The sequence below is a fragment of the Acetivibrio mesophilus genome, assembly GCF_004102745.1.
Classification (GTDB): Bacteria; Bacillota; Clostridia; order Acetivibrionales; family Acetivibrionaceae; genus Hungateiclostridium; species Hungateiclostridium mesophilum.
In genome coordinates, this window is record NZ_RLII01000002.1 from 115,344 (window position 1) to 230,686 (window position 115,343).

The window sequence follows — 115,343 nt, forward strand, 5'->3', positions numbered from 1 at the left end:
TTAAATGTAATACAACTAAAAAACGCCTATCCCGAAGGATAAGCGTCAATAGACAAAACACAGTATTAAAAGCTTCCCTCCGGCAGTATTAACCGCATCAGGTTCAAAGGGTTAAGAGACAAAAATCTCTTTCTCAGCCTAACGGCACCCCTAGCAAAAATATTATTTTTTGTTCATTATATACCAATGACAATAGGTTGTAAAGCTAAAAATATGCATTTTGGAAAATACATGATTCTATAAAATTCTATAAAATTCTATAGAATTTCTTCCCACAATTCATCTCTTCCCTGCTTTGTTTCGGAAGAAAAAGGGATAATTTTTATGTGTTCTTCAAGCTTTAAAGTACTGCGTATATCCGAAATTCTCTCCTTTATTTTGGAGCGTGGCACCTTGTCAAGCTTTGTAGCCACAATCACATAGGACCTTTCCATGCTTTTTAGCCACTCATGCATAAGAATATCATCAGAAGTTGGCGAATGCCTGATATCCACCAGCAAAAATATCTTCCTTAGCTGTTTTCTTTCTGACAGATAGGTTTCAATTACATCTTTCCAACTGGCTTTCATAGACTTTGACACCTTTGCAAAACCATATCCCGGAAGATCGACAAAATAAAGTTGATCATCAATATTGTAAAAATTTATCAACCTGGTTTTCCCCGGTGTTGCAGCAACCCTTGCGAGATTCTTCCTGTTCAACATCGCATTTATGAGTGATGACTTACCTACATTGGACCTACCCACAAAGGTAACCTCCGGTATATCATTTTTCGGATATTGGTCCGGTTTTACAGCCGTAATCTCATATCTTGCATTGTTTAAATTCAAACTCATCTTCATCACTCCTTATAATAACTTGTGTATTGGCAAAATTGTAACACAAACGGTATTATAACATTTATCCGGAAAATATTTAAGTACCTTTGAGATAGTTTATATACTCTTGGATCCCACCATTAAAGATTCTGTTGATTTTATTGCCAAAAAAGCTTTGATACTTCATGGTTGCGGTTTCGCTGTTAAGAAGCACCACATCAATAGAAAGTCTCCTGTCCTTCCTATGCCGAAGCTTCAACTCACAGATTTTAAGAAGGTGCTTGAATTCATAATCTGCCTGAGGAAGTGAATACCCGATAAAAACCCACTTTTCAGAGTTTGTCAGCATATCCTCAGCTTCACCCCATATATTCGGATAGGAGTTTGCCCTGAAGGATTTTCTGTAATTTTGAGTTGCAATATGAGCTGAAACAGCATCCCCGCATATAAAGCATGGTAACTCCTCTAGAAGCTCCTTATCCGACACCCCCTTCATCTCATTGAACAACTCAAAATCAGATCTTTTAATCCCTACTTTTCTTATTGTAGACACCTTAGACATTGTATCGTTTATCAACACCCTGCAATTGTCGCAATAAAGCCAATTGCAAGATCCGTGTATCTTTACAATTTTGGTTCTTCTGCTCTCACCCCTTTCATCTTTAAAACCACGGTCTCCCGTCAGATACTTACCGCCATTGCAGTAATCAATCATTATCCCTTGGTCAATCATAGAAATATATTTTTCCAACACCGTATCCCAATTTAGTACCAAAAAACCCGTATGCTCAAGCCCAGCTCCAATAAAAAACCTTATGAGTTTCTCTACCTCATAGGAATATGTGAAGCTGTCTTCTAAAATCGTGAAAATTCTATAAATTATTAACCTTTTTAAGGCGCGAAGGTGAATCGGAGAATATTTTATCCCTAAATGATGCTCTGAATTTGTAGATATATCCATACAAGTAAGCAAATCATCCAGTTCCGGGTATATATCCTTCTCAAAGCCAAATACATCCCTCATAAACCCTTCCAGCACAAGGGAGATACCGCGTTCAAAATCGTTATTTTCTCTATCCTTTGTCAATAAAGCAGGCATTTCAGATTGTATGGGCACTCCAGAATTCTTTGAAAAGCCTGCACCAAGTATTAATGTTGTGTTCATGTCATCTCCGTAAGTATTATTTTTTTACGTATAACCGATAAGATACATTTTTATTTTTTCATAACAATGATATATTTATTAGATATTGATGTAATTTTTTTATCTATAATCTCCTATTACCAATTCTTCTGCCTTTTTCTTAATTGATTTTGTACACATTTTATGATAAAATTCATTATTATTGGTGGAGGTGATAGTAAAATATGTGGCAGACATGGGTTTATTTATTTGCTGTGATTGCTATTTTGGCTCTTTCATTCTTTTTCCTTATGCGTTCTGTTGATAAAAAACTTGACGGCTTAAAAGCAAAAACAAAAAAGAAAAGATAAAATTACTGAATAAAGCTTAAGATAATAAAACTATAGACATTTAGGTTCAGTTGTCTTAAGCTTTATTTACGTACATATTCTCACGTGGTTTTCAATTGTATACATGTCTATTATGGTCCTATTTCACTATAAAAATCTTGATATAAAAACCCTCAGATGCTATAATTTACTTATAATATATAGAAAACATATATATAGAAAACATAATACCAATATACGTTCTTAATATATAGATATTCATTATGATTATATTTACATAAAGTTTTTATTAATGGGAGGAGTATTTATGGAATCAACTCAACGCAACAAAGAGATGATCACAAAATTCAATGAAATTCAAGAGGAAATTTTGAGAATTGGCTGGAACGGTATAATTCAAAAGTATCACCCAGATATTAATTGTGAAGACGAGAATTCCGCCAAAACCTTCAAAATGTACAAATCCATCTATGAGAACATGAAAAAACGCGTTATTGTTAATCCCTAGTTTGCATTTTGATTAACCGGATATTTTTGGCAGGTATATAATTTAAAGTCTGAAGGCAAAGAGCTACATTCTCCTTTATGCCTTCAGACTTATATATTTTATGGCAGATTAAACGTATTCCCACGTATTATCCGCTTCGGTGATATTTCAATACACAGTTTAAATGAATTCCAAAAAACAACCGTGAGTTCCGCTTTTGTCGGCAACAAAATACAGCAATATAGCTCGTATATAACATCTTTGTGCCTTTTCTTTCTCTATCTCATGTTTTTTCTTCAAATGTATTGTCCAAAATTACTTTCTCAATCTCCATAGAACCTCTTTCCATCAAAAATTTTACAGCTATTTTTGTACTATACCATACTCCCTTTTTCAACTTACCTTCAAACCTGTCAAGATATTCATCGGATGCTTCATGATATATAAATTCCAGCCTACCTGTAACTATTACATCTGTGGGTGTTAATGCAAAAATAGTTGCATCTTGAAGGACTTCAACCTTAGAAGGATCTGAAATAAACTTAACTTCTCGTATTATAGAGTTCTCGACAGCATCATTATGTACCGCTCTCATAATTCCCGCAAAAGGGGCAGTAGGAATGTATGGGTCACATTCTTTAGTATAGTCCACATCTCCTATAAAAGCCTCGACATGTGAACTTGCCATAGATAAATAATATTCTCTCTCTTTGTCAGTAAGCTTAACCGTAATATTTGGATATTTTAAGAGTGGTATAAGATTTTCAAAGTCTGTATTCATATTAGCGATACATTCATAATAGGTATCACTTAAAGCAGGGTTCATAAAGAACACAGGTTGCTTGTCTTTGGTATCTATAGTAACCTTGTATTCGTTTGCATCCCAGTATACCTTATAGCCAAATGCTTCACTAATAACTCGATAAGGTACGAATGTTCTATTGTTTCTAATAACAGGTATAGAGTCTATTGGAACGGATTTGCGTTGCTTTGTTTTTAGATCATTAATGTTTAGGGTGTTTTCATCGTGTCTAATGCTAAAATAAACTTCTATATCATCATAAGTAATTGTGACTATTTTTAGAATATCATCCCAGTCAACCTTTGCTCCAAAACTCTCTGCAATTGCACGAATTGGAACCATTGTTCTTCCAAATTCATTTATATAAGGCTTTGCATCAGTAAATTGCAGTTCTTTATCATTGACATATACATTGTTATTTTACACCAAATAGTAATAAAGATAAATATCAATAAACTCTTGAATAAAATTATCGTCGGCGCAAATATTTTGAATATATGAAAAGAGGAGGCAATTACCTCCCCTTAAGATTCAGTCAACAAAACATGCAGTTTGTCAGTGCAATTCTTATGTACGTGCCTTAAATGCTTTACAATAATTTCATTTACAGGACACTAGTTCTTGTAGCCGCATCCACCACCAAAGCCGCCGAAAATTCCTGGGCACAGACAGAGAATAAACAAAATTATTATTATCCACCAGATGAAGTCATTCCCACAGCCGAAGGCAAAACCTCTATTTTCTTCCATATTGATTCATCCTTTCTTAAATTGTTCTTCTTCACGGTAGTATAATATTCATGTAAGCAGAAAAGTGTTACATTGTTTTTGAAAATTTATTAGTAATGAAATGGTTATAAGAAATCCTGTAAAAGTAATCGGCAGAACAGGTAATAACCCATTCTGCCGATTACTTTTGGTGGAGCTAAGGGGGATCGAACCCCTGACCTCTTGAATGCCATTCAAGCGCGCTCCCAGCTGCGCTATAGCCCCAAATATTCATTAATACCAATAAATATTTTAATATATTTTCTAGTGTAATTCAATAAGTTTTTTTGGAAAAATAAATAAACTTTAATCTTTAAATATTAATCTACAAATATATTTTCAGTACTGTAGTCTACCAATACAACCCTGCCGTCATTCTCGATAAAGTTCACAATATTTGCCATCATGCTATCCGCATGTCCAGCCTCATTTGATACACAGGATATCCCTATTACGGCATTTTTCCATTTATCATTGAAGCCTACTTCTGCTACTGAGGCATTGAACCTTGATTTAATCCTTCCAACAATACTTTTTACAACCTGCCTCTTCTCTTTTAATGAAAATGCTTCATTGATGTTTAAAACCACTCTGCAAACGCCTATAACCATAATATCACCTATTAATTAATATTTGATGTCGCCAGCCTTTAGCACTCTTCTTATTATAGCATAAACTTAATGATTATAGAAAATTCATATAAAACTTGATATAATAATAATTAATATTGAAGAGGAGCTAAGAAAATGGCGAAAATTCTTGTTATAGACGATGAAACTACCATTCTCCAGAACATTAAATTTCTTCTCGAAATTGACGGCAATGAAGTAATAACAGCTTCCAGTAGCAAAGAAGGGCTTAGCTTTTTCATGGACAACTTCAACTCAATCGATGTCGTCATTACCGATATGAAAATGCCCAAACTCTCCGGCATGGAAATCCTCAGAGAAATTAAGAGGATTATGCCTCAAATGGCCGTGATTATCCTTACGGGACATGGTGATTTGGATAATGCCATTCTTGCAATGAAAGAAGGAGCGTTTGAATACCTTAGAAAACCGGTCACAGCCCAGGACCTATCAATAGCTATAAGCAACGCCATAAACAGAAAAAAACTTCTTATGGAAAATGAAAAAATGACCCAAGAATTGCTGGAGCATAGAAACTATTTACAGGGTCTTCACGACTCTGCCGCAAAAATATTGCTCAACATGCTTCCTAAAAATCTACCGAAAATTGACGGCTTTAATTTTGCCGTTGAGTATAAATGCTGTGATGATGTCGGCGGCGATATGTACGACATATGCGATATAGGAGACTATATATGCTTTTATGTTTTTGATGTTTCCAATCATGGTATTCTTGCTGCTGTTATCTCAATAATAATAAAAAGTTTTCTTCAGAACATAGAGTACAACTACCGCCAGGGAATCAACAAAAGGAGATTTCCCGAAATAGTTTTGGATCTAAACCTAGAGCTTTTGTCCAACACAGCACAAAATGTTTTTGCTTCCTTGTTTTTAGGCTTTATTGATAAAAGCAGCAAAAAGCTTTATACCGTATCGGCCGGGCATATTACACAGTACATAGTTAAGGACAGCGGATTTGTGCCTTTAGAATCAACAGGTCCTATTCTTGGAGTCTTTGAGGATTCAACCTATACATGCACTGTAAACCAGTTAGAGCCTGGAGATAAAGTACTGCTTTTCACAGACGGTATTATTGAAGCTTCTTCGAACTCAGATGACGAAATTGCCGACAATAACCAAATTTTCGGCTCGGAGAATTTGCTTAAAATTCTTGAAAGCTGCAAAAATGAATCCCTTTCAACTCTTATTGATAAAACAATGAAAGCTGTAAAAGACTTCTCTAAAAATACCTGTATTGACGACATGACGATATTAGGTATTGAAGTCTCAAAAGAGATCTAAAATTGTGGAGGTCAAAATGAGGTATAACCGTCATATCAATGGGAATCTTCCGGAAGATATATTGGAGAGCATCATTATAAGTTCAACCGAATATGCAATTATCGCAACAGACACCCTCAACAGGATAATTGTTTGGAATAAGGGTGCTGAATTGATTTATGGCTACTCAAAGGAAGAAATGCTGGGAAAACAGTTCCCTTCCGACCTTCATAGAAAGGGTTTACCCAATAGTGAATTCCTCTTTGTACCGGACAATAATACAAAATCAAGCCTGATAGATCGAACAATGTATGCCAAAAGAAAGGACGGCTCCTTTACTCCTATTTCTATTACATCAACTCCTAGAGTCAATAACAACAATGAAACACTGGGCTTATTGATTCTTACCAGAGATATTACAAGGTATAAGCTTCAGGAGCAATTCAATAGCGTACTGATTGAAATCACCCATCTGGTAAACACATCATCCAACATAGATCAGATGTGCTCCGCAGTATGCAATACCATAAGTCGTTTTCTTGGCATACCATCGGTATTCATCTGCTTGTTTGACTATCTTAGCAACAATTTTTATATAAACTCAATGACAGGCTTGTGCAAAGGATGCAATATCCATACCTGCAGCTATTTTACCGATGATGAGGATGTAGCGGAAAACATAAAAGGCTGCTTTAAAACCTACACACAACTTACAATAAACCACAGTTCCCTTTCCGAACATGCCATCTATGACTATTTGGAAGCGCCTGTGGCCAATGGCAGTGAAAATTTCATAATTCATATTCCGCTGACCTCGGATGTTTCGATTATCGGCATACTTCACATTGTTGTCTCCCACCCCCAGAAAGCTTTTCTTCTCAATGAAACTCAAGTCTTAAGCCTTATTGCCAATGAAATAACAGCGGGAATTCAAAGGAAACGACTGATTGAAGAAATAAAGGAATATGCTGATAATCTTGAAAAAATGGTAAAGGTCAGAACGCGTCAACTGCGCGAAAAGGATGCCCAGCTAGTGCAGTCGGAAAAGCTTGCTACCCTTGGTGAAATGGCTACCGGTATAGCCCATGAAATCAATCAGCCTCTTGGAGGGATAAGCCTGATAGCCCAAGGACTTATCTTGGCAAAGAAAAGGGACAAATTAAGCGATGAACTCCTTCTCGAAAAGCTCAATGCCATTGTGGAGCAAGTGCATCGTATTGATAAGATAATAGGACACCTTCGCACCTTTGCAAGACAGTCGGATCAGACCAGGACACCGGTAAACATAAAAATGCCGCTTCTTGACGTATTCAAACTTATCGGTGAACAGCTGAAAAAACACAAAATCAATGTTGATATGGATATTCAAGAGAACCTTCCCTACGTCCTTGCCGACCACAACAAATTGGAACAGGTATTTTTGAACCTTATTGTAAATGCCAGAGATGCCATAAACGAACTTGAAAAGAACAGCAAACTTCTTACGGCTGAAAATGAAGGCACCGAATGGATTGATTCTCCAGATAAAAAAATAGCCATAAAAGCCCATTCTGACAGCGCAAATGTCATTATTGAAATCATAGATAACGGAATCGGTATACCCAAAGCCATTATCAATAAAATCTTTGAGCCCTTTTTCACTACGAAAGAAGTGGGAAAAGGCACCGGCATCGGATTATCGATAACATATGGAATTGTGAAGGAATTTGACGGAACAATAGATGTTGAGTCCGAAGAAATGAAAGGCAGCAGATTCATAATAAAATTTCCTATATATAATGAAAATAATCTGTAAATATCTCCATTCATATTTTTTGTTGTTAAAAACCTTTTCAAGTGGTATGATATTCAATGGAATAATAATTGGATAAAGCTATCTGTTTATGCTTCCGAAACTCTGATTTGCTATATGTTTTGCAATGAACTTTTCACATTAATTTCGATATTGCAACATATATAACAATGGATTTCATATAAAATGTTTGACAAAAGAGGTGTACAATATGCCTTTTGACGGTATAGTAGTAAAAAATGCAGTTAACGAACTATCAGATGCCCTTACAGGTGGTCGTGTCGATAAAATCTATCAGCCCGAGCAGGATGAGATTATAATAAACTTAAGATCAAAAGGACAGAATCTCAAGCTTTTGTTATCGGCTAATGCCAGCTATCCTAGGATTCATCTTACCGATATTACAAAGGAGAATCCCACAAATCCTCCTGTTTTCTGCATGCTTCTAAGAAAGCATCTTTCGGGAGGAAGAATAACAGAAATAGAATTTCACGATTTTGAAAGAGTAATTACAATACATATTGAAACCATTAACGAATTGGGTGACCTGACCTTAAAAAAGCTTGTGGTTGAAATAATGGGTAAACATAGCAACATTATACTTGTAAACAGCGATAATAAAATAATTGATTCAATAAAGCATGTGGACAGTGATGTCAGCCGCGTAAGAGAAGTCATGCCCGCAAGACCCTATTCCCTTCCTCCCAGTCAGGACAAAACCAGTCCTCTTGCGCTTAATGTTGAGTTGCTCTTTTCGAAGGCAAAGGAACAAGGAGATCCCCGTATCTCAAAGTTTCTTCTAAACAATATCAAAGGCTTCAGTCCTCTTTTGTGCGATGAAATATGCTATCGTGCAGGTATTGACTCGAGAATGCCAATTTCAAGCCTCTCGGTGGACATTGTCCAAAACCTGAAGCAGGCCTTGAATGAAATAATTTCTAAGATTGAGCATTCGGAATTTACTCCATGCATAATATGGAATGGTGATGATAGACAAAAGCCCGTTGATTTTCATTCTTTTGAGATAAAGCAGTATAATACGTCTGATTTTTATCCGTCTATCAGCAAAGTGTTGGATTTATTTTATACTACCAGGGATACTTCCGAAAGGCTTACACAAAAAAAGGCGGATCTTGTAAAGCTTTTGAACAACTGTATTGACCGCTGCAATAAAAAAATTTCCATACACATGGATACATTGAGAGAAGTTGCCGAAAGGGAGAATTACAAGCTCTATGGAGAGCTTATCACTGCGAACATATACTGTATACCTAAAAACGCCGGCAAGGTCTCCCTTTTGAATTATTACAGCGAAAACAGCGAGTATGTAGACATACCCCTTGATGAAACCCTTCTTCCTCAGGAGAACGCCCAGCGGTATTTTAAGAAATACGCAAAAGCAAAGACTGCCTATACTCATACGACACAGCAGCTTGAAGAAGCCCGCGGTGAGCTTTTATACCTTGAAAGTGTGCTGCACAGCTTAGAGAACATCAAATCCCTAAAGGATATTGATGATATACGTCAGGAGCTTGCCGACCAAGGTTATTTACCTGCAAAGAAGAAAAAGCCGGAAAAGAAAAACTCAAAAGCCTTTACTCCTCATATTTATAAGTCTACAGACGGTCTTTATATCTATGTGGGAAAAAACAATGTACAAAATGACATGCTCACCCTGAAGTTTTCATCTTCTAATGACATCTGGCTTCATACGAAGAATATTCCGGGCTCTCATGTCATAATAAAGAAGGATAAGGGAGATATACCCGACAGTACTCTGCTTCAGGCAGCGCAGCTGGCGGCTTATCACAGCAAAGCAAAGAATTCCTCCCACGTGGAGGTCGATTACACCCATGTCAGAAATGTAAAAAAACCCAACGGCGCAAAACCAGGAATGGTAATCTACGATAATTATAAAACTATTATTGTTACGCCGGATGAAAATATAATAAATAAATTAATAATGGAAAAATGAGTAAGGAGTGTTAGTAGATGATATCAGAAAGTGTAGTAAATAACCTAAAGAATGCCTCATGGATAAGGGCCATGTTTGAAGAAGGTGAAAAACTTCGTAAAATCCACGGAAAAGATAATGTATATGATTTCACTTTGGGAAATCCCGATCACGAACCACCCGCATCGGTAAAAGAAGCATTAAAAACTATTGTTAATGAAGATAAACCCGGTATCCACCGTTATATGAACAATGCAGGATATGACGATGTAAGAGAAAAAGTTGCTGACTACTTAAACAAGACTTCAGGGCTGTCTTCCATCACATCTAAACATATAATCATGACCTGCGGTGCTGCCGGTGCTCTCAACGTCGTATTAAAGACAATCCTCAACCCTGGTGAAGAAGTGATAATATTAGCTCCTTACTTCGCGGAGTATATATTCTATGTTGGAAACCACGACGGAAAAGTAGTTATAGTGCCGCCGGAAAAGGACAGCTTCAAACCTGACCTTAAAATACTCGAAAGCAGCATCACCAATAAGATCAAAGCAATAATTATTAATTCTCCGAACAACCCATCGGGTTACATATATAGCGAAGAAACATTGAAGGGTATTTCTGATATCCTGGAGAAAAAGGAAAAGGAATATAACTCAACTATATATGCAATTTCGGATGAGCCCTATTACAAGCTGGTTTACGACGATGCCAAGCTTCCGTTCCTTTTCAAACTGTTTAAAAAATCCTTCATCGTAAATTCTTTCAGCAAGTCCCTCGCTCTTCCAGGAGAAAGAATCGGTTATATTGCTGTAAATCCCGAGGTTCCCGAGCTAAACCTCATATTGGAGAGCTTGGTATTTTGCAATCGTACATTAGGTTATGTCAACGCTCCGGCATTGTTCCAGAAGGCAATTGTCGACTCACTGGATGTAGACATTGATATTGAAAGCTATAAACAAAGACGGGATATTATCTATGAAAATTTAACCCGATTGGGTTTCTCATGCATTAAGCCCCAAGGAACCTTTTATATTTTTCCAAAATCTCCTATTGAAGACGATATTCAATTTATCAAACATGCAGTTAAATATAACCTTCTTTTGGTTCCAGGTACAGGCTTTGGCTTACCGGGCCACTTCAGACTTTCCTACTGCGTAAGTATGGATACCATTAAAAATTCACTGCCTGCTTTTGAAGCATTGGCCAAGGATTTTAATCTTATATAATAAAGACATAAGAAAGACTTCCGGTAGCAATTAGCCGGAAGTCTTTTATCAACATTAGCTTTCTTTGCCTTAGAAGCTTCCGAAATGAAGTTTACCGTAAGGCAATTCATCTACATTATATGGCTTCTTTTCTTCGTCGGGATAGCCCACAGCTATTATACATTCCACTTCATATTCGCCGGGTATTTGTAGAATCTCTTTTACAGTGTCCCCTGCCTTCACATTATTAGAACCGAATCTTTCTCTGACTTGTATCCAGCATGAACCCAACTCTAATGACTGAGCAGACAACTGAGCTATAATTGAAGCTATTGAAGCATCTTCTACCCATACATCACAAATCTGTGGATTAGCGACAACCACAATACCCAATGGGGCACCCGCTAAAAACGCTGAACTATGCTCTCTTATATCCGAAAGCTTTTTTAACGTCTCCTTGTCAGTAACCGCAATAAACTCCCAGGGCCTTCTTGAACGGGACGAAGGTGCTAACAAAGCACTTTTCAAGATTATATCTATTTTCTCCTTCTCCACTTCTTTGTTTTGAAATTTTCTAATGCTTCTTCTGGACTTCAATAAGTCATACAACATAAATTTACTCCTCCCTCTTTAATGAAAGTTTTTCATAACCTATTAGAATATACTAAGTAAAACTTTGCTAAATCTACTACTATATTTTGCTTACCATTCTAAAATAACATTCTATTAAATCTATATACAAGCTTTTATGAATATAATTACATTATATTACCTGTATAATATCAAAACAACAGGAATTATCTTAATACCTCTCGAGAGTTATAACCCTTCAGTTCAAAGAAGACTTTTCGTTTACAGAAAAAATTACTTTCCTCTATTTAATTGTACTAAAAAAATGCGATAAAAATATTCTGTATTAGCAAATTATGATATAATAAAGACATAAAGCAGGATTTATTTGTTCACATATATCTTATACATATATTTAGATAAATAAAAAGAATTTCAATATTGCTATTTCGGAGCTTTTCTAATCTACAGATGTGAACAATCAATTTATAAAAGGGGAGATGTATGGTGAAAAAGATTATCATTACAGTTATAGTAGCTGCTGTCCTTTCAACTGTTCTTATACCGCAGTTGCCTGCTTATGCAGCAGACTATAACTACGGAGAAGCGCTCCAGAAGGCAATTATGTTTTACGAGTTCCAAATGGCTGGGAAGCTTCCCGATAACATCCGAAACAACTGGCGCGGTGATTCATGTCTTGACGACGGAAAAGATGTGGGGCTTGACCTTACAGGAGGCTGGTTTGACGCAGGTGACCATGTAAAATTCAACCTACCTATGGCCTATACAGCCAGTATGCTTGCATGGACAGTATACGAATACAAGGATGAATTGCAAAAAAGTGGTCAATTGGGTTATATGATGGATCAGCTTAAATGGACATCGGATTACTTCATTAGATGCCACCCGGAAAAAAATGTATACTACTATCAAGTAGGCAATGGTATAGCAGACCACAATTGGTGGGTGCCGGCCGAATGTATTGATCTTCAGGTCAATAGACCGGCTTATAAGTTAGACAAGTCAAATCCCGGTTCTACCGTAAGCGCCGGCACCGCTGCAGCACTTGCAGCAACTGCCGTAGTATTCAAAGACACTGACCCGGCGTATGCTGCTGAATGTCTTAAGCACGCAAAGGACCTCTTTGACTTTGCGGAATCCACCATGAGTGATGCAGGCTATATTGAAGCATTGAACTTCTACACATCCAACAGCGGTTGGTATGACGAGCTTTCCTGGGCAGGTGCTTGGATTTACCTTGCTGACGGGGATCAAACATACCTTGATAAAGCCGAAAAATATGTAAGCAACTGGGGGCTCGAGAGTCAGACAAGTTTTATAGCCTACAAATGGGGTCAATGCTGGGATGACGTTCACTATGGAGCAACAATTCTTTTAGCAAAGATCACAAGCAAATCTTTATACAAAGAGACAATTGAAAGACATCTGGACTATTGGTCAATCGGATATAACGGTGATAGAATCAGATATACCCCCAAAGGTCTTGCTTTCCTTACTGACTGGGGTGTATTAAGGCATGCTACAACTACTGCCTTCCTTGCATGTGTTTATTCCGACTGGTCAGGATGTTCTAAGGAAAAAGCCAATATTTATATGGATTTTGCCAAAAAACAAGCTGACTATGCTTTAGGCAGTAGCGGAAGAAGTTATGTAGTCGGATTTGGAGTAAATCCTCCGGAACATCCACACCACAGAACTGCCCACGGCTCATGGTGTAACAGTCATGAGGTTCCGGAATACCACAGGCATGTTCTTTATGGGGCTCTTGTCGGTGGACCGGGTCCCGATGATTCTTACAACGATGATATAGGAGATTTTATAAGAAATGAGGTTGCCTGTGATTATAATGCCGGTATAGTAGGATTGCTTGCTAAGATGTACGGCGAATACGGCGGAGAACCCATACCAAACTTCATGGCTATAGAAGAAGTAAAAGAAGAAATTTATGTTGGAGCTTCAGCAAATTCAGATAATGGCACTAGCATAAAAGCATTCCTCTACAACAAGTCAGCATGGCCGGCAAGATCAAGCGACAAGCTTTCTTTCAGATATTTCATGGATCTTTCGGAATATGTATCTGCCGGATATAATCCTAATGATATACGCATTTCCATAGTTTATAGCGCAGCACCAACTGCTAAAATATCAAAACCAATACTCTACGATGCATCCAACAATATATATTACTGCGAAATTGATCTTTCCGGCACTAAGATATTCCCCGGAAGCTCCATAGACCATCAGAAAGAAGCACAGTTTAATATACAACCTCCTGCAGGTGCTCCTTGGGATAATACCAATGACTTCTCTTATCAGGGAATCATGGAAGACAGTGAAATTGTAAAAGAAATGCCCGTTTACGAAAATGGAGTTCTCATATTTGGTGTGGAGCCAAATGGTACTGTTCCAGCCACACCATCACCTACTGCAACACCTACAGTAAAACCTTCTACACAGCCATCTGTGAAGCCATCACCGACGCAGGATATCCTTTACGGCGATATTAACCTGGATGGAAAAATAACCTCCACCGATGCTACACTACTAAAAAGATATCTTGTTAAGTTCATAGATGAATTTCCAACTAAAGATCCTAATTTGAGTCTTATTGCCTCAGATGTAAATGGAGATGGAAAGGTAACTTCTACAGACCTTACATATATCAAACGTTACCTTTTGAAAATCATACCTGAACTGCCTAGAAACAAGAGTTAATTCAATATACATTAACTATAAAAGGCGAAGAGTGTCAAGCTCTTCTCCTTTTAATAGTCCAAAATATCGAAACTTTTAATCTCTAGTTTTTATAACCATCAAAACCCCCGATGTTATTGATATTTGTGCTTCTTGTGACACAAAACAATTACTGACTCCTCTGGTTGAGCCCATTTCAATAGTTTCTCCCTTAAGTGGGTAATAAAGCCCCTTTGTAGTTATACCTTCAACCTTTGAAGTAAGAGGAAGAAGTGTAAGATAATACCCCTCTTCAGCTTTAACCTCAGTACAATCGTCAATTAGAAATATTTCATTATATTCATTTACAATTCTTCCCCTAACACCTCTATCAAGCATTTGCCTGAGCAAAAAAATATTTGATAAAGTGTGATCCAGCCTTGTACCGGTACCTCCGATTATCACAATATCTTTGTAACCTCTTTCAATAGCTGTATCTACCGCAAGCTCTGTATCTGTCATATTCTTTTCCGTTGGATATTTCAATATAGTAACCTTCTGCTCCCTGTAGTATTCAAGGTATCTCTCTTCTATAGAATCAAAATCCCCCAGCAGAACATCCGGTTTTATTCCAAGCTTCTGTAAATGCAAAGCTCCTCCATCGGCGCAAACAATAAAATCAGCCTCATCAAAGAACTTCCTGTGATATGAATAATCTATAATGCTTCCATTACATACAATAAGCGCATACATCAGTTTTTCACCGGCCTATTCACTATATGAGTTTATCTTAAGTTCTTGAATTATTTTGGCAGTATCTTCCGCTGCAAATATGGTGGACCCTGATACAATAACATTTGCTCCTGCCTTTGTGACGCTATGGATATTTGTAGTATCTATTCCGCCGTCCACCTCTATATCAATATCAAGTCCTCTGTTATCTATAATCTTCTTTAATTCCTCTATTTTGCGGGTAACTCCACTTATATACTTCTGCCCTCCGAAGCCCGGATTAACCGACATAAGAAGAACCATATCCACATCATCCAGAACCCATTCGACAGCACATAAAGAAGTAGCAGGATTCAACGCTACAGCAGCTTTCTTCCCCAGTAGCTTGATTTTCTGGATAGTTCGATGGAGATGACAACAAGCCTCTGCATGAACTGAAATAATATCCGCGCCAGCATCGGCAAAGCTTTCTATGTACATATCAGGATTCTCAATCATAAGATGAACATCAAAAGGTAGCTTTGATACCTTTTTTAATGACTTTACCACAGGAGGACCGATTGTTATATTAGGTACAAAATGTCCATCCATAACATCAACATGTACCAAATCAGCTCCAGCCCTCTCAATACGCAATACTTCCTCACCTAGTTTTGAAAAGTCGGCGGAAAGTATGGATGGAGCAATTTTAATCAACATCATGCACTTCCTTTCAAAAATTTATATATATATACATAAGTTTTATCTAAACATAGATTTCAATATTGAACAAGACCATTTTATTCTCTAACATAGGTCAAGTATATTTTTATCCGGATTGCTAGGAATACTTCCTGCGCTGCTTGTCCTTCAATGTCTTATAAAATGTTATATAGCGCTCATATCTGTCCCTATTTATCATTCCGTCCTCCAAGGCACTCTTAACCCTGCATCCCGGCTCACTGATATGGCTACAGCCGACAAATTTACACTTGCCGATGTACTCTCTAAACTCCGGATAATAGTTTTGAAGATGTTCCGGCTCAATGTCTGAGAGTTCAAAAGAACTAAAGCCCGGGGTGTCCACTACAAACCCTCCTGACTTTAGTTCTAAAAGCTCTGCATGCCTCGTTGTATGCTTTCCCCTCTCAATTTTATCACTGACATTGCCCGTTTTCATAACATACGAATCTAAAACTCTGTTTAAAATAGTAGACTTGCCAACTCCTGACTGTCCTGCAAAAACTGTAGTCTTTCCCTTCAGCATTTCTCCTAATTGTTCAAATCCAACATCCAAAACCGAACTAATGGATACAATTCCAAAGCCGGTGTCTTTATAGCAGTCGATTATAGTATTCTTATATTCCTCATCCAAATCAATCTTGTTTATACAGATTACCGCATTTATTTCTTTCTGCATTACAGTAACCAAAAGCTTATCCAAAAGACTAAAATCCGGTAATGGTGATTTAACCGAAACAACCAGAGCTATCTGATTTATATTTGCCACTGCCGGCCTTATCAACTGCATTTTTCTAGGACAGATTTCTTCAATATATCCCTTCTTTTTTTCTTCGTCTACCACCGATAGAACAACCTCGTCACCAGGTAAAGGAATTTTGGAATCTTTTCGGAATGCGCCTCTGGCCTTGCATTCATAAACTCCATCCTCTGATTTTACGTAATAGAATCCTCCAATACCTTTAACTATCACACCTGATGGCAAACTTATACCTCCTTAAACCTCTTCATTAGATTCAGTACTACTGCTTTCATTGGTTTCTTCTGTTATCTCTGTATTGTTGCGTTTATTAAATTCTTCTGTAAATTCCGTATAACTCTTATTATCTAGATAAACCCTAACAAAAGTGCTTCCACCGTTGGGCACCGGTATTGAAATCGTTAGAGGGAAGTCACTTTTTTTCCGTACTTCACTGTATAAGGTTTCAACATTATTAGTGTCTGATCTTGTTATATTTACCAAAAGCTTTATATTCTCGCCGAAATTGTCTGGGTTATCAAGCTCAATGGTGCGAGTTACAAGCTTCTGGTCAGGATTATAATCCTCCAAGAATATGTTCACAGGAGTTCCCTCTTCAACTTCAGTTCCAGCTTTAGGTTCCTGCCTTATTATTTTGTCCCTGGCATAGGTCATATCTTCGGGAGATATCTTTCCCATGGTAAGCTTCGCACCCACCAAGAGATTTAAAGCCTCACTTTTGCTCTTTCCTAGCAAATTCGGAACCAGGCTGTACTTTATCTCCGGTCCCAGACTTATATAAATGTTCACCACTGTACCGGGCTTTACCTGCTCGTTTATGTCCGGTTCTGTCCTGATTACAACACCCTTGGTAACAATTTCATTATATTCTTCGATTATATTGGGTTTAAGCCCCAACTGCGTAAGCTCTGTTTGAGCCTGCCTATATTCATTTCTCCTAAGATCCGGTATTTTTACAAGCAACGGACCGTCACTTACCTCAAACTCAATCTGCGCAAATTCCCCAGGCTTTATTTTTTCGCCCACAGCTTTATCCTGAGATATTATTACATCTTTTGGTATATCATCATGATTCTTTCTCATATCTACTGCCCGAACATCGTACTGGGACAATTTGCCTTTAACTTCGTAGAAATTCTGATTCCTGTAATCCTCAACAACAAAATCCTCCGGTTTGCTAAACATTGAATAGACGACAGGACCCAAGCCCTTTACTGCCAAGCCGCCTAAAACCAAAATAACCAAAATTGATGTCACCACTGCCAAAATAGTAGTTTTTCTGTCTGTTTTCTTCTTCACCACTTCATCTCCTGCTTTTATAGATGTATCCCTCTCAAGAGCAAGTTCCTTTTTCCCGATTGACGGAATTCTCACCGTAGGACTGTCCTCAGTGGTTCGAGCCTTCACAAACTGGGTATCGGGCTCTTTTAGGACTTTGTACAAGTCCTGCAGAAACTCGGACGCCGATTGATATCTTAATGTCTGGTCCTTTTGAATAGCTCGCATAACAATGCTGTTAACACCTAAGGGTATATCCTCTTTGATACTTATAGGCTCCTTAGGTTCATCCTGAATATGTTTTATTGCAACAGCTACAGGTGACTCCCCGTCAAAGGGAAGCTTGCCTGTCAAAAGTTCGTACAACACTATTCCCAAGGAGTACAGATCCGATTTCTCATCGGTAAACCCTCCCCGGGCCTGCTCCGGTGAAAAATAGTGCACCGATCCAATTGTGTTTCCCGCCATGGTTATGGTGGATGAGCTAACCGCTCTTGCTATGCCGAAATCCGTAACCTTTAACATACCATCCTTTGTAAATAAAATGTTATGCGGCTTTATATCCCTGTGAACAATGTGATTTTTGTGTGCATGTTCAATAGCCTGAGATATCTGAATAGCAATGTTTACTGCATCCTTCCAGTAGAGAGCACCGTTTTCATCAATATATTCCTTCAATGTCTGTCCATTTACATACTCCATAACAATATAATGGATGTCATCCTCATGGCCGACATCATATATGGAAACAATGTTTGGATGCGAGAGACTTGCAGCAGCTTGAGCCTCTATCTTAAATCTCTTCAGAAATTCCTCATCGTTTATGAATTCCTGCCTCAAAATCTTAACTGCCACAAACCTGTTCAGAAGTCTGCATTTTGCTTTATATACAAGGGCCATTCCGCCCCCACCGATTTTCTCAATTAATTCATATCTATTCCCTAAAATTTGACCAACCATATCAGCACCTCTGCTTTTCATAGCATTATCAATTTACACCTAACTCCCTATTCTGTTATTCTCCCTTGGCTGTTTTTTACTACAATAACTGTAATATTGTCTTCTCCACCCTTTTCATTTGCCAATCGCACAAGCTCACTGCATGACACTTCAGGGTCATCGTTTTTTATAATTATATCCAATATTTCATCTTCTTTTAACATATTTGTCAATCCGTCAGTACATAAAACAAATATATCATTGTCCTTTATTTCAACGGTAAGTGTATCGATGAGAATCTTTTCCTCACAGCCTAAAGCTCTGGTGATAACATTCTTCTTGGGATGATTCTCCGCTTCTTCTCTTGTTAATGAACCGTTTTTTATCAATTCCTCAATGTATGAATGATCAGTTGTAACTTTTTCAATTTTGCCGTCTCTAATTAAATATACTCTGCTGTCCCCTACATGGCCAACATACAATCTATCTTTCAGTATAACGGCTGTAATAAATGTGGTGCCCATGCCAAAGTTGGATTGTGATTCTGCAGCTCTGGTAAATATCACAGTGTTCGCATTCTCCATAAGTTCTTTTATAGTAGAAAGTATGCTCTCCTCATTGGAGAATAGTTCACGATGGTCCAATATGTATTTTTCAGCAAATTCAACAGCCATGCCACTAGCTACCTCTCCCGAACTGTGTCCGCCCATTCCATCGGCAACGACAAAAACATCCGGAACATTTGCATGCCCTGTAATTAATCTGTAGTTATCCTCATTGAGTTCCCTTACTATTCCCCTATCGCTTTTTGCTGCAAATCTCACTCTATCACTCCCCTGTTTAGCTTAAATGTGTTTATTTACAATAGCTCTAAGTGCCCAAACAACACTAAAACACTAATTGTCCCTCATCCATAAGACTCCTTCGAAGCTGTCCGCATGCCGCATTTATGTCGCTTCCAAGCTCACGCCTCACAGTTGTTTCAACACCATACCTTTCAAGGATTTCTTTAAATATCGCAATTTTATCCTTCGAACTTCTCTTAAATCCGGTATCCGATACAGTATTTATCGGTATCAGATTGACATGGCACAACATGCCACGAATCCGTCCCGCAAGCTCAAGTGCATTCTCCTTTGAATCATTCAATCCGTTAATCATTGCATACTCAAAGGTAATCCTTCTATTTGTAGCCTCAGTATATATCTTACATGCTTCAATTATTTTGTCAATAGAATACCTTTTATTTACAGGCATAATTTTTTCTCTGATTGTGTCATTGGGAGCATGAAGGGAAATGGACAAGGTAACAGGTATTTTCTCTTCTGCCAGCCTTAAAACCTCGGGAACAAGGCCACAAGTTGAAACCGAAATATGTCTTGCTCCCAAATTAACACCGTCCTTGTGATTTATAAGCCTCAAGAATTTCACCACGTTTTCGTAGTTGTCCAAGGGCTCTCCTATACCCATTATTACTACATTTCCAATTCTCTCTTTTGTGTCATTCTGTATGGTCAGAATCTGGTCGAGCATTTCCCCCGATGTCAGATTTCTGACGAATCCAGCACCCGTAGAAGCACAAAATTTACATCCCATTTTGCATCCTACCTGAGAAGAAATACATGCACTATAACCATGGGAATATTTCATCAGCACGCTCTCAATTATATTGCCGTCACCTAACCTAAATAGGTATTTGGCTGTACCGTCAATGTTTGAAACAAACTTTTTTATGATTTCAAACCTGTTTATATATGCTCTTTCCTTTAACTGCTCTCTTAGGTCTTTTGAGAGATTTGACATCCCATCAATATCTTTAATTCCTTTATTGGTCCACTGAAATATCTGCTTTGCCCGAAACTTCTGGTGTCCCATTTGAGTCAGCATATTCTCAAGCTCCTCTATTGTCATGCTGAGGAGATCTATTTTTCCGTCCATCCTACTTGCTCCTTCTTCTCATTCTTGCAATAAAAAATCCATCAATACCGTCTATGTTCGGATACAGTTGAATGTATCCCCTGCCGCAACTTTCTTTCCTTAAAGTATCCGGGAGAAGGTTTGCTATATCCTCCAAATAAAAATCCTTATTCTCCCCAATAAACTTTTCCACCGCTTTTTCATTTTCTTCCGGCTCTATAGTACAGGTGCTGTACACAAGTACCCCACCGTTTTTTACATATTTTGAGGCCGTAGAAAGTATTTTTTCCTGAAGGGCCACAATCTCAGCCTTATCCTCCAAATTCCTGGTCCATTTTATATCAGGCTTCCTTCTTATTATGCCAAAACCAGTACACGGTGCATCCACCAAAACTCTGTCAATTTTTCCTTCTAATTTATTATCCGTAACAGCGGCATCATACACCTCTGTTTTGATTATTTCAAGTCCCAGTCTTTCTTTCGCCTGCTCTATCAGCTTGATTTTATGTTCATGAATATCTCTAGATATCACAGTCCCTCGGTTTTTCATAATCTGTGCTATATGGGTGGACTTTCCCCCAGGTGCACTACATACATCAAGTATTGTCTCTCCCGGTTTTGGGTCAAGCACCTTCCCCACAAGTATAGAACTTTCGTCCTGTACTTGGAAATATCCCTTTGCAAAAGCCTCCATCTTTTGAACTGCCGACGGATTACTTATTATCAGTGCTTCATCCAAATACTTACCATTTTCAACCTCAAAACCATCTTTCTCTAAAATATCCAATAATTCTTGTTTGGATATTTTTAAATCATTAACTCTAACAGTAAAAGGGGCAACATCATTATTAGATTTTAAAAGCCCTTCGGTAAATTCCTCCCCAAAGCGGTCAAGCCAATCCTTTACCATCCATACAGGATGGGAATATCTTATGGAAAGATAGTATGCCGTATCCTTGCTTCTATCGGGATACGGCAGATTATCCTTGCTTCTTGCTATATTTCTAAGAACAGCATTAACATATTTGCTGCTAGCAGTGTGGCCATACTTTACTGCAAGCTTCACACTTTCATTGCATGCAGCAGAAACAGGTATTCTGTCAGTATAATTCAACTGATAAATACCCATCCTCAAAATATTGAGTATCCAAGGAGAAAGCTTCTTAATTTTTATTGAAGAAAACTTCTCAATCAAATAATCAATAGTATATTTCCATTTTAATGTACCATATACAATGTCGGTAATAAAAGCCCTGTCAATACTCTCAAGCTCCGGATTATTCAAATATTTATTCAGCGAAATATTCGAATATGCTCCCTTTTCATTGATATCGTACAATATTTTAAGTGCAGTCTCTCTAGGTTTGTCAACTTTTGCTCTCATATTAATCATTTCTTCTTCTCGTAAGTAATATTAGACGCAGAAGGTTTCCAATTGCGACAGCAGCAGCAGCAACATAGGTCATAGCCGCAGCTGACAAAACCTTCTTTGCCGGGTCAATTTCATCATAATTTAGCACGCCGGTGTCTTCAATTGTTCGTATAGCTCTGCGGCTTGCATTAAACTCAACGGGAAGAGTAATTAGGTAGAATGCTACCGCAAGAGAGAAAAATATTATTCCTAAATTCACAAGTAAAGGCCAGCCTAAAAACAATCCCGCTATCGCCAGAGGAAAGCCCAAGGATGAACCAATATTTGCCACCGGAACCAAAGTGCTTCTTAAAACCAACGGACCATATTGCTCGCTGTGCTGAATGGCATGACCGGTTTCATGCGCCGCCACCCCGATTGCCGCCACAGAACTGCTGCCGTAAACCGACTGCGAAAGTCTTACCACCTTTGTTCTCGGATCATAATGGTCTGTGAGTTCTCCCGCAATTCCTTCAATCCTGACATCACTAAGACCGTTTCTCTCAAGAATCAACCTTGCTATATCTGCCCCCGTCATACCTCTTGTGTTACGGACACGACTATATTTATTAAATGTACTTTTTACCTTGAACTGTGCAAAGATTGAAAGAAGAAGTGCAGGTAAAACAAAAATTATATAATATTGATCAATACCATACATAGCAAAACCTCCTTTTTATTCCTTAATTATATTTTCAAGTTTTTTCTTTAGAACATCCACATCTATATTTGTATTATAGCACGGTCCATGGGGTCTGTCATTTATTAATCCGATAACAGGTATACTGCCAACGTCAGCAATACCACTGGTCAAATCCCTCTCACATGCCACGGAAACAATAATTTTGGGCCTTTGCTTTGATACAATATTCCTTGCCGCAGTCCCGCCAGTAACCACATAGACCGGAATCTTTTTTTCATCGGATATATCAGCGATAGAACCGATGCAGCATCTTCCGCATCTTTTACAGTTATTTATGTCATTTGTTATTTTATACCCGCACTCGGAATACTGCAAACAATGGGGAAGAAGTATCATTATCTCACTAGGACTGTATTTTTTGTCCATGGTGTCTACCAGCAAATTGTTAAAATCAACATAAAATTTCTTTATTGCATCCTTATTGGCCCTAAACAGTCCTGTCAAAACAGTCACCAAGGGAAAAAGCATTTTTAACCCGAACCTTGCAAAATATATAATCAGTTTGCCTGCTCTTTTGCGTCTATAAACATACATAATAGCCATAGAAGATACGAAGTAAAAAAACGTAATTATTATTGTCAGCAGTATTAAAACTAATAATATAAAATTATATGTATTTATTGTAGAGTAACTGTACAATAAGCCAAAAGCAATCAATACCGACACAAACAATATAAGTACAGCACCCATTAAGGACGCAAATTTTCTATAGCTATTATCCAATTATTTCACCTTCGTCCATCCTATGTCCGCAAATATAATCCTCTATCGACATTCTCCTAGAAGATTCAAATTGAACCTCTTTTATTATAATCATTCCAATACCGCAGGCAACAACAAGACCGTCCTTGCTGACTTTACAAATAGTACCCGGTCCAAAATTATGGCTCTCTTCACTTGAAACCGATGTCATCCATACCTTCATCTTTTGACCGTTGTAATATGTAAACGCTCCGGGCCACGGATTGGTACCCCTTACAAGGTTGTGAACATCCCTTGCTGACTTTGACCAGTCAATGCATCCCACGGATTTATCCATAATCGATGCGTATGTAGCCTGATCATGGGGCTGAGGAGTCCTCGTGAGGGTACCGGCCTCAAGCTTTTCAAGGGTTTCCTTCAGTACCTGTGCTCCCAGCTCGGCAAGCTTGTTATATAGCTCTCCTGCCGTCATATCATCGTGTATCTCTATTTCAGCCCTAAGCAGCATATCCCCCGTATCCATGCCTGCATCGGTATACATTGTCGTAATCCCGGAAGTTTTTTCTCCGTTTATTATCGCCCAATTCACCGGAGCTGCTCCCCTATATTTGGGAAGGAGCGAACCATGAACATTTATGCATCCATAAGGGGGGATGTCTAGAACTTCTTGAGGAAGAATTTTGCCATAAGCAGCCGTAACCAGCAAATCGGGCTTTATATCCCGGATTGCACTTGCAAATTCAGGGGTTTTTACCTTATCTGGTTGCAAAACTTCAATGTTGTTTTTTATTGCATACTCTTTTACCGGTGGCATAGATGTCTTCTTTCCTCTGCCTTTAGGCTTGTCAGGCTGAGTGACAACTGCCGCCACTTCATATCCTTCCCTTACAAGCATTTCAAGGCTAGGAACGGCAAAATCCGGAGTTCCCATAAATACTATTCTCAAAGCTGTCACCTCATTTACTAAAATCCATTTTTTATTCATTATCCCTTATGCTATATCTATTTTATCTGTTATTTATTCTTTTCCATTTCATCCCTATCAATAAAGCGTATAACCTTATCCTTGAACAAAATGCCGTCAAGGTGGTCAATTTCATGGCATAATGCAATAGCAAGAAGCTCTTTGCCATCTATGGTTATTTTTTCACCTTCCCGATTCTGGGCTTCTACCACGACCCTTGCCGGTCTTTTTACCTCTCCTGCAACTCCTGGTATACTAAGGCAACCCTCAATATCTATCTGTTCTCCTTCTTGCTTTACTATTTCAGGGTTTATAAGTTCAATCAATCCATCTCCCACGTCAATAACAACCACTCTTTTAAGAATACCCACCTGAGGTGCTGCAAGACCTACGCCGTTAGCAGCATACATTGTTTCCGCCATATCATCCAACAGTACTTTTATTCTCTCGTCGATAACATCAACTCTTTTTGATACCTTTCTTAAAACTTCATCTCCATCTTCTCTGATAAATCTTACAGCCATTTTCCTTCCCCCATGTATTTATTAGTTTACAAAAATATAAATGTATTATAACATATTAACCGGATTTATATCCACACTTAAGGCAACAGAATTTTTGCCACTGTTTGAATAAAAACTGTCTGAGACTTTTGTCAATACATCTATAAGTTTATCTAGTTCTTTGCATTTTATTACTATTCTCCACCTATATTTATTTTTTATTTTAGACAATGGTGCTCTCGAAGGACCTAGAATCTGTGTATCTGAACAATCATTTTCAAAGTATTTGCAGAGCTCATTCTTGACAAAAACTGCCCTACCTAATACCTGTTTGTCATTTACACCGCTTAGTATCAGCGACGCAAGATGCGTAAAAGGAGGATACTGAAGCTGCTTTCGTACGAGGATTTCATTGTCGTAAAAAGAAATATAGTCCTGTTCACAGGCACAAACAATACTGTAGTTATCCGTGTTGTAGGTCTGGATTATTACCCTTCCGGGAATCGTTCCTCTTCCTGCTCTTCCGGCAACCTGTGTAATAAGCTGGAATGTCCTCTCCGCTGCTTTGTAGTCCCCTGCGTTTAGAATGCTGTCTGCCGCAAGTACTCCCACCAGTGTAACATTGTGAAAATCATGCCCCTTGGCAATCATCTGAGTTCCCACCATTACATTTATATTGTTATCCCTGAAGTTCCTTAATATTTCCTCGTGAGAATTTTTGCCTGTAGTAGTATCTAGATCCATCCTAATTACCGTGCAACCCTCAAACTGCTTTTTAACCTCCTCTTCAATCCTCTGAGTTCCCGTACCGAAGTTCCTTATATGATTGCTTTTGCATTTCGGACAGTGCTCCGGGCTCTTTACAGTAAATCCGCAGTAGTGGCAGATAATTCGTTCATCATGGGAATGGTATGTCAGCGAAACATTGCAATAAGGACATTTTAAAACATAGCCGCAGTTTCTGCAAAGTATAAATGACGCATATCCCCTTCTGTTCAAGAAAACAATGGTCTGCTGTTTGTTAGCAATATTTTTTCTAATCTCATCTTTAAGACATCGGCTAAACACAGATCTGTTGCCTGCGCTTAGTTCATCCCTCATATCAATAATCTTTACTTCGGGAAGAAGCATGTTGTTGGCCCTTCTGGTCATCTCCAAAAGCTCAATTTCCCCTGTCTTGGCCCTGTAATAGGTCTCCACCGAAGGAGTGGCCGAACCGTGCAATAATACCGCATTTTCAATGATACATCGCTGCCTTGCAATATCGGCAGCGTGGTATTTGGGCACAATTTCCGATTTGTAGGAGTTCTCATGTTCCTCGTCTATAATCACCAGTCCAAGATTGTCAAAGGGCGCAAATACAGCCGATCTTGCACCGACCACAACCTTGGTCTTGCCATCCCTTACAAGCCTCCACTGGTCGTATCTCTCCCCCAAGGACAGACGGCTGTGTATTACCGCCACATCCTGTCCAAATCTCCCTTTAAACCTGTCCACCATCTGAGGAGTTAATGATATTTCCGGAACCAGGATAATAGCCTGCTTCCCCATCTTAATGCAGTGTCCTATCAATTGAAGGTAAACTTCAGTTTTTCCGCTTCCTGTGATGCCATGCAGCAAGACTTCCTTAAATCCTCCCGAACCCAGCATGCTTTTCACTCTGTCTATTACAATCTGCTGCTGCTGTGTGGGCTTCATAGGAAGAGTTCTTTCATAGGTCATATTCGCCGCAGGATCCCTTGTAACTTCAATATCTCCAAACTCCAAATACCCATTTTTCTTGAGCGTCTCCAAAACTCTTGCCGACACACCGACAAAGCGTACAATGTCCCCCACCGGGATGCACTCATTTTCAATAAGCAATTCAAGTATTCTTATATGCTTGATATTTTTGATTTTGTTGCTATCAATATCATCAATTACTTCTTCCCAAGGCTTTACAAGGTATACCACTCGAATGCGCTTTTCCCTCACTTTAGAGCTAAACTCTTCATGTACCTCGATACATCCTTGTTCCACAAGACTGTTAATATACTTTGCAAAGGTTCTCTCATTTACCTGCTTTTTTAATTCTTCATATTCCATTTCACCGCCATGCTCACCCATGACATCAATTATCTTTTTAATGCTTCCCTTAAAAACGCCCTCACACTTCTTCAGTTTAATAATTTTTGTGCTACTTACTCCTATTCCCGGTGGAAGCATGCATTTTATTGTATCAGAATAGGTGCATATATACCGTTTTTTCATCCAATACGCCAGTTTTATCATATTTGCCTTCAAAACCGGCTTTTCGTCTATAACACTGCTTATTTCCTTTAACAAAGAAACCTCCGGGCTTTTTAACACATCCAGGACATATCCCTCCACAAGCCTGTTTGACTTTCCGAAGGGCACAATCACCCTCATACCCGGTACTATAGTGTCCATATATTTATCAGGAATAATATAGTGATAATCCTTATCGAATTTCCTTGTAGAGTTGCTAATAGCAACTGATGCAATATTGTTCATTCCAGCACCCTTTAAAAAGTTTTTTGTTGTACACCAACAGTATTATAACACATAATAAAAAAGCCGGGGATATTTTTAAATCTCCCTGGCTCAATATTATTTATACATCCTCGGTTTATATTATCTGCGCAAAAACAAAATCCCTTTTCCAGCCTCTAATAACACTCTTTTATAAACTCAGGCATGGAATCGGGATTGCCTTCAATGGAAACATAGAAATCAACGTTAAACTTTGATGAGAGCTCATTCATACCATCGAACAGGTCTTTCATTTCATCGGGCAATTTCCTGATAATTCGTATCAGGTCATCAATATATACCCACTTTATGTCGAAATTACCCGAAATAATACCGCAGATAAAACCAAGGAAAGTACAGGAACTGCTGATGTCGACCGGAAACTCAGACACGTTGATAAATCTGATTTTGTGATTCAAGTCATACATTAACTGACTGCTTCCATCAATAAAAACCGCGTCGCCCAAAGCTGTAGAAACCAGACTGTTGGCAGAATCGACAAGAGCCCTTGTCTTTCCGACACCTTTTTTGCCGCAAATCACTTTAATCATCAGCATCTATCCTTCCTATATTATTTTACTCTATAATTATACGATAATATAAATCTCCAATCTTTTCAAGCCCATTTTCAATTATTATCACAAAATACCAACTATTCTCTCAAAAGCTTTTCTGTGTTTATTATCTGGAAGGTTCTGAAGTTCTCTTGTGGCTCTTTCAATGTATTTATTAAGAAGTGTCCTTGACTGCTCAATCCCACCGGATTCTTTAATCAACTCTATTACATGGGCTGCTTCTTCCTCGGTAGCATTGCCTCTTTTATTCAAAAAGCTCTGAAGGTCTTCCTTTAAATCGGGCTTTGACCTAAGTCCTAATATTACAGGCAGGGTTATTATTCCTTCCAATATATCGTTGCCAACAGGCTTCTCCTCTTCATACTGCGTTTTGGTGTAATTGTTGATATCGTCCTTTATTTGAAAAGCCATTCCATAGTAAAAGCCAAACTTGATAAGACTTTTGGCAACTTTTTGAGAACAGTTGGCGATATCAGCTCCCAACGCACATGCCGCGCCAAAAAGCACTGCTGTCTTTCTGCTTATTCTCTTTAAATAGGTAAATACTGATGTGTCAATGGAGTATTTGTGCTGATACTGGTCAACCTCTCCTTCACATATTGCTTTTACTCCCTTTGCAATAATACCAAGCTTCTTTTCCGGAACATTACCAGCTAGCAGCAAAACAGCCTTTGTATATAAATAGTCTCCCACATATACAGCCATATCCATGCCAAACTTCTCAGATACTGTAACTTGTCCTCTTCTCAACTTTGTTCGATCAATAACGTCATCATGCACCAGCGTAGCCGTATGAAGGATTTCAATTGCTGCTGCAGCAGGAATGACCTTTTTCCTGTTATATTTTCCGAATTGGGATGCAAGGATAACAAAGGCAGGTCTTAGCCTCTTTCCTCCCGATTGAACAATATCATTCACAGCCTCATTAATAAGCTGGTTTCTGGATCTTATATTTTTTTGTATAAATTCCTCCAGCAGGATAAGTTCCTCTTCAATTTCAGGATAATGTGACCATGGCATTTTCCATATCCCCTTCTTAAAAGATAATACTAATCAAATATCCTTGTTCTTCTCAATGCACCTTCTAAAAAACCGCTGACAAGTCCTACAAAAAACCCCATTATAGAGCCCGATACCAGAAGCACCGGCAAAACTACCGCAACCGCCAAATCCTTCATAAAAAAAGCTGCGACCAGTATCTGACCGATATTATGAGCAATTGCTCCTGCTATACTAATTCCTGTTATACTGAATTTATTGCGCCCTGATTTATAGAGAACCGACATGACAACAGTGCTAAGCACTCCTCCCGATATACTGAACAGAAAAAGCATCCATCCTCCTCCTCCAAATATGGAAGAAAGGACACACCTTACAAATACCACCGAGATAGCTTCCCTAAATCCAAAAAACATAATAGTTATAATAGTTATTATATTGGCAAGTCCAAGCTTTACTCCCGGTACAGGAGCAGGAATGGGTATCCAAGATTCAATTATTGATAAAATCAAAGCCTGAGAAACAAACACTCCAAGCAAAATAGTCTTTTTTACTTTATTCACTTTATCCCTCATAATCTTATGTCATAATAAAGCTTGCATTGCTTTAGCGGCACTTAATACGTAACTATATCCACATCATCCGATTGACCTTCAATCTTTATCATAGTTTTGTTGGGAAGACATACCGCCATATCGCCCTTTTCTGTGAGCCAACCGGTATTTACGCATACCTTGTCCGGACAATCGGCTTCCTTAAACCTTATTCGTCCTTTTTCGACGAGTACTATATCATTGTATTCACCTAAAACCGTAATTTCCATAGGCTCACTTACAGCGTCAATATCAATCCTTTTTATCTCCTGGTTATCCTTAATAATTACTGCTATTTTCCGGGCATTTTCCCCCGAACTTTTGTAAATAGAAACCCCAATAAAAGACGCAGCTATTAATATTATGGCAAACCCGAGAATAATCAAATCACCTTTTTTCAACATATTCAAATTCCTTGCTTTCATCTCGAAATATGAAAGTTTCCTTTAATCCATCCGTTACATATATTTTCTTATCCTCAGTAACAAATACTGCTTCTATACCTTCAAGGCTTTCGATGAGCTTCATACCTTCCTCAAGACCCAGCACAAAAGTTGCTGTCGATAGGGCATCGGCATCTATTGAAATATCTGAAACTATAGTAGTGCCAATAAGTCCCGTATCAGCTGGATAGCCGGTCTTTGGATCTAAAATATGGTGATATCTTACACCGTCCTTCTCAAAAAACCTCTCATAATCGCCGGAGCTGACCACTGCCTTGTCTTTCACGCTAATAATACCAATATACGAACCATCCTTGCCTCTAGGGTTTCTTATGCCAATAGTCCAAGGACTTCCGTCAGGTTTGCCTCCCAGCGTTAATATATTTCCACCAAGGCTTATCATTGCAGACTCTACCCCGTGTTTTTTGTATATCTCAATCACTTCATCTGCGGCAAAGCCCTTTGCAATTCCGCCAAGATCCACAATCTGTCCTTTTTTCGCCAGCATAGCCGTTGAGTTTTCAAGGTCAATATTTATATCCTTATAGTTCACCAGTTTTAAAAGCTCATCAATTTCACTTTCGGAAGGTACCTTCGGATTATTTGAAAACACGCCCCAAGACTCCACCAAAGGACCTATGGTAAGATCAAAGGCACCATTGCTGATTTCACTATACTGTCTGGCCTTCTCAAGTACATACAAGGTGTCCTTACCAAGATTTACATATTCTTCACCCGCCGCATCATTTAGAAGGTTCACTTCTCCACCGGGCTTGTTTATTGTCATAACCGATTCAATCTCAGCTATTCTACCATTTACCTCTTTTGCAATCATTTCAGCATTTTTATGATAAATCCTCTGTAAAACAACAGTTCCCATTAAGAATTCCTGAGTTTCATAAGAATTCGAAGAATAGTAGCTACAGGATGTAAACAAAACACCTATGCATAAAACTATACTTAAAATAATTACTGCAAACTTTTTTGTCATATAATCACCAATTAAGTAAACAATGCCCATATAATGCCAAGACATTATTATTATTCAACCAATATAATTATTTATTCTAAAGGATATATAAAACTTTTATTCAAGATAAAATTATATTATACCGAAAATTGATATGTCAATTATAATTCACTGTAAAAGTGCAACGCTAAATATTAATTTCTAATACAAGGATAATTTGTGTTATATATAAAAATCCGTGGTATATAATATATGTATTGCATAGTATATAAGCCATTATGTTTATTTCTATCTTATTAAACCGATAGTAATTTTGTCAAAATATTAATAACAGAACATAATAATGTTCAAGATGCAAAGACAGTACTTAGACTATTTTTTATACAAGGAGGATTCGGATGTCTCAAAAAATTTTGATATTGGGAGCCGGATATGCAGGAATTGAAGCTGCTTTGACGCTCCAAAAAAAGAAACGAAAAGAAGATGATATCGAAATAAGTATCATCGACAAAAACTCTTACCATACTCTTCTGACGGAACTTCACGAGGTTGCCGGAAACAGAATAGATGAGGATGCTGTCATAGTACCATTGAAAGATATATTCATGTATACTGATGTGAATATTATTAAGGATGAAATCAAAAACATTGATTTAGAGAATAACAAACTTATATCCGACAACAACGAGTACCAATATGATTACCTTATTTTTGCCGTAGGAAGTGAACCAAACTTCTACGGTATTCCGGGTATGGAGGAAAACTGCTTTCCTTTGTGGTCCTTTAAGGATGCTGTTGCAATAAGAGATCATATAAAAGATTGCTTTGAAAAAGCTTCCCGTACCACCGACCCAAAGACAAGGAAGTCCCTTCTTACCTTTGTTGTAGGCGGCGGCGGATTTACTGGTGTTGAGACTATAGGTGAAATCGCTCAATGGGTCAAATCCTTATGCAGAGAATACAAGATAGAACGAGATGAAGTTGACTTAAAGCTGATTGAAGCCCTGCCAAAGATACTAAATAATCTAAAGGATAAAAATATTAATAGGGTCATGAAATATCTCACAAACACCTTGAAGGTTGACGTACTTTTAAACAGTGCCATAAGCAAGCTGAACGAAGATAGCGTCGAACTGAAGGACGGGAGAATAATACCTACAAGAACCCTTATCTGGTCCGCCGGTATAAAAGCGTGCTGCCTTTCTGATAGAGTTGATGTGGAGAAAGGAAAAGCGTGCAAGGTAAAAGTTGATAAATATGCCGGAACTCAATACAAAAATGTATATGCAGTTGGAGATGCTTCTTGCTTTGAGTCCGACGGACATATGCTTCCTGCACTGGTTGAGGTGGCACTACAGACTGGAAATGGCGCTGCCTTAAATATCCTCAATGATATTAGAGGCAAGGAAAGGGAAGAAATTAAGCCCAAGCTTCATGGCGTCATGGTTTCTGTCGGAAGCTTCTTCGCTGTTGCAGATATTATGGGGTTACAGCTTCAAAGGCCTTTTGCAATATTAATGAAATATCTTGTAAACATGCACTATCTCTTTGGAATTGGGGGCTTTGAACTTGTACTCAAATACATCAAGCACGAATTCTTTAAAAAGAAACAGGATAAGTTTTTACTTGAAAAGCATTACTCGGTTACCGGCCCCATCTTCTGGCTTGTTCCCCTGCGCCTCTTTTTAGGATACTCATGGCTTATGGAGGGACTAAACAAGCTAAAAGAAGGATGGTTGAGCACCCCGATGCTTGCAGGCATGGCTGTTGATGGCCAATCCAGTGCTTCAATAACCGAAACCGGTGAGCAGATGTTTAGAATTATTTCCTCCCACACCCCGTCATGGTATGCCTTTATAGCAGAAAACCTTGTAATTCCTAATGCCTTATTATTCCAATGGCTTATAGTGCTTACCGAAATAGGTTTAGGCCTTGCATTTATTTCAGGAACATTTACGTTTATAGCAGGTCTAGGTTCATTAGCACTAAATATAAACTTCTTGCTGTCAACAGGATTATATGAAACCTCTTGGTGGTATATCCCCGCTGCAATCTGTATGCTTGCCGGTGCCGGAAGGGCCTTTGGAGTAGACTATTATCTGATTCCGTATCTCATGAGACAATGGAGATTTTTCGTAAGAAACCGGAGAATAAAACCCTTTCTTTTTCGATAGGTCCTCAAGTAAAAAACTGATATCAGAAAAGGTGACCTGTAAAACTTCAGATCACCTTTTTTACGTGGCTACATTACTTATAAATTGCATTGAACAAATACCACAAAAAAATAAACTAATCAATTTTCCTTCTCTTCCTGTTCCATTTCCTCTTCCATTTCCTCTTCCATTTCCTCTTCCTTACCTTCTTCCAAACATACCTCCATTTTAGAAACAGAGACCTCAAACGCCACCTTTGTTATGACCTCTCCTGTATCTAGCTTTTTCTGATATTCACGGCTCTGAATCCTTCCCCATATCTTTATGTTTTGACCAACCTCAAGCCCAGATGAATATCTGGCATTCCTGCCCCAGCAAATACATGGTATGTAGTCCGATTTGTTGTATGGTCTGTTGACAGCCAGCAATATATCTGTAATTTCCCTCCCAAAAGGAGTTGTTCTGTATATTGGCTTTTTACATATAAAACCATTCAGGAAAATCTGATTCGGATTCTTGATCTTCTTATCGTCCTCCAAGAAACTGATTTCTCTGGCAAATACCGTCAGCACAAGCTTACTTCCCTCAGTATTGTTATAATTGTTGTAGGAACGGAACTGTCCCTCCACCTCGATGAATTTACCTATTTCTAAGCTTTGCTTAGAAATCAGCCTTTCCGACACTGTGACAGAAATCCTGTCGTAGCTGTCACTCAGCCTTGGAACTTCCAATGTAAAGGAATAAAAACCCTCACCATAAACCTCATGACTGAATTCTGCTTCTGATACTATCTTACCGGAAATGGTCACCATGTTGTTCTCAATGATGTTTCCGACCATCCGACCCCCACACTCCTCTCTTAGGCTTCTTACGTATATCCAATAATTTATCTAATGTAATGTTATTCACTAACGATGCTTTTTAGAATTACTTTATTCATACATTAGTTAAATTTGTATGTGTTTCCTGAAAGAAGCTAATAATTTTATATAAAAATACTGAAATAAATCTCAATAATAAATGTTCCTAAAGAAAGGAATCCGGCGTGGATGCATCCACTCTTTACGTTCCTCATTGAAACATAAAAAACAAATATACTTACCTTTTATATCCAATAAACTATTCGTAATCTTTATTATATTATATATCGACCAACTTGAAAATCCCTGAAAGTATTTTTCTATGACTTGTCTTAATTTTTCATCTGATTAATATCAAAACCATTTACCAAAACAAAGGTTGCCGCAGCCAAAACATTATTAGGGTCAACGCTCTCAAGGTCCGTCCTAACCTTAAACTCCTGAGGCTCAATTACCGTTCCGTTCTTTGTATATATTCTTCTTTGTAGGCAGCACATCATATTGTCCTTAGCCACCAAATCGCCTATGCTTGATGTGGTCATACTGGCCTTGAGATTAAAACCGTAAGTTACAATATAGTGCTTAATATCCTTAAAAAACTTACTAAGATCATTATCATCGGCATTTACTATTGCTATACCTTTTTCGTTTAATAAGGAAAAAGCTCTTTTCATTAATTCCAAATAATTTTGTTCCATTTCTCCATTAATTTCATCGGCTTTATCGGTAAAAACAATAATATCAAATCTTAAATAGTCATAAATTTCCTTAGAAATCTCACATAAATCAAGCTTTAGAATAAGAATATCGGTATTGTTTCGCTCGAGCTCGGACAAATAACCTTTTATCCGTTTGCCATCCAAGCCGGACAGATTCTTTGAGTCAACTATACTAATTCTCTTTCTGGAATTGTGTAATATGGAATTAATGATGTTTGCAGTTTTCTCCTTGTTGTTTTGTCCAACTATTCCTGTTATCAGCACCCGGTTCAAACCCCATTTCTTTTGATAGCTGTAATTTTATAATGTACTTTTTTCTTAATTTTATGTAAAAGGATAAAAATCACACTGCAGATTTTAGCAAAAACTTATGCTACTGTTTTTTTATTTGCCTGCCTCTATAATCAATTTCGAAGTTTTCCCTCATAATCATTTTGGAAACAGGAATAAAACCATATCCCTTTTCTTTCAGCGAGGTTATTATTTCCGGAAGTATTTTGGCAGTATGTTTGGTATCATTATGAAACAATATAATTGAGCCGTTGCCTACATTTTTAAGTACACGATTTTTTATCTCGTCAGCAGTAATTCCCGGCTTCCAGTCCAAAGAATCGACGTCCCATTGAATTGTATAATGATTCAGTTCCCTGGCAATTCTGACAACATCATTGTTGTAATCACCATAGGGCGGTCTGAACAGATCCACATCTTTTCCTGTGATCTTTTTCAATGCGCTGTCACACTTTAATATTTCACTTTTTATTGCTGAATTATTAAGACTTGCCATTTTATAGTGGGAATAAGAATGATTTGCTATATCGTGTCCCTCATCCGAAATCATTTTTACCGCATCAGGGTTCTTCTCTGCCCATACCCCTATAATAAAAAAAGTTGCCTTAACATCTTGCTCCCTCAAGGTATTAAGAATATCCGGTATATCCTCACTTCCCCAAGCGCAGTCAAAAGTCAGGGCAATCTTTTTTTCAGGATAATCCACTGAGTATATGGGAATTTCTCTTTTTTGCTGAAATACAGCCGCAACCTCTTCGCGGGAAAAATAAGCAAATGCTGCAACGACCAATATAATGCTTGCCAACAAGCTATACTTTAGTATACTATTTACCTTCACAACATAAAACTTCATTTTTCATACATCCAATATTTATAATCCTGCATTATACATATTTTGACTATCAAAAATATATGACATATAACTTTGGGTTCTAAATAAAGTAATGAATTATAAAAAATAATTAATAAATTCAAAAGGCCGTAAAAGTAACAATATAGGTTTCCAGCGCATATATTACTGGTATAGGACTTATCAAAATATAAGTCCGGCAAAGGTGCCAAATGTTATTAGGGCACCTTTATGTTTTTATCTAATATTGGGAGTTGATATTAATATGTGCGGTATAGCAGGTTGGATAAATCTTAAAACAGACTTAACCGAGCAAAAGGACATTTTGAATTTAATCATTAACAGATTGAGCCCCCGTGGTCCGGATGCATCCGGAAGCTGGATTTCCCCCAATGCGCTTATTGCTCACAAGCGTTTGATAGTGGTAGATCCTGAAGGCGGAGCTCAACCTATGGTTCGCCAACAAGGAGAAAACAGGTATGTTATTACATACAACGGAGAACTTTATAATACTTCCGATTTACGAAGCGAACTTGAATCAAGAGGCCATAAATTCTTCAGCAGCTCGGATACTGAGGTTTTACTTGTTTCTTATATTGAATGGGGCATAAAATGCGTTGAACATCTAAATGGAATATATGCCTTCGGGATTTGGGATGAAGGAAAACGAAGTCTATTTTTAGGCAGGGACAGATTTGGTGTAAAGCCGCTGTTTTACGCCCAAAGAGGTGACTCTTTGATATTTGGATCTGAGTTAAAGGCTCTTCTGGCAAATCCCCTTGTCAAACCGGAATTGGATGCTGAGGGTCTAGCTGAAATCTTCGCATTAGGTCCCGCCCGAACACCGGGACACGGTGTATTTAAGGACGTCTATGAACTTAAACCGTCTCACTCCATGCTCTTTGATATCGATGGAATACACATCAGAAAATACTGGTCTTTGGAGAGTTACCCTCATACCGACGGAGAAAATGTCACCATTGCCAAAGTTAGAGATCTGGTATTGGATGCCGTTACCAGACAACTAGTGGCAGATGTTCCTGTATGCACCTTTCTGTCAGGAGGACTTGATTCAAGTACTATTACGGCTATTGCAGCAAGGGCTTTTGCCAGTCAGGGCAAGGGACAGCTTAACACTTTCTCTATTGATTATGTAGACAATGATATCTATTTTAAACCCAACATGTTTCAGCCAAACTCAGATGAGCCTTGGATAAAGCAAATGAGTGAAAGCTTCAATACATGTCACCATTATATAAAATTCGATACCCCCCAACTGGTTGATGCCCTTATTGATGCCACCAAAGCCCGAGATTTGCCGGGAATGTCGGATATAGACTCATCCCTGTTTCTTTTCTGCCGCGAAGTAAAGAAAAGCTCGGTAGTGGCACTATCCGGGGAATGTGCGGATGAGATATTCGGTGGATACCCTTGGTTTCATAATGAAAAAATGCTCTTTGCCGACACGTTTCCATGGGCTATTTCAGTACATGAAAGGACAAAAGTACTGTCTCATGAGCTTTTAAATCTGATAAAGCCGGAAGAATATATCGAAAGACGCTATAGAGAAACTCTAAACGAGGTTCCGCAGCTTAAGGGAGAAGATAGGATTGAAGCCAGAAGAAGAGAAATATTCTACCTTAACATTAATTGGTTTATGTCTACCCTGCTTGATAGAAAAGACCGTATGAGTATGGCAACAGGCCTTGAAGTAAGGGTTCCGTTTTGTGATCATAGATTGGTACAGTATGTATGGAATATTCCATGGGACTTAAAAATGTACAACGGAAGAGAAAAGGGGCTATTAAGACAGGCTCTAAAAGGCATAGTTCCGGATTATATAATCCATAGAAAGAAAAGCCCATATCCAAAAACTCATAATCCTTCATATAAAAAAGCGGTCAGTAAATGGTTGTTGGAGATATTAAACGATAGCAGTTCACCTCTTCATCAGCTAATTAATGTGCAAACGGTAAAATCTATGGCCGAAGGAGTCTCAGACAACTCAAATCCCTGGTTTGGTCAGTTGATGGCTGAGCCTCAAATGCTTGCCTACCTTATCCAGGTTGATTTCTGGATGCGCGAAAACCATATATCTATTATATAATGATTTCATTCCAAAATGCCAACTAAAAAATCCTGGCAGCCAAAACCGCCAGGATTCTTTATTTTAAGATTACAGCAAATCTTCATGCCTTACTATATTAGAAGCTTTTTCCCATTCTCCCATCTTTTCGTTCATGAAAGTTGTCTTCTTTTCACTTTGTAAAATTTCTTTTATCTCAGACTTCTTCTCTTCCAGTGTATACGCCTTCTCGGCATTCTTCTCGTACACTTTTATTATATGATATCCGTAAGGACCCGCAACAAGATCTGATATTTCACCTTGTCCAAGGGCCAAAGAAGCCTCTTCAAACGGAGCTATAAACCCGCTATTTTTTGTAACGGTATATCCGTCCTTGTATTCTTCGCTCTCCATTCCAGGATCTTCGCCATATTCTTTTACAAGGGCATCGAAATCTTCACCGCTTTTAGCTTTATTTAATACTTCCTCTGCCTTTGGCTTTATTACCTCAAGCTTTTCATTAAGGTATGCGTCCGCCTCTTCTTGCTTTCCTTCACTTGCTAATTTTTGATATTCCTGTTGTTCTTCTTCAGGTAAAGATATCAACACATGTTTTACCTTTGAATTTGAAGGCTCAATCAATTGAATATTTGCATAGGAAGCTTCTTCCGGATTATCCTTTTGGAACTTTAACTGTTCATCATAATAGGCTTTGATATCGTCGTCGTTTACAACAATATCCTTTGTGAGATCTTCCATATATTCTGTTACAAGTGAATATTCCGCATATTCCTTTAGGTATTCATCCTTAGTTAAGCCCATAGCCTCAAGCTGCTCGTTAATATAGTCCTGAGCTTCTTTCATATAATCCTTGCCGCCTCCTTCGGTTCCTTCCATTAGCTTCATCTGCTCTGCAATGCCTTCAATCATTTCATCAAATTTCTTTGCAGCTTCATCTTTTTTTTCATCAGTTACCACATATCCTGCTTCTTTTGCCTTTTGTGTAGCAATTTTCTGTTGGATCAGCTGAGTTAATATATCGCTCTTTATAGTCTTTAATATTTCTTTCGTCTCGGCATCCTGTGAGTTCTCATCAGTAATACCGTAATATGCTGCTTGTTGGCTGTATATACTATAGAATTCTTTATATAAAATCTTTTCACCATTTACTTCAGCAATAACTTTATTTGCTTGTTCTTCAGTTAACTGCGTACTGCCTCCGGAACCACCGATTTTTCCTTGTTCTCCAAACCTTGATTTTAGTAAAAAATAAGTTGCCGCTGACAAACCTGCAATCAGCAATACTACTATACTGACAACCAGTATGATACTCTTTGACTTTTTCATATTAATTCATCCTTTTTTAATTTTTTTAACAATATAAATCTTTTTCCTCCATAAAAGCCATTATAACATTTATGTTTGTCCCAATTGTGTCAAAATTGTAAACATTTTTTTGGAATATGCTTCCCAATGCCTCTTATTCAGTTTGTTCATTACATCACCCCTTGTTAAAGTCTAAAAACACCTTGTCTTTCTCTATTCCTTTTGATTATAACATATATTTTGTAAATACTATATAAAAATTTTTGCTACTTTTTTAAGGGGAGACTTTATTTAAAGTAGTTTACACCTGCTTCAAATATCTTTTGATCCTTATCTCCAGGTACATTTTTTGCAACATTGCTTCCTATTCTCTCGGAGTGTCCCATTTTACCCAAAACCCTTCCGTCAGGACTTGTTATACCTTCAATAGCCTCAAAAGAACCATTAGGATTAAACCTTATGTCATAAGTCGCATTATTGTCAGGATCAACATATTGGGTTGCTATCTGACCATTCTTTTCCATCATTTCAAGCACTTCTTTATTTGCCACAAATCTTCCTTCTCCATGGGATACAGCTATGGTATGAACATCGCCGACATTTACATTGTTAAACCACGGTGACAGGGTTGATGTTATTTTTGTATTTACCATACATGAAACGTGGCGGCCTATTGTGTTAAAGGTCAGAGTAGGACTGTCTTCATTAAGGTCTCTAATTTCACCATACGGCACAAGTCCAAGCTTTATAAGGGCCTGAAAACCATTGCATATACCCAGCATAAGTCCATCCCTCTGCTTAAGAAGATTCATAACTGCTTCTTTTACCCTCGGGTTTCTAAATGCTGTAGCAATAAATTTTCCTGAACCGTCGGGTTCATCACCGCCGCTAAATCCTCCAGGAATCATCACTATCTGGGAATTGTCAATTTTCTTTGCCATCTCCCTAATAGACTCATCTATTTCCTTGGAAGTGAGGTTCTTTATAACAAGCATATCCACCAATCCGCCAGCCCTTTCAAAAGCTTTAGCAGTATCATATTCACAGTTGGTTCCCGGGAATACCGGCATGAATATTCTTGGCTTTGCCACTGAAACAGACGGCTTAATACTGTTTCTCTTTTCAAATTTATACTGTTTTGGGGCTCCGTTTATTGGCTCTGCAGCTGTTGGGAAGACCTTTTCCAAAGGCCCCTGCCATTTTCTGCAAAGTTCTTCTATGTCAAGGCTAAGATCATTGAAATCAATTGACTTTTTCTCCTGAGTAGTACCCAAAACTTCATATTCTACGCCTTTAAGCAATTCATCCACATTACCGTTCTCATTCAATTCAAGTATAATGGATCCGTAAAGAGGCTCAAAAAGCTTTCTTGTAGCTATAGAAGTCTCAAACTCAAATCCTATCATGTTTCCAAAGCTCATTTTGCTTATCGCTTCTGCAATTCCGCCACTTCTAACAGTATGAGCTGCAAGCACCTTATTCTTCTTAATTATTTCATGTATTGCCGTATAATTTTTATCCAATTGAGCAAAGTCCGGAACTCCCTTTTCATCTATTTTCAGAGGAACCAGAACTACTTTGCTTCCAGCTCTTTTAAACTCAGAAGACACTGTAAAATTCACGTCCATTGTTGTAACAGCAAAAGAAACTAAGGTTGGAGGTACGTTCATATCCTTAAAGGTTCCGGACATACTGTCCTTTCCTCCGATAGCAGGAATACCTATCTTCATCTGAGTATAATATGCGCCCAGTAATGCACTAAAGGGCTTACCCCACTTTTTAGGATCGTTACCCAGTTTCTCAAAATACTCTTGCAGGGTTAATCTTATTTTTTTGTGATCGCCGCCCATAGCAACTATTCGGGCAACGGATTCTATCACAGCAAACATCGCCCCATGGAACGGACTCCACTTTGCGATAGAAGGATTGTATCCAAAGGTCATAATCGTACCGGTGTTTGTTTCACCGTCCTGCACCGGGATCTTTGCCGCCATTCCTTCCGAAGGAGTCAATTGATACTTTCCTCCAAAAGGCATCAACACTGTTCCGGCACCAATAGTGCTGTCGAATCTTTCCACCAGACCCTTTTGACTGCATACATTCAACCTCTGCAAGTTATTAATCCATGCATCACAAAGATTCTTTGAGTAATCCTCAGCCTCCTTAGGAAGTCTGTCAAAATAGTATTCCTTTTCTTCTGGAGCGGTAATTTGAACATTGGAATTTTGCTTAACTCCGTTTGTATCAAGGAAATCTCTTTTGATATTTACAATGGCCTTGTCTCTCCAGTACATTATAAGTCTTCGATCTTCCGTTACTTCTGCGACAGGTGTAGCCTCAAGGTTTTCTTCTCCCGAAGCTTTAATAAAGGCATCCACATTGTCCTTTGACACCACCACTGCCATTCTCTCCTGAGACTCTGAAATAGCAAGCTCAGTACCATCAAGACCCTCATACTTTTTAGGCACCGCGTCAAGGTTTATTATAAGTCCTTCTGCCAACTCTCCTATAGCAACAGATACTCCTCCGGCTCCAAAGTCATTGCACTTCTTAATCATAGTGCTGACCTCCGGCTTTCTAAACAACCTTTGAATTTTTCTTTCGGTTATAGGATTACCCTTTTGAACTTCGGCTCCGCAAGTGAGCAAAGACTCTTCCGTATGCTCCTTTGAAGAACCGGTAGCTCCTCCACAGCCGTCACGGCCTGTCCTTCCTCCTAAAAGTATGATTACATCTCCTGCTTGGGGCTTTTCTCTTTTTACATTCTTTTTAGGTGCCGCACCTATTACTGCACCGATTTCCATTCTCTTTGTCACAAAGTCTTCATCATAGACTTCAGCAACTTGTCCTGTGGTAAGACCTATCTGGTTTCCATAGGAACTGTAGCCCTGAGCTGCCTCTGTTGTTATCTTCCTTTGGGGAAGCTTTCCCGGTATGGTGTCCTCTATACTGGTACGGGGGTCACCGCTGCCTGTTACACGCATGGCCTGATATACATAGGATCTTCCGGACAACGGGTCTCTTATGGCACCTCCAAGACAAGTGGCAGCTCCACCAAAAGGCTCTATTTCTGTCGGATGGTTGTGGGTTTCGTTCTTGAACATCACAAGCCACTCTTCATTTTTTCCGTTTATATCGACATCAACTACTATACTGCATGCATTTATCTCATCAGACTCATCAAGGTCTTTTAGCATTCCTTTTTTCTTTAACTCCTTCATGGCAATCACTGCGATGTCCATAAGGCAAATATCCTTTTCTTTGTCACCATATACATACTTTCTCGATTCAAGATAGCTTTCGTATGCATCCTTCACAGGAGCAGTAAATCTACCTTCTTCAATATCCACACTCTGTATATTGGTGAGAAATGTGGTGTGACGGCAGTGATCGGACCAATAGGTGTCAATAACTCTTATTTCGGTAATGGTAGGATCCCTCTTTTCTTCATCCCTAAAGTATTTCTGGCAGAATTCCAGATCCTCCAAAGACATTGCAAAGCCCATATCATCTGCGAAAGCTTTGAGTTCCTCCCAGGTCATATCAATAAATCCCTTTAAAATCTTTACATCTTCAGGGACACTCACTTCAACATCTAGAGTTGACGGCTTTATTAGGGATGCTTCCTGCGATTCTACAGGGTTTATAAGATAATTCTTTACCTTTTCATATTCTTCCGACGACACATCTCCTTGAAGCACTACAAGCTTTGCCACCTTAACCTGAGGTCTTTCTCCGTGGGTCAATATCTGAATACATTGAGAGGCAGAATCGGCCCTCTGGTCATACTGCCCGGGCAAATACTCAATAGCAACCATTTTGTCCTTGTCATCTATGCTTATGGTTTCGTCAAAAACCTCCTCAACCGGCGGCTCGGAAAATATAGTCTTTTTTGCGCATTCATATTCCTCATCGGATATTCCCTCAACATCATACCTATTTATTATCCTAACCCCCAAAAGTCCGCTGATTCTAAGGTTTTCCTTCAAATCCCTATGCAATCTTTGGGCTTCCAAATCAAAACCCTTTTTCTTTTCAACAAAAACTCTCCTTACAATCTTAACCATACCAGTACCTCTTTCAAATAGATTTTTTGAACATTTTGATAGATACAAATACATTATAATATGATAAAATGAATAAGTAAAATTAATAATATTAATAAGTTGTATTAGAGGTAATTATGGATATAAACTTTGAATTGTATAAGATTTTTTATCATACTGCAAAAGCACAAAGCTTCTCTGCTGCGGCTGACATACTTCATGTTTCCCAGTCGGCAGTAAGCCAATCCATAAAAAGTCTTGAAGAAAAACTAGGCTCTCAACTCTTTCTTCGAAAAACCCGGGAAATAAAGCTTACTGTGGAAGGCGAAATACTGTTTAAGCATATTGAGCAGGCCTATAATTTTATAAAAACAGCCGAGCATAAAATATATCAGACCCAGAACTTAGAAAGAGGCGAAATAAGAATCGGAGTAAGCGACACTATCTGCAAATATTATCTCATTTCCTATATAGAAAAGTTTATCAAGAATTATCCCAGCGTTAAAATACAGGTCATAAACAGAACCTCGTCACAAATTCAGGACATACTGAAAAAGGGGCTGATTGATTTCGGTATAGTGACTCTTCCCGTACAAGATAATAAAATCCACCAAGAAGAATTTTTGACGGTAGAAGATATATTCGTAGCCTCCGATAGGTTCAGTGAGCTAAAGAACCAAGTAACAGACATAAAATCCCTTGCCTCCTATCCCCTGCTTATGCTTGACCGCGGCACCTCAACAAGGCGAAATATCGACTCTTATCTTTCTTCAAAAGGGATTAGCATTTTACCGGAGATAGAACTAGAAAGCATTGACCTTCTTGTAGAGTTTGCAAAAATTGGGCTGGGCATCGCTTTGGTTCTAAAGGAAAGTGTTATTGATGAACTTAATAAAGGAACTCTTTTTGAAGTAAAGTTAAAAGAGAATATTACCCTTAGAAAACTAGGTGTCATCACCATGAAAAATGTGCCCCTTTCGAGAGCTTCTTCCGAGTTTATCAAATTGCTGCGCATATAGCTAAATAGTCTTGTGGGAAGCATAAACTTTTTTTAAAAAACTTTGCTGTACTTGTCCGCTTTCCCTTTACATACTTACTTCTTCTATGTTACGATAATAGAAGTATTATTATCCATTTAGAATGGTTTAATTAAATATAGAAAGGATGGTTCCATGTCTGAACAAATTAAGCAAATTAGTAAAAGAATTAAAGAGCTAAGAGAAATATCCGGTATCTCCGTTGAGACATTGTCAAGGGAATTAGGCATTGACAGCGAAACCTACTCGGAATATGAAAGCGGAAACGTAGATATACCGGTTAGTCTATTATTCGAGATTGCCAGCAAATTCGGTGTTGAGCTTTCCGAAATTCTTACCGGCGAAGCTCCAAAGCTCCATACATACTCTGTTGTCAGAAAAGACAAGGGCGTGAGTGTCGAAAGAAGAAAAGACTACAAGTATCAAAGTCTTGCATACAATTTTGTAGATAAAAAAATAGAACCATTCCTTGTCACCGTTGAACCCGACTCTAATCACGATATAAACTACAATTCTCATCCAGGTCAAGAATTCAACTATGTTATAGAAGGAGTCTTAAAAGTAATTATCAACGGTCATGAAATTATACTTAACGAAGGTGATTCCCTGTTCTTTGACTCGGGGGCAAAACACGGAATGAAGGCTATGGACGGCAAACCTGCTAAATTCCTAGCCATAATTTTATAATGGAGGTTTTATGTAATGTTAGAGAAATACCTGTCCAAAGTGAATTTTGACTCGTATGAGGATTTTGTTGAAAATTTTAAATTAAATGTTCCTGAAAACTTCAACTTTGCGTATGATGTTGTTGATGAAATTGCATCTAAAACTCCGGATAGAGTGGCAATAGTCTGGTGTGATGAAAACGGAAACGAGGCAACATTTACTTTTGGCCAACTAAAAGAGTACAGCGACAGGACTGCAAATTTCTTTAAGAGAGCAGGAATAAAAAAGGGAGACCCTGTAATGCTGATTTTAAAAAGGCGCTATGAGTTCTGGTTTGCAATTCTTGCACTCCATAAGATTGGTGCCGTATGTATACCTGCCACTCATCTTCTCACTTCAAAGGACATAATTTACAGAAACAATGCAGCTGATATTAAAATGATTGTGTGTGTGGCTGAAGATGAAGTAATAAAACATGTTGAAGCGTCATTGGAAAAATCACCTTCTCTTATCGCAAAAGCTCTCATTTGCAAAGACAAAGAAGGCTGGTATAACTTCAACAAAGAAATAGAAAGCGAATCTCCTAATTTTGAAAGACCAACAGGTGAAGATGCGTCAACCAATGACAGCACCATGCTTCTCTACTTCACTTCTGGAACTACTGGCATGCCAAAAATGGTAAGCCATGATTTCACCTATCCTTTAGGTCATATTGTTACTGCTAAATACTGGCAAAATGTAATTGACGGCGGATTGCATCTTACCGTTGCAGATACCGGTTGGGCAAAAGCCGTGTGGGGTAAGATTTATGGTCAATGGCTTGCCGGAAGTGCTGTTTTTGTGTACGACTATGATAAATTTGTTCCAAAGGAGCTTCTTGAGGTAATATGCAAGCATGGTGTTACTACCTTCTGTGCGCCTCCTACTATTTACAGATTCTTTATAAAAGAAGACCTGAGCAAATATGATTTCAGCAAGTTGAAATATTGTACTGTTGCTGGAGAGCCACTGAATCCCGAAGTATACAATCAATTTTATAAGGCAACCGGCGTCAAACTCATGGAAGGATATGGTCAGACGGAGCTTACCGTCACCTTGGGTACATTCCCTTGGATGGAACCAAAGCCGGGTTCTATGGGCAAACCTTCTGCAGGTTATGCCATAGATCTCCTTGATGAAAACGGGAACTCCTGCGATGTGGGTGAAGAGGGTCAGATAGTTATAAGGACGGACAAACTAAAACCTATAGGAATGTTTGACGGATACCACAGAGACCCGGAACTCACTAAAAAAGTTTGGCATGACGATATTTACTACACCGGCGACATGGCTTGGCGTGATGAAGACGGTTATTACTGGTTTGTAGGCAGGGCGGATGACGTTATAAAGAGCTCAGGATATAGAATTGGGCCTTTCGAAGTAGAAAGTGCTCTTTTAGAGCACCCCGCAGTTTTAGAATGTGCAATTACAGCTGTACCGGATCCTATCAGGGGTCAGGTGGTTAAAGCTACCGTTGTCCTTTCTAAAAACTATTCTCCCTGTGATGATCTTGTTAAGGAGCTTCAGGATCATGTTAAGAAGGTAACTGCCCCTTACAAGTACCCTAGGATAATTGAATTTGTTAATGAGCTTCCCAAAACCATAAGCGGTAAAATCAGAAGAGTGGAAATTAGGGATAAGGATCGTTCGGAATAATATTTATATTAGCAATGCAAAAATGTCCTTCGGAATACTTAAAACTCCGAAGGACATTTTTTATGATATTTTTTATTCTCCTGAAGCAAGTCTGGTAAGCAATGAATTGCTTCTTTCAATAAATCTTGTCATAGCATCCGGTTCGAGCTGCTCATGGCTCATTTTTGCAAGGTCATAAATATGTTCACATATGAGCTTTACATCCTCTTTCTTGTCTTCTCTGTCCTTAAGGCTCAGAAGAGATTTGATTAAGCCGTTGTTGCTGTTTAAAACAAGGCTTTCTTCTTCCCCATACATTCCTCCAAAATTAAATCCTCCATACATTCTGCTCATTTCCTGTATCCTTCTAGATTGCTCACTTAGTAGAATCATTCCAGGCAATGATGTGGCTTTTAAAGCCTCAACCTTTATTGTGAGCTTATCATTATTGAGACTTTCCTTAAATAGCTTTTCAAGGGTTTCGGAAATCTCCTTTTGTGAGCTTTCATCAGCACTACTTTCCTTATCTTTCATACTTTCACTCAAATCTGAGTCTATACGCTGGAACTTAACACCGCTTTCATTCATCTCCAGGAACTGCATAAAGTGATTATCTATAACCGCTGTCATCATAACAGCTTCCATATCATTATCCTTAAACATCTTAATATACTGTGCCTGCTGTTTTTCATCAGTTACATAAAATACTTTGTTCTCATGTTTTTCCTTATTGCGTTCGAGATAATCCTTGAGTGTTACATACTCTCCGCCCGTTGTCTTAAAGATAACTATATCCTTTACCCTATCATAGAACTTTCTTTCCTTTATGCATCCGAATTTGACAAAGGGGTTTATATCATCCCAGTATTTGTTGTAGTTCTCTCTCTCGTTCTCAAATATTGAAATAAGCTTGTCTGCAACCTTCTTTGTAATATGAGCAGAAATCTTATTCACATAACCGTCATTTTGCAAAAAGCTTCTTGACACATTAAGAGGAAGGTCCGGACAGTCTATCGTACCTTTCAGAAGCATCAAAAATTCAGGAATAACCTCCTTGATATTGTCTGCAACAAAAACCTGATTGTAGAAAAGCTTAATCTGCCCTTCAAAATTGTCCATCTCGTTTCTGAGCTTCGGGAAATAAAGAATTCCTTTTAAGTTAAAGGGATAATCCATATTAAGGTGAATCCAGAACAAAGGATCATTAAAATCAAAGAACACCTTCCTGTAAAAATCCTTGTATTCCTCCTCGGTGCAATCCTTTGGATTCTTCAACCAGAGTGGATTTGTATCATTTATAGGCGTTGGCTCTTGAGCCTTTTTCTCTGTATTTTCTCCATCTTCCTTATTATCATCTTCGTCTTTCGTTTCATCATCCTTTACAGCATTTGCATCCTCGAAGAATAACTCAAAGGGAAGGAATGAGAAATATTTTACAAGTGTCTCTCTTACCCTGTATGGCTCAAGGAATTCTTCGCTGTCTTCAGCAATATGAAGAGTTATCGTAGTACCCCTTTCGGTTCTGTCAGAGGCCTCCATCTCATACTCAATACCGCTTGTACTTGTCCACCTTACAGCCTGTGCATCCTTCTGATAGGACAAAGTGTCAATCTGAACCTTGTTTGAAACCATAAAAGCGGAATAGAATCCCAGACCGAAATGTCCGATAATTTGACCGTCATCGGTCTTATCCTTATACTTTTCCACAAAATCCTTAACCCCGGAAAAAGCAATCTGATTGATGTATTTTTTTACTTCTTCGTCAGTCATACCGATACCGTTGTCAATTATCTTAAGAGTCTTTTGCTCTTTGTCAACAATAACCTTTATATAATATTTTTCATCGCCATCGATCTGCGCTTCTCCTATTGATGCCAGCTTTTTCAACTTGCTTATGGCATCACTGCCGTTTGAGACCAATTCACGGATAAAAATATCCTTTTCAGAATATAGCCATTTCTTTATGATAGGAAAAATATTCTCTGTATTGATAGATATTGATCCACTTTCACGATTCATTACAGTCCCTCCCTGATAATAATAATTTGTCTGATTATTTTCATCCCAATAAATATATTACAGTTATAGCTAAAAGCTTGTCAAGACAAATTTAGCACTCATTTAGAATGAGTGCTAACAAAAAATCAATTACTCCATTAAATACTTAATTTACCTTGGTTTAATGTCTTTTTAAGAATCAATCCTTTAATCAGGTTTTTATAAACAAGGGTTAATACAAGGCAAATTACACTTATCAGTACTATTGTACCTCCCGGAACCATGTCCAGATAAAACGAAAGAGTAAGTCCTGTTACTATGGAAAAAACCCCGTACAATAATGAATAAACTATTGTCTGCTTAAAGCTTTTTGCTATCTGCATGGCTGAAGCAGGCGGAAGAACCAATAGTGAGGATATAACCAAAGTGCCCACTATTCTTGAAGACACGGCAATAGTTACAGCCGTAAGAACAGCAAAAATAAAGTTAATTATTTTAACCGGTACTCCGGCAAGCTTCGCCGCCTCCTCATCAAAGGTTATAAAAAACAACTCCTTAAACAGAACTGCAAAAGTTATTATTACCACAGCACTCAAAACAGCTATCATGCAAAGCTCAAAATCAGATATTGCAATAATGCTTCCAAACAAATATGAAGATAAGGAAAAGCCGCTTTTTACATAACCGGACAATATACCTGCAAGTCCGATTCCTGTAGACATAATAACTGCAATTGAAACTTCAGCATATCTGGGAAAAGCTCTTCTGATCTTCTCTATTCCTAGCGCCGCAGTTATTGAAAACAAAGTTGCCCCAACTATAGGATTGATGCCGGCAATCAGACCAAAGGCAACACCGGCAAGAGATGTATGGGCAAGGGAATCTCCTATCATGGACTGTCTTCTTAAGACTACTATCACTCCAATAGCAGGTGCCATTATGGCTATAAGCATCCCAATAAAATATGCCCTTTGCATGAATCCCAGATTCAAAATAAAGTCTTCTCCAAAAATGCCAGCCATTTATATAGCTCCTTTCTTCCAACAGTTTGTGCAACAATGCTTATGAGCATGAAGATTTACATCATATCCATATATCTCTCTAAGACTGTTTTTCGCAAACTCTGTGGTGTTTTCATTCATTACCAAGCCTTTATTGCCCATGCACGCAATTTTATTTGCATGAACAGTGACAGCCCCAATATCATGACTGACCATGATTATTGTTAATCCCCTCTGCTGGTTCAGCCTGCCTAAAAGACAGTATAAGGCCCCTTCCGACTCTGAATCTATTCCTACAGTAGGCTCATCCAAAAAAATAAACTCCGGCTCGGACACAAGAACCCTTGCTATAAACACTCTTTGCTGCTGACCTCCTGACAAATTGCCAATCAGCTGATCTTTATAGTCCTCCATTCCAACAGTCTCAAGCGCTTTATACACAAGCTCCTTGTGCTGTTTTTTTATCCTTTTGAAAAGTCCAATCTTTGAAAACAAATTTGCACTTACCACCTCTTCTACCGTTGCCGGAAAGCTAGTATTAAAGGAGCTCGCCTTTTGGGCAACGTACCCTATCTTGTTCCACTGATTAAACCTTTCTATATTCTGACCCAACAGATTTATTTCACCTTTTATCGGCCTAATCTGTTTTAATAGTAGCTTAACAAGGGTGCTTTTTCCCGAGCCATTCGGACCAATAACTCCAACAAAATCACCTTTTTCTACCGAAAAACTCATATTCTCCAATATGAGCCTTTCCCCATATCCAAAGCTTAAGTTTTTTACTTCGATAACCTTTTCCATTAATAAACCAACCCCTAATTAGGCATTTATTCAAGAGCTTTCTTTAAAGCCTCAAGGTTTTCCCTCATTATAGAGAAATACTCTTTCCCTGCATCAATATCCTCTTTGGCAAGTCCCCCAAGGGGATTCAAGAATTCGACCTTAGCTCCGGTCTCGCTGGCAATAGCCTTTGGTACCTTTTGACTTAACAGCTTCTCTGAGAATATCACCTTGACATCCTTTTCCTTTATAAACTTAACTATTTCAGCCATTCTGGCCGGTGTAGGCTCAGAGTCTGCGTTCAGCCCCTCGATGGCATTCTGCTTAAGTCCATATTCCTCACATAAATACCCAAAAGCCTGATGTCCCACCACGATATCCTTTTTTGTACACTTTGACAATTCTTCTCTATACTCTCTATCAAGAATGTCCAGTTTCTCTGCATTATCATTGAAATTCATTTCATAGTATTCGCTGTTTGCCGGATCCGCCTTTATAAAGGCATCCTTTATTGCTTCCATTTGCTTTTTTGCATTTTTAGGACTTAGCCATACATGAGGATCGTATTCAAGATCATCATGGCTATGGTGTTCATCCTCAGGATTTTCTTCTTCATGGTCCTCATCATGAGAATGGCTGCCTTGAAGAAGCTCTATATTTCTTGATGTTTCAACCACCACAAGACTCTTATTGTTTATTGAACCAAGCACCTTTTCTACCCAAGGCTCCATACCTGCTCCATTATATACAAAGACATCCGCCTTCTCAATCTGAAGCATATCCCTAGGCGACGGTTCCCAGTGATGCGGTTCCGTTCCTTCGGGCATAACATTGGTAAGATTAATCCTATCTCCTCCGATTTTCTTTGCAAAATCATACATGGTATAGAAACTGGCATAAACAGTGATTTTGTCTTCGTCCCCCTGAACTCCGACTTTTGAATTGCTTAAGCAGCCTGTAAGTAAAAATGTCAGACATCCGATTAATAAAGCAACTCTCTTTATACTTCTCTTCATAAAAAAAAGCGTCCTCCCATAGTTAATTATTCATAGCTAATTATATCCATATCAGCTATATTTTAAGCAATTCATTTCAAATGCGAATCATTTGCATTTAATATGATTATATATCGGACGCCGCAAAAGAGTCAAGCAATTCTATTTATTCTATTCTTTTTTGCACTCGGGACAGATTCCATAGATCTCAAGCTTGTGACCGGTTATGTCAAAGTCATTTGTTTTACCGATATCCTTTTCCATCTTCTCTAAAGGGCAAAAATCTATCGGCACTGACTTATGACAATTTGTACAGACCAAATGATGCCGATGACCATCCACAGTAAGCTCATACCTTGCTTTGCCGTCTCCCATGATGATCTTGTTTACAAGGGATTTGCTTTCCATAAGGTCAAGGGTCCTGTAAACGGTAGACAGATTGACAGACGATCCCTGTTCTTTTATACACAAAAATATATCCTCTGCAGAAAGGGAATTCTCAGCACTTTCAAGAACTTCAATAACTGCTTTTCTTGATTTTGTATTTTTACATCCGATTTTAGCCAATATATCATCTGTCGTTTTTTTCATAAAACATTCATCCCTATATTTTAATAATATGCTTACTATCTATTCTACTTCATACGAACCATTACTTCAATAAAGAATATTATTACACCGCATGCTATTGCATATGCCATCCTAAACACCACTTTGCTATCCTTTTCTTCAAAATTCGTATACGGTTGTATACTGAATGTGAGAAATACATTTCTTAAGTAGTAAAACATATGTAAAAACCGTTCTTTGGCATTTCGATTAATAATAACAATCATTACAGCAATTACCCCTCCTGCAAGAAACGAATAAGCCATTATAAATAGCACAGCTTTATAGCCCAAAACAGCTCCTATTGCACTAAAAAGCTTAACGTCTCCAGCTCCCAGCATCCTTAATGCATATAATATAAACAACAATAAGAAGGGCGCAACAATACCTATGAATGATTCAAAAAGTCCCGGTATTCCTTCCAACACCAGGCTGGTTACAAGCCCAATAAGCATAAAAGGAAAAGTAAGTCGATTTCTTATCTTATAGTGACGAATATCGCTCACAAGAGCAACTAATATAAGAATTGCTATTTCAACCCATCTTATTAATATTGTACTCACCACCCGTTAAAGCTATTTGCTATTTTGTTAATTATCCCCTTTATACTCAATATCCTGTCGCTGCGGTCTTTATGTAAATGCTGGTATACTGCAACGGCGGATACATTGTCCGCAGCCCCTCTAAGCTTCACTTTTTCAAGAAGACCTCCTAAAGCCTTTTGAACTTCTGCATCTGCTTTTTCACATGAAGACAAGGAATTATATATTTCATCTTCATCAAGATAGTTATGAAATCCATCACTGCAAACTAAAAATCCATCATCGGATGAAATCTCACCACATGCATCAAATATCTCTAAATCCTCCATAACCCCAACGCACCGGGTAAGTATATTTCTTTTAGGATGGTTCTTTGCTTCCTCTTGATTCATTTTACCTTCTCTCACCTGCTGTGCAACCCATGAGTGATCTTCCGTAAGCTTTGTGATAGAGCTGTTAAGTCTATATATCCTACTGTCACCTATATGCTTAATAAGGTATTTGTCTCTGTAAATAAAGAGCATAGTCAGGGTCGAGCCCACACGGGCATTGATTGAAAATCCAAAATAAATAATCTTTTGGTTTATTTCCCGTATGAGCCTATCAAACTCATCACTTATAACACTCAAAGCCGAATCTTCTTCTTGTTGGAAAATATCAGAAAGCCTTTGATCCCACCACAAGCTGAATTCATTTACAATAATCCCGCTTGCCACTTCCCCCGCAGTAAGTCCTCCCATTCCATCGGCTACCAAAAAAAGTCCAAACTCACCGTTTCTTCCGTCTCCTACTTTAACAAGGATGTTGTCCTGATTGGTTTTCTTAACGTTTCCGATATCAGTCAGTGCTCCAATGGCAAAGCTTCTTTTTAGCATAAATCCCCCGCATTGTCCCTATTTATACAGTTTGACACATCTTTAAAAGTCAACGCCCATATTCCATACATTACCTTGTACATTAATTCTATTTTAACAATAATAAAGGTGATTTGGCAATAAAAAAGCTGCTGCAAAATCATCTTTCGCAACAGCTTTATAGCTTTACCTAATATCAATCCTGTTATTTTTCTGCTGGAAATTTATCAATAAGTTTTAGCAGATACCTCTTCATCGTAGTAAAGTCCGTGGAGGTTACTTTTCCGTCCCCAGTTACATCTGCTGCTGTCAAGAATTTGCTTTCCTCCTCATCATTTGAGAATTTCAAAATCTTCAGAAGATATCTCTTTAAAATTGACAAATCCGTAGATGTCACTTTACCGTCATAATTCAAATCCCCGATCTTTACCGTAGGTGAAGATGTCACTGTAGGTGTCGGTGTAGGTTTGATGGTGCTTGTTGGTGTCGGTTCAGGCTCTGAGCCTCCGTTCGGTACTTTACCCCATACTCTCACGTCACCGTCATACAATGGTATATATTCGGTTTTATCACTTGAAAAGCCCTGCTTAATTCCCTGGAACGAGAAGTCATTGGTATTATCCCAATTACCCTCTCCATATGGAGCTGAAATAGTGAAGTATACATCCCTTTTATAATCATTTATTCCTCCAGGGAATATGTTAATACCGGTAAAGTCAATGTTCACATAGTAAATATTATTCTCAGCATCCCATGGAAGAAGCTGTGAAACAGCAGCACCACCGTTAGTAGTTGACTCCACGGTAATTTGATCTAAAGTAATGCCTTTCTCAATCGTTTCGGAAATGTCAACAAAATACTTGGCTGACAACTTATCCGATCCTCTTGCAGGCCATCCGGACTTGTTGATTATTGTAGTCTTGATATTTACGAAACCACTTCCTGCTGCGTTTACTGAAGCTTCAACATAAAATTCTTCCCCAGGTGTTTCATAAGCAACCAAATCAGGAATTGGATTTCCGCCGTACTTATCATACATTTTAGCAAGAGCTCCTACAAAGCCTGCGTTATAGTCATTGGCTACTTCATTGCACTGGAAATCATCCAGTCTGTCCACATATTCATCTCCACTGCTCGGTCCGCCAACCAATGCACCTACAAGAATATGTCTACATTCTTCCGGTTCTGTCATTAAAGCACTCCATGAGCTATGGGCTGTCCTGTGATGAGGATTTCTAGGCGGATTTTTTCCAAAGCCAACCACAAAGCTTCTTCCTGTGCTTCCCAATGCATAATCAACTTGATTTTTTGCAAATTCCTTGTATATAGCCGCCTTTGCCGGGTCGCAACCGGACCAGTCTGCATAAACGCTAGCAAGAAACGCCTGCGTTGTTGCATATCTCAATGATCCCCACCTATCAAGATATGCAAGGCCCTTAGGTGAATATTGAATTTTACCTCCGTTAAATCCAACGGTCCAATAGTCAAGGTGGTTTTCAATACATTGCTTATAGTAAGAATTCTCTGTAATTTTTGCCAATAAAAGTAAAGAACCGTACAATTTGTTATCCCAGCAATGTGCCCAAGAATAACTTATTATAGTTGTACCTCTTTCCCTTTCCCAATGGGGTTCATAGGATTCTGCTTTATCAAGATACGCCTCATCTCCTGTTGCCAGATACAGCCATGCACTTGCCCAAGTAAGCTCGTCATAGAAACCGCTGTGGGATGAGTAGTATCCCTCTGCCATTTTATATCCTTTATCGCTTCTTGTAGTATCGGCAAAAGTAAAGAGCTCTTTGGCATGCTTTAGAAGTGTAGCTGCATATTCCGGATCAGTAGGCTTGAAAGCAATTGAGGATGCAGCCATAGCAGCCGCCGTCTCAGCAACAACAGTTGAACCCGGATTTGACATATCTACTTTAAAGGACGGTCTTTCCATCTGCATTACTTCAGCAGGTCCCCACCAAGAATGGTCTATTGCTCCGTCTCCCACTTGATAATAATACACATTGGGACTTGGATGGCATTTAATAAAGTAGTCTGTCACCCATTTAATGTTGTCCAATATGTAAGGAAGTTGACCGCTTTTTTCATATGCATCTCGGGACTCATAAACACTCCAAGCCAGCATTGTAACAGCGTAGGCCATTGGAAGGTTAAACTTCACATGGTCACCGGCATCATACCAGCCTCCTGTGAGGTCCAAACCGTTATCTGCGCCGTCATTTAGACCAGAATCTCCACGCCAGTTGTTTCTTGTGTTTTCAGGCAGTTTTCCTGAACGCTGAAACTCATAAAACATAATTGCCTTTTGGAGTGCCTCACCATAGTTGAAATCCGCCGCAAAGCTAACCATACCCTGCGGGATTGCCAACACTACCACCATCGCGGCTGTCAGCAAAAAAGCTATAATTTTTTTCACTTCAAATCTCCCCCTTATTTTTATTTAAATATTATTAATACCTATTTATTTTGTAATTGTGCTGTAAAGATAACGGAAAGATAAATTGCTAAGTGGTATTACTTCGATTAACATATTGATTGGTACCATATTGAATAATACATATCGCTTGTTCTTATACATTTATTTTATCATCTAAATGCTCGAATTTCAAAACATATATGCAAATATTAGCACGATTTACTCCATTAGTCCATATATACTATATTACCAAACGGTGCCCATTGACTTTCAGCCACTTTCGTCTCACGTCAAAGTCAGGAAGAATGGTTTTTACCAGATTCCAGTAATTCTTCGAATGATTCATTTCCTTCATATGGCAGAGCTCATGTACAATTACATAATCGATAACCTCCATTGGAGCCATAACCAGCTTCCAATTAAGGCTAATATTTCCTTTGCTACTGCAGCTTCCCCATCGGGTTTTTTGCTCCCTAACGGTCACTTTCTGGGGACATACACCTATTTGAGGTGAAAAGAAATCTATCCTGTCCTTTATGATATCACTGAATTGAGTAATATAAAATCTCCTCAAAACACTTCTTATGTATTGGTCCCCCTCTATAGAGGCCCTATTCTCATCTATCGCAATAACAATATTACTTCCTTCTAAAGTAATCCCTTCAGGCAGCGAACCTTTCATGATTCTCAAAATATATTCCTTTCCAAGATACGAAAAAGTCTCCCCGTCAGCATATCCATTTTTAGTACAGGGTTCGTTATATAATCTTCTAAGCTCCTCCTGCTTTTTTACAATCCAGGATATCTTCTTCAACATTATATCTCTTAACTGTTTGTCTGAGATATTCAAGGGAGCTGACACCCTCACCTCTCCATTTTCATTCACCCTTATACCCACAGTCTTCCTTCTGCTTCGGGTAAGAATGTATGAAACACTGTTTCTGCCATCCGATATATTTTGAACGCCTTCCATAATCCTCCCTCTCATTCATTTTTCCTGTCCGGCTAATACAAAGGTATCAATCCCGGGTTGTCTCCCGTTATACACTTTCCTCCCTGTTCAGTAACAATAAAAGTATTTTCAATTCCCACCATGCCTACGTTTTCAATACCTTTCTTCGGCTCTAAAGCCAGTACCATTCCCTCCCTAAGAGGCTCATTAAAGCCCTCGGCAATAACAGGCATCTCATCCACCTGTAATCCAATGCCATGGCCTAAAAATTTAACCCTGCGGTTTCCAAAGCCCATGAAGTTTTCCAAAAACCTCGTGTCAAGGCTGTCCATTATATCCTTATAAATACTAGCCGGTATTTCACCGGGTTTTAGCATTAATGCAATTTTATTCTGAATATCAACACACCTCTTGTGCTCTTCGACAGCCCCATCAGGAAGTGGAGAGCCAAACATGTATGTCATGGTTTTATCGGTGTGATAGCCATCGACTCCGCAAGCTACGTCAATAAACACAAGATCACCTTTTTTGAGTCTGCGCTCACGGCTGCCTAGAAGAGGCACTGCAGGGCTCAATCCATAGCATCCTCCCGGACCGTTGAAGGATGTTGGATAAATAGAACTCTCTCCAAAACAGATATGTCCTATGACCATTTCGGTATCAAACATTGAAAAACGAGATATTCCCTGGTGTCCTTCTTCTACCATTATAGAATACAGCTTGGTTGCAAGCTCTGCCTCACTCATTCCTTCCTGAAGAATTTCCGGTACCCGTTCCTCAAGCACCCTCTTATGGACTTCTCCAGCCTGCTCCATTATTTCCAGTTCATAAGCACTTTTGACCGATCGTAATTTAGCAACCACCATATCCAGAGGCTTAACATTTTTAAAAGGAAAATACTTTTGAAACCTCTGATACATAGCAAAGGGAACAAACTCTGTCTCAAGATAAATCGTATCAGGTATATCTTTGTAACTGCCCACTGCATCTCTATAGCTGTTCATAGGTCTAATCGAAGGAAACAGCGATTCGTCCTTTGCTCTTTCAAAGCTTCTGCGAACCCACAATACCGCATCATCCTCCCGGGGGATTAACAACATACCCTCCGGCATAGTTCCTGTGAAATAATATATATTGATTTTACTGAATATCACTGCCATTTCCCATTCAGGATTATATTGGTTCATTATCGTACGGAACTGTTCCATACGCATTCTAAGTTCCTCTAACGGTACCTGCTTTATCATATGGCTTCCCCCAATTCAAATTGATAATAAAAATAATATTAGCTTGTCAATAAGATTCATAAGGATTATATCACAATAGCTATAATATATGCTATATTCATCGTTTCAAAACATAAAAAAACCAGCCTTTTCAGACTGGACTTTATATATTATTTTAATTATATAGCTATATGCTTTAAGTATCAAATCATACTATTGTAATAGAAAAAATAACTTCATACTTTATAAATTCTCGTTTCTCAGGGCATCAATGGGATTATCCTTTTTTATTTTGCTCATGGAATATAGCATTGTTGAAAATACCACAACAAATACACTTCCGACAGTAATGACGACACTGTACCACGGAATAAAGAACTTTGTTTCCCATCCCTCGATAACACTTCGGTAAATAAGGTAAGTCACACCGATGGATACAGGAATACCGTACATGAGCCCTTTTATTCCATATAACAGACACTCATAATTCATCATCTTGTTAAATCCCTTTTGTGTCATGCCAATGGACTTCAGCATTGCGAACTCACGGCGACGTAAGGAAATATTAGTCGAAATGGTGTTAAACACATTGGCTAAAGCAATTAGGGATATTAAAATGATAAAGCCATAGGAAAAGACATTGACGACAGTAATTAATGCCCGTTTTGACTCTTCTGTTTCGGCATAATCGAACAAGCTTGATGTCGGTAGTTTTTTATCTTCCAAAACACTGTATATTCTGTCAAAAACCGCTCTATGGTCCTTTGCCTTAAAATACATGTCAACCTCAACATTACTGTTTTCCTCCCCCAACACTGAAGAAATTGCACTGAAGGGATATATAATAGTCAACATATTCGATGAATTGCCGCCTACACCCATGGGTGTTTTGTCCGTTACAGCAATAATATTAAGCTTTTCCCCATCCACGTCATCTCTTTCTTGTAACCTTTTTATGACAATATTCTCAGCTTCGTCATCAAATACATTAAAAGTATAATATTTTTGCTCATCTCCATCAAAAATTATTAGAAAATCCACTACAACGGCTTGCAGCTCATCGGAATTTCTATTCATTTCACTGTTAAAAGAATTCTGCTTGAGGTACTCTTCATACGTAGCATCATCTACAAAGGACGATAGGGTGTAGATAACATAGTTTCCTGAGTCCATGTCTATATAGTTTCCCCCAAATCTGCTGTTGTAATAATTCACATAATCCCTGTTTAATGATTCAGTTGATATCTGTGCATATTCATTAACTCCATAATTTGAATATCCATAGCTGCTATCGATAACACCATTTACTTCCGACAGTTCCTCAAACAACTTATCAATAGAGTATTTCTCTTTCATATCCGGTGTAAAGGTATATACTATATCATAGCCAGGATCATCCATAACCGAATCAGAACCTGCGGTAAGATATGCACAAAAGCTGCTTGCCGATATAAACAACACAATACTCATAAAAAGCGATACCACTGTGGCACGATACTTTTTCCTATTGCGGTTGAAATTCTTACTTGCAATCATGCCTTCAAATCCAAACAGCTTATAGGTAAGCTTTGAGGTTTTGACCTTTCCAGCTTTAATTTTTATATCGTTTGTTTGTCGGATGGCATCAATGGCCGATATCTTTAGCGCACGTTTTGCAGGAATATATGCCGAAATCAGCACAGTAACAAAGCCCACCAATACGGCAACAATAACAGCCGCTAATGATACATCAAGATCAACAACAACACCATGACCCACGTTTAAAAAGGACGTAAAAAGATTTTCTGTTAATTTTAGCGTTATACCTATACCTAAAATTCCTGACAATAATCCAAAGGGTATACCTATAAGGCTTAAGAAAAATGCTTCAAACAGTACACTTCTCAACATTTGCCGCCTGGTTGCACCAATAGATGACAAAAGCCCAAACTGCTTCGTGCGTTCACTGACAGAAATGGAAAAAGCATTGTATATGAGCAGGATAGATCCAAACATTATAAGGGCAATTAATACTCCGGCAAGACTATATAATACTTGATTGTAGGTTGTATCATCAGAAGCCCCACTAATCCTCAAAAGTTCCTTGTTGACACTTTGCTCATATCCTGAGAATTTTCTATCCAAAAAGCTGTAAATACTTTTCATCTTCTTCAATTTAATATAGACATCATATTCATAGTCATCAACATGCGAATCATCTTCAATCGTCAAAACAGTATATCCGGGTGCACTATAGGATTCAAATCCCGGGCGCTCATAAAACCCTACCACAGTGAAAGTACGTTGCTCCCTGACTTTCAATTCTTCAGTCTCACCGCTAGATTCGTGCAAATAGGGATTGTTCTGGTTCAGCATAAAGCCATCGGAAATCCTGTCACCTATAGAAAGGGACAATGTATCTCCAATTTTAAATTTCACCCCACCATTGGTCTCCACATGTTTCGGCAGGATTATTTCTGATATACTCTCCGGCAATCTTCCACCTGTCAAATAAACAGGCATTGAGTCCTTAAATCCACTGCCCATAGCACCTACAAACAAATAAGGCTTATATTCGTTCTGACAGCCTTCCAGCAATGCATAGCCAATTTTTTGTAGCCATATGAAGGATTTAACCTCTGTATCTTCCTTCAAAACATCAATCTGTGCTTTATTCACATCATATACTGCTCCATGCCAGTCCCCGTCCTGCGAAACAGTCAAATCCACCAAAAAGTCCTGCAGACTTGATACACTGCTGGTAACTGCGGTAATCATTGATGCTGATAAAATAATACCAATGATGGTCACAAGGGTTCTTGCTTTGTTCTTGCTAAGGGTTTTAAGCGTTACCTTATTAAAAATGTTCATTGTCGAATCACCTCATCACGGATAATTTTTCCATCCTGAATGTCAATGATTCGGTTTGCCTGCAATGCAATATTTTCGTCATGGGTAATAACAATTAGGGTTTGATTGAATTTTTTATTGGAGAGCTTCAAAAGCTCCACAATTTCTTGACTGTTTTTCGAATCCAGGTTTCCCGTAGGTTCGTCCGCAAGTACAACCGCAGGAGCGTTCATTAATGCCCTTCCTATTGATACACGTTGCTGTTGCCCTCCAGACAACTGATTGGGCAAATGATTTTCTCTTCCCTTTAGATTCAAGGTCTTAAGCAGTTCTTCCAACCGCTCGTCGTTCACCTTTCTTCCGTCCATAAGTACAGGAAGTGTAATGTTTTCTGTCACATTTAATACAGGAATAAGGTTATAAAACTGATATATAAGCCCTACCTGCCGGCGGCGAAAAATTGCGAGCTGCTCATCATTTTGAGCATACACATCATTACCATCCATAAAAACTTTTCCGCTCGTGGGCTTATCCACTCCGCCCAGAATATGCAAAAGCGTGGATTTACCAGATCCAGATGGTCCGATAATTGCAATAAATTCTCCTTTTTTCACTGAAAATGAAACACCGTCCAATGCTCTGACCATATTTTCTCCGGTGCCGTACGTTTTTGTCAAGTTTTCAACCCTCAATATTTCCATAATTCTTTCATCTCCTAAGAGTTTAGTTTATGCTCTAATTATATTCTGTCAATGTGACAGGAAGGTGACTCTAAAATAACAAAAACGTCACTTAAAAGTATAAATAAAATGCGTCACACCACTCCCTTATAAAACCTCACCGTAAACCTTGCACCTTTGTCCCGGTTGTTTTGGACTTTAATTGTACCGTTTTGATTTATTATTATCATTCGTGCCAAGGCAAGTCCTATCCCTATGCTCTGGTCACTGGAATTTTTGCCTTTATAAAATCTTTCAAAAAGGTGTGGCAAATCCTCCTTATCTATACCAGGTCCGTTATCCATAATCACAATCTCGGTATAAACAGCATTTTCGCATGCCTCTACCACTATCCTGCCACCATTTGGAGTATGTTCCATACAGTTTTTCAGGATATTTCCTATAGCTTCAACCGACCATGAAAAATCCCCGATAAAGGTTTCACTGCCCTCCATCAATATATCAATCTGTTGTCCTCTAATCTCCATAGGTACAGCAATTGGCTCTATGGAGCGCTTTATAAGCTCCGCTACCGATACGGTTTTGCGTTGAAGGCTGACCACCCCAGCATCAATCTTCGACATTTTAAGAAGTGCCGTGATAAGCCAGTCTATCCTCAAAAGCATTATTTCAAGCTCCTTGGCAATTTCTAATCTGCGTTCGTCAGAAAGCTTCGGTTTTAATAATAACGAAACCAATATATTGATTGAGGTAAGCGGTGTTCTGATTTGATGCGAAATATCGGCAATGGAATCGGCAAGTTGAGTCTTATCCTTTTTCAGAGCTTCCGCTTGCTCTCGAAGCCTCACTGTCAGCTTCGATATCTCGCTCTCTAAAATTGCAAGCTCACCCTCCGAATACTTGCCAAAGTTTATAGATTCAGCCCCATGGAGAATACTGTCAATTCCACAGGTAAACTCCGCAATTTTCAGGTATCTTCGATATGTTAAAGCAAAATGAGCCAAAGTAAACATAATACAAAGGCAAAGGGCGAAAAAGCCAAGACTTTTTTCGCACAAGAATCCTATGCCTGTTGACAGCACCGATAAAACAATAAAAACCAAAAGGCCTCTTTTTATCTCAGGATTTCTAAGAAAGCTCATTCTAATCACCAACTTTATATCCAAGTCCACGAACGGTCTTAATAAAGGTTGGATTTTGCGGATCATCTTCAATCTTATCCCTCAAGCGCTTTATATATACCGTCAGGGTATTATCATTTACAAATTCACCGGCAATATTCCAGATTTCTTCCAACAATCTACTCCTGGACAAGACAGCGCCCTTATTATTTAAGAATACAAGAAGCAAGCGATATTCAAGGGCAGAAAGAAAGACCTCTGCACCGTTTTTGGTGACAGTACCACGAACTGTATCAACTCGAATATTATCAAGCTCTATTACAGCCCCTGTTTTACACTTTCGTCTTAAGGCTTTGCGAATACGAGATAAAAGCTCTCTCGGGCGGAAGGGTTTTACAATATAGTCATCAGCACCAATATCAAGGCCGGTAACAATGCTGTACTCATCATCCGAAGCCGATAAAAATATAACCGGAATATCATCCTTCTCTCGTGCTGCTGCACATACTGCGAAGCCATTGCCATCCTTTAGGGATATGTCCAAAAGAATCAGATCATATTTGCCCTCATCCATCTTTTCAATTGCCTCATTCTGTCCACTGGCAGATTCAATCTCAAAGCCTTCGTCGCACAAGTATTCAGTTAAATTGGTTACAATATTCTTATCATCTTCAACAATCAATATCCTTGTCATCTTTTTACCCTCAAAAGTCAAGGACCTTAGCCTACAGCCAAAGTCCTTGACTTTTTTCTTGTTTTTTTAACTATTTCCCTTATTTATTTTAATGGAAGTTCAGTTATTATACGAATTACATATCTCTTCAGAATTGTTAAATCTGTTGAGGTTACTGTTCCACTTAAGTTTACATCTGCTGCTTCCCTATCAATATCTGTAATGGTACCCATCAAATATCTCCTTAATACTGTTATATCAGTGGAAGTAACTTTTCCATCCCTATTTATATCTCCATACATAACAGCCCCTTTTGACGGCGTAGGAGATACCGCTGTCGGAGTAGGTATTGGAGTAGGTTTTGTTGTAGGTTTGGATGTAGGATTGTCTGAAAGCTCACTTATTGATATACCGTTTTTGCCAAGAGGAATCTTGTGATCCAGACCTATAAACTTTCCGTCGTCAGTTTTCCACAGAACGGGATATAAATAATTGTCGTACTTGTTGTCATTCCATTTAAGGTCTCTTCCTCCTGGGAATGGTGTTCCTTCATCACGAGTAAACAGTCCGCCAGTGTCTGCTGAGTCAATATTTATGCACCAGAAAGTATGATGCAATTTGAATTTGTTTTCCAATATATAATCCCTCATAGACCTCAAGTACTTCAAGTTGAGATCAAGAAGTTTATCTCCGCCTTCGGTCAGACCTCCCCATTCGCCAATGAGCAATGGTGATATTCCATCTTCCATGATAAATGCCCAATTGTCTCTCCAACATTCCTCATACAGTATTCTTTTTGCTTCTTCATCATTCGCAGTGATAAAGTCACCTTTAAACCATTCCTGCTCATAAACCAACGGGCCATAATCATGAGGTGAATAAACAAGTTGAGACTGATATTTTCCCAGATTAATCGGATAATCCTTTACGCCTCTTAAATTACCACCCCACCAGTTGCCATAGTAGTCATTATTTCCTGTCCATGGGCTTGTATCGAAGGTTTCATCATCCCAAATGCCATCTTTAGGGTACATCTCTATACCTTCAACAAATATTAAAACATTTGGATGTACTTCCAATATTGCCAGAGCAGTCTCCTGAGCTACTCTTTTCCAGTTGTTCGGATGATTGGAGTCATCCCATATAGCACTTTCAGCTTTTATTTTTACATTACCGGTATTGGTATGAGGCTCATTTTTTAGGTCAAATCCGATTATTGTGTCATCGTTTTTGTAATGCTCAGCTACCCATACCCAAGCTTTTTTGAATATTTCCTCTGTTATAGTACCGTTGTACCAGAGGGGATATGTATGTCCCTGATTATCTGTCTGGGCACTATGTACATCAAGTATAACCTTGATTCCAACTCTCTTGAAATTTTCCAACATAAAATTAAATAGCTCATAGCTGTTTAATCCCGCCAAAGCCGGATTGTTAAAGCTTGTATCGGTTGAAGGCGGATATTCGCCCCGACTCCATGCATAGAGCAAATCTGTCGCAATCGGCATTCTAACTACATTTATACCTTTATCCGCAACCATTTCAATATCTGCTATAATATCGCTATGGTATGAATCCAAAAGCATTCTCTCCCTACAATTAAATCCAAACCAGTTAGCTCCGGTTATCCAGACTTTATTGCCGTACTTGTCAACGATATCTGTGCCTTCTACATGCAACCAATCGTCATCCGGTTCGGCAAGAGCAGTGTAGGATGTCTCTGCAGATGTTTGAACACCGGGTACCATTAATAATGTTGCTATCATTATTAATGCAATTGATAAAACAACAAATTTTTTCATTACCTTTTTCCTCCCAATTAAACTGATAAATTTAGAATTAAGATATACAAGCAGCATTTTTTCTTTAAAGTGTTGATGTTATGATTAGACCAAAGTACTACAAAATGATAGAAAAAAATCAATAGTATTTTCATTTGAGCAAACACATTGATAAACGTAATGCCGAAACAATTTAATTATGTATGTAGACTTAAACCCGTCACCCCCATGAAATATTAGATTTTAACAAGTCTATATTAAAAAGTATTAATATAAGTAATACTTGTTTGTAAACTGTTTTTCCAATCTTATCATATCATATTATTTTTTCAAATACAATAAACTAATAATCCAAAATCGTCTAACATCTCATCAATATCATATAAAAGGCCGTCAAGAGCGTCAAAAAATAGGAAAAGGCACAGCCCTTTGACCATGCCCCCAAACTAAAACAAAATTATTCAGTCAGCTTTATTTCACTTTATCAGTCGGCATTATTCCGTACAATGGAATTATTGGCTCGACACCGTACTTAACTACGACTATCGGGCTTACACCGTACTTTACAACAATCTCGGGATCGTCAATTACAACTCCATACTTAACAACAGGTAATGAAGGTGTAAATGAGTAATTTTTTTGACACTTGATACTAAAAGTTGATCCCCCTGTCATTTCCATAAGTTCATCATCCGTCAATTCTCTTCCAATGTTCAATTTCTTTGATTCTGACATAATTTCACCCCCTTGAAATTGATTTTTATACTATTCTTCTCAAAAAGTATGCTTATCTTATGTCTTTGCAACAGTCTTTTTGAGAAGAGATAGCTCGGGTTTATGACGCAGAAGTGTTTTCTGTCTGCCTCCACATTTCAAAATAATAACCTTTTAAGGCTATAAGCTCTGCATGGGAACCGCTCTCAACTATTTCCCCATCTTTTAGCAGATATATATTGTCACAGTTTACTACGGTACTCAATCTATGGGCTATAATAATTACCGTTACATCATCAGCAAAGCCATATATTTCGTTTTTGATATGATTCTCGGTAATACTGTCCAAATTGCTTGTTGCTTCGTCAAGTATCAGAATATCCGGTTTTTTAAGCAATGCTCTTGCTATTGCAATCCTTTGTTTTTGACCTTCAGAAAGATTTGCCCCGCTTTCATTCAAAAAAGTTTGGTATTTTAGTGGCAATTCCTCTATAAAATCATGGGCATTTGCTATTTTAGCTGCCTTTACTATTTCATCCATATCGATATTTTCGCCACCTAGGCAAAGGTTCTCTTTTACAGTTCCACTGAAAATAAAAACATCCTGGGAGACAAAGGCTATTTTCTTTCGAATTAACTCCAAGTTTATATCCCTTAAGCTGTGTCCATTTATCAAAATATCACCATTTTCAGGATTGTAGAAATTCATTAAAAGCTTTACCAAAGTGGTTTTTCCGGAGCCGCTTTCTCCCACTAAAGCTATCCTTTTTCCCCGGGGAATGGTTAAATTAATGTTTCTTAGCACAGGTTTTTTTGCTCCGTAGCGGAAATCCACATTTTTAAACTCAATATCTCCTTTTAATGATGCAATAGAATTATTATTGTCATGCTTTAAATCCTTTTCGGTTGTAAGTTCCAGTATCTCTCCAAGCCTGTTGGAAGCTACTACCGCCGTTTGTATCAGCGGCTGCAGATCAATTAAGTTTCTCACCGGTGAAAGAAAGTAGGCCAAAAGTGCGTTAAATGCAAGCAACTGTCCCCCACTCATATTCCCCATGATGACATTGTATGCACCTGCCCAAAGTATAACAATACCTCCGAGCCCTGCAACAATCCCCGTCAGTGAAGAAAGATTTATATGCAACATCCCCTCTTTGAAGGAACTTTTCATTACAGCTTCAATTTTATTGCAAGTACTTTTTTCTGTTTGGTCTTCCGCGTTAAATGATTTTATAGTCTCAATCCCCTTTATAGACTCTACCAGCGCTGAAGTTAATTTTGCATTCTCCTCCATTATCAGCCTATTGGCACTTTGAATCGGCTTGTTAAATATGCTCACAATTATTCCATACAGCAATATGACAATAAAAGATATAAAAAACAAGAAGGAGTTTTGCATGTATAAAAGAATCCCTCCGGCAATTGCCATGATGGTATCAATCATTATGGTAAGGGTTGCACCGGAAATTGCCTGACGTATTTTTGAAGCATCCATAAACCTTGAGATAATCTCCCCAACCTTTCTGGAATTGAAGAAATTCATGGGAAGCTTCAGCACATGGGAGTAATACTCCATCATTATTGATTTGTCAATACTTATGCCAAGCCTGGTAATAAGGATACTTCTGTAATAATTAAGAAAAACTTGAATCACAAGTATGGTGGCAAACCCTATCGAAATCACATGAAGATCATTAAGTTTTTCAAATTTTATAAGATCGTCAAATAAAAATTTGATATAAAAGGAACCTGCAAGACCTAAAGCGGTATATAAAAGTGAAGCAAAAAATATACCCAGCACAGTCCCTTTTAATGGCTTGAGAAGTCCGGCAAACTTTATAATCATATTCTGGGTATGATCTCCTTTTTGAAAGGTTTCACCGGGCTCAAGCAGAATAAGTCCTCCAGTCCATATTGAACAAAAGTCATCTATAGTATACTTAACAATTCCCTTGTCAGGGTCGGCAACGGTAATTACACTATCTTTAATTGAGTAAATCACTACAAAATGAGTGAGCCTGTTGTCAACTATTACATTGGCTATGGCCGGAAGCTTAAAGTCCTCCATTAAATCCTCTTTCGATGCTTTAAAGCCTTTTGCCGAAAACCCCAATTGATTTGCAGCATGAATTAAGCCATAGGCATTTGTACCCTGGGTATCGGTGCCTGTCATCTCACGTATCTTTGCAAGGGATACTTTTAGTCCGTAATATTGGGCAACACTCGATAAGCAGGCTGCTCCACAGTCTGTCAAATCATATTGTCTTACACATATATATTTTTCCTTGAACAAACGATTCAGCATTGTCACACCCCTAAGAGGCACTTATCAGAATTTCATACAGGTCTTTGCTTACATCTTCAAAGCTTTTATATTTTTTCCTTCCTTCTTCAAGAACTCTTAGAGCCTCTTCTCTTCTTCCATTCTCAAAAAGCAAAACCGCAAGATCATAATAAGGATCTGTGAAGTTTTCATCCGATAAGTCAATTGCCTTCCTCAAATACTCTACTCCTTTATCTACTTCTCCCAACCTACCTAAAGATAATCCCAATCCTTTGTTTGCATAAGCACTGTCGGGATCAATTTCCAAAGCATATTCATTGGCCTTTTTTGCATCAAGGTAATTTCCCAACATAAAGCTTATATATCCGTAAAATTCAAACAGCTTAATATCAGCGCATCCCTTTTCAATTGCTTTGGAAAGAAGTATTTCGGCCAGTTGCAGATTACCGTTATCTGCAAATTTCCTCGCTTTTGATATTATTACTTCTATATCCTCAATTCTGTCAAGTTGTTCTTTTGCAGTACTTATGGCAACATTATACGAACAGTATCTATTCTCGGAATACACACTTCCTTCCATTGTGAGCCTTGTATTGGAACAGCCTCCGAGACATCGATCTCCGAAAAAGCACTTTTTGCACAAACCGGACAGCTTATCCTTGGTCATTTTCCTATTCCAACTGAAACTTTCAGGATTTGTCCATATTTCTTTAATAGGTGTCACTCTGATATTTCCCTCAATAAAGCTTCTGTCTCTGACGGATGTACAGCCTAAAATATCGCCGTTATGGAGAATGCCCAGACTGTATTTGCCTGCGCCGCATCCAGTCCAGCTATAATCTTCTCTGCCTCCTCCATGGCTGTTTTTCCTTACCTCTATTTCTTTTAAGTTAAAATATCCAATACAATCAGCCAACTGAATATCTATGTTATGACCTTCTTTTACAGTCTGATAAGAAAAGTCTATCACTTCGTCTATATGATAAGGCTGAGCTACGAGATCATTGTTTTTAGCCATATTGCCCATAGGAAGCCCAAGCTGAAGCTGCCAGCCCCTGACTCCTTTTTCAATTAGAATATCTCTAAGCTTCGGAAGCTCCTTTATATTTCTGTTGTTTATTGTTGTAATCGCGGAATAAAATATCTTTTTTGTCTTTAGAATATCGAAAGCATTCATTATCCTTTGAAAAGAGCCTTCTCTTCGAATAAAATCATGAGTATCTTCAAGACCGTCAATACTAATGGCAATTGTGTTGATTCCTGCTTCTACCGCTCTATCGGCAATTTCTTCATTCATCAACCATCCGTTGGTTATCATATTGGGGATTATTCCATTTTGATTAAGCCTTTTGGCTATGAGATCCCAATCTTTCCTTGTTGTAGGCTCACCACCGGACAAAGTAATCCACTTAAAGCCCAACTCGCCCAACTCATCACAAAGCTTCATAGTTTCTTCCGTGGACAGTTCCCCTTCCAGGGCTCCTTCACAACTGGAACCGCAATGCTTGCAGCGCATATTACATCCCATGGTGATTTCCCAAACAGCAGTAATTGGATTATTCATAATTTACACACCCCTTAATCCCAAAATTTATATAAAAATAAATCTTTTAGATCATAGTTAATTGATTAGATTAGGAGAAATTGCAGAATAGATTGGAATATAGATAATGTATCACTTACGTATATATGGAAAAAAGTTTATTATCTCCCTTATAAAAAAGATAAATATAATCTTATAATTTAATTCTATACTATTTGCCACTATAAGTCAAAAAGTAATTTATTAATATGAAAGTATATTAAGCCTATCTAATACACCAGTAATTCATCAGCAACACTTATAAAGCTACTATCTAAGGTCAAACAGGTATCAAGATGTTCTCTTTCTATTTATTCATATCCGTTTACAAAACCCAATTCACACCAAAATTGCCGCGAACTAATTTTTCCAAGGCTTGCCTTAATATAAACCTCGTTAATTTTCTCTTTTGAGATTTCCGAATCAATCTTTTGTATATAAGGAACAAGCAAATCATTTGTATCATCGCCTACTTCAAATATAACGCCCATTACATCAAAAAAATCACTTTCTTCATAAAAATAAAAAGTAGCCTCACTCATAAATAAATTCACGAGTAAGGCTGCGTTATAAATAATCTTCATTAATATTTATTTTTCGAATTCAATACGGTACATGACCTTTTCTTCTCCAGGCTTTGTAATCACTGTATAGAAAATAAGCTGAGTTTTTGAGAAAGGCTGAATACCTCCTCCCATTGACAAGTGCATGCCGTCCTCAACCTTGTCAATAATTTTAAGTTTAGGATTAGGCATCATATCCAATGCCATCTTATGAATTTCATCATCGGATAACACCGAGTCATTTACCGGCATAGTATAAATACGAACAGTTTTATAGTCAAACATATCTCCAAATTGTTTAAAAGCCTCTCCAATCCTGTCAATCTCATCTCTAAGATATTCAAAAAACTCTACAACGATCGGTGAATCTTCAGAATTCATTTCTGCACTTACATATGGAATTATGCGAACCAAAAAATCCGTAAGTGTAGTTGCTCCCTTCATAAAATCTTTAACATTAATAGTAATACAGTCTCCATTCACTTCCCATGGATCAACATCTTTAAGTCCTGTCAGCACTTCATATAGTGCTATCGATGCAGGCGATAGAGATTTGATTTGATATTTAGAATTTGCTACTGTATCGCAATTTCCAAGAGCAAAAATCAATTCATCATATTTTTTATAATCATCTTTTGAGAAATCTGCAATCATCAATTCTTTGCCCATATCACAATAAAGTGTATCCAGAAGACTATAATTTTGCTTTTTTCTGCCAAGTACCTTAATAAAGATTTTAGCTTCTTCAGTATTTTTTATATGAATTGTAGATGTTGACTTGTAAAAAGATTTTATATCAAGATAGTAATAATGCAAACAGTTAGGGTGAATAATATGTTCTTCAGTATCCATATAGCGGCTAAGCGTTGCTTTCGGATTTGGAAATTTTGTTGAAATAAACCCCTTTTCCTGATAATCCTTGGTAATATTGCGCACCGCAAAATCCTCAAGTACCAGTTGATATGAATCTCCAGCTTTTTCGCGAAGGAATTTAAAAGGATTTTCTTCTTCCAGTAACGATTCCCATAGATATTGCTTTCCATTTGGGATGATATCTACATATGATTTTGCCCAAACAAACTCACCATATCCACAGGCATTTCCAGATACCATTTTATCAAAATGATAATCAAGAATATCCATACTGTCATTTGCATGTCTATTTAGTATAGTATTTGTTCCTTTATTTTCATTAATGCTTGCAGACACAAAATTAGCGACTGTTTCGCTTGTAAATTTAGGAGGATTATGTTCTAGATTATTGTAATATATCCTCTGAAAATGGTGTGTCAATTCATGTGCAAAAAGCGCATTAAGGCTTTCCATATCGGATATAACCGAAGTCTTGATAACAATATAAGGTGCAGAATAAACTGTGGCCTTTTCATCGAGTTCATCCTCTTCAAAAATTACCTTTTGTAACCAATTCCCGAATTTCTCAATAGGGTCAAAATTTCTAACATACCAGGCCACTGCACCATTCACTCTTGGAGGATCATAAACATAAACAGGAAGTGCCTCTTTTATTGCATTTTCATCAATGCCACATTCATTTAAAACCTTTTTCATATCTTCATAGCTATCGGAATTGAGTTCTTGATAATCATAATCCCATTCAACATCTAAAAATTCACTAATATCATCTGCAATATTTTCCACAGTATTAGCTAGTTTCTGAGCAATTTCACGACTTATTGACCCCTCTCCTGTTTCGGTATACCATATCAAAAACTTACCGCTAGGAGATAAAACCGCTCTGTCAAGGATTGTGATGTCATACTCATTGGCAAATACATATTCAGAAAAGGGTTGCCATTTCTTTTCATAAGCTACTCTATTTTGACTGGCATCGGGATGAATCCTTATATCCGTCATCATAATATTCTTGGCAAGATATTCCAACGTAGCATCACTGAGTTCATCTATATGCCTTATAATCAAGTCAAAAAGATCCGGTGCAAAATCAACATCATTATCTGATTTATATAACGGATCAAGCTTTTCAACATCATATAAACTGTATGCCATCTGCAAAATATATGTATCTGCCGAAATTTCACCTTTATTAAATGCCTGAGTAAGTTTATCCTCTGCAGAAAGTTTCTGCTCATAATCAAATCTAGCTTCCAACTTCTGTTGTTCTTTTTCTTCAATCTTATTTCTTATTGTGTTAAATACAAAAAAACCAACCACTACAACTAAAATCGTTAGCAAACAATATCCAAAGCAGCCTAAACAGCCTATTTTTCTTCTTTTAGTCGGGCGTTTAGAAGTAATAACTTGATTGACTTTTCTAACATTGCTTTGATTATACATAGTATCCCCCTTCTTGATTTTTACTAACCTCAGTATTTTCAGTGAATAATTATAGCATTTTTTTCTTTACAATACCACAGTATTAAATCTAAGGAAATATACATAAGAATATGTTGCTTTTTAATTTCACTTCCTTATAATAGCAATTCCATCCGACTTCCTTCACACTCCAACATCACAATGGATGCCATCACTCTTGAAATAGCCAATTTGCCCTTTAAAATAAAAAGTAGCCTCACTCATAAATAATTTCACGAGTAAGGCTACGCTTTAATTAGTCTTCATTAATATTTATTTTTCGAATTCAATACGGTACATGACCTTTTCTTCTCCAGGCTTTGTAATCACTGTATAGAAAATAAGCTGAGTTTTTGAAAAAGGCTGAATACCTCCTCCCATTGACAAGTGCATGCCGTCCTCAACCTTGTCAATAATTTTAAGTTTTGGATTAGGCATCATATCCAATGCCATCTTATGAATTTCATCATCGGATAGCACGGTGTTTTTTACCGGCATAGTATAAATACGAACAGTTTTATAGTCAAACATTTCTCCAAATTGTTTAAAGCCATCTCCAATTCTATTAATCTCATCCTTAATCGCACCTAAATACTCTACAATAATTGCCGTGTCCTCTGACTCAACCTCAGCACTAATATATGGGATTGCTCGATTCAAATAATCCGTCAGTGTAGTTGCTCCCTCAACAAAATCTTTAACATTAATAGTAATACAGTCCCCATTCACTTCCCATGGATTGAGCTCTTCAAGTCCTGTAATTGTCTCATAAAGATCTACTACAGCTGGAGATAAAGATATCAATTGATATTTAGGACTATTTATTGTATCGCAATTTCCAAGAGCCAAAATTATTTCATCATATTTTTTGAAATCATCTTTTGAGAAATCTGCAATTATTAATTCTTTGCCTATATCACAATATAGTGTATTAACAAGCCTATAGTTTTCTTTTTTTCTACCAAGTATCTTAATAAAGATCTTAGTTTCCCCATCATTTTTCATTTGAATTAAAGATTTTGACGCATAATAGGATTTAGTATCAAGATAGTAATAGTGAAAACAGTTGGGGTAAATGGAGTTTTCTTGAGAATCCACATAGCGGCCAAGTGAAGCTATAGGTTTTGGATAATCTGTTGAAATAAACGCCTTTTCCTGATAGTCCTTAGTAATATTACGTACTGCAAGATCTTCAAGCACCATTTGGTATGAATCTCCAGCTTTCTCGCGAAGAAATTTAAAAGGTTCTTTTTGCAGCAATGATTCTTTCAGATATTGCTTTCCATTATCCACAATATCCGCATATGATTTTGCCCAAACAAACTCAGCATATCCACTAGTTTCTCCAAATATCATATTAACATAATGATGTTCAACAGCACCTATATACGCATTGGCATGGCTATTTACTAAAGTGTTTGTTCCTTTATTCTTAATAATACTTGCAGCTACGAAATTAGCAACCGTCTCACTTGTAAAACCGGGAGCATTATAACTCAGGTCATTGTAGTATATTCTTTGAAAATGATGCGTTAGCTCATGGGCAAAAATCACATTCAAACTCTCCATATTCGAGATAGAAGAAGTCTTGATAACAATATAAGGTAGAGAATACACCGAGCTCACCTCTTTGACTTCATCTTCAGAGACAATATACTTACCTAACCAAGCCATGAATTCTTCAAAAGGTTTCATATCTCTACAATACCATGCCGCTGCACCATCATTATTGGGTGGTTCATAAATAAAAATAGGAAGTGCCTTTTCTATTGCATTTTCATCAATGCCACATTCGTCCAATACTGTCTTCATATCTTTATAGCTACCGGAGTTGAATTTATTAAAATCATAATCCCAGTCAATATCTAGAAAATCGCTTATATCCTCAGCAATGTCATCCACAGTTTTAGCCAGTTCCTGAACAGTTTCATCTTTTACTGCTGCTTTTCCTGTTTCGGTATACCATATCAAAAACTTACCGCTAGGAGATAAAACCGCTTTGTCAAGGATAGTAATGTCATACTCATTGGCAAATACATATTCGGAAAATGGCTTCCATTTCTTATCATATGCCACTGTATCCTGACTGGCATCGGGATGAATCCTTATATCCGTCATCATAGTATTCTTGGCAACATATTCTAACGTAGCATCGCTGAGTTCATCTATATGCCTTATAATCAAGTCAAAAAGATTCGGTGCAAAATCAATATCATTATCTGATTTATATAACGGATCAAGCTTTTCAACATCATATAAACTGTATGCCATCTGCAAAATATATGTATCTGCCGAAATTTCACCTTTATTAAAGGCCTGAGTAAGTTTATCCTCCGCAGAAAGTTTCTGCTCATAATCAAATCTAGCTTCCAACTTCTGTTGTTCTTTTTCTTCAATCTTATTTCTTATTGTATTAAATGCAAAAAAGCCAACCACTACAACTAAAATCGTTAGCAAACAATATCCAAAGCAGCCTAAACAGCCTATTTTTCTTCTTTTTGTCGGGTGTTTAGAAGTGGCAACTTGATTGACACTCCTAGCATTACTTTGATTATACATAGTATCCCCCTTCTTGATTTTGACTAACCTCAGTGTTTTCAGTGAATAATTATAGCATTTTTTCCTTTGCAATGCCACAGTAATAAATCTAAGGGGATATACTAAAAATAATTATTGCCTTTCGCAAATACTCAATCGTATTTTCATTATTCATAAATCATTAAGCTAATATTTCTTCTTTCAAAGCTTTACTTGCAACTTTACCTTTTTCCTTCACTCCAAGGGCCTATATAAAAGGCGTCCTAAGAAGTTAGCCTTTTATTTTGCAACATACGCAGTTGCTGATGAACCTTTAACCTTAACATAAACCTTAGACCCGACACTCATCATATTATAATCATACAAGTTGCATTTAATACTGCGTACATATGCCTGTTGATCATTAAATGCAACCATTACAAAAGTATGAGTACCCGATTTTCCCCTTTGATATACCTTATCCAAAAGTATTGCAGTTCCTTCAGCTATCTGCGAATCGGGCTTCATTACTGCATCTTTTGCATTTAAAATAACCCCAAACCCACCAAGAATGAACCCAAGCAAAATTAAGCCTAGGCACACCACTGTTTCTTTAGTAATTTCACCGGGATTAAGACTAAAAATTGCCGCAAATACAATAATACAAGCCATTAAGCAAATTGCTAAACCTACATAGCTCAGATTTTTAGAAGCCTCTTTTTGAGATGGTTCAAGTCCGTCAAACTCCTCCTGAGTTATAAGTCTTGTCTGAATTTCATTTTTTTCTATTTTTTTATAAGCAATTGTACTTTCAAAACTCAGGCGTAATGGCTCGATAAATTCAGGAGAGTTTACAAAGATTTTCCGCATGTGCTGTGGAAGATAAATTCTTGAATTTGCATCAATGTTATTTTTTTTATATATTCTTTGCTAACAGTTCGCGTTATTTCCCGTTTTGATGTTTCCAATCTTACACCTCTTTTATGTTTTCTGGCCATTATATCATACCTACACCATATTTTCAATTATTTTATAATCCAATTTTAAGGAAAACATCTCAGATTACGAACATTTCAAAAAGCCATTTTTGGTCTTTTGCATATGATTTACTTAGAGTAAGAATAAAGATACTCGCTTCATAATAAACAGGATAAAGTCTACAATGAAAATGAAGGGTTACAGCTAATCACTGTAACCCTTCATTTTCCTGGTGCCGAAGGCCGGACTCGAACCGGCATGGTATCGCTACCGCTGGATTTTGAGTCCAGTGCGTCTGCCAATTTCACCACTTCGGCAAGTCATTTATCAATCACGCAAGATGTATTATACAATAACACCTATAACAATGTCAATTAATTTTTTAAATTTTTTTTTGGCAATTTATCACTTATCATGAATAAAAAAATTTCTAAAAAAATTTTAAATTTAGTGTTGACAACATGATATTTAGCTCTTATAATATATAATTGTTCGGCGGACAAAATACGCGCCATTAGCTCAGTTGGTAGAGCAACTGACTCTTAATCAGTGGGCCCTGGGTTCGAGTCCCCGATGGCGCACCAACGTTGAAAAACCTTGAAACATTATGTTTCAAGGTTTTTCTTTCTTTCCGAATCATTTTCATCAAAATATATATCAGAAAACTCTATTTTTATAGCCTGTATCAAACGATTATCACATAAATCTACAAGGCGGTCATTTTCACATCCGTATTCAGTTACAACATCCGGCAATGCGACCGTAAAGGTGCTGCCAATGTTTTCTTCACTTTTTACAGTAATTTGTCCACCCAAAGAGCTAACAAACATATGAACTAGGGCCAACCCTATACCTGTACCCTCAGTATTTCTTGATAATGAGCTATCCACCTGCACGAACCTTTCAAAAATGGTCTTGACTTTATCCTTGGGTATCCCTATTCCGCTGTCTTTGACCTTTATCTCCACATATCCTCCCTGAGTTGACACTTCTACATACACTGTCTTACCCTTAGGAGTAAATTTAATTGCATTTGAGAGCAAATTAAGCATAATCCGTTCATATTTCTCTTCGTCAATAGCAATTATCTTCTTATTAATATTGGAATAAAACAATAGCTTTACCCCTTTTAACTCTGCAAACATGGATACAGATTCGGTTATCAGACGAGTCATAGCCACAATGTCCAGATTCTTCTTTAATATTTTGATATAGCCCGCCTCAATCTTTGCTATATCCAGCAAATTATTTACAAGTCTCATTTGCCGAAAGGTATTTTGCTTAATTCTATTTAAGTATATCTTAATTCTATCGGTAAGTTCATTTTTGCAAAGAACTTCCATAGCCTGCAAAGCGGAACTTATAACCACCAAAGGAGTCTTAAATTCATGGGTTATGCTATACAAGAATTCATCCTTGAACCTGGCTAGATTTTCTACAATTTTTTTCTTTTCCACCTCTTTGGTTATGTCAATTGAATTAATCATAAAACCTATTATTTTATTATGTGGATTCAAAATCGGCTGGCACATTAATTTATAATACATTTTCTTACCATTGTCCTCAACCTCGATATTCGGAAGATATACCGATGCCTTTGTGCAAAGCATTTTAGCTATGCATTGCTGATTTCGGCAAGAATATGTCTTTGAAAATACATTTAATGTATTATTACCTTTTCTCATTTCATCAACAAGGAGAAAGCATCTTTTCAAAAGCTTTTTTTCTCTCTGTGCTTTATTGTTAATATCTATTATGTTAAAACTCGGATAAGATACACTGACTATTGGAAGATCGATACTGTTAATAATGTTATAAAGGCAATTGAATTTCCCTCTTGAAAGTTTATCCTTTTTTTCTGCTATTTCTACAGACAATCTTCTTTTTGACTTTCTTAATTTCAACTTACATGGCTTTTTAGAGCCTATTCTTAATATTAATCTTGCTGGGTTTCCATCCAAATCTTATCCCCCCATTAATACCAAAATAATAAATAAAAAATTAATTAATAATAGTTTTAAATACAAATACAATGAGTTTTACCACCATTCCTTATATATGAACCAAATTTGTATAAATTAATTTCATATTTTTGATAAAACTGAGTTATGTTGACCTTAATACCTTTTTCTTTGCTTTTGAAATTTATAATAATTACACTTGAAATAAGGACATAAAATAAATATACTGTAATGGGAACAAATAATATAATAAGGAGGACTAAATGTGGAAGAGCTTCTTAAAGGTATTCTTGGTATTAACGGGGGAACTATTTTTATGTTTATTATTGCAGGTATACTTATTTACCTTGCAATAGCAAAAGAATATGAACCCACTCTTTTACTTCCTATCGGATTCGGTGCAATTCTAGCAAACATACCCTTTTCCAATGCTTTAGGATCCGATGGTGTTTTATCTATCTTATACAACGCAGGAATAAAGACAGAGCTTTTTCCGGTATTAATCTTTATCGCCGTAGGTGCTATGATTGATTTCGGCCCGTTGCTTAAAAATCCTTTCATGCTATTTTTCGGTGCCGCCGCACAATTTGGTATTTTTGCTACTATGCTGGTTGCAATTTTATTAGGCTTTGATTTACCTGAGGCTGCTACAATCGGTATTATCGGTGCTGCTGACGGTCCAACCTCCATAGTTGTTGCACAGAAACTGGCTGCAGGTCTTATTGCACCAATTACTGTTGCTGCTTACTCCTATATGGCTCTGGTTCCAATAATTCAACCACCGGTCGTAAAGCTTCTTACCACTAAAAATGAAAGACTTATCCGCATGGAATACACTGAAGTTAAAGTACCAAAATCTGTTAAACTTTTATTTCCTATAGTAGTTACAATATTAGCCGGACTTATTGCACCATCCAGCGTAGCTCTTGTAGGATTCTTAATGTTCGGAAATCTTATTAGAGAATGCGGTGTGCTGGAGAGACTGTCCAAATCCGCTCAAAACGAGCTTGCCAATCTGGTAACCATACTTTTGGGAATTACAATCGGTTCAACCATGGTAGCAGAGGAATTCCTTAAACCACGTACATTATTGATTATTGGTTTAGGACTTGTTGCTTTCATATTTGACACTGCTGGTGGAGTAATTTTTGCTAAGATATTAAATTTATTCTTAAAGAATAAGATAAACCCAATGATAGGTGCTGCAGGAATTTCTGCCTTCCCTATGTCAGCTAGGGTAATACAACAGATGGCTACCAAGGAGGATCCTTCAAACTTCATTATAGCGCAATCCATAAGTGCAAATGTTGCCGGACAATTAGGTTCAATAGTTGCCGGTGGTATGATTCTTGCACTGGTGCCAACATTTATGTAGAAGGAGTTGATTATTAATGAGTATAGATTGGGAAGTATTCTCTAAGGGTATTAATGTAGCTTTATTGGGACTTGCAGGAGTATTCACTGTTTTAATATTGTTTTATATCGTGACGAAGCTTTTATTCCATTTTGGCAATAAAATGGACAAGGATAATTCCAATCCTGACTGAGTTTAAGGGCTTTAAAGCTAAATAGTAAAATTTGATTTATATTTTCATAATGTATTAAAAATAAAAAACTATTACAACAACTCTTATTGTGTAATAGTTTTTTATTTTTGCCAAAGCTCAAGGTTCAACTGTATAAGATGTTTCAATCCGCTGATTTCCGCCAGTTATTATAATCGGATAAGTTCCCGGGGCTGTGTTTGATCTTACCTTCCATACCCATGTTGCAACTCCATCCCTATTTGCTTTCCTGTTTTCAAAGGCTGTAACATCCTCTCCTCCCCATCTATATTTTGATGTTATGCTGTACGTTTCCCCCGGTTTCCCAATTATACTGATGCTTGCATATTCCTCATATCCTACTGTTGTATTGGCACTTAGTATTCTGATTTCATCAGGCGAACCTGCTTCGGTAATGTTATTCTGCTGAAGCCTCGTAAATTCAAGATTATTCTCATTATTATTTATATTAGAGCTACAGCCTGTAAGTAAAAGAATTGCGAGAATTATTGCAGTATATTTTATTTTCACTAATATCACTCCAAAGCTATTTATTTTAAATAATATAAATATATAATCTCCCTTTTTGCGTGATAATATGATAAAGTTATGTATAGACAATACGATGTTGTAATAATATAAAAGTTGCCTGAAGTAAAATTTTCACAGATTGAAATACCATTATTTTTGATATTATAAAAGCCCATTCTTTATAACATAATAAAATATAAATGAGCCTGTATAGTTTTGAGCATATTATATATGCCTATTGTAAGATTCAATTAAAAATTAATAAGAAAGTAGAGAAAAGAGTATGAATTACATAGTATATGACCTAGAACTTAACAGCAAGCCCTTTAAAAGCAGTATTCCCAATGAGATTATTGAGGTAGGGGCAATAAAGCTTAATGATAACCTGCAGGAAATAGGTGTCTTTAGCTCCTTTATTAAACCAAAGTACTTTAAAAAACTCTTTCCTGTGGTAAAGCAAAAAACCAAAATCACCCAAGAAGACATTAATAATGCTGACAATTTTAGGAATATCATAAAACAATTCATCGGATGGATTGGTGATGACTACATTCTGATAAGTTGGGGACATGACGATGTTCACAACCTGATGTTAAACTGTAAATACAACAGGATAAGAACTGACTGGCTAAAAAGAAATATTGACATTCAGAAGCAGTTTTCATCTATTCACGAACTGCCGCCAGGGCAAAGATATAGTCTTGAAAATGCTCTTACTTTGATTGGAGTAGAAATAGGAGAAAACCTTCACCGTGCACTAAACGACGCTGAGTACACGGCAAAGATTTTCACCTCAATATTTGACAGATTAGACCTGGAGGTCTTTAACACCGTTCATATAAAGAACAAACATAAAAGAAATATTAAAAGGCTCTCCAAGCCCAAGCCGAAACTTAGCAAAACAAATTGATATAGATAAATAGCTCTTTGCTTTTATCACTTGCCGGAAAGGATTTGTTTTGCCCTTTCCACATCTTTTGCATTCGGTTCCTTCAATCCTTCAAGCTCATACTTTTGACCGAGTTTTTCCCATTTATACGCTCCCATGCTGTGATAAGGAAGAACTTCGATTTTTTCTACCGTCCTAAGCTGCTTTATAAAAGCTGCTGCCATCTTAAGATCGTCCTCATCATCGGTATACCCAGGCACAAGGACGTATCTAATCCAAATAGGTACTCCTTGTTCTGATAAATACAGCGCAAAACGCTTGGTTTTTTCGTTGGATACACCGGTAATTATCTTGTGCTTATCCTCCTGAGCATGCTTAATATCCAGCAATACAAGATCGGTGTACTTTATTAGCTCCTCAATCTTCTCTATATCGGCAAATCCATTGGTATCCAGTGTCGTATGCACACCCATTCCTTTTGCAAGCTTGAATACCTCTGTGACGAATTCAGCCTGAAGAATAGGCTCACCACCGGTAATTGTGATTCCACCCCCAGAGAATTTAATATAGTTTATGTATTTTTTCATTTCATCAATTATTTCCTGGGGAGTATATTCACTCCCCGCATTAGCATCCCAGGTATCTCTGTTATGGCAATATATGCAACGTAATGGGCAGCCTTGCATGAAAACCACAAACCTTATCCCCGGTCCATCCAGTGTTCCAAAGGATTCAAATGAGTGTATCCTCCCCTTTAATGTCATTGCCCTGTCCTTTCCATTACACTTTTTCATGAATTGTTCTGTTAATAACATCCAGCTGCTGCTCCCTGGTAAGCTTTATAAAGTTTACCGCATATCCGGACACCCTTATGGTAAGCTGTGGATACTTTTCCGGATGTTCCATAGCATCTAGCAGTGTCTCTTTTTCAAACACATTTACATTTATGTGGTGACCTCCCTGCCCGAAATATCCATCAAGCAACGCCTTAAGGTTATTTATTCTGGTATCCTCATCCCTTCCCAAAGCTTTTGGAATTATGGAGAAAGTATATGATATACCGTCTTGAGCATATTCATAAGGAAGCTTCGCCACACTGCTCAAAACAGCCAGTGCACCTTTTATATCTCTTCCATGCATTGGATTTGCTCCCGGTGCTAAAGGTTCACCTGTCTTTCTGCCATCAGGCGTATTTCCTGTCTTCTTTCCATATACCACATTTGAAGTTATGGTAAGTATAGAAAGGGTTGGTGTGGAGTTTCTGTATGTTCTTTGTCTTTTAAGCTTATCCATGAACATTTTTACAATCTTTGTAGCTATTTCATCAACACGCTCATCGTTATTACCAAATTTCGGATAATCACCCTCAACCTCGTAATCCACAACAAGATTGTTTTCGTTACGTATCGGCTTTACCTTTGCATATTTTATTGCGCTTAGGGAGTCTGCCACCACAGACATTCCGGCCATTCCGCATGCCATTGTTCTGAACACATCCTTGTCATGCAGCGCCATCTGTAAGGACTCATATGCATATTTGTCATGCATGTAATGAATAATATTGAGGGTATTCATATAGAGCCTTGCCACCCAGTCAAGCACCATATCAAATCTCTTCATTACATCTTCGTAATCAAGGCATTCGGTTTCAACTGCTGCAAACATTGGAGCAACCTGTTCCCCCGTCATTTCATCCTTTCCGCCGTTAATAGCGTAAAGAAGCGCCTTTGCAAGATTGCATCTTGCGCCAAAGAACTGCATCTGCTTTCCAATTCTCATGGCAGAAACACAGCAGGCTATTCCATAATCATCTCCCCAGTGTTGCCTCATTATGTCATCACTTTCATACTGTATGGAGCTTGAATGGATTGATACCTTTGCACAGTACTTTTTAAAACCTTCGGGAAGGTTAACAGACCAAAGTACTGTAAGATTTGGCTCCGGTGCATGTCCCAAGTTGAAAAGGGTATGCAAAAACCTAAAGGAAGATTTTGTAACCAACGTTCTTCCATCCAGCGACATACCTCCGATACTTTCAGTCACCCATGTAGGATCTCCGCTGAAAAGCTTTTCGTACTCAGGAGTTCTCAAAAACCTCACCAGTCTTAGCTTTATAACCAGATGGTCAACCAGTTCTTGTGCCAGTTCCTCTGTAATTTTGCCCTCTTTCAGATCCCTTTCGATGTATATGTCAAGGAAAGTGGATATCCTTCCAATACTCATTGCAGCACCGTTTTGCTCCTTGACTGCTGAAAGGTATCCAAAATACAACCATTGAACCGCTTCTTTGGCATCCTTTGCAGGACCTGATATATCAAAGCCATAGCTTAAAGCCATTTCCTTAAGCTGTTCTAAGGCCCTAATCTGCTCGCTTATCTCTTCTCTGTTTCGAACTGTCTCATAATCAATATAATCCAGCTCAAGATTTGTCAATTCATACTCTTTCTCGGCAATCAGTCTGTCAACACCATACAGTGCCACTCTTCTGTAATCACCGATTATTCTTCCTCTGCCGTAGGCATCAGGAAGTCCTGTAATAATTCCAGCCTTTTTTGCTTTTCTCATTTCAGGAGTGTATACATCATAAACACCCTGGTTGTGGGTTTTCCTATATTTTGTGAATATTTCAATAACATCAGGGTCAACTTCATGGCCATAAGCTTCGGCCCCCTTAACTACCATACGCATACCGCCAAAAGGCATTATCGACCTTTTTAATGGTTCATCCGTCTGAAGCCCCACAATAACTTCAAGGTCCCTGTCTATATATCCTGGCTTATGCGATGTGATTGTTGAAATAGTATGGGTATCAACATCCAATACCCCGCCATTCTCCCGTTCTTTCTTTAGAAGCATAGAAACTTTATCCCAGAGCTTTTTCGTTTTCTCCGTAGGCCCCGCAAGAAAGCTATCATCGCCTTCGTAGGGAGTATAGTTGCTGTTTATAAAGTTACGTACATCAATTTCTTGGCACCAGTCACCTTTATTGAATTCGCGCCATGCATCCATCCTTCTCAACACCTTTCAAAAGTAAAATGTCACTATATATTTACCCAATAAATTAGAACAATATCCAAAATAAAAAAATACTTCAGAATGTCTTTACATATTTATTAAATACATTTAATAGTTCTTTATGAGTACCTTACGAACGTATTTTTTTCTTCAATATATTGTACAATAAGTAAAATATAATAGCAATCACTTGGAAATTTTTAAATAAAATAACCAGTATCTCCTAATACAAAAGATTCGTCAATACTTTTTTAAACACCTCACTTTATTCAGCCTTTATATATAATTTATTCTACTATCCAATAATACCATAAATATTGATATATACAATGCTATAATGTTGTAGAAAATTGCTATTTTTTTAATGCAAATGAAAAAACGTACTCTCTTTTGACTCTCTTATCTTAAATTACCATCATTCCCCAATTCAAAATACAACTTATCATCCTTGATAAAACAACTGGTATCAAGCTTATTGCATAAGTTTTTTTCCCTTTCCAAAATAGGCTTTGCTTCGTTGCCCTTCTGGGGAACCACTTGAATTTTCCCAATTGTCCTCACAGGTATCGCCTCTAATCCAACTAGTTTGTTACCCTTGTAATCCATTGTAATAATAAAGGACTCCTGGTTCTCAGGGTCGTTCTGGTCAAAAATAAAATTGCCCATGCTGTAGATAATGGGTTTGCCGTTGTAGATTTCTATACCTTGAAACTGATGAGGATGGTGACCTAATATAACATCTACTCCGTTGTCTAAAAGACTGTAGGCAAACTCCCTCTGTTCAGGCAAAACTTCAAAGCTTTCTTCTACTCCCCAGTGAAGCGAAACAATTAAAATATCTACCTCGTCCCGTACTTGCTCAATATCCTTCTTAATTGAGTCATCAAACTTTAAAGGTCTTGGTGCCACTCCCGGCTTGTCCTGTCCGGCTGCAAACTTGTAGTTCGGATTACCCTTGTATACAACCTCTGCCATATCAGTATAAGCCAGCATTCCTACCTTCATACCCTTTACTTCCATTATGGCAGGCTTCTTGGCTTCCTCAATATTCTTTCCTGCTCCCGCATACTTGATGCCGTTTTTATCTAAAATCTCCATCGTGTCAAACAGCCCTCGCTCATAATAATCAAGTATGTGGTTATTCGCAAGGTTCATTAGATTAAACCCGGCAAATTTAAGCCCCTCTATTGCTTCAACATCGTTTTTTAACACATACTTACCGCCATCTTTTATTCCTGTAAGAGAATGAGTACTGTCAGTAATAGACTCCTCCAGATTGCAAAACACTACATCACCTTTTTTTAAGATGTCCTTTACCTCAAGAAAAGGATATATATAGTCCTTATTGCCGCTTTTCAGCCTCATACCCACGCCTCGACCCAAAAGAATATCTCCTACTGCAACAATTTTAATTTCCGCTACAGGAGTTGCTGTGGGTTGAAGGGTGTTATAGACAGTATCGCTTACTGTGTCCTTCAAAATATCCTTTACTTCATTTTCGTTGGTGCCTTTTTCATTATCTTTCTCATTTATTACAGCAATGCTGTCATCTTTTTCAGAGCTATGATTGCATGCACTAAGAGCTAATACTCCTACAAGCAAAGCAATTACGGCCAATATTATATATTTTTTCCTCATATTTATTCCCCTTTTATTTTCTAAAACATTAAGACAGTATTCGGTATATATTGCAATATCCGAAACCAATATAAAATGTTTATTGCAAAATATATTGTGATCAACTAGATAAGGTTATGCTCCGTTATTGGAGTGTAGACCCTTTTATTACTAATCTGTTCGCTTTTGAAAAGATTAACGCTGCGAACTTCTATTTTGGCAAACCGATCGCTTTCAACAAGGCCCTTTATATTTTCAAAATCCGTATTAAATTTAACATCCTGTGCTATAGTTACATGCGGTATATAACGTCTCTTCTCCCTTTCAAACCCCAAACTCTCCAACATTATGTCTATTTCCGATTGGAGCTTATGAAGTTGCTGAAGATCGCCCCCAAGCCTAAGCCACAACACCCTTAGGCAGTTATTCCCCGGAAAAAAATCCAGACCATCGATATTAAGGCAAAACCTTTGAATACCACTGCATACCTCTTCAAGTCCTTTCTTAATATTCTCTACCCTGGATTTCTCTATTTCGCCCAGAAATTTAAGAGTAAGATGAAAATTGTCAATATATTTCCATCTTCCGGCAAAAGCCATACCCTTAAGCTGCGACTGAAGCTTGAGTATTTCCTTTTTCAATTCCATATTAAAATCAACTGCTACAAAAGATCTCATAATTATCCCCCTGCTATTATTACATCTGAAGTGCTATAACAAAAGTATATCACAAATATTGTAGACATATAAAATTTTATCTAATATCCGGTAATCCCAATCTTGCCCATTGTAGTTTCCACCTTTGCCTTTGTGGGATAACTAAAATCATTGAATTCATTTACTTCCAATTCGCCCACGCTTTCAAAAGAAACTTTTGATTCTTTTGGGATCATTAGATCAATATTTCCTGTTCCGGTTTTAAAAGTATAATTTCCTCCTTCTTCAAGTTCTGTCTTTACGCTTATACTCCCTATGTTCTTTACAATACTGGACTGGCCCAATATTTTGCCGCTAGATATTTTTACGTTTCCCACATCCCCTTTGATATTTACTACCCCCACAAACCTGTTAATCTCCATGTTAGCCATGTTTATATCGGCATTTAAGACTCCCCTAATATCATCGTAAAATTTTATGTTGCCTATATCCAGTTGTAAGTTTAGGGTTTCTGTAGCTTTAGGAATATACATTTTTAAATCAACACTTTTATCTATAGGATTTTTATCTTTTCCCTTGTACTCGGACTTGAAGATAATATTATTTTCGATTTTATCTATATCCACGCTAAAATTATTTAGTTTTTGAGTTAAAATCTCTTCTTCCTCAACTCCCCTTACTCTTTTGGTCATTTCGAACTTTACTTCATTCTTTTCCCAGGTGTACACCTCAATATTGCTTGAGTCACAGGAAATGTCTAAAACCAGAGGTTTTTCGGCCTCTATAACCTTTTCACTGTATGAATTCACTTCCATCTTTGGTCCTAAAGCAATGCCGGAAGATGCACACCCCGAAAATAGGGAGAGCTGCACTAAAACCGCGAGTATAATTATTTTGTACTTCAAGTCTCTTCACCTCTTTTTTCATCTCTTAATTTTGATTCATAATAACACACCGGCCAAAGGTGTTACAAATATTTCCCACTCTTAATTATTGCCGAAAAAGAACACTTTTACCCTTTGAATTTAGCTGCAAATAAAAAAAGAGCTTAAGTTTAAAAAGCTCTCTTTTTTACTTATCCTAATAATTAACTTTGAATAATTATACCTTTATTTAATTTTTCTTTTGCAAATCACTCTTATTATAGTGGTGATATCAGTTCCTTCTTCAATAGTGTATTCTCCAACCTGCATAGATCTCTGAAGATTCATAGCTTTGATTTCATTCACAAATGAATCGGGACTGTCTATCAATCCTTTTTCCAAGAGCTTTCTGGCAATGTCATTGGGATTATCCCCTGGGGCTACAGCTATTTTAACCTGCATTTTTTCAATGGCTCCTGGATCTTCTGTTGGCTCAGCCTTTATTTCTTCAACATTCGCAGGATCTTTTGTTGGTTCAGCCTGCATTTCTTCAGCATTCCCCGGATCTAATGTTGGCTCTGCCTGAATTTCTTCAGTACCAGCCAGCTCAGGTTCCTTTTGCTCATCTTCCTTAATCATTTCGCTGCTTGAAACCATACCGTACTGTCTAGCCATTGCCATTATTTCCTCTTTGCTCATTTGAGGCTCCATTCCGGCGGAATAAATAATACCTGTTAATGTTGTCAGCACTATGCCTATTCCTATACCCAGCAATATATTTTTAATGTAAAATTTACTCATATAATCCCCCACAAATAAGAATAAAAAGCTTCTACTTATTTACGCCAAGGATAAGTTGTATCTCACCCTTGCCAATGCTAAGCTTTTTTGCAATTTCAGTTTCATTAAGACCTTTCTGAGCTAAAGCCAAAACCTCTTTATGTTTGCTGTTTATTGGTATTACTTTCTCATCGGTTATGCCCTGCAATTTAATTTGATAAGGTTTTGCAGCACTTGCAGGCTGGTCTTCAAACTTTATACTGTCAATGATAAGATCGGATCTTCCCTCCACAAAGGAATCCCCAGTGTTCAAAACAAACCTGTCTTTATCGGCAGATGCTTTGGATTCATCTCGGGATTCTATTAATACATTGGTGCTCTCTTTTGATAATTTTTCCAATCTCTCTTCGGCATCTTTAATCAAAGCCAGTGTTTCTTTGTTCTTTTGCTCCACTTGAGAGATGACATAATCGGAAAATTTGTTCAGCTCTTCAACCATAAGGTCTGCATCTGCGATAATCTTCGATAGTTCTTCCTTTTTCTCATCGATTCTTTTGTCTGCTTCAATTGATTTCTTTTTATCGAAAACAATCAAAATCAGAGATGCAAGTACCAACAAAATCCCTATAAACATCATACTTACATAAAAACCCGCCATTTCATCACTCCTTTATCCTTTGTTTGGAACTAAAATTACAGTCTTATATCTATTACACTTGTTTGCTCTTCCAATTCTTTTTCTCCTTTAGTTCCATACTTCCCTCTGTTTTGCTTCTTCTTCTGCCTGTTTTCATCCTTCTTTTTTTCCTGTTCACTGTCAATTCTTGCTTTTTGAGCGTTTTCCCTTGAGTGAACAAGATTAACATTTTCCTCCGATTTTTGCCGCGTTATAGTAGTTTGCTGCTCATTAACAACAACGTTTTTCTGCTGCTGATCATTTTGAATTTTAGATATCTCGGCTGTCTTTGGAATCATCACCTGAAAATCAATTGGCTTAATAGACATCCGGCATCACTTCCATTATTTAATTAATTTGTTATTTAATTATTTATCAATAGGTCCTATTTTTATATCGGCTCCGTCCCTATATAATGTACAATATTGAAGATCCTCCTTGATATACAACATGCTGGTTCCTATAGTAACCTTTGTTCCCGGATATATATGATCAAATACCTTGATCTTTCCGTTAGCTTCTTTTTGAAGCCTCTGCTCTGTTACCACCAATTCCTCTTTTAATTCATTAAGTCTGTTTGAATGGTAAATCTTCGTTCTCACGCTTTTGACCATTAATTCCTGCTTCTCCGGTGACATTTTACCTGCAGCCTCAAGCTTCTTCAGTATTGCTATAGCCTGTTCTGTTTTAACCAGGTCCTCTTCTAACTTCTGAATTTCATCTCGAATCTCTTTGTAGCGCTCTTTGAGCTGAGGGTCGGTACCTACTTCAACATCGGTGTGGGTAGCAAGATATGAGCCAATAACCTTTGCAGATATTTCTCTTCCCACTTTGCATTTTCCGCCAATCAAAAGTCCCTTCTTGCCGGAAAGTTCAAGCTTGTTTCCACATTTCACATTGCTGTGCATTATTGCTTCTGCCTTAATATCACCTTTAGCGTCAATAATGCTGTTTTCTATATATCTTGCAATAATATCTCCGCCACTTTTTAGTATACCTTTGCCAAGCCCCTGCATTCCTCTTCTTAGAATAATGTCACCATCGGCCCTTATAACAGCCGCCTCAACCACGCCCAAAACTTCAACATTGCCTCCGGCTTCAACAGTAAAACCGGACAAAACATTTCCTCTTATGATAACATTGCCTATAAAACTAATATTTCCGGTAGAATTGTCAACATCTGCAGGAACTTCATAATTGGCAAAAACACTTACCTTGCCCTCTATATAATTAACCTGTCCATCCATCCCCGCAATCAGATTTTGCCCATCTTCAGTTATCTCAACATTTTTTCCTTTGGGAAGTACACCAGGTTTTCCATCTAGTGCCGGCACCTCAGTATTCTCCACTGTTCTCCCCGGCGTCCCCGGGAGTGGAGGAGTCAGTGAGCACAAAACCTGTCCCTTTGTCACACTTTCAATAAGGTTTAATTCTCTAAAGTCTACTCTTCCATCCTCAAGAACAATAGGCTTTCGCTCTTTGGTTAGGTCAAAATGGAAATCTACTTTTCCATTCTGCCCATTTATGGGAGGTGTACCCTCGGCAATTACTATTATCTCATTATAAACAGGATACTTCGAAACAGTATCAAGGGTTGATTCGATTATTCCGTAATTCACTCCGTTGCTTTTCAAAATCCCCATAATCTCATCTTTGCTCAGCATCTTCCCGCCATCAGGAGGTTTAATTACCATTGTTGCCTTCATCTTGTCCGCTGAAATATTAACATTTATTGAGGCATCAATTTTAAGCTCCTCCTGAGGTTCAGCAATCTTCACAGGAGTATTTGTTGCCCTTTCAACAGCCAACTCAACCATTTCTTTATCATAGCTGACCTTTTTTTTAGCAAGCCTGTCTATTACATCGCTCACCTCAACCGCTTTACCTTTTCCCATGGGAGGATGCACTGTAAGAAATACGCCATTTTCTTTATACTGGATTTCAAAGAAGCCGTTATTCGCATTACCATATGACGAACCTTTTCCAATGTCTGACATATCGGTCCCCCCTTTTTTACTTTTATTGGTTTAATGACTTATGATTACTCGCTCAAAATGCTCCTATGACGTGCAAGCTTACCTCTAAGGCGTAGAATTGCTTTGGTATGCAACTGAGAAATACGTGACTCTGATACTTTCATTATCGCACTAATTTCTTTCAATGTCAAATCTTCAAAATAATATAAGGAAACAACCGTCTTTTCTTTTTCCGGAAGCTTACTTATGGCATCAACAAGTATTTCTCTAAGCTCTGTCATTTCCAGATAACCTTCGGGTTTTTCTTCCCTACTTTCCGGAGAGGTTGTAACTCCTATCTCATAGTTTTGCTCCAAAAACTCCTCAAGAGATATCATTGAAGATAGATTTACTTCACTTAGGAGCTTGTTCAATTCATTAACACTTATTCCAAGCTTGTCCGCCACTTCTTTATCTGAAGCAGAACGTCCAAGCTCATTCTCTACCTCGGCATAAACCTTTTCCAGCTCTTTATTCTTCTGCCTTAGGGATCTTGGCACCCAATCCAATTCCCTTATGCTGTCAATAATAGAGCCTCTGATCCTTAGTGATGCATAAGTTTCAAATTTGACACCTTTGTTGATATCAAACTTCTCAATTGCATCAATCAGGCCGAATATTCCATATCCGATTAGATCATCATATTCAACATTGGATCCAAAGTATATACTCAGTCTCCCTGCAATATATTTGACAATATTCGAATACTCAATGATGAGTTTTTCCTTAATTGCAGGGTTCTTCGTATCAGTGTACTGTCTCCATAATTCCAGTTGTTTATTGATTGTGGATGACATATTAATCCCCCATTACCCATTTATTTTATATATAATATAATTACAAAAGTCATTGTTCATTATCTTTTATAGTAACACGGCTTACTTCAAGCGGCACAAACTCTTCATCATAGAGCTTGTCACTTTTAATTTCCTCATTATATCTTCCATCGGGTGGATCATCTCCTACTCTATAATCAATCCCATGATTTTTATCATGTTCCTTTTTGTCTATGTTTGGAGGTTCGGTGCTATTTTGAACATTCTGTTCATTCTTTTCCTTTACTTCTTCATATATATTGTTTATAAGTCTTCTCAAAAATACACCGGCAGCAAAAAAGAGAACCATACCGGCCGTCATTCTGACACAAACCGTTTTTAACTCATATCCGTTGCTATAACTTATTATTCCTATTACAATCGCTGCAGATGCACCCATTATAAACGGTATTTTGCTGATATAATCCATTTGCCAATCCTCTCTTATATTTGTTTAATTCCATATCCTATGGTTTTAACCAAGAGCATACCATTGCTCGAGTCAAGTTCTATAGTACGACCGTAATTGCCTCCAGTATCCTCAGAGATTATAGGAATGTTGAGGCTCTCTAGTTTGGCTTTTGCCGCAGTCACATTTCTGTAGCCTATACGCATTAATTCCGTTCCTTGTGTAAAAGTAAACATTTGTGCTCCTCCTGCCAACTTTGCTACAATTTTATTCCTTATTGCACCAAGTTTCAGCATTTCATCTATGAGGTTTTCGACAGCGGTATCTACAAATTTTGCGGCATTAGTTCTATTTTTTATCTGTGAACTGTCAGGAAGCATGGCATGAGCCAGTCCAACTATTTTTGTGGACCTGTCAAAAAGCGCTATACCCACACATGACCCAAGTCCCAGAGTAGTTAATATCGCTGGATGATATGACGCTTTCAAATCAGCCATTCCGACTTTTATAATATCTCCCATTAATCAGCGACTCCTAAAGCTTTTAATAATACTTCATAAGAATCAATATCAGGAACGAGGAAAAAATTACCTACAACTTTTGTACTGCCCTCAGAGAATTCTGTTTCAATAAACAAAACTGAATCTCCAAGTTTTCCGAATTCAATTGCCGGAACACTTATTATAGCTCCTGCCATATCAATTGCAAGTTCAGGTACTGACGGCAATATGTTAAGATTGGTCAGAGTGGATAGTGCCGACAGATATGATCCTGCAAGAATATTGCCAATTTCCTTTAATGCAGAAACTTCTATCTCATCAAATGTAATGGCTTCATCTAAAGGTCTTCCCATCAAGATATTAACTAGAATACCGGCAGCTTCATTTTCTATAATAAACATTATGCTACCGCTTATGTCACCGGTAACACTGAGCAGCAATCCAACCACCGGAATTTCCGCCCCTCCGAGAATATCGCTCACCTCTTGAAATTGAAGCACTTTTACCTGAGGTACATCCATATTAACTTTTTTATTCAGCATCTTCGCCAGTGCAGTAGCAGCGTTACCCGATCCAATATTTCCAATTTCCCTCAAAACATCAATTTGCAAATTGTCAAGTTCATCAAAATATACACCCATTCCTCTATTCTCCTTCTGTCTCTTCTTCACCTATATCCGAAAGCTTCTCAAGATTCAAAAGGGTAACAATCCTGTCATCTACCTTGCCTACACCATATATATAATCCATTGACAGGTCATTGGTAAAACTCGATACATTCTCTATGGACTCTTCTGTTAAATCCAATACTTCATCAACCTCATCCACAATTATTCCAAAGGTGATATCATCGAATTTCAAGATTATGATCCTAGTCTCATCGGTTTCCTCAACTGGAGGCAATCCGAATTTTCTCCTCAAATCCATTACAGGAATTATTTCTCCTCTTAAATTTATTACACCCTTTATAAAATCAGGAGTTTTCGGCACCCTTGCAGCCGGCATCATTCTTTCAATGGTTGTCACCTTTTGAATGTCAAGTCCATAGTCTTCCTTCCCCAGCTTGAAGACAACATATTGTTTGCTTTCTGCGTTAGCTCTTTCTTCCATCTCCTTCAACTCCCTCCTATACAGCTAGTAAATTAACATCCAGTATCAATGCGACATTTCCGTCTCCAAGAATGGTAGCACCAGCAATCCATTTAATACCCGAAAGGAGCTTACCCAGCGATTTTATAACAATTTCCTGTTGCCCTATCAGTGAGTCTACCAAAAAACCGGAAAGCTTTTCTCCTTTTTTTACAATGACTACTGTCATGTCTTTCTTTGTCCTTTCAATCTCAGGGACTTCCAATATTTGGTCAAGTCTTACAATAGGTACAACTGTATTTCTGAGTAAAAATACCTCCTGCTTTTGAACCATCTTTATCTGATCTGGAGTTATCTTGATTATCTCCTTAGTACTGCTTAGGGGTATTGCATATTTTTCATTTCCGACCATAACCAAAAGTGCCTGTATTATTGCAAGAGTAAGAGGAAGTCTTATTATAAACCTGCTTCCTTTTCCTGCCTCTGTCTCAACCTCAACAATACCTCCGAGCTGTTCTATCTTAGTTTTCACCACATCAAGCCCTACTCCTCTTCCGGATAAATTTGTAACACTATCCGAAGTGCTAAAGGACGGCTTAAACAGGAAGTCAATAATATCCTTCGGTGACAGGGTATGGGCCATTTCCTTCTTTATAAGACCTCTTTCAATAGCCTTATTCTTTACCTTCTCTAAATTAATTCCCTGTCCGTCATCCGCAACTTCAATCACAACATTGTCTCCATCCTGATAAGCCCTCAAATCTATATGTCCGACGGCAGGCTTGCCCATCTCGAGCCTTTTCTCTTTTGATTCGATCCCGTGGTCTGCCGAATTCCTAAGCAAGTGGATAAGGGGATCTCCTATCTCGTCAATAACCGTTCTGTCAAGTTCAGTCTCTACTCCCGACATATTGAGCTGAATCTCTTTACCAATTTCTCTGGCAACATCCCTTATCATTCTCGGGAAACGGTTGAATACCATTTCAACTGGCACCATTCTAACCTTCATAACTGCGTCATTAAGACTTGTTGTTATACGCTCTAAATACTCAATTGTTTCGTTATAGGTTTGACTACCCTCAATACCATTAAAGCCAGCAAGTCTGGTTTTAATGATTATCAACTCACTTACGAGATTCATCAATACATCCAGTCTGTCAATATCTACCCTGACTGTCTTGCCGGTTTTGGTCTTATGGGCCTGAGATGCAGTATTTGACTCGCTTTTGTCTTCTTGAGTATGCACGTCATCCTCTTTTGACTGAGTATCTGCCTCGATAGGATTGTCATCATTTTGAATAGCAGTGTTACTTATTTCTACTGTTTGCACCGGAACTACTATTACATCATCAATCTCAGCAATTCCGCTAATGTCCCTTTTAAACACATCTGCGCCTTCTTTTGATACGCACACTACAGTAAACTCAAAATCAAATTTTTCGTCTTCAATATCCTCAACTTTTGGCTCTGACTTGATGATTTCGCCATGTCTTTCCAGCGTCTGGAATATGATGAATGCCCTGGCCGATTTCAAAACACAGCCCTTGTTTAGCACAACCGTAATCATAAAGACATTCATATTCATCTCTATTGCCTTGTTGGCAACATTCTGTTCGTACTGATTAAGCTTAATATTCGCAGTTGGACGTTGATTTTGCTCTTGTGGAGTTTCTGCAGAATCCTCAGGTTTTCTCCCTGATGAAGCTGATTTTTGCTGTGCCTGGCTAGAGGATTTGCTTTGAATGGTATCATTTAGCTCCTTAATAATATCATTATACTCGTTGCTGCCCTCGTTTCCACTGTTTACAATATTATCAGTATAGTTTTCGAGAGCATCTAGACACTGAAACAACAAATCCACAAGTTTTGAAGTTACTTTTATTTGATTGTTTCTTAATGCCTGCAAAACATTCTCCATATCATGGGTAAGCTTTGCCATTTTAGTAAATCCCATTGTACCGGACATGCCTTTTAGCGTATGAGCAACCCTGAATATCTCATTCAAGACCGATGTATCTTCCGGATTCTGTTCTAATTGAAGCAACGATTGGTTCAAACCTTGCAAGTGCTCTTTCGTTTCGTCAATAAAAATCTCGAGGTATTGACTCATGTCCATTATTCATGCACCCCCACTATTTTCATAATCTCATTCGCTATTTCTTTCAGCGGTACAACTACATCCACTGCTCCTGTCGTAATCGCGACCCTTGGCATTCCAAATACAACGCATGTGCTCTCATCCTGTGCAATTATATGTGCATTGTTCACACTCTTTAACTTTTTGACACCTTCTGTTCCATCTCGGCCCATTCCCGTCATTATCACGCCGACAATATTTCCAAATCCCGTATTGGATACCGATTCCATCATCACGTCAACTGAAGGTCTATGACCACCTATTGGAGGATCCTTGGAAAGCTTTATCTTAAATAAATCATTGCCTGTTTTTTCAAGAAGCATATGGTAGTCTCCGGGAGCAATATACACATGTGAGTTCTCCAAAATATCATTATCTTCAGCCTCTTTAACCTTTACACTACTCAGGGCATCCAATCTATCGGCCAAAGACTTTGTAAACCCCTCGGGCATATGCTGCACTACTAAAAAAGCAGCATCTACATTTGCCGGAAATAACGGCACAACATCCTGGAGTGCCCTTGGACCACCGGTAGAGGTACCAATAACTACTATATTTCGAATTTTGCTTTTGGTTGCATCGGCTTTCATCACAATTCCTACACTCTTTCTTTCGTTTTTAAGGCATTTATAGCTTTTGGCAACCTTTACCTTTTCAATTATCTCATTCTTTATGCATTCTTCCTTCATATCGAATATATTTTCAGGTTTTGCAATAAAGTCCATGGCTCCTTCAGCTAAAGCCTGAATAGTTGCCTCAGCTCCTTCCCTTGTAATGCTGCTTAACATGATGACCGGAATGCGCATATTTTCATTTAGCTTTCGTAAGCACTCAAGACCATCCATAACCGGCATTTTCAAGTCCAGAGTAATAACATCCGGTTTTAGCTTATGAGCCTTTTCAATAGCTTCAAGACCGTTTTTTGCAGTGTCAATGACCTCGACTTCTTCATCGCTGTTTAGTATATCCGATATTACTTTTCTCATGAAGGCGGAATCATCAACCACCAAAACCGTGATTTTTTGCTTGGTATTCCAAATCATAATGCAATATCAACCCTTTTTTATAAGTCTTCTTTGTTCCTGAAATATATAACTTATAATTCTTTCTCTGTCCCTATCCTCAATAGCCTCAAAAAGAACTCCTATTTCATATTTATAAATTTCATTTTTGCTTTCATATTCTGTCAGCCGAACCACCCTGCCTGTAAAACTTACTTTATTAAAATCATTCAATGATAGCTCACAATCTAATAACTCTCCAGTCTCAATTTTTTCCTTGAGCCTTATGCACACTCCGCCGCCGCTTAAATCTCTGGTATATGATTTTGTAAACCCTCTTTGCGCAGTATCGATTTTTGTCTTTCCGGCTATCCTATAGCCTACAGGAATTGAGCAATCAAATCTGAAGAACTCCCGTCTTTGAATCTTTTGAATCTCAGACGTGGTTTCGACTCTCAAAAGGCTTATATTATGTCTTACCTCTCTGCCTATAACCTTTCCTTCAAATTGATAAAGGTTTTCGCCTTTTATAAATACCAACTCAAGTCTTTGATTAATGCTGACGGGGTAGATTGTACCCTTCTTTATTGGGGCTGCAATGTATATTATCCTGTCATTTTCAGCCCATTCAAATTCGCTCACAAAGACGGCATTGTCATTGTTATCATCTGCGCTATAGAGTTTTAATTCTAGTTTAAGCCCTACATTTAATTCGTTAAACCTCATATTTTACCTCCGTATAAGTACTCCTAATACAGATTGGTTATTAATATTAAGTATTCATAAGGTTTACAAGTCTTCGCACAAAGCTCTTTATCCCATTTTCTTGTCGATTAGGTATATCTAAACTTCCTTCAACAAGTCTTCTTGAAATCTCTTTTATCTGCTTTGTGGCTTCACACTTAGGGAAGCTCAAAGAAAACGGTTGCTGCAATTTAACTGCCTTTATTACCGATTCATCCTGGGGAACAAATCCCAGCGGATAAAGCTTCATTGCCAGAAATTTTTCTGTTACCATTGAAAGCCTATTCAATATGTCCTTTGCCTCATTCGCATTTTCTGCTCTGTTGACAACAACTTTTATTATTTTGCTATTATCCCTATTTGATATCATCTTTATCAGCGCATATGCATCAGTAATGGAAGTCGGCTCGGGAGTAGTTACAAGAAATACCTCGTCAGCTGCCATCACAAAACTCATCACACTATCGGAAAGTCCTGCTCCTGTGTCAATCAGTATAACATCTGACATCTTGTCTAAAAGAGATATATCGCCGACAAACTTCTCAAGCTGCATACCATCGAGTTTTATCAACTCTTCAACCCCCGACCCACCAGACATAAACTTAATATTTTGGGGGCCATCTGTCAGTGCCTCAAGAATATTTCTTTTATTATGAAGAACATCCACCAATGTATATTTTGGCACAATCCCTAAAAGGATGTCTATGTTTGCCAATCCAAAATCCGCATCTAGAATTGTTACCCGTCTTCCAAGCTGACTTAATGCTATGGCAAGATTTATTGTGATATTTGTCTTGCCCACACCGCCCTTTCCACTTGTCACAGTAATGACTTTAGCGGCTTTTTCCCTGACGCCTAAGGAATTATCCGGATCAACATTATTTCCTACTCTTAAATTATCTATAATTTGTCTAAGTCTTTCAGCTTGATCCATCATCTATGAAATGCTCCCTAACAAGTTTTTTGTTATCATATCAACATTTGCAAGCTCAATGTCATCCGGTACACTCTGTCCGGTTGTAACAAACGACAAATCCCTATTGGTCAGGCGTCTTGAATTAAGTATAAGTCCAAAAGATGAACTCTCATCCAATTTTGTAAAAATAAGTTTGTAATTTTCCAAAAAGCTGTAGTTGGAAAGTATTTCTCTGCAGTTTCTCATACCTGTTGTCGTGCTTAGCACAAGAAAGATCTCATCAGCGTGGGTTGCATCTATCAACGTCTTCAACTCATCAAACTGAGCTTTGTTTTTGTAGCTCCTTCCCGCAGTGTCAATAAGTATCAAATCTTTATCGCTATATTCGTTTATAGCCTCATGAATTTCATTAACCGAATATATAACCTTAAGAGGCATTCCCAGTATCTCTGCATAAGTTTTAAGCTGTTCTACCGCTGCAATACGATATGTGTCGGCAGTAATCAATCCAACATTTTTATTTTGATTTAAAGAATAATTTGCGGCAATCTTTGCCAAAGTCGTAGTTTTTCCCACCCCGGTTGGCCCCACAAGCATTATTACCGTCGGCTTGCCGTCATCCCTCAGCTTTATGGTTGAAGGCTTACCTATCATTTCCGAAATCAGATTATACAGTATTGAGGCTGTCTCGTTTACACTTACATTTTCCTTTACCTTTCCCCGTACAACACTAATAAGCTGTTTCACTATATCCATATCCACTTCGTTTTTCACAAGATTATTGTAAAATAGCTCTAGAACCTTTGACTGTGACTGCGCATTCCCATTATCTGCGGCAGCTGCCAATTTATCAGAAGGCTGTTGGATTTGCTCATAAATTTTATTAATTGTTGCTTCCATACCTATTATTCTATTCTCTAACAGATGGATTTTTTCCTCTTTTTCGTCTAATTTACTCTTTTGACTTTCACTAATGGGCATATTATTGCTTCCTCTAGCATTATACCCCTTCTCGTTCCTTCCTCTATTCTCATAAGCCGTCCTTTTATTTTCGGCTCCATAATTATCGTCCACAGAAGCCAGAACCTCAACCAGCGGCTTTGAAAACATTTTCAGAAGGCCCTTTTGCCTTATCTTTCTGGTATTTAATATCACTGCTTCATTCCCCAGATCCATTTTCACTTTTAATATAGCTTCCTGAGTATCTTTTCCGATATACCGTCTGATTTTCATTTTATATGCTCACCGTCCCTATTGCCTGAATCTCGACCCCTGGGTCAAGTTCATTGTATGATAGCACTATCAATCCTGGTATAGACTGTTCCGACAGTCTTCTAAAATATAGCCTTACGATTGGTGAAGCAAGGACTATGGGTTGATGACCCAGTTGCACCAATTTCTGAACTTGCCTTGATAGATTGCTTATAATTGAATTTATTGTACCCGGTTCCAAAGTAATATAAGAACCTTGCTCCGTTTTATGAATAGAATCCATTATTACCTGTTCAAGCTTTGGATCCAGAGTTATAACCGTAGACTTTTTATCCTTGATAAACTTTTTCGAAATTGCCCTTCCAAGAGCTTGTCTTACATATTCCGTCAGCATATCGGTGTCATGAGTGGTTGGTGCATAATCTGCCAGTGTCTCCAATATTGTTACAATATCTCTTACCGACACACCTTCCTTTAAAAGATTTGCAATTACTTTCTGAATTTCTCCGACTGTCATTACCTTAGGAACAAGCTCTTCTACTATAGCAGGATAGCTTTCTTTCACTTTGTCAATAATTGTCTGAATCTCCTGTCTTCCTGTAAGCTCATGGGCATGTGCCTTAATTATTTCAGTCAGATGAGTTGCTATAATGGATGGTGGATCAACTACAGTATACCCTAGCATTTCAGCTCTATCCCTTTGGGCATCGGTTATCCACACAGCAGGCAGGCCAAATGCCGGTTCTGTCGTCTTAATTCCCTCTATCTCTTCCTCCACAAATCCGGGACTCATTGCAAGATAGTGGTCAAGCATTAATTCTCCGTTGGCCACCTCAACTCCTTTAATTTTTATTATATATTCATTTGGATTTAGCTGTATATTGTCTCTAAGCCTTATTATTGGTACTATCATTCCCAGCTCTAAGGCAAGCTGCCTTCTAATCATAACTACCCTGTCTAAAAGGTCTCCTCCCTGGTTCACATCTGCCAGAGGTATAATACCATAACCAAATTCCAATTCTATAGGATCAACCTGAAGCAAATTCACTACATTTTCAGGCTTTCTAATCTCCTCAACTTCATTTTGCTCAATCTGAATTTCTTCCTGTTTTTCGACCTCAACACTTTGCTTCATAAGTCGCAACCCTAATACTACAAACAAAGCTGCCAGTGCCAAAAAAGGCAGTGTTGCCAAAGGTATTGACAGCAATACACAAAAACCAGCTGCAATAAAGAACACTTTAGGATTGTAAATTATCTGATTTTTCAAATCGTTAGTTAAGCCAGCATCAGAAGTGGACTTCGTAACTATAAGTCCTGTTGCCACCGATATCAAAAGTGCAGGTACCTGGCTCACCAGTCCGTCTCCTATGGTAAGTATTGCATAGGTTTGCAGGGCAACGCCTATTTCCTCATTTCTCATTATTACGCCAATAATAATTCCGCCAACAATATTAATTACGGTTATTATCAGTCCTGCAATGGCATCTCCCTTTACAAACTTGGTAGCACCATCCATTGCACCATAGAAATCCGATTCTCTCTGAACTTTCTTTCTTCTCTCTCGGGCTTCCGTCTCACTTATAAGTCCAGCATTTAAATCGGCATCTATTGCCATCTGTTTACCCGGCATTGCGTCAAGGGTGAATCTTGCCGCAACTTCAGAAACTCTCTCGGTACCCTTTGTTATGACAAGGAACTGAACAATAGTGATGATTAAAAAGATTACGGCACCCACCACAAGATTTCCCTGTGCAACAAAGTCTCCAAAACCTCTAATAACCTGTCCTGCCTCTCCCTGTCCAAGTATCAATGTTGTCGATTTGATGTTTAATGCCATACGATAGAGTGTAGTAAAAAGCAGTAGGGATGGAAATACCGATAGTTGAAGCGGTTCCTTTGAGTAAACCACATTTAGGAGAATAACAATAGCTAACGATATATTCAGTGCTAGAAGTACATCTAGAAATCCACTGGGAACAGGCAAAATAATTATTAGTACAACAGCAACAAACATAATCGCTACAGAAATATCTCCAACTTTAGCCTTCACAACATTTCACCCCTTATGTGCAATATTAGTTACCAATAGCTGCTATTTTCTGATTTTTTCCTTCAAACTGTATACAAAGGCAAGAACCTCGGCCACCGCCTGGTATAGCTCTGGAGGTATTTTGCCGCCAATTTCCACAGTACTGTAAAGAGTTCTTGCAAGAGGTTTGTTTTCTACAATTTCTACTCTGTTCTCTTTTGCTATTTCCTTTATTCTTAATGCTATATAATCCTGACCCTTTGCAACAACAATAGGAGCATCCGCTTTCTCCGGGTCATATTTAACAGCTACCGCATAATGCGTCGGGTTTGTTATAACCACATCGGCTTTTGGGATATCCTGAAGCATTCTCCTCATTGACATCTGCCTCTGCTTTTGCCTTATTTTTGATTTGATCTCCGGATTTCCCTCTACTTCTTTATTCTCTTCTTTAATTTCCTGCTTTGACATTCTAAGACTTTTCTCGTATTCCCACCACTGGTAACCATAGTCGGCAACTCCTATTACAAGCAAGGCCATACACATTCTTATTGCCGCATTTGTAATTGTGGAACCTAGGAATGAAGCTATGCTGATTACATCCACATCCATCATATTCAATACATTTCTTGCTTCACCCTTAATGTACGCATATCCTATATAAATGACTATTGCAATCTTTATAATTGACTTTAGCAGTTCTACTAAGGATTTTGGTGAGAAAATCCTTTTGAACCCTTGAAGGGGGTTAATTCTGTTGAGCTTCATCGCTAGTGTCTTCGTAGTAAACAAAAATCCTACCTGAGCATAACTGGACACAACACCTGCAATTAGTACCACCAGCAACACCGGAGCTGCTATTTTAAAAAAAGTTAACAATGTCTCACTGTACACATCCAGCAAACCATCAATTGTAAACAAGCCATCTTTGGTAGGATAGAGAGTAATAGCCACTTTGAAGCACTTTAAAATCTCCTCGTACATGTGTTGGCCAAAAATCCTTAATGTCACAAAGGCACTCAAAAGAACTATTGCCGAATTCATTTCCCTACTCTGAAGTACCTGACCTTCTTCTCTTGCCTTTGACCTCTTTCTTGGAGTAGCCTTTTCAGTCTTATCACCATTGTCGGCAAAAAGCTGCAGGTTGGCTTTTATTCTTCCAGTACTCTTTTGATGGCTTTTGCAGTCTCTATATGAAAGAACAAAAAATTCATTCCTTATTTTCCCTAACTTTAATAGAATTTTCCTGAAAAAATATTTTAGCTTCATTTCGGTGCCATATCCTTAAGAAAAATATGCATTTCACTGTCTATTCCTGTTATAAGGTTTTCTACGAGGTATACAAACATTGGTATTGTAATAACCATCACAGCCAATCCCAAAATAATCTTAAGCGGCATACCTACCATAAATACATTAAGCTGCGGTACTGTCTTTGAAATAATCCCCAGTGCCACCTCACTTATCATTATTGCTGCAGTAATGGGTGCACTGATTTTGAAAGCAATCAGAAATATGTTTCCAAATACTCTTATTATGTCATTTACTATTTCCTGTCCAAATACACCGGCCCCAATCGGTATATAGTTGTAACTGGCAAAGAGTGCTCTTATTAATATATGGTGACCTCTGCAAATCAGAAAAACAAGCATGCACAGCACAAAATAAAAAGTTGACGTAATAGATACCTGTGTACTGCTTATCGGGTCAATCACATTTACTACACCAAAGCCAATTTGCATGTCGATAAACTGTCCCGCAACATAAATAGCTGTAAAAACCAGATACGATACATAACCTAAAGTAATTCCTACCACGAACTCTTTTAAAACAAGAATAAAATACTCATAAATATTGCTAAAATAAAGCTCCTGAACCTTAATGGTGTTTACAAGTATTAACGCCAGCATGAAAGAAAATCCAATTTTCAAATACGCCGGTATGCTCCTTGTCCCAAAAATGGGAGCTATTACAAACAGACCAGTCATTCTAATGAATATTAACATAAATACTTCTATATCAACTTGCAAAACTCCTTCTAGAACAAACAATTTATTGTCCTCCAGTTTATCAACTTAAGTTTATCTAATGTATTGATTTATGTTCAGGTAAATCGTCTGTGTGAATTCAATCAGTACTCTCAGCATCCATGAGCCAAAAATAACTATTGCTCCAAGAACAGCCAGTATTTTAGGTATAAATGTAAGGGTCTGCTCCTGGATCTGGGTCGTTGCCTGAAAAATACTTATCGCAAGACCTACAAGCAAGCTGAGTCCGAGCATTGGTGCAGATACATACAAAACCGTCGTAATCGCCTTCTGCGCCAATTCCATTACCATTCCCTGTTCCATATATATTTTCCCCCCTGCCGTCACTTTATTTGTTTACGGAAAACAGTGAATAAAACAATACATATATGAAAAACTTTTACGTGACAAAACTATTTACAATCATCTGTGTCATAAGATTCCACCCTCCTACCATTATAAACAACAAAATCTTGAAAGGAAGGGATATCATTACGGGAGGAAGCATCATCATACCCATGGACATAAGGGTACTTGAAACCACCATATCAATTACCAAAAAAGGTAAATATATTAAAAATCCAATTTTAAATGCTACTGTGAGCTCACTTATTAAAAAAGCCGGAATAATTATAGTTAACGGAAGTTTGGGAATCTCTTCTTCTTTTATGGGTGTTTCCATACCGGATAGCGATACAAAAAGCCCAAGATCATCCTTAGATGTCTGTTTTAACATAAACCTTTTAATAGTATCAGATGACCTCTCCATCGCAACTTCCTGAGTAATTTCCTGATTTGAATAAGGTTTAAAAGCAGTATCATTTATCTCCGTCAATACAGGACTCATAATAAACAGGGTTAAAAACAAAGCTAGCCCAATCAATACTTGATTCGGCGGCATTTGCTGCGTTCCAATCGCATTTCTGAAAAAGGAAAGCACAATAATTATTCTGACAAAGCTTGTCATCATAATTAGTATTGATGGAGCCAATGTCAGCACTGTCAATAGCATAATTATCTGAATGGTAGTTGAAACATCTTGGGGGTTGTCCGAAGATTCCACCGTAAAGCCCAGTTTGGGCAAAGCTATTGATTCAGGCTCTGCATAAGCACTTGATGTTATTAACATAAATACCGTTATTATTAATAAAACAATCCCAAGATATCTTAGCCTAGTTTTCATTGGTATTTCCCTCTCCATCTTCTGCCTTGTGACTTGCGATACTTGCTGTGATTCTCCTGAGTCGATCCAGATTTGCATTAAACACTGGAGAATTGCCACTTTGCTCTTTATCCCCACTTTCTGCTTCAGAGAAAGGTATTTCTTCCCGGTTCTTTGCAAAGCCCTGTATATACTTACCAAAGACTTCTTTGAATTTGAAACTATTATCGCCAGTTTCTGTTTCATCGGCAGAATATGCGTCCAATTCTACCTTAGTCAAAACTTGGACATTTTTTCCCGAAGTCGATATTAATACAAACTCATCTCCTGCCTTTACAAGATGCAGCTTACTGTCAAACCCCAGATTGACCGTTTCAATTATTTTTACATACTTCCCTTTTATAATCCTGTTTGTTCTGGTTCCAATAAATTTTGTAGTAACATATGCCAAAAAGAGGACGGAACCAAAAACAATAAAAAACATAACAGCACTAATAAAAGTCTGCATTTTATACTCCCTCTCCTAAGGTTGTCGTCTCTATATTTTGTTAATTCACGAAAACTATCCCAGAACTTTTTTTACTGCCTCAACTACCCTTTCAGCTTGGAAAGGTTTTACAATAAAATCCCTTGCACCAGCCTGAATTGACTCAATAACCATGGCCTGCTGCCCCATAGCAGAACACATAATAATTTTTGAATCTGAATTGATTTTTTTGATTTCCCTAACAGCTGCTATACCGTCTACTTCAGGCATAGTAATATCCATAATTACCAAATCAGGATTCAGTTCCTTATACTTGTCAATTGCCCGTGCCCCGTTTTCCGCCTCTCCAGCAACCTCATACCCGTTTTTTGTGAGAATATCCTTAATCATCATTCTCATAAACGCAGCATCGTCGACTATAAGAATCCTTTTTCCCATTGTTTACCCTCTCCTTAAATTATAGTCTATTCCATTGCCAAACTGATAAAAATTGAAAACATAATTTAACTTACTTATCTAAGAAACTGCCAGCCTATTACAACAACCTAAAGCCTTTTTGATGGGTGAAGTATGTCTGTGATCCTGACACCAAAGCTCTCATCTATAACCACTACTTCCCCTATAGCTATTACTTTTCCGTTTACCAAAATATCCACAGGTTCACCGGCAAGCTTGTCAAGCTCAATTATTGAACCCGGACTGAATTCCAATATATCCTTAATAAGTTTATTCGTTCGCCCAAGCTCAACTGTGACCTGGAGCGGTACATCCATAATAAGTCCGATATTCTTCTTATCAATGGAGATTCTCGAACCATCATCAAAGGCCTCAAACTGTGCAGGCTGTACATTTATTGGATTGCGATGCCCGGCATCATTGTGCCGAGGCGACTGATCATACGGCGGGTACTGCTGCTGATACTGCTGGGGTGCTTGCTGATACTGTTGCTGCGGGGCTTGATAATACTGTTCCTGTGGTCTTTGCTGCTGGGAAACAGGTGCATGAGCTGCAGACGCCGCAACCTCTTCAATTACTTGATCGTCACTACTTTTACAGTTCATGATATTACTAACCAGTGTTCTGGCAAAATCAATAGGAAGAAGCTGCATGATCTGACTGTCAATTAATTCCCCAATTTCCATTTTAAATGCAACCTTTACTATCTTACCGTCCCTCGGAAATTCAGTTTCAGGAACAGCCTCATTTAGAGTCATTGCAAATGCTTTTGGAGGTGAAATATCTATCCTTTTTTCAAACATTGAAGACATAGACGTCGCAGCAGAACCAATCATTTGATTCATAGCTTCACTGATTGCGCTTAAATGCAAATCCGTTAATTCGCCTTCTTTATTGCTACCGTCTCCGCCCATCATTAAGTCGGTAATCACCTTCGCATCATCATCCTTAAGAAGAAGAAGGTTCATACCGTCGAGTCCCTCGGTATATTCTACTTTCACAGCCACATAAGAATTATGGTACTCGCTTGCCAATTCATCCCATGTACATATTGTTACCTGAGGCGTTGTTATCACTACCCTTTGACCTAAAAGTGAATTAAGAGTAGTAGCAGAAGTTCCCATGCTTATGTTGCCTATTTCACCCAATGCATCAACTTCTTGTGATGTAAGATCTTCACCTTTATTGCTTTCTTCATCGCCATCTGATGAGCCACCGTTTAGCAAAGCATCAATCTCTGCCTGAGACAACATATCCTCCATGCTACTCATCCTCCCTTCTTAATACTTCAGTTATTTTGATTGCGTTTTTGTTTTTCTTAACCCCAGGAGAACCACGGAATTTCAATAAGTCTCCCACCAAAACCTCCAGATTTCCGTTGACATTTGAGTCCAGAGGTATTACATCTCCCGGTTGTAATTCAAGAAATTCAGCCACTTGAATCGTTGTTTTTCCAAGTATTGCTCTAACAGGTACTTTTGTAAATTCAATTTTTTTCTCAATAGCGTCTTTTGCTTCTTGTGTTGCCTCTTTTTCAACACTGGAGAACCAAAACCTTGTATTTAGCTTTGACACTATCGGTTCTACTACAATATGAGGAATACAGAGATTTATCATTCCTTCAACATCACCAATTTTCGCTCCTAAAGTAATCAAGGCAACTGTCTCGTTGGCCGAGACTATCTGTGCAAACTGGGCGTTGGTCTCAATTTTCTCAAGCCTTGGTTTCAATTCGATTACGTTTTCCCACGGCTCTCGCATGAGGTTTAGAAGCTGTACGATAATTCTTTCGATAATGGCAATCTCAACTTCCGTAAATTCCCTCATTCTTTCCATTGGCAGACCTTTTCCGCCGAGTATCCTGTCAATCAGTGAATAAGCAACAGGTGGTGCCATTTCAAGGATAATTGATCCTGTCAGCGGAGCAAAATCAACAACCGCAAGTACTGCAGGGTTTGATATTGAATTGTTGAATTCATAATAGGCTATTGGCTCAACTGAAATAACCTCTACCTGAGCAAGAGTCCTCAAATACCCGGAAAGGAAGTTTGTGATAAGCCTTGCATAGTTGTCATGGATAACATTTAAAGTCTTAATGTGATCCTTGGCAAACTTGCTTGGTCTCCTAAAATCGTGGGTTTTTACCTTCCTCTCCTCGATTTTTGTGCTAATTTGCTGGACGTCTAATTCACCTGTATTAAGGGCTTTTAGTAGATCGTCTATTTCATTTTGTGACAGAATATCTCCCAAGTTATATCCCTCCTACTGGTAGAACCATTGATCAAAGACGATGGTATAAATAAGATCGGAATCTGTCTTCTCATTTGCCAATAATTGCTCATTCATCATCTTTGTGAGGTTTTCTCTAGCTTTCTCCTTTGCATCGGAGCTCATAACTTCTTCAAGAGTCAAAGATTGGAAATATGTACCTACAATTTCCTGAAGTTTGCCTTTGTTTGACTCTATTTTTGCTGTAGTATCAGATATTTTTTTAACCTTAGCATAATACGACACTTCAACATTAACAACTATTACAGATATCTTCTTAGAATCCGTATTTTTAAGATTGAATGGTGTCTTTTCATCAAACAGCTTAATCTTCATCAAATCTTTATCCTTGGGTGTAACAACTACTTTACTTGCTGAATTATGCCCTTCACCCTGACCTCCCTGTACGAAGAAGATGTATCCTGCCAACAATGCAAGGGCCAACGATAGAAATGCAACTATACCAATGAGAACAAAAAAGCTACTTTTACGCTCCAAATTCTATGCCCCCTTATCTTTGGAATAGATCTAAAATCAGGCATTGCTATTTATAAATAATTCATGAAAGAGCGTTAGAACATTAATGGTCTTGATTAATAAGTAATTCTTTAAACGGATAGATTTTCCTTTTATATTGCAGCACTTTTTCGACTACTTGATCAATTGTTTCGACAACAACTATTTTCTTCCCGCTGGTTGTTGAAATAATTGTATCTGGAGTTTCCTCAATGAATTCAATTAATTCACTGTTTAAAACAAATGTCTTGCCATTTAACTTCGTTAATTTAATCATAATATTTTTACCTCAAAAACTCAATAGAAAATTAATATTTTTTATGAAAAAATTACACTTTTTGTACTTCTCTTACGACAAAATACAACATTGACCATTTCTCTTCATAACGCTCAAACATTACGTAAACTAATTACATACAGGAGTGCATGCCGGGTAAGCCACCATACACTCCTTTTATTTCCTATTCACTACCTCTTAAGGTTAACAAGCTCCTGAAGCATTTCATCCGAAGTTGTTATTATTCTACTGTTTGCTTGGAATCCCCTCTGAGTTATGATCATATCCGTAAACTCCTTTGACAGGTCTACATTGGACATTTCCAGCGTACCGGGGTTCAATGTTCCTACTCCTTGACTACCTGCCTTGGAACCTTTTTTGAACTCTCCTGAGTTGGTAGTCGGAAGATACATATTCTCTCCAACCTTTTGAAGACCGGCAGGGTTTTCAAAGCTTGCTAGAGCTATAAGTCCTAGCGGTTGCTGCTGACCATTGCTGTAGACACCAGTTATCATTCCGTCAGAACCGATACTGAAAGTAACAAGAGAACCCGATGGGTATCCATCTACATTGGTAGGCTTTGCAGAACTATCTGCTGCATACATTGTAAGTCTGGAGAAATCAAGCTTCACATTGATATTCTGTGTTCCAACACTACTAGCCGGTATAATTGTTATGTTCGGTGTAATCGACGAACTCTGGATTACCTGTCCCTCGGTGTCAAACAATATAGATCCGGTAGCTCCTGAAGCCATTATTCCATTACCCGAATCAACCTGCCATGTCCACTCGGTAGCCCCTCCTGTAACAGCAGTTTTCCAAAAACTAACGTTTATTTTATAGCTATTTCCCAAGGTGTCATATACTGTTAAAGGCATGGTAAATTTATTGTTATTCACTTTCGTAACTGAAGATGCACCTGATGCTGCACCGGAAGCCCCACTGGTATAAATTGAATATGATGCATCCAGATTTCCCTCAAACATTGCATAAGTAGTTGCTTTGGCTGCTATCATCCTTTTACTCTTATTGGTATCATCCGAATAAAGGTTTATTGGCTCAATTTGACTTTCAGTGTCAAATTTGTAGGTTCCGTCCGGCTCCTTTGTATAGGCCTGCCATCCATATACATTCATTCCACTTCCTGTTACAAGGTTTCCCAGCTTGTCTATTCCAAAGTTTCCTGCCCTTGTAAACCTGTAGGTATCAGCATTTCCACCTTTTACAATAAAGAAGCCATCTCCCTCGATTGAAAGGTCGGTAGGATTATCGGTTCTTTGAACACTTCCTCGAGTAGTAATGGTGTCAATAGTAGCAACCCCTATACCCAATCCTACCTGCATAGGGTTTGTACCTCCTCTTCCGGTAGTTGTATCCGGAGCACCTGCACCCTTTAAAGTCTGGCTGAAAACTTCCTGAAACGTCACTCTGCCTGATTTAAAACCTACAGTATTAACATTTGCCACATTGTTTCCTATAACGTCCATCTTTGTCTGGTGAGCCTGAAGTCCAGAAACACCAGAAAACATAGATCTCATCATATTAAAAGACCTCCTTCTTTTACGGACAAGTATAATTATCAACTATTGCTGAATCGTGTCTATTCCTTCTGTCAGTCCGGAATAGGTAGCCTCCCGGAAGGGGTCCGGCTACAGTTGGACATCATATGCTATATCGTATGTTTTTTCCCTTTGATTGAAAGCATTATGCAAATACAGCTCCATCAATGTTTGTGAATACGTTTTCCTTAAGCTCATTACTGTTTACAGCAGTTATAACTGTTCTGTTCCGTACGTTTACAACAAAGGCAATGTCATCTACCAGTACCAAGGAATCTTTTACTCCTTTTTCTCCTGCCTTCTGTACTGCTTTTGATATTTTTTCCTTCTGAGCATCCGTAAGATTAATATTTCTTATCTGAAGCCTCATCTCAGCATGTTTTGAGAATTTCAAACCACAACTTTCATCGACTTTACTTTTAAGAACCTCCTCAAAACTTCCCTGAACTTTATTGTCAGACTTGGCTTTTGATGTCGTTCCTTGACTTCCATTAATCTTACCGATATTAGTATAAAAATTATTATTTACAATCACACTATCACCTCACCTGCCTATGATGTCATAACTCCTTCTAATGTTTCCAAACCTATACGCTATCAGGTTCCTCATTTTCCGACTCTTCTACTTGAGAGTCTTTTTCCGTGCTGTCCACTATATCTGCCTTTGTAGATTGCCCCTTAATATTGTGTATACTTTCCACCGGTACATATACTCCATCCAAAACTCCGGTTACTTTACCGTCAGGAGCTATATTGAAATCTCTAAGAACTCCGCTAACAGGAACCTGAAGTCCATAACCGTATGCGTCGGTGATTATTAATGAGACACTATTACCTATGTTTTCCGTCAGATAATCCTTCCTGAAGTTCGGATCCGCCGAATTGTATAGAGTGTCTATAGCAGCTATTGTTACTTCTACGCCATCCATTACAGCATAGTTTTCATAAGCACCTTTTTGAATTTCCTTTACAATTCCACTTACTCCGATAATATCTCCTGTACTGGAATCATAGACACTTCCCTTTACCTCATAGCCAATAATTCCGGTGTATTGGGATATGTTAGAATTATTGTACTGGCCATATCCTTCCGAGACTTTCAGCACATTTTCCACCGGAATATCCATGCCATCGACAACCAAGATAGTTTTTCCGCCTTCCATTTTTACACTACGTACCGTGCCTTCCACCAACTCCGTCTTTGAAGTACTGCTGTCAGTCTTATTGGCAGTAATGTACTTTCCTATCATACCAAAGGCCTTCGTAGCCGAAAAACTGCTGTTGAGGTTTTGCATTTGTTCAAGGGCACTGAACTGTGCCATCTGACTGATAAACTCCTTGTCGTCCACCGGGTTTAGAGGGTCCTGATATTGAAGTTGGGTAATGAGAAGGTTTAAAAACTCATCCTTGCCCAATTCTCCGGTATTTCTTTCACTTGTCTTGTTTGCAGTACTATCTATGATTTCTTGAATGGTTTTTTGATGACTTACAGCATCTACTGCCATTATAATTCCTCCTTGTTATGCCGTTAAATTGATACTGCTGTCCCCATAGCTGTAAGGATCAATGCTTTCATGAATCTTCTGCATCCCTTCAACCCCAACTACAGATGAAACCTGCATTTTATCGTTTGATACTCTTCGGTTTGTGGTGTCCTGATTCATTTTGTCTCTGCCATTCCCTCTGTCTTTGTTGTCCCCAACTGTGACACTAAAGCCTTGTACGGAAAAACCCTGCTTTTCCAAAGAATCCTTGAGCATGTTCATATTTGACTCCAAAGCTGCTTTTACCTGCTCATTCTCTGCAACAAATTTGGCAATAACCATTCCTCTTTCAGTAACAATCTTTAATTCCAGCTTGCCAAGGTGTTCCGGCTTTAAATCAATGACCATTTCACTCTTATCACCGCTTAATACCACCTTTGCCTTTTCAACCACCTGTTCAACTATTTCCTTTTTGGTTACAGGAATCGTATTTTGGACTTTCTCCACTTCCACCTGACCCGTTGTCTTCTGAACACTTGCGTTTGATACTGCCTCAAACTGTCCATTGTCACTGTTTTTGGTTATTACCTCACGATTCATGCCCTTTGAAGCTATAGATGCCTCTTTGCTGTCTTGTTCGTCCCCGTCGGCATTGCTTTTCTCATCCGAAGATGCCTTTACCGTCTCAATCCTACTGCTGTCTTCAACATCAGTCTTCATCAGAACCTCTTCAATGTTCTCATCATTTATGCCCAATGTTTTTATCCCAGATGCATTTTCATCATCTTCCAATACTTCCTCAACCTTAGCAGCAATCTGTCTTGAAAAACTGTCCGGGTCTTCATTGAGCTTGTTTTTTATTTCGTTCAAAGTTTCAGCTATTTTAAGTTCCAATTCTCTTTTTACCGCAGATGCATCTTCTGCCGTCAGCTTAGCTTCAGCATTGGCAAGTTTTGCTCCATCATCTCCGTTCTCATCCTTCATGCTGTATTTTGCAGTATCGGAAGCAGCTTCACCATCCGTAAAAGCCTGTTCAACTTCCTTTTGAACAAGAGATAATATTTTTGACAGGGTCATTTCTTCATCAGGATTTAAACCAAAATAGTCGGATATCTTATTGGCGGCTACTTGGGCACTAATCTCACTGTCAAAATCCTCAAGATTTATGCCTAATTGCTCCATAAGCATCCTGAGCTCTTCTGTACTTATTCCGAGAACTTCTGACAGAGATTTTTCCCTAGCTTTACCCCTTAACTTCTTCTCATCTTCGCTTTCACCTTCGATGGATTTATCTTTCGGGGAAGTAGAGCGTTCTGCCTTATCTTCTGTTCTGGACTTCATATTATTCGATACTTTATCAAAAGATTTGCTTCGATCTACTCTTTTTTCCTTTGTTTCCAATGTATCCCGAAAGCTTTTATTTTGCAACTGCTGATAAGATCTGCTTCTAACATCCATTCTGTATTCATTGGAATTATTGCTACTATCGCTCTTATTCGACTTTTCCACCGCCAGGTCAAGAGTATCCTTAAACTGAGATGAAGATGTTTTTTTCACGTCTGCTGACTTTTGCACTTCTTTGGACATATTCATCTTTGAAATAAAATCAGGAATTAGATTTTGGGTTATCATATTTTTCACCTCCTTTCAATAATCATGTAAATATTAATAATATTCTTAATTTCCAAATTCAATTCCATACACCTTTGAAAGCTTCTCAGTAACCTTAGCTGCATAGGTTTGATTCATTTCTGATAAGATTTCCGCGGCCACATCTTTCTTCATGTTTTTTAGTGTGTCCACAACCAAGTCCAACTGTGAATCGCCTAGCTCCTCAAAAATTTTAGCAGAAGCTTTGGTGTCCATTTTTTCATATATCTGAGCAAATTCCTTAGCCTTCTCATCCGCTATCTCTTTATTAAGTATCTCTGTATAAAGGCGCTGTGCCAGATCCTTGTTTATCTTTTCATAGAATTCCTTATATCCGCTTTTGTCCTCTTGTACCAAAAGCTCCTCTGCCTTTCTCAAGTCCTCTTCATATCGTGCCCTTTGAGCTTCCATTTCCCCTTTTATCTGCTCATTTTCCTTCCTCAATGCTTCAATATCGGTCTGGGAACTTTTAAGCTGCTCCAAAGCTTTTTCAGTCTCTTCAAGTTTCTTTGCAAGCTCGCCGTTTTCTTTTCGAAACTGGTTATACTTTTCAATAATCTCCTCTTGCTTGAGATTCTTGGGATCAAGGGGATCATAGTCTGCTGGCGGAGGAGGTAAAGCCATACTTAGAACAGGAATATCTTTAAGGTTGTTCCTGTATTTTTCCGCCAATCCATTTACGTTGTTTCTGATTATAATGAAAAAAACCCCACCTACAACACCAACTATAACAATCAGTGTTATCAACAGCACAAGCAGCCCAAACAGAAAGCCACCTTTTTTAGCTTCCTTTTTTTCAGTTTCGCTTCCTTGTACTTCAGGGTTTTTTGTATTATCTTGCTTCATTTCTTTTGCCATGTCTCTCTCCCAATAGTATTATTTAATGTATTTCCTACAGTTTACTACTCTGCCGAGTGACTTAAATTAAAGCTTACAATTTCATCATTGAGCTTTTGCTCTTCCTTAAGCTGCTCCTTCATATATTCTTCATACTTTTTCTCCTTAAGCTTTTCAAGCACTTTTTTCTCCTGCATGGCCTTAATCAGCTTATCTCTATAATTATCGACAACTAGTTGTGCCTTCTTAATATTATCTTTTTGCAGCTTTGCTCTCTCGTTCAAATAAGATATATACATATTGTACTCTCGAAGCTTTCCTACTGATATGCCTTCCTCGGACTTGCTGTTTATACTATCGATATATTCATCTCTCTCTTTAATGAGCCCGTTTAATATGTCCTTTTGCCTCTCCAACTCCTGCACCGCTCTTCCCAGCTCATTCTTAAGACCATTTTCCAATTGAATTTTCAGGTTTAGCAGAGTCTGCATTCTAAAAACAAACTTCCCCATAATAATCACCCGCCCTGCTCACCAATGCTATCAAAGCAATACGCTCTTCATCATATTTACAGTCTCGTCATAAGAGTACCGATCATGGACACCTTGTTCAATAAATTCTTGGATCTTATCTATTACCTCAATGGCATAGTCAATTTTTTTGTTGCTTCCCTTGGCATAAGCACCGACATTAATCAAATCCTCAGCATCTCTGTACACTGCCATGGTCTTTTTAATATTGTTTGCAACCTTCTTATGCTCATCGGTTACTATGTCGGGCATGACCCTACTCACACTGGCCAGAACATCAATGGCAGGGTACTGGTTTCTGTTTGCCAAATTCCTGGACAAAACAATATGTCCATCAAGAATTCCTC

At 38.0% G+C, this 115,343-nt stretch carries 103 protein-coding genes, 3 tRNA genes, 1 pseudogene and 1 riboswitch (1 of these 108 only partly in view); of the genes and pseudogenes, 16 read left to right on the plus strand and 91 right to left on the minus strand.

What is annotated here, in order from left to right; all coding sequences use genetic code 11:
• Positions 1–57: 57 nt before the first annotated feature.
• Positions 58–162: riboswitch (TPP riboswitch) on the minus strand.
• Between the two features lie 95 nt (positions 163–257).
• Together yihA and EFD62_RS02775 are read right to left on the minus strand one after the other, a co-directional pair.
• The gene (yihA, locus tag EFD62_RS02770; RefSeq protein ID WP_407921082.1) at positions 258–836 is read right to left on the minus strand and encodes a ribosome biogenesis GTP-binding protein YihA/YsxC; all 579 of its coding nucleotides are present in this window, start codon (positions 834–836) and stop codon (positions 258–260) included.
• Positions 837–915: 79 nt separating this feature from the next.
• Positions 916–1,983, minus strand: coding sequence for a hypothetical protein (locus EFD62_RS02775; RefSeq protein WP_069193911.1), 1,068 nt, complete (start codon positions 1,981–1,983; stop codon positions 916–918).
• A gap of 203 nt (positions 1,984–2,186) precedes the next feature.
• Here EFD62_RS02775 and EFD62_RS18210 point away from each other — a divergent pair, with 203 nt between their 5' ends.
• Positions 2,187–2,312 (plus strand): hypothetical protein, encoded by a 126-nt coding sequence (locus EFD62_RS18210; RefSeq protein ID WP_268919918.1) that lies wholly within the window; start codon positions 2,187–2,189, stop codon positions 2,310–2,312.
• A gap of 286 nt (positions 2,313–2,598) precedes the next feature.
• Positions 2,599–2,799: a hypothetical protein gene (locus EFD62_RS02780; protein WP_069193912.1), complete on the plus strand. Its 201-nt coding sequence runs from the start codon at positions 2,599–2,601 to the stop codon at positions 2,797–2,799.
• Between the two features lie 262 nt (positions 2,800–3,061).
• Here EFD62_RS02780 and EFD62_RS02785 read toward each other — a convergent pair.
• From EFD62_RS02785 to EFD62_RS02795, 4 genes and pseudogenes are all read right to left on the minus strand, one after another.
• Positions 3,062–3,976 (minus strand): annotated as a pseudogene (locus EFD62_RS02785) (copper amine oxidase N-terminal domain-containing protein); the annotation flags it as partial.
• 218 nt (positions 3,977–4,194) lie between these two features.
• Positions 4,195–4,329, minus strand: coding sequence for a hypothetical protein (locus tag EFD62_RS18215; RefSeq protein ID WP_268919919.1), 135 nt, complete (start codon positions 4,327–4,329; stop codon positions 4,195–4,197).
• A 167-nt stretch (positions 4,330–4,496) separates the two neighbouring features.
• A tRNA-Ala gene (locus EFD62_RS02790) sits at positions 4,497–4,572 on the minus strand.
• 95 nt (positions 4,573–4,667) lie between these two features.
• Positions 4,668–4,958: a DUF503 domain-containing protein gene (locus tag EFD62_RS02795; protein ID WP_069193913.1), complete on the minus strand. Its 291-nt coding sequence runs from the start codon at positions 4,956–4,958 to the stop codon at positions 4,668–4,670.
• Between the two features lie 135 nt (positions 4,959–5,093).
• On the opposite strand from EFD62_RS02795, the gene EFD62_RS02800 reads away from it, so the two are divergent.
• The 4 genes from EFD62_RS02800 to EFD62_RS02815 all read left to right on the plus strand — a co-directional run bounded on the left by EFD62_RS02800 (position 5,094) and on the right by EFD62_RS02815 (position 11,232).
• Positions 5,094–6,278 carry a PP2C family protein-serine/threonine phosphatase gene (locus EFD62_RS02800; RefSeq protein ID WP_069193914.1) on the plus strand — a complete coding sequence of 395 codons (1,185 nt, stop codon included), beginning with the start codon at positions 5,094–5,096 and terminating at the stop codon, positions 6,276–6,278.
• A 16-nt stretch (positions 6,279–6,294) separates the two neighbouring features.
• Complete coding sequence (locus EFD62_RS02805) at positions 6,295–8,052, plus strand: ATP-binding protein (protein ID WP_069193915.1); 1,758 nt, start codon at positions 6,295–6,297, stop codon at positions 8,050–8,052.
• Positions 8,053–8,260: 208 nt separating this feature from the next.
• On the plus strand, positions 8,261–10,024 hold the full coding sequence (locus EFD62_RS02810; protein WP_069193916.1) for an Rqc2 family fibronectin-binding protein: 1,764 nt from the start codon (positions 8,261–8,263) through the stop codon (positions 10,022–10,024).
• Positions 10,025–10,041: 17 nt separating this feature from the next.
• Positions 10,042–11,232: a pyridoxal phosphate-dependent aminotransferase gene (locus tag EFD62_RS02815; protein ID WP_128705713.1), complete on the plus strand. Its 1,191-nt coding sequence runs from the start codon at positions 10,042–10,044 to the stop codon at positions 11,230–11,232.
• Positions 11,233–11,301: 69 nt separating this feature from the next.
• Here the strand turns inward: EFD62_RS02815 and EFD62_RS02820 are convergent, their stop codons facing one another.
• Positions 11,302–11,823, minus strand: coding sequence for a nitroreductase family protein (locus EFD62_RS02820; protein ID WP_128705714.1), 522 nt, complete (start codon positions 11,821–11,823; stop codon positions 11,302–11,304).
• A 465-nt stretch (positions 11,824–12,288) separates the two neighbouring features.
• Between EFD62_RS02820 and EFD62_RS02825 the strand changes: the two genes are divergently transcribed.
• Positions 12,289–14,517 carry a glycoside hydrolase family 9 protein gene (locus tag EFD62_RS02825; RefSeq protein WP_128705757.1) on the plus strand — a complete coding sequence of 743 codons (2,229 nt, stop codon included), beginning with the start codon at positions 12,289–12,291 and terminating at the stop codon, positions 14,515–14,517.
• Between the two features lie 75 nt (positions 14,518–14,592).
• Here the strand turns inward: EFD62_RS02825 and EFD62_RS02830 are convergent, their stop codons facing one another.
• From EFD62_RS02830 to EFD62_RS02910, 17 genes are all read right to left on the minus strand, one after another.
• The gene (locus EFD62_RS02830; protein ID WP_235832543.1) at positions 14,593–15,228 is read right to left on the minus strand and encodes a thiamine diphosphokinase; all 636 of its coding nucleotides are present in this window, start codon (positions 15,226–15,228) and stop codon (positions 14,593–14,595) included.
• A gap of 15 nt (positions 15,229–15,243) precedes the next feature.
• Positions 15,244–15,906, minus strand: a complete 663-nt coding sequence (rpe, locus tag EFD62_RS02835) for a ribulose-phosphate 3-epimerase (RefSeq protein ID WP_128705758.1) — start codon at positions 15,904–15,906, stop codon at positions 15,244–15,246.
• A 121-nt stretch (positions 15,907–16,027) separates the two neighbouring features.
• Positions 16,028–16,912: a ribosome small subunit-dependent GTPase A gene (gene rsgA, locus EFD62_RS02840; RefSeq protein ID WP_128705716.1), complete on the minus strand. Its 885-nt coding sequence runs from the start codon at positions 16,910–16,912 to the stop codon at positions 16,028–16,030.
• A gap of 12 nt (positions 16,913–16,924) precedes the next feature.
• Entirely contained in the window at positions 16,925–18,925 is a 2,001-nt protein-coding gene (gene pknB / locus EFD62_RS02845) for a Stk1 family PASTA domain-containing Ser/Thr kinase (protein ID WP_128705759.1), read from the minus strand.
• A gap of 47 nt (positions 18,926–18,972) precedes the next feature.
• Positions 18,973–19,728, minus strand: coding sequence for a Stp1/IreP family PP2C-type Ser/Thr phosphatase (locus tag EFD62_RS02850; RefSeq protein WP_069193922.1), 756 nt, complete (start codon positions 19,726–19,728; stop codon positions 18,973–18,975).
• A 64-nt stretch (positions 19,729–19,792) separates the two neighbouring features.
• A complete protein-coding gene (rlmN, locus tag EFD62_RS02855) occupies positions 19,793–20,842 on the minus strand; it encodes a 23S rRNA (adenine(2503)-C(2))-methyltransferase RlmN (protein ID WP_069193923.1) in 1,050 nt (349 codons plus the stop codon).
• A 1-nt stretch (position 20,843) separates the two neighbouring features.
• Positions 20,844–22,211 carry a 16S rRNA (cytosine(967)-C(5))-methyltransferase RsmB gene (gene rsmB / locus EFD62_RS02860; RefSeq protein WP_083225296.1) on the minus strand — a complete coding sequence of 456 codons (1,368 nt, stop codon included), beginning with the start codon at positions 22,209–22,211 and terminating at the stop codon, positions 20,844–20,846.
• Positions 22,207–22,893: a zinc metallopeptidase gene (locus EFD62_RS02865; protein ID WP_069193925.1), complete on the minus strand. Its 687-nt coding sequence runs from the start codon at positions 22,891–22,893 to the stop codon at positions 22,207–22,209. The genes rsmB and EFD62_RS02865 overlap by 5 nt, the downstream gene beginning before the upstream one ends.
• 15 nt (positions 22,894–22,908) lie before the next feature.
• Complete coding sequence (locus EFD62_RS02870; protein WP_235832544.1) at positions 22,909–23,658, minus strand: DUF116 domain-containing protein; 750 nt, start codon at positions 23,656–23,658, stop codon at positions 22,909–22,911.
• Positions 23,651–24,622 (minus strand): methionyl-tRNA formyltransferase, encoded by a 972-nt coding sequence (gene fmt / locus EFD62_RS02875; protein ID WP_268919921.1) that lies wholly within the window; start codon positions 24,620–24,622, stop codon positions 23,651–23,653. The genes EFD62_RS02870 and fmt overlap by 8 nt, the downstream gene beginning before the upstream one ends.
• Positions 24,623–24,651: 29 nt before the next feature.
• Positions 24,652–25,125 carry a peptide deformylase gene (def, locus tag EFD62_RS02880; protein ID WP_069193926.1) on the minus strand — a complete coding sequence of 158 codons (474 nt, stop codon included), beginning with the start codon at positions 25,123–25,125 and terminating at the stop codon, positions 24,652–24,654.
• A gap of 45 nt (positions 25,126–25,170) precedes the next feature.
• A complete protein-coding gene (gene priA, locus EFD62_RS02885) occupies positions 25,171–27,618 on the minus strand; it encodes a primosomal protein N' (protein WP_069193927.1) in 2,448 nt (815 codons plus the stop codon).
• A gap of 155 nt (positions 27,619–27,773) precedes the next feature.
• The gene (locus tag EFD62_RS02890; RefSeq protein WP_069196270.1) at positions 27,774–28,187 is read right to left on the minus strand and encodes a hypothetical protein; all 414 of its coding nucleotides are present in this window, start codon (positions 28,185–28,187) and stop codon (positions 27,774–27,776) included.
• A gap of 87 nt (positions 28,188–28,274) precedes the next feature.
• On the minus strand, positions 28,275–29,231 hold the full coding sequence (locus EFD62_RS02895) for a polyprenyl synthetase family protein (protein ID WP_069193928.1): 957 nt from the start codon (positions 29,229–29,231) through the stop codon (positions 28,275–28,277).
• Positions 29,232–29,260: 29 nt separating this feature from the next.
• Positions 29,261–29,773, minus strand: a complete 513-nt coding sequence (locus EFD62_RS02900) for a Gx transporter family protein (protein WP_083225115.1) — start codon at positions 29,771–29,773, stop codon at positions 29,261–29,263.
• Positions 29,774–29,826: 53 nt separating this feature from the next.
• Positions 29,827–30,207: a NusG domain II-containing protein gene (locus EFD62_RS02905; protein WP_069193930.1), complete on the minus strand. Its 381-nt coding sequence runs from the start codon at positions 30,205–30,207 to the stop codon at positions 29,827–29,829.
• Positions 30,191–31,237 (minus strand): FAD:protein FMN transferase, encoded by a 1,047-nt coding sequence (locus tag EFD62_RS02910; RefSeq protein ID WP_172406025.1) that lies wholly within the window; start codon positions 31,235–31,237, stop codon positions 30,191–30,193. Before EFD62_RS02910 ends, EFD62_RS02905 begins: the two co-directional genes overlap by 17 nt.
• A 377-nt stretch (positions 31,238–31,614) precedes the next feature.
• Between EFD62_RS02910 and EFD62_RS02915 the strand changes: the two genes are divergently transcribed.
• A complete protein-coding gene (locus EFD62_RS02915) occupies positions 31,615–33,390 on the plus strand; it encodes an FAD-dependent oxidoreductase (protein ID WP_069193932.1) in 1,776 nt (591 codons plus the stop codon).
• A gap of 119 nt (positions 33,391–33,509) precedes the next feature.
• On the opposite strand, the gene EFD62_RS02920 is transcribed toward EFD62_RS02915, so the two are convergent.
• From EFD62_RS02920 to EFD62_RS02930, 3 genes are all read right to left on the minus strand, one after another.
• The gene (locus tag EFD62_RS02920) at positions 33,510–34,208 is read right to left on the minus strand and encodes a single-stranded DNA-binding protein (RefSeq protein WP_069193933.1); all 699 of its coding nucleotides are present in this window, start codon (positions 34,206–34,208) and stop codon (positions 33,510–33,512) included.
• Positions 34,209–34,561: 353 nt separating this feature from the next.
• Positions 34,562–35,212 (minus strand): Mur ligase family protein, encoded by a 651-nt coding sequence (locus tag EFD62_RS02925; protein ID WP_235832545.1) that lies wholly within the window; start codon positions 35,210–35,212, stop codon positions 34,562–34,564.
• Positions 35,213–35,321: 109 nt separating this feature from the next.
• Entirely contained in the window at positions 35,322–36,092 is a 771-nt protein-coding gene (locus EFD62_RS02930) for a polysaccharide deacetylase family protein (RefSeq protein ID WP_069193934.1), read from the minus strand.
• A gap of 262 nt (positions 36,093–36,354) precedes the next feature.
• On the opposite strand from EFD62_RS02930, the gene asnB reads away from it, so the two are divergent.
• On the plus strand, positions 36,355–38,196 hold the full coding sequence (gene asnB, locus EFD62_RS02935) for an asparagine synthase (glutamine-hydrolyzing) (protein WP_069193935.1): 1,842 nt from the start codon (positions 36,355–36,357) through the stop codon (positions 38,194–38,196).
• Between the two features lie 69 nt (positions 38,197–38,265).
• Here the strand turns inward: asnB and EFD62_RS02940 are convergent, their stop codons facing one another.
• Together EFD62_RS02940 and EFD62_RS02945 are read right to left on the minus strand one after the other, a co-directional pair.
• A complete protein-coding gene (locus EFD62_RS02940; RefSeq protein ID WP_069193936.1) occupies positions 38,266–39,501 on the minus strand; it encodes a peptidylprolyl isomerase in 1,236 nt (411 codons plus the stop codon).
• 266 nt (positions 39,502–39,767) lie between these two features.
• Positions 39,768–43,547 carry a phosphoribosylformylglycinamidine synthase gene (locus EFD62_RS02945; RefSeq protein WP_170176837.1) on the minus strand — a complete coding sequence of 1,260 codons (3,780 nt, stop codon included), beginning with the start codon at positions 43,545–43,547 and terminating at the stop codon, positions 39,768–39,770.
• Between the two features lie 116 nt (positions 43,548–43,663).
• On the opposite strand from EFD62_RS02945, the gene EFD62_RS02950 reads away from it, so the two are divergent.
• From EFD62_RS02950 to EFD62_RS02960, 3 genes are all read left to right on the plus strand, one after another.
• A complete protein-coding gene (locus EFD62_RS02950; RefSeq protein ID WP_069193938.1) occupies positions 43,664–44,545 on the plus strand; it encodes a LysR family transcriptional regulator in 882 nt (293 codons plus the stop codon).
• 153 nt (positions 44,546–44,698) lie between these two features.
• On the plus strand, positions 44,699–45,250 hold the full coding sequence (locus EFD62_RS02955) for a helix-turn-helix domain-containing protein (RefSeq protein WP_069193939.1): 552 nt from the start codon (positions 44,699–44,701) through the stop codon (positions 45,248–45,250).
• Between the two features lie 15 nt (positions 45,251–45,265).
• A complete protein-coding gene (locus EFD62_RS02960; protein WP_069193940.1) occupies positions 45,266–46,924 on the plus strand; it encodes an AMP-binding protein in 1,659 nt (552 codons plus the stop codon).
• A gap of 72 nt (positions 46,925–46,996) precedes the next feature.
• Here the strand turns inward: EFD62_RS02960 and htpG are convergent, their stop codons facing one another.
• From htpG to EFD62_RS03075, 23 genes are all read right to left on the minus strand, one after another.
• Positions 46,997–48,922 carry a molecular chaperone HtpG gene (gene htpG, locus EFD62_RS02965; protein WP_069193941.1) on the minus strand — a complete coding sequence of 642 codons (1,926 nt, stop codon included), beginning with the start codon at positions 48,920–48,922 and terminating at the stop codon, positions 46,997–46,999.
• A gap of 137 nt (positions 48,923–49,059) precedes the next feature.
• Positions 49,060–49,923: a metal ABC transporter permease gene (locus tag EFD62_RS02970; protein ID WP_069193942.1), complete on the minus strand. Its 864-nt coding sequence runs from the start codon at positions 49,921–49,923 to the stop codon at positions 49,060–49,062.
• On the minus strand, positions 49,924–50,703 hold the full coding sequence (locus tag EFD62_RS02975; protein WP_069193943.1) for a metal ABC transporter ATP-binding protein: 780 nt from the start codon (positions 50,701–50,703) through the stop codon (positions 49,924–49,926). It abuts the gene before it with no gap.
• A gap of 26 nt (positions 50,704–50,729) precedes the next feature.
• A complete protein-coding gene (locus tag EFD62_RS02980; protein WP_069193944.1) occupies positions 50,730–51,698 on the minus strand; it encodes a metal ABC transporter substrate-binding protein in 969 nt (322 codons plus the stop codon).
• Positions 51,699–51,848: 150 nt separating this feature from the next.
• Positions 51,849–52,268 carry a Fur family transcriptional regulator gene (locus EFD62_RS02985; protein ID WP_069193945.1) on the minus strand — a complete coding sequence of 140 codons (420 nt, stop codon included), beginning with the start codon at positions 52,266–52,268 and terminating at the stop codon, positions 51,849–51,851.
• Positions 52,269–52,312: 44 nt separating this feature from the next.
• Positions 52,313–52,849 (minus strand): A24 family peptidase, encoded by a 537-nt coding sequence (locus tag EFD62_RS02990; RefSeq protein ID WP_235832546.1) that lies wholly within the window; start codon positions 52,847–52,849, stop codon positions 52,313–52,315.
• Positions 52,846–53,703, minus strand: coding sequence for a PP2C family protein-serine/threonine phosphatase (locus EFD62_RS02995; RefSeq protein WP_069193946.1), 858 nt, complete (start codon positions 53,701–53,703; stop codon positions 52,846–52,848). Before EFD62_RS02995 ends, EFD62_RS02990 begins: the two co-directional genes overlap by 4 nt.
• Positions 53,704–53,887: 184 nt before the next feature.
• Positions 53,888–56,107 (minus strand): glycoside hydrolase family 9 protein, encoded by a 2,220-nt coding sequence (locus EFD62_RS03000; RefSeq protein ID WP_128705717.1) that lies wholly within the window; start codon positions 56,105–56,107, stop codon positions 53,888–53,890.
• Positions 56,108–56,348: 241 nt separating this feature from the next.
• Complete coding sequence (locus tag EFD62_RS03005; protein ID WP_069193948.1) at positions 56,349–57,080, minus strand: M48 family metallopeptidase; 732 nt, start codon at positions 57,078–57,080, stop codon at positions 56,349–56,351.
• Between the two features lie 32 nt (positions 57,081–57,112).
• Positions 57,113–58,306 carry a M24 family metallopeptidase gene (locus tag EFD62_RS03010; protein WP_128705718.1) on the minus strand — a complete coding sequence of 398 codons (1,194 nt, stop codon included), beginning with the start codon at positions 58,304–58,306 and terminating at the stop codon, positions 57,113–57,115.
• A 222-nt stretch (positions 58,307–58,528) separates the two neighbouring features.
• Entirely contained in the window at positions 58,529–61,135 is a 2,607-nt protein-coding gene (locus EFD62_RS03015) for an ABC transporter permease (protein ID WP_128705719.1), read from the minus strand.
• Positions 61,132–61,815, minus strand: a complete 684-nt coding sequence (locus EFD62_RS03020; protein WP_069193951.1) for an ABC transporter ATP-binding protein — start codon at positions 61,813–61,815, stop codon at positions 61,132–61,134. The genes EFD62_RS03015 and EFD62_RS03020 overlap by 4 nt, the downstream gene beginning before the upstream one ends.
• Positions 61,816–61,928: 113 nt before the next feature.
• Positions 61,929–62,936, minus strand: coding sequence for a sensor histidine kinase (locus tag EFD62_RS03025; RefSeq protein ID WP_235832547.1), 1,008 nt, complete (start codon positions 62,934–62,936; stop codon positions 61,929–61,931).
• Between the two features lies 1 nt (position 62,937).
• Positions 62,938–63,609 carry a response regulator transcription factor gene (locus tag EFD62_RS03030; protein ID WP_069193953.1) on the minus strand — a complete coding sequence of 224 codons (672 nt, stop codon included), beginning with the start codon at positions 63,607–63,609 and terminating at the stop codon, positions 62,938–62,940.
• A gap of 83 nt (positions 63,610–63,692) precedes the next feature.
• A complete protein-coding gene (locus EFD62_RS03035; protein ID WP_069193954.1) occupies positions 63,693–65,390 on the minus strand; it encodes a cellulase family glycosylhydrolase in 1,698 nt (565 codons plus the stop codon).
• A gap of 450 nt (positions 65,391–65,840) precedes the next feature.
• Positions 65,841–66,104, minus strand: a complete 264-nt coding sequence (locus EFD62_RS03040) for a hypothetical protein (RefSeq protein ID WP_069193955.1) — start codon at positions 66,102–66,104, stop codon at positions 65,841–65,843.
• A gap of 100 nt (positions 66,105–66,204) precedes the next feature.
• The gene (locus tag EFD62_RS03045) at positions 66,205–68,388 is read right to left on the minus strand and encodes a peptidase domain-containing ABC transporter (protein ID WP_128705720.1); all 2,184 of its coding nucleotides are present in this window, start codon (positions 68,386–68,388) and stop codon (positions 66,205–66,207) included.
• Between the two features lie 10 nt (positions 68,389–68,398).
• Positions 68,399–69,931 (minus strand): radical SAM/SPASM domain-containing protein, encoded by a 1,533-nt coding sequence (locus EFD62_RS03050; protein ID WP_069193957.1) that lies wholly within the window; start codon positions 69,929–69,931, stop codon positions 68,399–68,401.
• 329 nt (positions 69,932–70,260) lie between these two features.
• Positions 70,261–70,491, minus strand: coding sequence for a hypothetical protein (locus EFD62_RS17990; RefSeq protein ID WP_235832548.1), 231 nt, complete (start codon positions 70,489–70,491; stop codon positions 70,261–70,263).
• 48 nt (positions 70,492–70,539) lie between these two features.
• Positions 70,540–72,828, minus strand: coding sequence for a hypothetical protein (locus EFD62_RS03060; RefSeq protein ID WP_128705721.1), 2,289 nt, complete (start codon positions 72,826–72,828; stop codon positions 70,540–70,542).
• Between the two features lie 291 nt (positions 72,829–73,119).
• Positions 73,120–75,405 (minus strand): hypothetical protein, encoded by a 2,286-nt coding sequence (locus EFD62_RS03065; RefSeq protein WP_128705722.1) that lies wholly within the window; start codon positions 75,403–75,405, stop codon positions 73,120–73,122.
• 258 nt (positions 75,406–75,663) lie between these two features.
• Positions 75,664–76,233 (minus strand): hypothetical protein, encoded by a 570-nt coding sequence (locus EFD62_RS03070; protein WP_128705723.1) that lies wholly within the window; start codon positions 76,231–76,233, stop codon positions 75,664–75,666.
• Positions 76,234–76,571: 338 nt separating this feature from the next.
• Positions 76,572–76,658 (minus strand) — tRNA-Leu (locus EFD62_RS03075).
• A 191-nt stretch (positions 76,659–76,849) separates the two neighbouring features.
• Between EFD62_RS03075 and EFD62_RS03080 the strand changes: the two genes are divergently transcribed.
• Positions 76,850–76,925: transfer RNA gene (locus EFD62_RS03080), tRNA-Lys, on the plus strand.
• Positions 76,926–76,946: 21 nt separating this feature from the next.
• Here the strand turns inward: EFD62_RS03080 and EFD62_RS03085 are convergent.
• Complete coding sequence (locus tag EFD62_RS03085) at positions 76,947–78,302, minus strand: sensor histidine kinase (RefSeq protein WP_069193961.1); 1,356 nt, start codon at positions 78,300–78,302, stop codon at positions 76,947–76,949.
• A 265-nt stretch (positions 78,303–78,567) separates the two neighbouring features.
• Here EFD62_RS03085 and EFD62_RS03090 point away from each other — a divergent pair, with 265 nt between their 5' ends.
• Together EFD62_RS03090 and EFD62_RS03095 are read left to right on the plus strand one after the other, a co-directional pair.
• Positions 78,568–79,677 (plus strand): sodium ion-translocating decarboxylase subunit beta, encoded by a 1,110-nt coding sequence (locus tag EFD62_RS03090; RefSeq protein WP_069193962.1) that lies wholly within the window; start codon positions 78,568–78,570, stop codon positions 79,675–79,677.
• A 16-nt stretch (positions 79,678–79,693) separates the two neighbouring features.
• Positions 79,694–79,849 carry an OadG family protein gene (locus EFD62_RS03095; RefSeq protein ID WP_069193963.1) on the plus strand — a complete coding sequence of 52 codons (156 nt, stop codon included), beginning with the start codon at positions 79,694–79,696 and terminating at the stop codon, positions 79,847–79,849.
• A gap of 117 nt (positions 79,850–79,966) precedes the next feature.
• Here EFD62_RS03095 and EFD62_RS03100 read toward each other — a convergent pair whose 3' ends face one another.
• Positions 79,967–80,377 carry a hypothetical protein gene (locus tag EFD62_RS03100; RefSeq protein ID WP_069193964.1) on the minus strand — a complete coding sequence of 137 codons (411 nt, stop codon included), beginning with the start codon at positions 80,375–80,377 and terminating at the stop codon, positions 79,967–79,969.
• A 283-nt stretch (positions 80,378–80,660) separates the two neighbouring features.
• Here EFD62_RS03100 and EFD62_RS03105 point away from each other — a divergent pair, with 283 nt between their 5' ends.
• Positions 80,661–81,287: a 3'-5' exonuclease gene (locus EFD62_RS03105; protein WP_069193965.1), complete on the plus strand. Its 627-nt coding sequence runs from the start codon at positions 80,661–80,663 to the stop codon at positions 81,285–81,287.
• A 26-nt stretch (positions 81,288–81,313) separates the two neighbouring features.
• On the opposite strand, the gene pflA is transcribed toward EFD62_RS03105, so the two are convergent.
• The 37 genes from pflA to fliI form a co-directional block, all read right to left on the minus strand.
• A complete protein-coding gene (gene pflA / locus EFD62_RS03110) occupies positions 81,314–82,030 on the minus strand; it encodes a pyruvate formate-lyase-activating protein (RefSeq protein WP_069196272.1) in 717 nt (238 codons plus the stop codon).
• 16 nt (positions 82,031–82,046) lie between these two features.
• Positions 82,047–84,275, minus strand: a complete 2,229-nt coding sequence (gene pflB, locus EFD62_RS03115) for a formate C-acetyltransferase (protein WP_128705724.1) — start codon at positions 84,273–84,275, stop codon at positions 82,047–82,049.
• Positions 84,276–84,680: 405 nt separating this feature from the next.
• A complete protein-coding gene (locus EFD62_RS03120; RefSeq protein ID WP_069193967.1) occupies positions 84,681–85,919 on the minus strand; it encodes a CapA family protein in 1,239 nt (412 codons plus the stop codon).
• A 104-nt stretch (positions 85,920–86,023) separates the two neighbouring features.
• Positions 86,024–86,575 carry an RNA 2',3'-cyclic phosphodiesterase gene (gene thpR / locus EFD62_RS03125; RefSeq protein WP_069193968.1) on the minus strand — a complete coding sequence of 184 codons (552 nt, stop codon included), beginning with the start codon at positions 86,573–86,575 and terminating at the stop codon, positions 86,024–86,026.
• Between the two features lie 80 nt (positions 86,576–86,655).
• Positions 86,656–87,459 carry a DUF4097 domain-containing protein gene (locus EFD62_RS03130; protein WP_235832549.1) on the minus strand — a complete coding sequence of 268 codons (804 nt, stop codon included), beginning with the start codon at positions 87,457–87,459 and terminating at the stop codon, positions 86,656–86,658.
• A 204-nt stretch (positions 87,460–87,663) separates the two neighbouring features.
• Entirely contained in the window at positions 87,664–88,218 is a 555-nt protein-coding gene (locus tag EFD62_RS03135) for an MltG/YceG/YrrL family protein (RefSeq protein WP_069193969.1), read from the minus strand.
• Between the two features lie 31 nt (positions 88,219–88,249).
• Entirely contained in the window at positions 88,250–88,855 is a 606-nt protein-coding gene (locus EFD62_RS03140; RefSeq protein WP_128705725.1) for a DUF6115 domain-containing protein, read from the minus strand.
• A gap of 35 nt (positions 88,856–88,890) precedes the next feature.
• On the minus strand, positions 88,891–89,202 hold the full coding sequence (locus EFD62_RS03145; protein ID WP_069193971.1) for a hypothetical protein: 312 nt from the start codon (positions 89,200–89,202) through the stop codon (positions 88,891–88,893).
• A 39-nt stretch (positions 89,203–89,241) separates the two neighbouring features.
• Complete coding sequence (locus EFD62_RS03150; RefSeq protein ID WP_069193972.1) at positions 89,242–90,870, minus strand: DUF342 domain-containing protein; 1,629 nt, start codon at positions 90,868–90,870, stop codon at positions 89,242–89,244.
• A 44-nt stretch (positions 90,871–90,914) separates the two neighbouring features.
• Positions 90,915–91,685, minus strand: a complete 771-nt coding sequence (locus EFD62_RS03155) for a FliA/WhiG family RNA polymerase sigma factor (protein ID WP_069193973.1) — start codon at positions 91,683–91,685, stop codon at positions 90,915–90,917.
• Between the two features lie 49 nt (positions 91,686–91,734).
• Positions 91,735–92,133, minus strand: a complete 399-nt coding sequence (locus EFD62_RS03160; protein WP_069193974.1) for a hypothetical protein — start codon at positions 92,131–92,133, stop codon at positions 91,735–91,737.
• Between the two features lie 14 nt (positions 92,134–92,147).
• Positions 92,148–92,633, minus strand: a complete 486-nt coding sequence (locus EFD62_RS03165) for a chemotaxis protein CheD (RefSeq protein ID WP_069193975.1) — start codon at positions 92,631–92,633, stop codon at positions 92,148–92,150.
• Positions 92,633–93,253, minus strand: a complete 621-nt coding sequence (locus tag EFD62_RS03170; RefSeq protein ID WP_069193976.1) for a chemotaxis protein CheC — start codon at positions 93,251–93,253, stop codon at positions 92,633–92,635. Before EFD62_RS03170 ends, EFD62_RS03165 begins: the two co-directional genes overlap by 1 nt.
• A 4-nt stretch (positions 93,254–93,257) precedes the next feature.
• Entirely contained in the window at positions 93,258–93,722 is a 465-nt protein-coding gene (locus EFD62_RS03175) for a chemotaxis protein CheW (protein WP_069193977.1), read from the minus strand.
• Between the two features lie 16 nt (positions 93,723–93,738).
• Positions 93,739–95,817 carry a chemotaxis protein CheA gene (locus EFD62_RS03180; RefSeq protein ID WP_128705726.1) on the minus strand — a complete coding sequence of 693 codons (2,079 nt, stop codon included), beginning with the start codon at positions 95,815–95,817 and terminating at the stop codon, positions 93,739–93,741.
• A complete protein-coding gene (locus EFD62_RS03185) occupies positions 95,817–96,881 on the minus strand; it encodes a protein-glutamate methylesterase/protein-glutamine glutaminase (RefSeq protein ID WP_069193979.1) in 1,065 nt (354 codons plus the stop codon). Before EFD62_RS03185 ends, EFD62_RS03180 begins: the two co-directional genes overlap by 1 nt.
• Before the next feature lie 9 nt (positions 96,882–96,890).
• The gene (locus EFD62_RS03190) at positions 96,891–97,565 is read right to left on the minus strand and encodes a flagellar brake protein (RefSeq protein ID WP_069193980.1); all 675 of its coding nucleotides are present in this window, start codon (positions 97,563–97,565) and stop codon (positions 96,891–96,893) included.
• Between the two features lie 46 nt (positions 97,566–97,611).
• A complete protein-coding gene (locus tag EFD62_RS03195; protein ID WP_128705727.1) occupies positions 97,612–98,520 on the minus strand; it encodes a MinD/ParA family protein in 909 nt (302 codons plus the stop codon).
• Positions 98,521–99,732, minus strand: a complete 1,212-nt coding sequence (gene flhF / locus EFD62_RS03200; protein WP_069193982.1) for a flagellar biosynthesis protein FlhF — start codon at positions 99,730–99,732, stop codon at positions 98,521–98,523.
• 1 nt (position 99,733) lies between these two features.
• Complete coding sequence (gene flhA / locus EFD62_RS03205; RefSeq protein WP_083225116.1) at positions 99,734–101,764, minus strand: flagellar biosynthesis protein FlhA; 2,031 nt, start codon at positions 101,762–101,764, stop codon at positions 99,734–99,736.
• Between the two features lie 42 nt (positions 101,765–101,806).
• Entirely contained in the window at positions 101,807–103,012 is a 1,206-nt protein-coding gene (gene flhB, locus EFD62_RS03210) for a flagellar biosynthesis protein FlhB (RefSeq protein WP_069193983.1), read from the minus strand.
• Entirely contained in the window at positions 103,009–103,794 is a 786-nt protein-coding gene (gene fliR, locus EFD62_RS03215) for a flagellar biosynthetic protein FliR (RefSeq protein ID WP_069193984.1), read from the minus strand. Before fliR ends, flhB begins: the two co-directional genes overlap by 4 nt.
• A 30-nt stretch (positions 103,795–103,824) precedes the next feature.
• Positions 103,825–104,094, minus strand: coding sequence for a flagellar biosynthesis protein FliQ (gene fliQ / locus EFD62_RS03220; protein WP_069193985.1), 270 nt, complete (start codon positions 104,092–104,094; stop codon positions 103,825–103,827).
• 76 nt (positions 104,095–104,170) lie between these two features.
• Positions 104,171–104,953 carry a flagellar type III secretion system pore protein FliP gene (gene fliP / locus EFD62_RS03225; protein WP_069193986.1) on the minus strand — a complete coding sequence of 261 codons (783 nt, stop codon included), beginning with the start codon at positions 104,951–104,953 and terminating at the stop codon, positions 104,171–104,173.
• Positions 104,943–105,440, minus strand: a complete 498-nt coding sequence (locus EFD62_RS03230) for a flagellar biosynthetic protein FliO (protein ID WP_069193987.1) — start codon at positions 105,438–105,440, stop codon at positions 104,943–104,945. The genes fliP and EFD62_RS03230 overlap by 11 nt, the downstream gene beginning before the upstream one ends.
• A 54-nt stretch (positions 105,441–105,494) precedes the next feature.
• A complete protein-coding gene (locus EFD62_RS03235) occupies positions 105,495–105,857 on the minus strand; it encodes a response regulator (protein WP_038289126.1) in 363 nt (120 codons plus the stop codon).
• Between the two features lie 107 nt (positions 105,858–105,964).
• Entirely contained in the window at positions 105,965–107,137 is a 1,173-nt protein-coding gene (gene fliY, locus EFD62_RS03240) for a flagellar motor switch phosphatase FliY (protein ID WP_069193988.1), read from the minus strand.
• Position 107,138: 1 nt separating this feature from the next.
• The gene (gene fliM / locus EFD62_RS03245; RefSeq protein WP_069193989.1) at positions 107,139–108,125 is read right to left on the minus strand and encodes a flagellar motor switch protein FliM; all 987 of its coding nucleotides are present in this window, start codon (positions 108,123–108,125) and stop codon (positions 107,139–107,141) included.
• Positions 108,126–108,137: 12 nt separating this feature from the next.
• Entirely contained in the window at positions 108,138–108,641 is a 504-nt protein-coding gene (locus EFD62_RS03250) for a flagellar basal body-associated FliL family protein (RefSeq protein WP_069193990.1), read from the minus strand.
• Between the two features lie 82 nt (positions 108,642–108,723).
• Entirely contained in the window at positions 108,724–108,936 is a 213-nt protein-coding gene (locus EFD62_RS03255) for a flagellar FlbD family protein (protein ID WP_069193991.1), read from the minus strand.
• Positions 108,937–109,127: 191 nt separating this feature from the next.
• Positions 109,128–110,477, minus strand: a complete 1,350-nt coding sequence (locus tag EFD62_RS03260; protein ID WP_069193992.1) for a flagellar hook protein FlgE — start codon at positions 110,475–110,477, stop codon at positions 109,128–109,130.
• 163 nt (positions 110,478–110,640) lie between these two features.
• Positions 110,641–111,030 carry a TIGR02530 family flagellar biosynthesis protein gene (locus EFD62_RS03265; protein WP_069193993.1) on the minus strand — a complete coding sequence of 130 codons (390 nt, stop codon included), beginning with the start codon at positions 111,028–111,030 and terminating at the stop codon, positions 110,641–110,643.
• Positions 111,031–111,082: 52 nt separating this feature from the next.
• On the minus strand, positions 111,083–112,000 hold the full coding sequence (locus tag EFD62_RS03270) for a flagellar hook capping FlgD N-terminal domain-containing protein (protein WP_069193994.1): 918 nt from the start codon (positions 111,998–112,000) through the stop codon (positions 111,083–111,085).
• A 15-nt stretch (positions 112,001–112,015) separates the two neighbouring features.
• Complete coding sequence (locus EFD62_RS03275; protein ID WP_128705728.1) at positions 112,016–113,611, minus strand: flagellar hook-length control protein FliK; 1,596 nt, start codon at positions 113,609–113,611, stop codon at positions 112,016–112,018.
• 45 nt (positions 113,612–113,656) lie between these two features.
• Positions 113,657–114,487 carry a MotE family protein gene (locus EFD62_RS03280; RefSeq protein WP_069193996.1) on the minus strand — a complete coding sequence of 277 codons (831 nt, stop codon included), beginning with the start codon at positions 114,485–114,487 and terminating at the stop codon, positions 113,657–113,659.
• A 44-nt stretch (positions 114,488–114,531) separates the two neighbouring features.
• Positions 114,532–114,978, minus strand: coding sequence for a flagellar export protein FliJ (gene fliJ / locus EFD62_RS03285; protein ID WP_069193997.1), 447 nt, complete (start codon positions 114,976–114,978; stop codon positions 114,532–114,534).
• A gap of 30 nt (positions 114,979–115,008) precedes the next feature.
• Positions 115,009–115,343: the final stretch of a flagellar protein export ATPase FliI gene (fliI, locus tag EFD62_RS03290; protein ID WP_069193998.1), read on the minus strand. The gene runs 979 nt beyond the window's last position; 335 of the gene's 1,314 nt are visible here — the last part of the coding sequence; its start codon lies off the right edge, out of view; the stop codon is at positions 115,009–115,011.

Excerpts from the sequence above, each read along its gene's own strand:
- yihA (WP_407921082.1), bottom strand. The coding sequence starts at position 836 with ATGAGTTTGAATTTAAACAATGCAAGATATGAGATTACGGCTGTAAAA.
- priA (WP_069193927.1), bottom strand. The coding sequence starts at position 27,618 with ATGAACAATATTGCATCAGTTGCTATTAGCAACTCTACAAGGAAATTC.
- EFD62_RS03190 (WP_069193980.1), bottom strand. The coding sequence starts at position 97,565 with ATGAGGTTTAACGAATTAAATGTAGGGCTTAAACTAGAATTAAAACTC.
- EFD62_RS02970 (WP_069193942.1), bottom strand. The coding sequence starts at position 49,923 with ATGGCTGGCATTTTTGGAGAAGACTTTATTTTGAATCTGGGATTCATG.
- EFD62_RS03160 (WP_069193974.1), bottom strand. The coding sequence starts at position 92,133 with ATGGATTATATCAGCAAAATACCGTTTATAATGGGTGCATCTGCAGCG.
- EFD62_RS17990 (WP_235832548.1), bottom strand. The coding sequence starts at position 70,491 with ATGAGTGAGGCTACTTTTTATTTTTATGAAGAAAGTGATTTTTTTGAT.
- EFD62_RS02940 (WP_069193936.1), bottom strand. The coding sequence starts at position 39,501 with ATGAAAAAGTCAAAGAGTATCATACTGGTTGTCAGTATAGTAGTATTG.
- flhB (WP_069193983.1), bottom strand. The coding sequence starts at position 103,012 with ATGAAGCTAAAATATTTTTTCAGGAAAATTCTATTAAAGTTAGGGAAA.
- EFD62_RS03005 (WP_069193948.1), bottom strand. The coding sequence starts at position 57,080 with ATGGAAGGCGTTCAAAATATATCGGATGGCAGAAACAGTGTTTCATAC.
- EFD62_RS02980 (WP_069193944.1), bottom strand. The coding sequence starts at position 51,698 with ATGAAGAGAAGTATAAAGAGAGTTGCTTTATTAATCGGATGTCTGACA.
- EFD62_RS02920 (WP_069193933.1), bottom strand. The coding sequence starts at position 34,208 with ATGGTCGGAAACATCATTGAGAACAACATGGTGACCATTTCCGGTAAG.
- pflB (WP_128705724.1), bottom strand. The coding sequence starts at position 84,275 with ATGGATGCATGGCGCGAATTCAATAAAGGTGACTGGTGCCAAGAAATT.
- EFD62_RS03180 (WP_128705726.1), bottom strand. The coding sequence starts at position 95,817 with ATGGACATGAGTCAATACCTCGAGATTTTTATTGACGAAACGAAAGAG.
- EFD62_RS03270 (WP_069193994.1), bottom strand. The coding sequence starts at position 112,000 with ATGGCAGTAGATGCTGTAAGTCATCAAAAAACCATTCAAGAAATCATA.
- pflA (WP_069196272.1), bottom strand. The coding sequence starts at position 82,030 with ATGACATTAAAGGGGAGGATACACTCATTTGAATCCTTTGGAACACTG.
- rpe (WP_128705758.1), bottom strand. The coding sequence starts at position 15,906 with ATGTTGATTAAAATTGCTCCATCCATACTTTCCGCCGACTTTTCAAAA.
- EFD62_RS03120 (WP_069193967.1), bottom strand. The coding sequence starts at position 85,919 with ATGAGGAAAAAATATATAATATTGGCCGTAATTGCTTTGCTTGTAGGA.
- EFD62_RS02915 (WP_069193932.1), top strand. The coding sequence starts at position 31,615 with ATGTCTCAAAAAATTTTGATATTGGGAGCCGGATATGCAGGAATTGAA.
- EFD62_RS02865 (WP_069193925.1), bottom strand. The coding sequence starts at position 22,893 with ATGTATGGTATTGATCAATATTATATAATTTTTGTTTTACCTGCACTT.
- EFD62_RS02985 (WP_069193945.1), bottom strand. The coding sequence starts at position 52,268 with ATGAAAAAAACGACAGATGATATATTGGCTAAAATCGGATGTAAAAAT.
- EFD62_RS03015 (WP_128705719.1), bottom strand. The coding sequence starts at position 61,135 with ATGAACATTTTTAATAAGGTAACGCTTAAAACCCTTAGCAAGAACAAA.
- EFD62_RS03185 (WP_069193979.1), bottom strand. The coding sequence starts at position 96,881 with ATGATTTGGAATACCAAGCAAAAAATCACGGTTTTGGTGGTTGATGAT.
- EFD62_RS03020 (WP_069193951.1), bottom strand. The coding sequence starts at position 61,815 with ATGGAAATATTGAGGGTTGAAAACTTGACAAAAACGTACGGCACCGGA.
- EFD62_RS02800 (WP_069193914.1), top strand. The coding sequence starts at position 5,094 with ATGGCGAAAATTCTTGTTATAGACGATGAAACTACCATTCTCCAGAAC.
- EFD62_RS03135 (WP_069193969.1), bottom strand. The coding sequence starts at position 88,218 with ATGAGTAAATTTTACATTAAAAATATATTGCTGGGTATAGGAATAGGC.
- EFD62_RS02910 (WP_172406025.1), bottom strand. The coding sequence starts at position 31,237 with ATGACAAAAAAGTTTGCAGTAATTATTTTAAGTATAGTTTTATGCATA.
- EFD62_RS03150 (WP_069193972.1), bottom strand. The coding sequence starts at position 90,870 with ATGTCAGACATTGGAAAAGGTTCGTCATATGGTAATGCGAATAACGGC.
- fliP (WP_069193986.1), bottom strand. The coding sequence starts at position 104,953 with ATGAAAACTAGGCTAAGATATCTTGGGATTGTTTTATTAATAATAACG.
- EFD62_RS03280 (WP_069193996.1), bottom strand. The coding sequence starts at position 114,487 with ATGGCAAAAGAAATGAAGCAAGATAATACAAAAAACCCTGAAGTACAA.
- EFD62_RS02905 (WP_069193930.1), bottom strand. The coding sequence starts at position 30,207 with ATGTTGAAAAAAGGTGATTTGATTATTCTCGGGTTTGCCATAATATTA.
- rlmN (WP_069193923.1), bottom strand. The coding sequence starts at position 20,842 with ATGGACGGAAAAATAGATCTCCTCAGCATGACAATAGAGGAGCTTGAG.
- htpG (WP_069193941.1), bottom strand. The coding sequence starts at position 48,922 with ATGAATCGTGAAAGTGGATCAATATCTATCAATACAGAGAATATTTTT.
- EFD62_RS03035 (WP_069193954.1), bottom strand. The coding sequence starts at position 65,390 with ATGAAAAAATTTGTTGTTTTATCAATTGCATTAATAATGATAGCAACA.
- EFD62_RS02795 (WP_069193913.1), bottom strand. The coding sequence starts at position 4,958 with ATGGTTATAGGCGTTTGCAGAGTGGTTTTAAACATCAATGAAGCATTT.
- EFD62_RS03195 (WP_128705727.1), bottom strand. The coding sequence starts at position 98,520 with ATGATGGATCAAGCTGAAAGACTTAGACAAATTATAGATAATTTAAGA.
- EFD62_RS03145 (WP_069193971.1), bottom strand. The coding sequence starts at position 89,202 with ATGTCTATTAAGCCAATTGATTTTCAGGTGATGATTCCAAAGACAGCC.
- EFD62_RS02805 (WP_069193915.1), top strand. The coding sequence starts at position 6,295 with ATGAGGTATAACCGTCATATCAATGGGAATCTTCCGGAAGATATATTG.
- EFD62_RS03045 (WP_128705720.1), bottom strand. The coding sequence starts at position 68,388 with ATGCTGAATCGTTTGTTCAAGGAAAAATATATATGTGTAAGACAATAT.
- EFD62_RS02930 (WP_069193934.1), bottom strand. The coding sequence starts at position 36,092 with ATGAAGTTTTATGTTGTGAAGGTAAATAGTATACTAAAGTATAGCTTG.
- fliJ (WP_069193997.1), bottom strand. The coding sequence starts at position 114,978 with ATGGGGAAGTTTGTTTTTAGAATGCAGACTCTGCTAAACCTGAAAATT.
- EFD62_RS03255 (WP_069193991.1), bottom strand. The coding sequence starts at position 108,936 with ATGATTAAATTAACGAAGTTAAATGGCAAGACATTTGTTTTAAACAGT.
- EFD62_RS02895 (WP_069193928.1), bottom strand. The coding sequence starts at position 29,231 with ATGCCATGGTCACATTATCCTGAAATTGAAGAGGAACTTATCCTGCTG.
- fliQ (WP_069193985.1), bottom strand. The coding sequence starts at position 104,094 with ATGGAACAGGGAATGGTAATGGAATTGGCGCAGAAGGCGATTACGACG.
- fliY (WP_069193988.1), bottom strand. The coding sequence starts at position 107,137 with ATGGAGGATATGTTGTCTCAGGCAGAGATTGATGCTTTGCTAAACGGT.
- EFD62_RS02780 (WP_069193912.1), top strand. The coding sequence starts at position 2,599 with ATGGAATCAACTCAACGCAACAAAGAGATGATCACAAAATTCAATGAA.
- EFD62_RS02995 (WP_069193946.1), bottom strand. The coding sequence starts at position 53,703 with ATGCTAAAAAGAAGCTTTGCCATTGGAGCACTGACTGATATCGGAAAC.
- EFD62_RS02810 (WP_069193916.1), top strand. The coding sequence starts at position 8,261 with ATGCCTTTTGACGGTATAGTAGTAAAAAATGCAGTTAACGAACTATCA.
- EFD62_RS03235 (WP_038289126.1), bottom strand. The coding sequence starts at position 105,857 with ATGGGAAAAAGGATTCTTATAGTCGACGATGCTGCGTTTATGAGAATG.
- EFD62_RS02775 (WP_069193911.1), bottom strand. The coding sequence starts at position 1,983 with ATGAACACAACATTAATACTTGGTGCAGGCTTTTCAAAGAATTCTGGA.
- EFD62_RS03230 (WP_069193987.1), bottom strand. The coding sequence starts at position 105,440 with ATGCAGACTTTTATTAGTGCTGTTATGTTTTTTATTGTTTTTGGTTCC.
- fmt (WP_268919921.1), bottom strand. The coding sequence starts at position 24,622 with ATGAATAAAAAATGGATTTTAGTAAATGAGGTGACAGCTTTGAGAATA.
- def (WP_069193926.1), bottom strand. The coding sequence starts at position 25,125 with ATGGCTGTAAGATTTATCAGAGAAGATGGAGATGAAGTTTTAAGAAAG.
- EFD62_RS02890 (WP_069196270.1), bottom strand. The coding sequence starts at position 28,187 with ATGATTAAAGTGATTTGCGGCAAAAAAGGTGTCGGAAAGACAAGGGCT.
- EFD62_RS03165 (WP_069193975.1), bottom strand. The coding sequence starts at position 92,633 with ATGGGAGATATTATAAAAGTCGGAATGGCTGATTTGAAAGCGTCATAT.
- EFD62_RS03095 (WP_069193963.1), top strand. The coding sequence starts at position 79,694 with ATGAGTATAGATTGGGAAGTATTCTCTAAGGGTATTAATGTAGCTTTA.
- EFD62_RS02830 (WP_235832543.1), bottom strand. The coding sequence starts at position 15,228 with ATGTATGCGCTTATTGTATGTAATGGAAGCATTATAGATTATTCATAT.
- EFD62_RS03155 (WP_069193973.1), bottom strand. The coding sequence starts at position 91,685 with ATGTCATCCACAATCAATAAACAACTGGAATTATGGAGACAGTACACT.
- EFD62_RS18215 (WP_268919919.1), bottom strand. The coding sequence starts at position 4,329 with ATGGAAGAAAATAGAGGTTTTGCCTTCGGCTGTGGGAATGACTTCATC.
- EFD62_RS02815 (WP_128705713.1), top strand. The coding sequence starts at position 10,042 with ATGATATCAGAAAGTGTAGTAAATAACCTAAAGAATGCCTCATGGATA.
- asnB (WP_069193935.1), top strand. The coding sequence starts at position 36,355 with ATGTGCGGTATAGCAGGTTGGATAAATCTTAAAACAGACTTAACCGAG.
- EFD62_RS02975 (WP_069193943.1), bottom strand. The coding sequence starts at position 50,703 with ATGGAAAAGGTTATCGAAGTAAAAAACTTAAGCTTTGGATATGGGGAA.
- EFD62_RS03260 (WP_069193992.1), bottom strand. The coding sequence starts at position 110,477 with ATGATGAGATCTATGTTTTCTGGTGTTTCTGGACTTCAGGCTCACCAG.
- EFD62_RS03275 (WP_128705728.1), bottom strand. The coding sequence starts at position 113,611 with ATGATAACCCAAAATCTAATTCCTGATTTTATTTCAAAGATGAATATG.
- EFD62_RS03025 (WP_235832547.1), bottom strand. The coding sequence starts at position 62,936 with ATGAGCTTTCTTAGAAATCCTGAGATAAAAAGAGGCCTTTTGGTTTTT.
- EFD62_RS02960 (WP_069193940.1), top strand. The coding sequence starts at position 45,266 with ATGTTAGAGAAATACCTGTCCAAAGTGAATTTTGACTCGTATGAGGAT.
- EFD62_RS02820 (WP_128705714.1), bottom strand. The coding sequence starts at position 11,823 with ATGTTGTATGACTTATTGAAGTCCAGAAGAAGCATTAGAAAATTTCAA.
- EFD62_RS02945 (WP_170176837.1), bottom strand. The coding sequence starts at position 43,547 with ATGGTTAAGATTGTAAGGAGAGTTTTTGTTGAAAAGAAAAAGGGTTTT.
- EFD62_RS02950 (WP_069193938.1), top strand. The coding sequence starts at position 43,664 with ATGGATATAAACTTTGAATTGTATAAGATTTTTTATCATACTGCAAAA.
- EFD62_RS03140 (WP_128705725.1), bottom strand. The coding sequence starts at position 88,855 with ATGGCGGGTTTTTATGTAAGTATGATGTTTATAGGGATTTTGTTGGTA.
- EFD62_RS03050 (WP_069193957.1), bottom strand. The coding sequence starts at position 69,931 with ATGAATAATCCAATTACTGCTGTTTGGGAAATCACCATGGGATGTAAT.
- thpR (WP_069193968.1), bottom strand. The coding sequence starts at position 86,575 with ATGAGATCTTTTGTAGCAGTTGATTTTAATATGGAATTGAAAAAGGAA.
- flhF (WP_069193982.1), bottom strand. The coding sequence starts at position 99,732 with ATGAAAATCAGACGGTATATCGGAAAAGATACTCAGGAAGCTATATTA.
- EFD62_RS03060 (WP_128705721.1), bottom strand. The coding sequence starts at position 72,828 with ATGTATAATCAAAGCAATGTTAGAAAAGTCAATCAAGTTATTACTTCT.
- EFD62_RS03010 (WP_128705718.1), bottom strand. The coding sequence starts at position 58,306 with ATGATAAAGCAGGTACCGTTAGAGGAACTTAGAATGCGTATGGAACAG.
- EFD62_RS18210 (WP_268919918.1), top strand. The coding sequence starts at position 2,187 with ATGTGGCAGACATGGGTTTATTTATTTGCTGTGATTGCTATTTTGGCT.
- pknB (WP_128705759.1), bottom strand. The coding sequence starts at position 18,925 with ATGGTTGGTCAAATTTTAGGGAATAGATATGAATTAATTGAGAAAATC.
- EFD62_RS03065 (WP_128705722.1), bottom strand. The coding sequence starts at position 75,405 with ATGTATAATCAAAGTAATGCTAGGAGTGTCAATCAAGTTGCCACTTCT.
- EFD62_RS03030 (WP_069193953.1), bottom strand. The coding sequence starts at position 63,609 with ATGACAAGGATATTGATTGTTGAAGATGATAAGAATATTGTAACCAAT.
- EFD62_RS03040 (WP_069193955.1), bottom strand. The coding sequence starts at position 66,104 with ATGTCAGAATCAAAGAAATTGAACATTGGAAGAGAATTGACGGATGAT.
- EFD62_RS03070 (WP_128705723.1), bottom strand. The coding sequence starts at position 76,233 with ATGCGGAAAATCTTTGTAAACTCTCCTGAATTTATCGAGCCATTACGC.
- EFD62_RS03170 (WP_069193976.1), bottom strand. The coding sequence starts at position 93,253 with ATGGGTGTATATTTTGATGAACTTGACAATTTGCAAATTGATGTTTTG.
- EFD62_RS03175 (WP_069193977.1), bottom strand. The coding sequence starts at position 93,722 with ATGGAAGAAAGAGCTAACGCAGAAAGCAAACAATATGTTGTCTTCAAG.
- EFD62_RS02955 (WP_069193939.1), top strand. The coding sequence starts at position 44,699 with ATGTCTGAACAAATTAAGCAAATTAGTAAAAGAATTAAAGAGCTAAGA.
- EFD62_RS03105 (WP_069193965.1), top strand. The coding sequence starts at position 80,661 with ATGAATTACATAGTATATGACCTAGAACTTAACAGCAAGCCCTTTAAA.